This is a genomic window from Bradyrhizobium sp. YCK136 (genome assembly GCF_044570075.1).
GTDB lineage: Bacteria > Pseudomonadota > Alphaproteobacteria > Rhizobiales > Xanthobacteraceae > Bradyrhizobium > Bradyrhizobium diazoefficiens.
In genome coordinates this window covers 8545565-8657156 of the sequence record NZ_CP172424.1, presented here as the reverse complement: position 1 = coordinate 8657156, position 111592 = coordinate 8545565, and the positions used below count along the sequence as shown (strand labels likewise).

The following is a 111592-nucleotide window of genomic DNA, read 5'->3' as shown; positions in this document are numbered from 1 at the left end:
ACTACCCAGAAGCCGCAAGCGCTCCTTAACGGTTTCCCGTTCCACATCGCACTCATCGATCCGCTTGAGCAACTCATCCGGCTTGCGACGGCTGTTTGCGATGGCATATGACAAGCGTTCGATCTCAGTGGTCAACGTACGGAGTCTACGCTCTAAATTTGCGTGTTCGCTGTTCTTTTTCCGATCGTTCTTCCGCTCCTCCTTCCAAGCACGCATCGCCTCTTCAATCGCTTTGGGAGAAAGCAATCTTAATTCCATTTTGCTTGAGACATCCTCAAGTAGCACGTCCATGTCAAAGCTCCGGGTGTGCTCACACGTGCCTCGTTGATGCGCGTTGGCGCATGCGGCGCGCGGAGCGCCATTCCTGGAGGATTGAGCGATTCGCATATTCCCGTTGCAGACGCCACACCGAAGGACCCCAGCAAGTGGGTGCTCATTATTGCGCGGGATCACAGGACGGCGCCGCGGCTTGCCCGTCGGTCCGAACATATGGATGGCGCGGCCGCTGCGAACCTTCTGCGCCCTGTCCCAAAGCACTTGCGGAACAATCCGCAACTCGGGCTTCTTGACAATGATGTGCCGGTCTTCCGGATTGCGGCGTTTCTGTTTCTTCTGCGTTTCCGGGTTCAGAATTGTTGAGCGAACGTTCCAATGTATTTCGCCGATATACAGCTCGTTGCCGATAATGCCGCGACCGTGGCGACCGCCAGTTATGCACTGATGATTCCAGGTCGTGCGACCAGCCTTGTTCTTGTGACGGGTGGCGCCAGGCGAGGGCAAGCCTTGGCGCGTGAGATCGGCCGCAATATCTCGGGTTGAACGCCCCGATACATATTCGGTGAAGATGCGGACCACGATCTTCGCTTCGTTCTCATCGATCACGCGCTCACCGGGCGCGCCCGGCCTTGGCCGGTAACCGTAAGCGTATGAGCCAGGAATTCTTCCACTTTTCTTGGAACGTGAGTCGTGATTCAAGGTCGGGATGATACCCGAAGCAAGAGAAGTCCACCTTTCGAGGAAAGATCGCAAGGTGCTTGAGGCGTGCTGTCGCTCACCGGTGACGTTGCAGCGCGATTTGAAGCGGGCGCGGATAGTTCTGTTGGCGGCGGATGGGCGCAGCACCCGGTCGATCGCCAAGGAAGTTGGGGTCCAGCCGCGGATTGTCAGCCTTTGGCGGCATCGCTATGCCGACCATGGCCTTGAAGGGCTGCAAGACAAGCCGCGGCCTGGCAAGCAGCCGATCTATACGAAGACGACCGACAAGCGGATTCTGAAGCTGCTGGATAAGCCGCCACCGCAAGGGTTTGCGCGCTGGACCGGCCCCCTGCTGGCCGAGGCGCTGGGCGATGTCGATGTCCAATATGTCTGGCGGTTCCTGCGCAGCCACAAGATTGACCTGGTGGCTCGCAAGTCCTGGTGCGAGAGCAACGACCCGAACTTTACGGCCAAAGCCGCCGATGTTGTCGGCCTCTATGTCGCGCCGCCGGCGAAGGCCATTGTGCTGTGCGTGGACGAGAAGCCCTCGATCCAGGCTTTGGAGCGAGCGCAGGGTTATCTGAAGTTGCCCAATGGCCGCGCCTTGACCGGCCAAAGCCACGATTACAAGCGGCATGGCACCACAACATTGTTTGCGGCGCTCGAAGTCGCCACCGGAAAGATCATCGCGACCCATTCAAAACGCCGGCGCCGCGTCGAGTTTCTCGATTTCATGAACAGCGTCACCGCGGCTTTTCCGAACCGCAAGCTTCACGTCATCCTCGACAACCTCAACACCCATAAAAAGAACGAGGACTGGCTCAAGGCCCACCCCAACGTGCAATTTCATTTCACGCCGACAAGTGCGTCATGGCTCAATCAGGTCGAAGTATGGTTTTCCATCTTGCAGGGGCAGTCGCTCAGCGGCACCTCCTTCACGAGCCTCAAGCAGCTTCAGGAACACATCGATGCCTACGTCAACGCATACAACGACAGAGCCGAGCCCTTCGTCTGGACCAAGAAAAAGGTCCGTCAACGCCGTTTCAAAGGCCGCCGTATCACTCAGCTCTGATTCCGGGTACTAGCCGAAGGTAATCCTGAGAAATCTAAGGCAACCGCGATGAAACAAACGCGCTGATATTCCGGCAATCATTGGCTGTCGCAGCCGACTTAGCCACTTCCGCAAAAATACGTAGTCGCGGGCCACAATGCCATGAATTGATGACAGTACGGTCCACTGCCTCCACAGCTGACGCTGATTGCCCTTGGGACCAGCCACAGAGAGACGAAAGCAACTTCACAAAACCTCGAAGCCGCGAATGGCTACAGCGCTGAACAAAGCGCAACTGCTGCAGCACGAAACTCGAGATTCAAGGCCGCACCACGCCTGGGCAACTGTATCGCTAATCGAGCCAATCCAATCACGGATCGGTCCCACCCAGCCGACTGCGCCTCGGCAGGCTGATGCTCCAGCCCGGTCGACCTTCAGCCACCAAGCTGGCCAACCCCGCCGCCCGTCAGTCTGAATACTTCACTATCGTTCGAGTTCGCAACTGCCGCGTCTCTCGATGAGGGCCTACCGGGCGCTTGTTGAGCGATTGTCTCGGTGCATCGTTTTCGTTTGCCGCGGTTGGCATCATGCGCCGGCATTCGCGGTGCAAGTTTTTGAAATTGTCCCTAAGACAAAACATGGCCACGTCAACATCGCCACGGCCTGTAAAGCGGTCACAGAAGCGGATCACGTCTGATTTGCACGACGCCAAGACTTCCTCGGCTCGCCGATCTCGCGCGCGAGCGTGTCCTGTGCACCATGTCGCAGCGATCGCGATCGCAGCGAGGACGGCTGCAAAGCGATGCGCATTGCAAGTCCAGCCCATTCGTCGCTCTTGATTGACCAAACCCCTCATAAGACGCCTGTGCTTCTCTGTTTTTCTTTGCCCCGAGAGGTGATCTGTTTACCGGATTGGAATGCCTCGGCAGCCATGAGTCTCGCTTCTCGCGGGCCGGCTGCAATGATTACCGCGCTCCGAATCATTATCCCGCCACTCGCAACACGCATTGCGAAGACCGCGACAAACAGAGATCGGCCGTTTAGCACTTATGTGCCCATGTTGGCTCCCAATATGGTGTTCTGCTTCGCCATGCCTACAACCTGACGTTACGGTCGATTCAAGCACTTTGAGCGCGCGGGCACCGCATATCATCTCGGTCAGCGCTTTCGCCAAGCGACCGTCTACAGGCCTTCTCCGCCGAGTAGATCGGATGGCGCGTCAGTCGGATGGCATGGAGTTGTGCATCATTGACGAGCTCTACGGCCGCATATTCGCCAAAGCACGATCTCGAACGCGAGAGGCTTGGCATGATCCTTGGGTGCCGCCTCACGGCCCTGCATGTGCGGTTGGAGACGCGAGCGTCAAAGTCCTACAATATTTAAGACGCGGAGTGGAGACAGATAAAACGCCTCCCTTGCCGCTAACCGCCCAGTTGTCTATTCACGAGAGCACGGTCGTTCTTGACGTCTGACGGGGGCTGGCGGCTGGCGTGGGTGACCGTCCGGCCTTTTCTCACCGGGTTCTACATCAAGCTGTTTTGTAGGCGATGGAGGAGTGGGGCGGGTGAGCGGGCGCAGGCCCGGTCGGTTACGGACCGAGCGGGAGCAGCGCGCCGGGCAAGCAGGGGATCAGGTCGGCTTCGGGACATGCCGCGGCAAACGCAAGGCGAATGCGGCTCGAGGTCTCGACCACACGGGCGGCGAGCTTCAAGAGCCGAAGACGCAGCGTCGCGAACTCGGCAGCGGCCAATTCCCGGACTTTGGGAATGGCGTCGCGCACGGTCAGCATCAGCCAATAAGCGGCCGTATGGAGCACGAGACGGACCTGGTTGGCGAGCGCCGAACGGCAGCTGGTGCGGTCGGAGGCGAGCTGCGTCTTATGCAGCTTGATCAGATTCTCGGCTTGGCCGCGCGCGCAATACAGGCTGTCGTAGATCCACTCGGCCGAGCCGACATCGAGGCTGGTGACGACGAAACGGATGTCGAGGCCGAGCATCGTCGCCTCAATACGGGCGACGGTGCGCCGTTCGCGATCCCAGGACTTTGCCTTGTGGCGCGTCTCGGTATAGCCACGCAGAACCGGCAGGTTCTCGATGGCGCGTCGGGTGCAGATGTCGTCGGCGACCTCGTCGACTTTTCTGGCGAGAGGCTTGGTGCCGGACAGACCGAAGATGTAGTCGATGCCGTTGGTCTCGCACCACGCCATGGCCTCCGGCCGGGCATAGTGCCCGTCGCCACGGAACGTAATTCGCGTGTTGTGCCACCGCGTCCGGATATGCCGTACCAGGCGGCGCAGAAGGGCACGCACCTCGACGCCGCCCGGCGTCTTGCCGGGCCTCAGCACGACCGCCACGGGACGGCTCTTCTCCGTGTCGTAGACGTGGATCGGCAGGAAGCAGCGTTCGTCATAATGAGCGTTGAACAGCGAGAGCTGCTGATGGCCGTGGACGACATCGCAGGTATCATCGATGTCGAGCGTGACGGATGCCGGCTCGCGCGGGTAGCTATCCATCCATGCGTCGACCAAAATGTAGGTCAGTCGGATCACGTCGCGCAGGCGCGGAGCAACTCCAGCCGCGACAGCGTCGGTTGGGAACACAGATCGCGGCCCGTGTCCGGCAGCCGTCCGCAGGCCAGCTTGAATGCGGGATCGGACCGCAGATGATCGAGGTCGTCGGCGTCCTCGTAGCCGCAGCAGATCGCGAACATGCGCGCGCGGAACATATCGACAAGGCTGTGCACGACCCGCGTCGGATCGCGCCGATCCGGGAACACCCGGGCCAGATTGTCGGCCAAGCCGAGACGCCGCTCGGCCATCGCCAGAAGCATCACGCCCCCGTTCGAGGTAGGCGCCCACCATCGAAGGCAGCTGTGACTTTCTTGGCGTGAATGGCTGGAAACGAGAAGGGCGGAATCGTATCGTCGGTCATGGCGGGCGTGGCGTTCGCGGTTGGAGGTGATGGGGTTGGCTTCACAACCGAATCCTACGCCGTATCAGCGCTTTACACCACGCTCGCCAGCCTCTCGGGCGCCTCTTACGAATAAGACAGGCTAGATGAGATAGATTCGAATAGCGCTCCGGGCAGTTCTTTACCTGCCAAAGACGATCTTGAGGCTACCTGCCGATTCCGCTTTGGATGTCGCGCAGCGAGGCGTAGGCATCACCTGACAGGTGCAGCGGCACTCGAGGGGGGCACACACATTATGCTCGCAAGCGAACGTTGCGAGGGGAGAACAGATCTCGATTTCCCAACCGTTCGGCAGCAGAACAATCCGGTCTTGACAAAAACGGTTGCCGAGGCTGCGCCCGCCGTCTCCCGGGCGCTTCGCAACAGGACCCCATCTCCTTGCGATCAGCAAATTCGCCAAACAACGGGAATGAGCTGACCGGACCTGCGCGCCGAATCGTTACGATAGCCAGGCGTACCGGACTTAACAGACGTTCCGAAAAACATGCCTTGCGGCCGGCGCCGTTCAACCCCAGCTGCGGCTATTGGTCGGAACGATACCGGGCGGCGCACGCCCATCGAAACCCTTCGCCATTTGCGGAAGCCGCCTTAGCTCCCGCGTCCGCTGCTGCGCCGCCTCGATGCCTTGCGAACGCGCCGATTGTGGACCTTGAACGGCACGACGTCGCAGTTACCAGCGGCGAGCGCCAAACTGCCATAGCCCGGCCAGGCCGGCTGTGCAGTGCCTACCGGTCGGGGACGAGATTGCTTCGGTTTAGGTCTGGCTGCCGTCTTCCCGCCAACCGCCTAGCCAGCGCCCGTGTACTTTCGTGCTCAAAGGCGCCTGTATCCAAGCCGCTGGGCTGGTCTTGTTGCGCCAATTCTAGCACCCGGAATCAGAGCTGAGTGATACGGCGGCCTTTGAAACGGCGTTGACGGACCTTTTTCTTGGTCCAGACGAAGGGCTCGGCTCTGTCGTTGTATGCGTTGACGTAGGCATCGATGTGTTCCTGAAGCTGCTTGAGGCTCGTGAAGGAGGTGCCGCTGAGCGACTGCCCCTGCAAGATGGAAAACCATACTTCGACCTAATTGAGCCATGACGCACTTGTCGGCGTGAAATGAAATTGCACGTTGGGGTGGGCCTTGAGCCAGTCCTCGTTCTTTTTATGGGTGTTGAGGTTGTCGAGGATGACGTGAAGCTTGCGGTTCGGAAAAGCCGCGGTGACGCTGTTCATGAAATCGAGAAACTCGACGCGGCGCCGGCGTTTTGAATGGGTCGCGATGATCTTTCCGGTGGCGACTTCGAGCGCCGCAAACAATGTTGTGGTGCCATGCCGCTTGTAATCGTGGCTTTGGCCGGTCAAGGCGCGGCCATTGGGCAACTTCAGATAACCCTGCGCTCGCTCCAAAGCCTGGATCGAGGGCTTCTCGTCCACGCACAGCACAATGGCCTTCGCCGGCGGCGCGACATAGAGGCCGACAACATCGGCGGCTTGGCCGTAAAGTTCGGGTCGTTGCTCTCGCACCAGGACTTGCGAGCCACCAGGTCAATCTTGTGGCTGCGCAGGAACCGCCAGACATATTGGACATCGACATCGCCCAGCGCCTCGGCCAGCAGGGGGCCGGTCCAGCGCGCAAACCCTTGCGGTGGCGGCTTATCCAGCAGCTTCAGAATCCGCTTGTCGGTCGTCTTCGTATAGATCGGCTGCTTGCCAGGCCGCGGCTTGTCTTGCAGCCCTTCAAGGCCATGGTCGGCATAGCGATGCCGCCAAAGGCTGACAATCCGCGGCTGGACCCCAACTTCCTTGGCGATCGACCGGGTGCTGCGCCCATCCGCCGCCAACAGAACTATCCGCGCCCGCTTCAAATCGCGCTGCAACGTCACCGGTGAGCGACAGCACGCCTCAAGCACCTTGCGATCTTTCCTCGAAAGGTGGACTTCTCTTGCTTCGGGTATCATCCCGACCTTGAATCACGACTCACGTTCCAAGAAAAGTGGGTACCAGGTCTAAGAATGCGTGGCATATAGTTTGCTCCACCAGTGAGGTCACGATCTACAAAAGCAAGTTTGTGAGGACAGCATGCTCGGAATTGGAAGTCAGTTGCCGCCATTCGACATCACAGGCGTGAAGCCCGGTTTTCAAGCGCAGGAAGAGGAAGGGCAGAGTGCGTTTGAGACGCTGACCGAAATGAGCTTTCCGGAGAAATGGAAGATCATCTTCTTTTACCCAAAGGACTTTACCTTCGTCTGCCCGACAGAGATCGCAGAATTTGCTCGGCTTTCCAAGGAATTCGCTGACCGAGATGCGGTTGTACTGGGTGGCTCGACTGACAACGAGTTCTGCAAGCTTGCTTGGCGGCGCTCACATGTCGACCTGCACAATCTACCAATCTGGCAGTTTGCCGACACAAAGGGAACGCTCGTCGATGGCCTCGGGGTGCGTTCACCCGAAGGGGTTGCCTATCGTTATACCTTCATTGTTGACCCCCAAAACACGATTCAGCACGTCTATGCGACCAATCTGAGTGTGGGCCGCAGTCCTAAGGACACACTCCGCGTTCTAGACGCGCTGCAAACCGACGAGCTCTGTCCCTGCAACCGCGAAATCGGCGGGGAAACACTGAAGGTTGCGTGACGCAGCATGTCGCCGATCGAACAAATCTACGACAAGATTCCCGATTTCGCGAAGGATGTCAGGATTAACTTGACCTCCTTGATGGCCGATGAGACGCTTTCGCCGCAGCGAAAATACGGGGTGCTGGTAGCGAGTGCAGTTGCCACCCGCAATTCAGCCCTGATTGCCGCGGTGGAATCGGCAGCCTCGGGCGTGATGACATCTGTGGCGATCGCCGCAGCGAAAGTTGCGGCCTCCGTAGTGGTAATGAACAATGTCTACTACCGCTTCGTTCACCTCGCTTCCAACCCAGAATACAAGACGATGCCGCCGCGGCTGCGCATGGACGTGATTGGCAATCCCGGCGTGGACAAGTCCGATTTCGAGCTGTGGTCGCTTGCTGTCTCCTCCATAAACGGCTGCGGTATCTGCATTGATGCCCATGAGAGGACATTGAGAGCCGCGGGCGTCAATTCGGAGACGATCCAGACCGCCGTGCGCTTTGCTGCGATCACACAGTCAGTGGCGATCGCACTCGAGGCCGCTGGGCCTGCCTCCCCTCAGGCAGGAGACTGATCTTTTCTCTGCCATCAGATCGACGGCATCGTGGCGCTACTCAGTGGCGCCACAACGAGCCTTTTGCTGCTTATCTGCATGTCACGTCTTGCGTCGCGTTGCGATGACGGGTGTCTTCTCAAACAACCCGGCGCTATGCAGGTGACAGTGAGCGCGCCACAGATACAGTGAGATTGCGTCGGCTAACGCCGCACTCCCTTCGCTCTGTCATCACCCAAACTTGAACAGAACACCATATCCGCCGCGCGGGTGGCTCCATTCGATGTCGCCGGTCGGCTCGGCGATCACGCGGCAGGTACCGCATTCAATGCAGCCATCAACTGTAACTTCGACCTGGCCGTTGTCGTTGAGCTCGTAGCATCGCGCCGGGCAGGCCTTCAAAAGTGTGAGGAGCTGCGGCGATGGCGTCTTGTGCGCACGTACCCTGACGTGAGGGTGCCCGGCGTCGACAAGATAACGGTTGTAGTACAGCTTGTCTTCGACGCGCACGGAGGGTTCGACATTCATGCTTTTGCCTTCCACTGTTGGACTTCACACTGTCGCGATCACCGCCAGGCCCTGGCAAAACGGTAAGCATCGCCGACCAGACCTGACCATGACCGCGTCTTGACAAAGGATTTGAGGCTCGCCTTCTCCTTCTCAACCTTGGGCGTACCATCGACGCGCACAAAGTTCTGCATTGCCTTGGAGATAAGCTGCGGATAAGTGAGAAAGAAATTTTCGGAGTGGGTATGCATGAGGGGTGGCAAATCCTTGTACTTCTTGAGATCTTTGATGACGAAAGAATCGTCCAACATCTTTTTGTAGATTGAGAGATTTGTTGCACTCATCGGTTCGCCGCGCGATTTGACCAGACCTATCGCTTCGGCCGCGATACGGCCCGATGTCATCGCGAGATTGGAGCCCTCACGATGAACGGCATTGTTGAGTTGGGCGGCATCGCCCACGACGACCCAGCCCTCCCCATAAAGCTGTGGGATCGATTTGTAACCGCCTTCGGGAATGAGATGCGCCGAATATTCCTTTACTTCGGACCCTGCTATCAGTGGCGCCACAGAGGGATGCCTTTTGAATTCATCGAGCAGGCCATACGGCGTTTGGCCCGTGCGTTGGAAGTCGGCGACGAGACAACCGATGCCAAGCGAAATGCACTCTTTGTTGGCGTAGATGAAACCCATCCCGGTCATGCCGCGGGAAATGGTACCGGCAGCCTCTATCACGACGCCTTCATCCCCCTTAAGATTGAAGCGTGCTTCGATGGTTTCACGGGGCAAGAAGTGCATTTCCTTCACCGCGAGCGCAACGTTATCGGGTGCCGGACGGGCGCGCAGGCCCGCACGCGTGCCGAGCAAGCCATTGACCCCTTCGGCCAGAACGACGACGTCAGCATGTATCTCGCCGTCACGGCGATCTGTACGAACACCGACGACCCTGTTACGATCGTCCTGCGCGAGCTCTGTGACGGTGGTCTCGCAAAGCACGATCGCGCCAGCTTCCCGCACCTTTGAAGAAAACCATTTGTCAAACTGGGCGCGTATAATCGTATAGCGGTTCGGCCTCTGCTCGTTGAAGTCCTCCGAACGGTAGTGCATGCCGACATGCGAGCGATCGTCCATGATCCAGAACCGCTGTTCGATCAGGTGGCGTTCGAGTGGCGCCTCCTCTCGAAACTCGGGGATCAGCTTTTCCATCATGTCGGCATAGAGGATGGCCCCCTGCACATTCTTCGATCCGGGATATTCGCCCCGCTCGAGCTGCAGCACCTTCATGCCCTGTTTGGCCATCGTCAATGCCGCCGCGTTGCCGGCCATACCGGCTCCGACCACGATCGCATCGAATCTCTCTTCAATCATCAATATCTCCTCTAGACCGCGATCCTGGCGCGCGAATCTGGCAGAAGCCGCGCGCGAAATGCAGCCGTCAGGGCTGGCAACAATTGCATAGCATCACTGACGATCGCGAGATGGGCGAAGTCGAAGATCGGAGCGTTTTTGTCCGTGTTAACGGCGACGATCAGATCCGCGCCCTCGACGCCGACCCGGTGCTGGATCGCACCGGAAATGCCCGCGGCAATATAGAGCTTCGGCCGGATGGTTTTGCCTGTCTGACCGATTTGCCGGTCAGACGTAACCCAGCCCTTTTGCACGAGAGGACGCGAGCAGCCATATTCAGCCCCAAGCAGAGCTGCGAGCTCGCGTACCAACCGGAAGTTCTCAGGCGATCCCAGTCCAAGGCCGCCCGCAACCACAACATCGGCATAGGCCAGATTGGAAGTTTCTGCATCGCGGTCGGGTAGGAAGGACAATACTTTCGTGACTATATCGTCTTCTACAAGGCCGAGCGGATGAACGACGATACGAGCGGCATCGCGCATAACGCGTTCAGGCATCGGCATCACTCGCGGGCGGACCGTGGCCATCTGCGGGCGGTAATTCAAGGTATAGATTGTGCAGAGCAACGAGCCGCCAAAAGTTGGCCGCGTCGCCGCAAGTGAACCGTCGGCGTCCACGTCCAGCGCGGTGCAGTCGGCAGTAAGCCCCGTCGATAGATTCGTCGCCACGGAACCTGCGAGATCGCGACCAAGCGTCGTGGCGCCCAACAGTAATATCTCGGGCTTGTAGGTGTTGACGAGTTCGGTGAGCGCTTTCGTATAAGATTCGTTGCGGTAATCCGACAACACATTGTCGCTCACGAGATAGGCCAGATCGGCGCCGTAGCAAAAGGCTTCAAGTGCGGCGTTGCGTGTGTGCTGCCCCTCCGGACCGACAACGACAGCGGCAAGATTCACCTTTAGCCTGTCGGCAAGACCACGCCCCGCACCCATGAGCTCCCAGGAAACGGGATGCACTTGGCCCCGCTCCAGCTCGACGAAGACCCAGACGTGCTTGTACGACTTGAAGTGCTCCGGCAGTTCTTTTTTGGCTGCTCCGCGGCCGGCCCCTGCTGGCATCGCCGTTTTGCTGACCTTGCTCATAGTCTAAATTCCTCTCGACGATAGGCGCGCCCGCGCCACGGGTTGCTTTTTCGCTTTCGTTAACCGAAGTTCACTTTTGGCCGGCAAGTGGCTGGCTGCTCTGCCCGCCTGCGCGCTCGGACCAGTCGCACCACAATACGCGTCGTCGCAATTGGCGCACCCATTCGGCCGGCTTTGGAGGGATCTTGCAAACTGAATCCTTGGGTGCCGGGCTCGACGAGCGCCACCGTGGCCGGCCAGGACGAGGTGATCCTGACCGGCCACTTTCATGCCTTAGTTGACTAGTCCGTTCGCGGCTCCTCGCCGGTACCATCGATGGAGGTCCTGGCAAGGCTTCTGTCACGCGACCGTGCCGAGCCTCCAGCGCTGGCACTCCGTGTGGGAGGAGGGCACCACTTTTCGTAGCGCAGTTTCTATCTGCGATGAGATGCAGACACATTTGAGCGGGATCGGGGGCCGATTTGATGCGGACGCTACTGTGCATAGCCGCCGCAAGAGCCGCGCGAAGGGGACACCTATTATTGACTACCATCTCACCGTCACTACGAAACTGCGACCGCGTCAAAGACCGTTGCGAACAGACCTGACGGCATCGTAGGCCTCGATATGATGCCGCAGGGGGGCTCGGCAGGCAATGTAAGCAGCATCATGGGTCCTCCTTCAAACTCACCGGGGGCGCCACCATCTGTCGGCATCGATGATCAGATCAGCAGGACAACAGCAAGTGTCGTACCAGTTGCAAAGACGATTGAAGTCAGTGGGACGTATTGGCTTGCGCCACACATCAAACAGCTGCTGATACCTGGTCACGAATAATCCGGACATGGGTCGGGAATACGACAGCCGTTGGCCGGGCCATGACTAAGAGACTTGCCGCGATAAATAGAAAGCCGCATTAACGGAGCGCCTCGGCGTCCGCCGGACAGACTTCGCTTACAGTGGAACGCTAGGTCACTTCAACTCGCTCAAAGGAACGAAGGCCGCAGCCTTCTTGGAGTCTGAGACGGCATCCTTCAAAACCTTGAACACTCGCTCGTCGATCGGTGACGATGCCACGAAATCTCCATATGCCCGTTCCAGCATCGCCTTGCATCGAGTTCTGATTTCCGGCTCTGCGGCACCAGCAAATTTCTCCTGTGCGAGGTATTGTCCCATGCGCTTCAAAATGTGAAGGCGCGCGACATTCACGATCTTAGGGTCGTACTCGACGCCAAGCAGCGAAAAAAACTCCTCTGCCGATGAGGCCTTGCCGAGTCGATCTAGAATACCGGTTGCTGGGGATGAGCTGATCATCGAATATTCTCCTTCGGTTTAGCTCTGGTGAGCGCCCACATTGAGCGGATCCGAAACAGTAACGACAACGCGCCCGCGGGTTTTGCGGTTGCGCTCAATCTGATGAGAACTCGGTGACGGCGCGGAAAGACTTCTCATGACTGACACCTGAAGTTCGCGGGCCCGGTATATCCTAACACTTGGTTGACCTTTTCCATCGTTAGCTCCTGATGACTACACAGCCTGAAGACGGCATGGATATTATGGCAAGGGACCACATATTTCATCGACACCCTTGCGTCGACCCTCGCGTCGGCGCCTCTTTCCCGGGTCCGTGCGGCACTCCATCATGGTAAGCGGAAGATCTGCTTCGATAATTGCGCGGACGCGATGTTTTTGTTGACCGCGCCCGCCGTTACCGCCGCAGTCTTTGTGATCGTAACGGCCGACCTAGTGCAAGAAGTCACGCTTCTCTTTATGACCTTGTTCAGCAAATGCATCGTGGCAAATGCGACAGCGCTATGAGGCCGAACGAGGTGCCCTTTGGTGCGACAGGTTCGTTGCGGCACACCAACATGGTGAACTGTAGCCTAGCACTCGATCTTGCCGCCTTAACCACACGGCCGTCCGCTCGCATCCAAGTTGGTGATCCGCGCCCTCCTCCGACCTGCGGCCTACAAATGCGGTGAAGCCTTTTCGGATAACGATGCGACTGCGGTCTCTCCTGGCGTTTCAGATGCCCGGCCGCTGGACACAGCCGGCCATGCTGCGGCCTGCAACAGCAAATCGCGCCGACGCTCGGCCATCCGGCTCTCACCGCTTTCTTCACCGAAACAGATGTTGAATTCGTTACATTGATTGCACACGGGTGTCGTGCACATCGCAAGGCCTTCGTCCTCGCAAAGCATGCGGTAGAAGAAGCGCTTCCAACGCATATTGTTGACATTGCTCGCGGCGAGCGGCGCGAAATGCCGGCTCATCACGAGCGAGAGTTCGCCACGATCACGCAAGCCGAGAGCTTCCCAAAGATGGTCCGGCTCCATGGCGCGGCGCGCGATCATCGCAGCCAGCCACCGGCCGATATCCCCTTCCGTCGAGCGATGCTTGAGCAAAAGATCGCGAAGCATTGCGATCTCCTCATCCTCTTCCCGCTTGAAGGGCGCGGCCTGCTCCGGAGCCCTGATCCCGGTTGGGAGAAAGTGCTGCTCCAGTAAGACCGCCAATTCAACGCCGGACAGGCCAACTTTCTCAGACAGACAGCCACCATCCATCGTGGCAGCCGCCAGGATAGACGCCAGGGCATGGCGATCGAGATTGCTGTCGATGGCGATATCGGCATTTGCAGGATGTTCACCGGTGAGCAGCCGGTAGGTTGAAATTCCCTTGTGCAACTGGCTATTGGCGTCAGCAGCACAGGCAGTCGTGAACGGAAGGACGCGCGGCTCGGACATAACTCTGCGGTTTTTCACAATGCGTGGTTCGTCACGGCGCACTCTGGTTTTCGCGGCCGATCGTCAGTATGCCGCCCCCCCCCCCCCCCGGGAAGGGGGGTGAGGGAGACCGGCATCTGTCGCTCGCCTTCGCAAGGCGGCGACTCGCGGCCTTTACGAGGCTGCGAGTTCGGCGGCGGTTTTGCCGATGATTGATTCATCCACGGCCTTTATGATGCCATGCTCCATCAGCATGTCCTCGAGCTCATCCATTGAGATCGGGGTCGGGATGATGCCCTTGCCGCCATTATTGTGAACCTTGGCCGCTAGTTTCCGATAGTGATCAGCCTGCTTGGAATCGGGTGCATATTCAAGCACCGTCATGCGACGCAGCTCTGCATGCTGCACCACATTGTCACGCGGCACGAAGTAGATCAGTTGAGTGCCAAGCTTCTTGGCCAACGCTTCCGCCAGTTCCAATTCCTTGTCGGTCTGCCGCTCGTTGCAGATCAGGCCGCCCAACCGCACCCCACCTGAGTTCGCGTATTTCAGGATCCCCTTGGAAATATTGTTTGCGGCATACATTGCCATCATTTCACCAGACATCACGATGTAGATCTCCTGCGCCTTGTTTTCGCGGATTGGCATCGCAAAGCCACCGCAAACAACGTCGCCAAGCACATCGTAAGAAACATAGTCAATGTTCTCGTAGGCTCCGTTCTCTTCAAGAAAATTGATCGAGGTGATGACACCGCGGCCGGCGCAGCCGACACCTGGCTCAGGGCCACCGGACTCAACGCAGCGAATGTCCTGGTAGCCAACCTTCATTACGTCCTCGAGCTCTAGATCCTCCACGCTGCCGGCGCTCGCGGCAAGACTCAAAATCGTGTCCTGAGCCTTGGCGTGCAGAATAAGGCGCGTCGAGTCCGCTTTCGGATCGCACCCTACAATCAGGATCTTCTGACCCATCTCTGCCAGCGCCGCTAGCGTGTTCTGCGAAGTGGTGGACTTGCCGATTCCGCCCTTCCCGTAGAAGGCGATTTGTCTTAGTGAAGCCATGCTGCTCTCCATCAACCGATTTGCCAAACGTTGCGCGCTTCTTTTGCGAGCTTTGCTTCCCTCGCAGAAGCGGGGGCACACGGGTTCAAGGGAAGGAGCGCATCGCTCGCCTTACACGTCGGCGTGCACTCAGCCCTCACTCAGTGTTGCTGCCGCTTATCAGCAACAGCCGTGCCAAGGTCTAACCCGGCACCTTAAGCTTCTGATTACGTTTCCAAAAGCAACCAGCCGGCGCGTGATCGTAGGCTGTTTTGGATCTGACAAGATCTGCCCGGCTGTCAGACAACGAACAAACAATCGCAAACATGAACGCCAACAGCCAAATAGGCTGACTTAGCCGATGCCGCCATTGTGGAACAGAACTTGCTGCCGCTCGCGCAAGCTCAGCCATGTGAGGAGTAAAGATGCCGGACGGAGTCAAAATGAGACGGGCCAGCGGCTTTGCAAATTCGCTGAGGGCGCACCATGCGCTGATATTGACGTTGACTGTCAAGAACTTCGAATGGCTCCCGGGAAGCAGCAGCCCTGTGCTATTCGCCCAGCATAGCACGCCTACATAGGTACGCCGTGGCTACAATCATCTTCTATCAGAAGCCCGGCTGCGCCACGAACGCGCGTCAGATTCAAGCGCTAAAGTCCGCCGGTCATGACGTGGTCGTCCAGGACATCTTGAAGGAGCCATGGCATGCGGACGAATTGCGCAGCTTCTTTCTTTCGCAATATGCCCGTCGGCTCCTGGTTCAACCGAGCCGCGCCTCGTGTCAAGTCAGGCGAAGTCAATCTCGATTCTATCGACGCGGCGAGCGCACTCGCATTGATGGTGAGTGATCCACTACTGATACGACGACCGTTGATCGACTTAGACGGAATACGATGTGCCGGGCTCGATCGCGAGCCCGCGCTGTCGCAGCTTGGCCACCAGACGCAGGAGCATCTCCAGGGATGCCTGCACCAAGCAACTCGCACGCGCTGCCCGAAGATGGGATCAAGCGAATGAGCCAGTTCCGGACGATCACATCAGAAGAATGACGTTCTCGACTTGCGGCTTGCTTCACCGGGGTAATCGTAGGACCTCCGATTAGACGGCCCGGCGCGAGTATTTCCTTTAGCAAAACGTGTTTCGCAGCTGTGATCCTGATGCAACTGAGCGGCACGATCGCTCCCATATTTGATTGGTATCAAATCTTTCGCCGTTCCTTATGTGTGACAGAGACCTTGCGCGGCTTCTCGCGCGACTTTTGGAATGGAGAATTCGATGAGAGCAAGAACAGTCCTGGCAACTGTATCGGTCTTCGCGCTAGCGACCTCGTTGGCCAGCAACTCGGTACGTGGTGCTGATCTGGGTCCGGCGCCGGTCTACTATAAAGCTCCCCCTATTGAACCCCGCAACCCGTGGATGATCCGCCTGCGCGTGCTTGGCGTTTTGCCGGGTACCGCAGGCAGTTCTGTCAACGTTCCAGGGACGCCGTTGCTGTCATCACCCAACTCTGGGCTTTCGATCAGCGATCAAGCTAAGAGCTGGCCCCGCAAATTCGGACAGTAGCTTGAGTGGATTTTCTGCCTGACAGCGGCGAGGATTCTTGCTGCGAATCAGGAGCGAAGATGACGAAGAAGAGCCGCCGGACGCATTCTCCGGCATTCAAGGCGAAGGTTGCTTTGGCTGCGGTCAAAGGCGACAAGACACTGGCGGAGCTGGCGCAACTGTTTGATGTTCATCCGAACCAGATCACGATCTGGAAAAACCAGCTCCTGGAAGGCGCCGCCGGCGTGTTTGGGCATGACAAGACATCGGCCGAGACGCCGGTCGATTTGAAGGCGTTACATGCCAAGATCGGCGAGCTGGCGTTGGAAAACGATTTTTTGTCCGGCGCGCTCACCAAGGCGGGCCTGCTGAGCGCAAAGCGATGATCGACCGCGATCATGATCTTTCTATCGTGCGCCAGGCGAAGGTCCTGAAGCTGGCTCGCAGCACGGTCTACTATGAACCTCGGCCAGTTTCGGCCGAGGACCTTGCCTTGATGCGTCGGCTCGATGAGCTGCATCTCGATTATCCCTTCGCGGGAGCGCGTATGCTGCGATCGTTGCTGCGGCGGGAGGGCGTATACGCCGGTCGCCGCCACATCGCGACGCTGATGAAGCGCATGCGGATCGAGGCGGTCTATCGTCGCCCGAACACGAGCAAGCCGGCTCCGGGTCACAAGATCTACCCGTACCTGTTGCGCGGATTGAAGATCGAGCGGCCCGACCATGCGTGGGCAATGGACATCACCTACATTCCGATGCGGCGTGGCTTCGTCTATCTCGCGGCGGTCGTCGATGTGTTCAGCCGACGGGTCCTGGCCCATCGCGTCTCGATCACAATGGAGGCGGCCTTCTGCGTCGAAGCGGTCCAGGAGGCGTTGGCGAAGCACGGCAGGCCCGAGATTTTCAACACGGATCAGGGCAGCCAGTTCACCAGCCTCGAGTTCACCGATGTGCTGCTGGACGCGAAGATCGCCATCAGCATGGACGGCAAGGGCGCCTGGCGCGACAACGTGTTTGTCGAGCGGCTCTGGCGCACGGTCAAATACGAAGAAGTTTATCTCCGCGCCTACGACAGCGTGTCCGAGGCGCGAGCGTCAATTGCCAAGTATCTGGCCTTCTACAATCAGGGACGCCCTCACTCGAGCCTTGACGGGCGCACGCCCGACGAGGCTTACTTCGGCACGCAAGCTATGGTGATGGCCGCATGACCGTCGCCGACGGTTTTGTCGTCGCTCTGGTCGGGCTACGCCCTCCCGACGCAACGACAAAACCGTAAAGCCCCGCGTTCAGCATAACCCGGCAGGAATCCACTTAAATCCAGCGGGGCGCTGTCCAAACAACCGGGGCCAGCTCTCTATACCAGAGCTCGACATCACCTATTTCTTCACAGCTAACTTAGCCGCCGAACTCATTCTCGGCGTGACCAGTCATCACGTCAGCGGCAATGGCGCGCTCACAGGGCTCGATATCGGCAAAGCCTGGCTCTTGCCTCCTACACTGACCCTGCAATATCACTTCACCGATTTTGGGCCGCTTAAGCCCTATGTCGGCGCGGGCATCAACTACACTGTATTCTTCAACCAATCCCCCGTGGGTCGGTCAAAATCCCCCGGGTATGGTCACTTGAAACTCCCCCACCTGATGATCGCCGTCAGCGCCGCTGAACAGCAGTAGCCGGTCAGGCAGGACGTTTATGTTCGACCCCTTTAGCCAGCAAGGGGCCGGGGAGTTGAACGTCTTGAAGCGACATCTGCAAAGCACCGTACTTACATTACTTGATCGCAACACCAGCCAGCGCGAGATTCACCGGCTGACGGGTGTCGATCGCAAGACGATCCGGCGTTATCAGGCGCTGCGGGCCGGTGCGGAGGCAAATTCCCCCGGGGAAGTGACCACCGGCTCGGTGAGCGCGGACGGCCAAATTCCTCCACCCCGACCACCGGCTTTTGGGACATCGGAAGCGACGGTCACCAGCAGCCTGGCCCGTTCGGCTTGCGAAGCGCATCGGACGTGGATCGAAGAACAGGTCCGGCTGAAGCGGAACGCGCAGGCGATTTACCAGGACCTGGTTGATCAATTTGGCTTTCCGTCCAGCTACCAGAGTGTCAAGCGGTTTGTGCGCCGGTTGCGGCACGCTGATCCTGAGCAGTTTGATCGTCTTGAGTTCCTCCCCGGCGAGGAAGCTCAGGTCGACTATGGCGAGGGCGCGCCGACGGTTGATCCGAAGAGCGGGCGGTACCGTCGTCCCCGCCTGTTCGTGATGACGCTACGCTACTCGCGGCGCAGCTTCCGGCGGGTAGTCTGGAAGTCCAGCCAACAAGTCTGGGCGCAGCTCCACGAAGAGGCGTTCCGGTATTTTGGCGGGGTCCCCAGCTATGTCGTGCTCGACAACCTGAAGGAAGGCGTCCTCAAGCCGGATTTGTACGAGCCCCAGCTCAACCCGATTTACAGCGCGATGCTGGCTCATTACGCCGTGGTCGCCGATCCCGCGCGCGTGGCCGATCCAAATCGGAAAGGATGCGTCGAGAATGCGATTCAACATACCCAGGGCACTGCGCTGGCCGGACGGCGCTTCGAGACGCTGGAGGCGCAAAACGAGTTCTTGAGGCACTGGGAGGAGAACTGGGCTTCCAAACGCATCCACGGCAGCACGCGCCGTCAGGTCGAGGCGATGTTCCAGGAAGAGAAGCCGCACCTGCGGCCGCTGCCTGTCGCTCCCTTCCGCATCTTCACCGAAGTCGTCCGGACTGTCTGCGACGACACCACCGTACGCGTCGACAACAGCTATTACGCCGCGCGGCCCGCGCCGATCGGCAGCCAGGTCGTCGTGCGCATCTACACCACCACGATCGAGATCCGTGATCGCCACACCCGTGCGCTGCTGCGTGTTCATTCCCGGATGGCGCACCCCGGTTCTGTCGTCCTGCCGACCAGCGAACGGCCGTTCAACCCGTCGCGGCAAACCGCCGTGCTGCTGGCGAGCGCCGAGCGCATCGGACCGCAGACCAGGGCCTTGTGCCAGCAGGTGTTCGACACCGAAGGGCGCCCCGGACAGCGCGCGATGTGGGGCATTGTCGGGCTGGGCCGGAAGTACCCGGCGCGGCTGGTCGAGCAGGCCTGCGCGCACGCCATCGACAACCGCATCTACCGCTACAAGCACGTGCGTGCGACCGTCGAGCGGTTGTTCGAACAGGCGATCGAGCAGGTTGGAGTGACGCCACAGCCGGCATCGCCGCTCACCCAGGATCATCCGCTGATCCGTACCCCCGCGGAATACGGCGACCTCTTCAGCCGCGCTGTGCGGCGCGACGCCGACGACAATGGTCGGCAGGCCGAGGCTCACGACGATCACGCCACGGCAATCCGCGCTCGTGTCGCCTGCGCAACCCCGGCCAACTCCGGCGCCACGAGCGCTCCCGCTGCACCTTCTCACCTTAAACTGGAGACCTAGCCACATGATGACCATGCCGGAAATTGAGCGTTGCCTACGACAGCTGCGCCTGTCGGGTGTCCGCGACACGCTGCAGACGCGCGTGCTCCAGGCGCAGGGCGCCAACCAGCCCTTCCTCGAGACCTTCTCCCTTATCCTGCAGGATGAACTGGACCGTCGTCAGTCCCGTCTTATCGAGCGGCGATACCAGCAATCCGGGCTCGACGAAAAGCTGACGCTCGCCGAGTTCGACTGGTCCTTCAATCCCAAACTGCCACGTCAGACCTGCTTCCAGCTCCACACCCTGGCGTTCATTGCCGCTGGCGAGAACGCTCTGCTTGTTGGCAAACCTGGCACCGGGAAGTCGCACATCGCCAAGGCGATTGCCTATCAGGCGATCCTGCAAAGCCACAAGGTCCAGTATCTTGAGACCGACGACTTCTTCCACCGCTACGCCCTGAACTCTCCGGCACAACGCGAGGTCCGGCTGCGAACCATCATCGACTGCGATCTCCTCGTGCTGGACGATCTATTCCTCGCACGCGCCATCCCCGACGACGCCGGCACTTTGCTGCAGACCCTGATCCATCAGCGTTACAAACTGCGCCGCAGCGTCATCGTCACCTCCAATCGCGTCGTGCAGGATTGGGGGGCATACCTTGGGGACAACACTATGAGCACGACGATCCTCGATCGCCTTATGCATCATTGCCATCTGCTTGAGTTCGACGGACGCAGCTATCGGCTCAAAGAAGCCGCTGAAGCTCTTGCCCGGGAAACAAACTCAAACTAACAGTCCCTTGTCCTGCCTCGCGGGTGGAGGAATTTGACTGACCACACCCGGAGGAATTTGAAGTGACCCGCGGGGACCAATCGGCAGCCAATACTTCGCTCGCCGGGCTTTCCGTCACGGATCTAAACATCAAAAACCAATTCGGCGCGGCAGTCCAATTCGGTTTCGATTACATGCTCGATCGCCACTGGGGCCTCAACTTTGACGTTAAAAAGCTGTGGCTGCGGCCGGAGTACTCGGCCACCTTAAACAATGCGATTGCCGTTACGGGCCGCGCCCATATTGATCCATGGCTCGTCAGCGGCGGCGTCGCTTACAAGTTCTGACGTTAGAGCAGAGCCAGAGTGGAGAGGCCGTTTGACAAACTCGGATCCCAGCAGGATCATCGAGCTCGTCTCCTACTCTCGCCGGACTGACACGGAAAGCCGGCTGACGCGCCATCGACGCGTCAGCTCGCAAGAGAGGGAACCGCTGGCGTTGCTCGCGCTGCAAGTTACGAATCGCGCAGCACGTGAGTAACATTACACAAACGTCGACTCAGAATATGATCATACGTCTGTTTCGCCACGCTTAAGACCGAAGCCATTTTCCCATTTGCCTGATAAGAAGGCGATACGCCGCTGACAGCCTAATCTTGGCCGCGAAGTGCCCGGTTAATCTCAGACGATCCGCCCCCCAACGTCGAGCCGACGAGCAAGCCGACCATGCTAGCTAACCCGGCAAGCGGCCGCCAAGCGACGCCTCTAGCTTCGCTTGAGCACTATCACAAGCCGGTCGACACGTTTGCCGTGCTTGAGGTGGGATATGACGATCTCGTCGACATCCTCAGGCGTGGTCGCGCGATACCAGACTCCGTCGGGATAGACAACCAGCAAAGGACCAGAGTTACAAAAGCCAAGGCAGCCCGCAGTCGCGAAGCCAATATCGTCGAGGCCTTGCGCTTCGATCGCCTTGCCCATTCGATCCCACAGAGCTTGCGCGCCGGAGGCGCCACAACTGCCGTGGGGATGGTTTGGCGGACGCTGCGTGTTGCACGCAAAGACATGGTGCCTATAGAGTTGAGGGAGATGAAATTCTTTTTCTGAGTTCACGCGCCTATCCTCTGATAGTGAATTTCAGCTGTCGGGATGAGATGTGAGCGCATAGCCGCCCGCAATGTCCAACGATGACCGTCCATTGGCGCATGGACACCTGCTGATACCAACTCCCGCTTGCGAAGGCAGTCGGAATGGACGGGCGCCTTACTCGCTGTCGTCGCTGAGATGAGCGATAGGCACCTTCACGTCCGAAGGTCGCCTGCTGATCAATGACAACCTCTTCTCCCGGCATCGAGACCTCTCATTCATGCAACAATCCCCCCGATCAAATTTCTCGAAGAGCAAGTTGCACACCAAATGCGTCATAGCGCGCCTCACAATTGAGGGAAGTTGCGGCAATGCCGACGTTCTCGCCGCGATCAGCGATTGAATGCCCATGGCCTCGCTCAGAACAATAATGTCGGCCGGAGAGACGGCGTCGCCCTCGATCTGTTCACTCATCAAATCGCGGTTACCGGTTCGCTCAACCCGGCCCCGCCGTTTCCTGCTTTAAGGTATCGACAGCAGTTCGGCTCAACCGGAATACCCCGCGGCCACGAGCGAGCGGCTGATAAGCCGAGCTGGCACGGGTGTTGAGGACATCGAACCACCCGTTCGGAGTGAGCTTCCCTGGACGCTGGCCGATTTGTATCACCCGCCCATTCGGGGCGAAGCGGACGTGGATGATGATTTGTTGCAAGCTCATACCGATTCCTTATTTTGGCCGCTTACGATCACGAGCTGACACCCGACAAGCTCGACTGTAATGTGGTCGATTTCGAATATCTTAGCGGGACTCCTTCACGTGATTGCAGATGCGCCTCGTAGCACTGCTCGACCATGCGACACCACTCCAAGACATCATCGGTAGGCTTGCACAGCACTGCGCCGTATTCGGCCGGCTCATTGCTCACGGCCCAACATTCCTTTGGCCAATGCGATCCCGGTCGCCCGCGTTGAGTGTCGAACTCACGCATCACGCCCCGCACAAGCAAGCTGCGGAAGGCGGCGGCGCAGCTGGACAAAGGGACCCATGCCGTCGCTATCGGCAGCAAGCAGCCGTTCGATCTCGATCAATTCCTCGGTCGTGATCGCCATCGTCGTTCTTCTATCCTCGGGGACGGTGGTCCTTCATTGCCAGAACAGGCGCTCAGGATCCGCATTCAATTCGTCGATTGCAGGGATCAAGCGGTGATAGAGGCTGTAAAATTCCCAGACTCCCCCCGCATGATTTTTGCGAAACAGCTTCCAGATCCCGGTCACGCCATCATAAAGGATCAGCGCGACATCGACGAGCGCGCCATCCTTGTCGATATTGCGCGAGCAGCAGGGACTCTCGATGCAGTAGCCGCCCCACACGGGCGTCACGTTTGGCGAGACGTAGAGATAGCGCTTCCGCGCGCTCAAGCCGCGTTCGATCCGTTTGCGATCAAGCTCGTTGGGATGACGCGCCAACCCCGGTTTTACTTTCCTCATCAGTGCGGAATTCATGATGAAAGCCTCCCTTCAATGCCTTTTGATGTTCTCTTGAACTCCAGCAGATGAGCAGCTCCTCACCAAAATCAACGATAAAGATAGGCTCATGCGCTTTGTTGTTGAGAGTATCGATGACGGTCTGGCGGCTCGGCCTGGCGGCGAGCGAAGCTCCGTCCGTCTCCGTATCGACCGATGAGCGGTGCTTGATCAGGTCGGCTGTCGGTTTACCCCGCTGGCCCCACCAATATTTTGGAAAACCTCGCTGAGTCATGACTCCTCCGGTAGTGGCAAATCATCGACCTCCTCGCCTGCATCCACTGGCTCAAGTTCCTTGCGTTTCATGCCAACGCGGTAGCCGCTTTCCAAAAACTCCACGCCGTAGATGTAGAATTGCTGCAAGAACGTGCCGATCGAGACGACGTAGCCCACCTCCCCCTTCTTGACCAAGACGTCTCCGATCTCCTTGCCGGGATAGGTGCCATCATTCCGGATGACGCGATTGGCGCGAAGCTTTTGGCCAAAGCTGAAGGCGGGTGGGTCGCTTAGCTCGACGGCGTCGCTATCCCGGAGAATTCTGTTCATATTTCGCTCCTCATGCACCGACGGCGCGGGGGCACGCCGAGGGGACACTCTGCTCCGCATCACGAGGCGCCCTCGAGCGCCGAAATGTCGCCAGGCTGTGCTGCCCGCCAGCAACAGCCCCATCGCAGGAATCCAGAGCGGCCACCGTCCGTAAGAGCAGACGCCGGCGCCTGCGGAGCCGCCAGTTCGCAGGGCGACGTTTGGGACGTGTTCAGCACCAGCGATTGCATTGCCGCTCAGGCTCCACACTTCAGACGGGCGCCTGGTAGCGAGGCAAGGCCCTGTCAACCACGCAGGTGTTGTCGACCGGACAGGCAGCGGCACATTGCGGTTCGTCAAAATGCCCCACGCATTCGGTGCATTTCGCCGCTTCAATGACAAAGTTTCCCCACTTCTCCGAAATAGCAACGTTCGGGCATAAAGGCTCGCAAGCTGAGCAGCTCGTGCACTGCGAGGCGATGATTTTGAATGGCACATATTCCTCCTTACGCCGCAGAGATCCGATCTCCAGGCCAACGCGGGGGCACGCCGCGCTGCACATGCTGGATCTCCCCGCGCTTTACTTTGCCGACATAGGCCCTGAACCAAGCGATCGTCGACTTCTCAATGTACTCATAGGCGAATTGATCGACCGGCTCGATCCCAGCCTTGATCAGGCTGCTCTTGGGGCAGCCGCCGATCTTAGCCACGAAGACCGCGTGGCAGTCACGGATGTCGCGCATGATCACGGATAGCCTATCTTCCTCGCCATAGCCGGCCTGGCAGTAACCCTCCACACGACGTAGCCCGACGAACTTGGCGCCGGATGTGGAGAGCTCGTACAGTTGGAGTTCCTTTGCATGTCCAAAGTGCTCGTTGATCAATCCCGAGCCCTTAGTTGCGACGGCTACTAGAACAGTGATCGCGCTCATCTCTCCGGAGACTCCCGCCAACTCCTTTTGACCGGCCGCGACTTTGGAGACGCGCTCATTCTCTACCCTTTTTTGATAAGCCTTGCGCATCTCCAGGTCATAATGGACGTCCATTTTCATCACCTGATCATTGGTGAACTCCGCGCTGCGATCCTCGCCGAGTAGACCGACCGCATCAGCGCGGCACTGCCGGCAATGCCGCATCATGTTTATCTTCCCTTCGCAAGCATCTTGCAGCGTCTTCAATTCTTGAGCCGTCGGACCGCGCTGACCGTTGAGGCCAAATGCTGTTCCGTGCTCGGGTAGGGAGATCAGCGGCATGATATTGTGAAGGAAGGCACCGCGCGACGTGACCGCCTTGTTGACCTCGACCAGGTGGTCATCATTGATATTGGGGATCATCACCGAGTTGATCTTGCACAAAATGCCCCGTTCGCTAAGCATCTGGAGCCCTTGAAGCTGGCGATTGGTGAGTATCCTTGCCGCCTCGATGCCGGTGTATCGCTTGTGGTTGAAGAAGATCCATGGATAAATCTTGGCTCCGATTTCAGGATCGACCATGTTGATGGTGATGGTGACGTGGTCAACTTTGGCCCTCACGATGGTATCGACATAGTCTGGCAGCGCTAGTCCGTTGGTTGACAGACACAGCTTGATGTCAGGAGCAGCCTCGGTGACCAACGCGAGCGTTTTGAACGTCTTTGCTGGATTGGCCAGGGCATCGCCGGGACCAGCGATGCCAAGTACCGTCATCTGCGGAATGGTCGTCGCGACCGCGATCACTTTTCTCACTGCCTGCTCAGGGGTGAGCTTCTCGCTCACCACACCCGGACGCGATTCATTGGCGCAGTCGTATTTTCGGTTGCAGTAGTTGCACTGGATATTGCAGGCAGGTGCGACCGCGACATGCATGCGAGCGTAATGATGGTGCGCATCCTCGCTGTAACAGGGATGGTTTTTCACCCTTTCCCAGATTTCGACCGGCAGATCGCCTCGGCCGGCCTGCGAGCCGCAGCTCGCCCGCCCAGTCTTCGCCGAAGCGCGGCAGCCCTTATGCTCGGTTATGGACTGCATGATCTTACCGCTATTGACCGCTGCTTTGATATATTTTCCGCGCTCCACGACCGAGATCACTCCCCTGCAAGCATCGACGCCCACAGATCATCCTAGAGCGCGCTTCAGGAAGATTAGCAACTTGCATGCCATGGCGAGGATGATGCGAATGCAACCACAGTACACCGAGTTGGCGCAGCGATAGCGTTGGCACTTGCAAGACAGCAATGATGAGCTTGTTGGCAAAGCGACAGATGCGTCGCCATTCTCACTCGGGGCTCCATCTCGTGTGCTTTTCACTCTCGCGGGGCTCGCCCCGATCCAGCTCATCTGAACGGGCTTTCGCGCGCTGCCGCTCTCAATTGGCCCGATCCGAACTGGGGAAGCCGGACATCATAAGGCCAATACTAGTACCCGGAATCAGAGCTGAGTGATACGGCGGCCTTTGAAACGGCGTTGACGGACCTTTTTCTTGGTCCAGACGAAGGGCTCGGCTCTGTCGTTGTATGCGTTGACGTAGGCATCGATGTGTTCCTGAAGCTGCTTGAGGCTCGTGAAGGAGGTGCCGCTGAGCGACTGGAGCTATGGCTGATTTTGGGTGACGCGGCCTGATCAGGCGGCGTGGCTTTCAGTGTTCGGAATGACTTCGATTCCGTCGATGAACTTTACACCGGCGATGACTTTCGGCAACTGGTTCGTGCTCTTCAATCGCCGCCAGGTCTTCGATGCGGCGTCGATGAGCTTGAACACCATCAGCTTCGCAGTTTGTTGCGACAGCGATCCCTTGGTCCGCACCGTTCGGTGGCGCACCGTGGCGAAGACGCTCTCGATCGGGTTCGAGCTGCGTAGGTGGATCCAGTGCTCAGCAGGGAAGTCGAAGAAGGCGAGCAGCGCATGGCGATCCTTGATCAGGCACTCCACCGCACGTCCGTATTTGACGTGGTATTTCTCGACGAAGACGTCGATCGCGGTTTCAGCTTCGGCCCGGTGTGGGACCAGATAGATGTTCCGCAGGTCGTTCTTCATGGGGCCCTGCACGGATTTGGCGACCTTGTCGAGTACGTTGCTCACTTTATGGCACCAGCATCGTTGGTGCCGCGTGCCGGGAAAGGCCTCGTCCAGTGCCTTCCAGAAGCCGAGGGCGCCGTCGCCGATGGCGAGTTGCGGGGCAATCCGTAACCCGCGTTGCCGCAGGTCGATCAGGAGTTCGCGCCAGCTCTGCGCGCTCTCGCGCACGCCGACCTGGAAGCCGATCAGCTCCTTCTTGCCTTCCGGCGTGGTGCCAATCAGCACCAGCATGCATTCGCTGTGATCTTCCATGCGGGCCTGCAGGTACACGCCATCGGCCCAGATGTAGACATAGCGACGCGCCGACAGATCGCGTCTCTGCCAGCGTTCGTACTCGACCTGCCAATCGGCCTTCAGGCCGGCGATCACCGAAGGCGACAGGTTCGGCGCATCCTTGCCGAGCAGCGCCGAGAGCGCCTCCTGGAAGTCGCCGGTCGAGATGCCGCGCAAATAGAGGACCGGGATCAAGGCATCCAGGCTCTTCGTCCGCCGCGCCCATAGCGGCAGGATTGCCGAACTGAAGCGGAGGCGGTCGCCTGGCCCGCTCGCTCCGCGGTCGCGGACCTTGGGACGAGCGACCTCCACCGGACCGATGCCGGTCGCAATCTCGCGCACCGGACCGTGCCCATGTCGGACCAGGCGCGCTCGACCGTCGGGCAGCGTCAGATTGGCCGTGCTGGCCAGAAACGCGCCAACCTCGATCTCGATCGCCCTGGCAAGCAGGTCCCGCGCGCCGGCTCGAACGATATCGGTCAGTGGATCATCAACCGCGGACGGCTGACGGAAAGCAAGAACATTGGTAGTCTCGGTCATGGCGTATCGCTCTCCTCGAGAGGTTCTGGCAGGCTCGTCACCCGCCTCGATACGCCGCCTTCCTCACACCGTCATCACCCAGATTCCGCCATAGCTCCGATCCGACTTGTTCGCGTCGGAGGGGCCCTTAGGTAATCAACCGCAATTTCGCTCGATCGGATCCAGAGCATGATGATGTCATGCAGCGCCAGATCATCTATAGGTGTCCGCGCACCGGCATGAACGTGCAGCATCAGCTCGACGATGCGGCCCTCGAGCGCCCCGCCGAAAACATCCACGTTTCGGTTCGGTGTCCTGCATGCGCATCGATGCATTTTGTGAACGTCGTGACCGGCAAGCTGCTCGGCGATCGGAGCGGACCGCCGGCGCACGCGCGGCATTCGGCCTGAAGGCCGCATCCGGACACGCTCAAGGCGAAGGTCGCCCGATCATTACGCCCTGGCGCCGCGACCGGCGGAACGGTATCAGTGGCTTGAAAGAGGTCCGCGCGTCCGATCAAGTTCCCGCTGGAGCATTGCCCCGACCGCATCTGAGGCAAAATCTATGTAGGGTAAGTCGAAGCGCTGGTCGTCGCTCGGCTCACCATAACCCATGACGAAAGTGCCGATAGCCGCATCCGCTCGACCATAAACGGGGCGCGAGCGCAACGATCTTATGCCGTGCGAAAGGCACGTCGCGATGAAGAGGTCGCTGAAGCGGCTTTCCTTCTCCAAGTCGTGAACGGTGATGATCTGCCTCCCCTGCATCGCGGCCGTGCAGCATCCAATGTAAGGTGGTCCCATTGGGAGTTCCTTGATGGCCTGCTGAAACGTCGGCGGCAGATTCGGAAAGACGGATCGCTCCAACTTCGTATGATCGGCACTTGCAATGCAGACGCCCGCTCTGCATCCAGGCACCAACGCCTCCACTCGACCGCACAAAGTGGCGATCTGCGAGTCGAGCGGATCAGTCACATCTAAAGAGGAATTCTTTCGCATCGGTTGATCCACTACCCCAGCTTATGCGGATAGGTCGCTCTGTGGCATGCTTTCTCCGCATGGACGCTTTCGTCATCAATTTAGGAACTCGCAAAGCCTTTCTTGGTTCAGGCGGCATCGAACTCGGGGTGAATAGCCCGCCGGCCTAAGGTCCTAGCGTAAGTTGCAGCATCACGACGCTTGCGCCGGCTCCGGGCTGTCCTCGACGGCGAATTGGTGCATGCGCTCGACCGCCTGAATCGTCAGTCGGTGTCGCGGCTCGGACGCTGAGCCGCTTCGCCGGCGCGAGGTCGGCGACTGATGTTCTCTAGCTATATCTTCTGGCTCGCGGAACAAAGTTCCTCCGTCCAGATTTGTACCGAGTTCAGGATTCCGGGTATCCGAGCCCTGACGCAAGGGGGGACATTGGACCAGCCGTTCATCTTGGTCGTCGAGGACGACTATCAGTTGCAGGAGATGATCGAGGACGCCCTCGGCGAGGGCGGATTCTTCGTCAACACCGTGGCGACCGCGGAGGAAGCCCTGACGCTTTTCACCGGCAATCCCGGCGCGCACCGCGCCCTGGTCACCGACATCAACCTTCGCGGCCGGCTGAGCGGATGGGATGCGGCGCGGCGGGTCAGGGAGATCGTTCCCGACCTGCCGGTGATCTACATGACCGGAGCGGCCGGCGATCAATGGCCCTCGCAGGGCGTGCCCGGCTCGATCCTTCTGGCGAAACCATTCGCGCCGGCACAACTAGTCACCGCGGTATCGCAATTGCTGACCGTACGGGATGCGCACTTCGCGGGAGGCCCGGGGTGACGCCCGCATCCATCCTGCTCGTCGAGGATGAGGCGCTCATCCGGATGATGGTCGCCGAAATGGTCGAGGAGCTCGGCCACCGTGTGGCGGCCGAGGCAGGGACTCTGGAGGCGGCCATTGCAACAGCCCGGGACAGCGCGTTCGACGTGGCGTTGCTCGACGTCAATCTGGGAGGCTTCGCCGTGACGCCCGTGGCGCGGATCGTCCACGAACGCGGGCTGCCTTTCATCTTCGCGAGCGGGTATGGAGGCGGCGGCATCCCGGAGGAATTCCGGGAGCGGCCGGTGCTTCAGAAGCCTTTCATGCCCGATGCGCTGAAGCGGCAACTGGATGCCATCCTCGATCGCTAAAGTTCAATCCGAGAGCGTCCTAGCTTCGTTGTTGGAACTGGTTTTGGCCGGCGACGTTCTGGAGTCGTTTTTTAACGACCCAAGGAGCGCGCTATGCAAAAGCGCCGCAGAGTGAAGCAGACCCGCTCCCTTGAAGAACGTCTTGCCGAAGAAGCGAAGCGGCTCCGTGAGCAAGCCAACTCACTTCCCCCGGGCATCGAGCGAGATCACGCACTCCGCAAAGCCAGACAAGCCGAGACCGGCTCGCACATGAGCGAGTGGCTGACATCGCCCGGCCTCAAGCCCCCGGATTAGGAACATCGGCAGAGTCGAGCTATTTTAGATCCATCACCAGCAACGCGTGTCTTGCAGGCGCTGGTGGCTGAGAGATGCGAGCGCTCCCGCCTCAATATGGAGCGCCCCATGCCCCTTTTTTATTTTGACCTAAGAGACGGCGACGCCACGGCCATTGATGAGACAGGCATGCAATTCCCGGGTTTAAGGGCGGCCATGGAGGAGGCGGTGCGCGTGCTTAACGTCTTCGCCAACCAGGCCGAGGGGAGCTCCCAGAAGTCGTACCTCCGCGAAATGATCATTGAGGTCCGCGACGAAAAGGGAAACGTTACCGAAGTCTCGCACAGCAATCCGACTACACATCAAGGCCGTCTCAGTTGACAACCTCAGAGACCGGGCAGCGAACCCAGGCCTGGCTGGCCGTAAGCGATGATCCGGCGGTCAGGGCGAGCGGCCGGTACTGGCATCCCTCCAGCAGGAGCAGCCGGCGCGCAAAGCCGCCGATCGTGAATTCCAGGATCAGCTCATCACCCGACTGGTGAGCTGACCGGCGTCGCGCTTCCTAGGGATTAGGGATCAAGGCCGGGCCTCAAACGTCCGTAGCGCGCTCCTCCGGATTCGTACGGCTCCCGCCGCCATCTATCGTTTACGCACTGCTAGTACAATATCTACCGCATGAGCAACGACTTCGATCCTCAAGTACAGGCTGAGGCGGCGATGAAGGAGGCCGTCAACGCCGATGGTTTCGAACGGCAGCGCTGGATTCGGGTCGCGCAGGCCTGGCTCGAGCTCGCTCGGCCGCATCTTGGTCCCCTCTCTCCGGAGCCGGCCAGCTAGTCACCTGAATCTAAAGTTCGCCACATAATGTCTGCTGGGCTTTGTGGCAGAAGCGTTTGACGGACGCCAAAATCTGGTCTGCGGACTTGGTCCATTTGAAGGGCTTCGGGTGTCTGTTGTGCAAATCGATGAAGGTACGGATGTCGGCCTCGAGTTGCCTGACGGAGGTGTGAACACCTCGCTGGATCTGCTTTCTGGTGAGCTCAGCGAACCAGCGCTCGACCTGGTTGATCCATGACGCGGAAGTCGGCGTGAAATGGACATGATAGTGCGGCCGGCGGGCGAGCCACGCTTTGATCTTGGGTGTTTTGTGAGTGGCGTAGTTGTCCATGACGATATGGACATCGATCCCTTCAGGGACTTGAGCGTCGATCTCTTTGAGGAACTTCAAGAACTCGATTGCCCGGTGGCGTTTGTAACATTTGCCGATGACGAATCCCGAGGCGACATCGAGCGCGGCAAACAGCGAGGTCGTACCATGCCGCACATAGCTGTGCGTGCGCCGTTCCGGTACGCCCGGCATCATCGGAAGGACCGGCTGCTCGCGATCCAGGGCCTGGATCTGGCTTTTCTCATCGACACTGAGGACAAGGGCTCGGTTCGGTGGGGACAGGTAAAGGCCGACGATGTCGCGTACCTTGTCGACGAACAGCGGATCGCTCGATAGCTTGAATGTCTGGCCACGGTGCGGCTGCAAGCCGAACGCCGCCCACATTCGGCGGATCGTGGTGTGGGAAAAGCCGGTTTCCGCAGCCATCGAGCGGATCGACCAATGCGTGGCATCGGCTGGCGTCGTCCGCAACGTCCGCTCGATCACCTCAGCAACCTGATCGTCGTTGATGGTTCGAGGGCGGCCAGGGCGTGCCTCGTCAAGCAGGCCATCACAGCGGTCCTTCAAAAATCGGCGACGCCACTTGCCAATGGTGTGTTCGTGCAGGCCGAGTTCGGCAGCCACAGACTTGCTTGGCAATCCATCCGCGCATCGCAGGATCGCGCGGCATCGCTCAGATAGCGATCGGGCAACGCGATGACGACGAACTTGCCTCTCCAAGTACGCCCGCTCCTGCGGACTAAGCACCAACGGCGCGATCGGCCGGCCTCGCTCACCTGCATTAGCCACGAGCTCTCTCCTCTGTAGAGATTCGAGCTATCAACTAATGTGACGAACTTGCGCTCCAGATGACTAGGGCGCGCCCTCATAAATGCGCAGAAGTTTCGTCCTGGAGGTTACGCGGAAGAGAAAGCATTATGGGCAAAGGCTTTTTGATCGCGGCTACGATTCTCGCAACAGCAATCGCGATAGACCAGATCTACAATTTCGGTATCTACACAGACCACGCCCTGGCGATGCTTCGGCACATTCGCCATTCGCTTGGTTAAGCCTCGGCTGCGCCTTTGAACCCCGGCCTCTCGGAACAGAAACTTGCGGCGAGGGGGCAAGGCGATCCGGCTGTCGCGGTTAGATCGCCCCACCATTTGGGCCGGGCGAAAATTTGGAACAACCAACCGAACCCGCGTTATGGGCCGCTGGGGGACCGCGATGAAACTGCTGACCGAATATTTGGAGCATGCGCTTACATTTGAGCGTCTGGCGGCCGAGGAATCAAATCCACAGACCAAGCTCCAATTTGAAAAGCAGGCCGCCTCCTATCGGAAGCTTGCTGCCGACCGAGCTCGGAAATACGGGCTTCCGCTCCCAAGCCCCCCGCAAACGAAATAAGGCCGCCTCAAAGGGTACCAATATCAATTCACGATATCGGCTTGTGCACCAACGCGGATGTCCTGCAAGTGCGCTTTCGCGCCGGCTATCCGGAACATGACCATTACTAGAATGCGTCTCGACGCACGCTCTGGGCGGCCGGCTTGGCGAGGCGCGCGGGTCTGCCCCGCTGCCGAAACCGTCGTAGGCATCCGTCACAGATCCTCGCGCAGACCCTTGAAAAACGGGTGCCTCACCTTTCCTTCCGCCGACTTGGCCCGATATTCGACCTCGGCGAGCAGCTTCGGCTCCACCCAGATGCCCTTGTGGGCGATCCGCTTCGCGTACGGCTGCGTCTTCCGGATTAGAGGCTTCAGTCGCCTTTGCAGGTCGGCTGCGGAGACCTTATCGAAGCCGTGGTCGACCTTGCCGGCGTAGACCAGGTCGTCCCCCTTGCGCCGACCGAGATAGATGCCGTCCCATTTGCCGTCGTCAAGCGCGAAGCCGGCGATCGTCAGCGTCTCGCGCTGCGCGCATGTCTTCTTCACCCAGTTGTTGCCGCGGCCGCTGGCGTACACGCTGTCGCGGACCTTGGAGACCACGCCCTCCAGGCCGACCCTGCAGGCGTGCGCGAACATCTCGCTGCCTTCGATCTCGAAGCTTTCGCTGAACTGGATCTCGGTGCCGTCGATGATCTTCTTGAGTTCGGTCTTGCGCTGGAAGAGCGGCAGCTTCCGGAGATCGCGGCCGTTCAGGTACAGGAGATCGAAGGCGACTAGTACGATGCTGGTCGACCTGCCCTTCAGTTCGTTCTGAAGGACCGAGAAGTCCGTCGTGCCGTCCGCCGCGGGGACCACGATTTCGCCGTCCACGATCGCCGACCCGGCCTTGATGTGCCAGGCGTCGTCGGCGATCTTCTTGAAGCGGTTGGTCCAGTCGTGACCGCGGCGGGTGAAGACCTTCACGGCTTCGTTCGCCAGATGGACCTGGACGCGGTAGCCGTCGAACTTGATTTCGTGAATCCATCGCGCCCCGGACGGCACCTTTTCGATCGATGATGCCAAGGCCGGTTCTACGAAGCCGGGGAACGTCGCCTTCACGCCGACCGCGGCCGGTTTACGTCGCTGATACGCCACGCAACGAACTCCAACGCAACAACTCGCGGACTCAAAGCCGGGACCGCGGGATTCGTTTCCGGAACCCGCGAATCCTTGCGGCGTTGGATCGTCATCAGGTTCGCGAGAGGAGGAGCCGATGGCGGCAGCCAAGAAGAAGACCGCGCGTGGACGCAAGCAGGACCGGGCACGCGTCGCCAAGGGGCAGGACTACGAAGTCCGCTACGAAGCGAAGAAGACCGGTCGCTCGGCATCGGCCGTGAAGAAAGTCGTCAAGAAGGTCGGCAACAGCCGCAAGCGGGTCGAGAAGCGTCTCGGCCGCTAGGCCGCCTCAGACCCGGCCGGAGAACCGTGTGAATTCGGTCAGCCTCTGCACGGTTGGCTCGACGTCCTGCATGTAGATCTGGCTCCGCAGGAACGCGATCTCGTCGTCGAGAGCGGTCTCGTCGACGTCTATGAACCAGGACTTGGGTCACCCGTCGCTGCCGTCGTTCCAGCGATAGCCCCTTCGTTTCAGCGAGTCCTTGAGCTCGAACGCGGTCTGCTCCGCCCAGACCCGCAGCGTCGGCTTGCGGGCGGTCTCCAGCAGTAGCGCGAGCGCCGGCGCGCCCGTCGTCGGCAATTCGAAGGCGAGGACCTCCAGCAGGGCATGGCAGTCGTCGACGGCGCGATGCGCCTGGTGGAAGAAGCCGGCGCCGTTCAGCAGATAGCCAAGCTGCGCGCCTGCGAAGCCGTGAGCGCGCCAGTCGATCTCGGTCGCGCTGCAGGCCCAGGCCTTGTGCTCGAACACCGGCCAGTAACGTTCGACGAACCTCCGGTCGAAACCACTGTTATGAGCGATTGTGACGACTGAGTCGCCGACGAAGTCCGTCACGGCCGCATCGGTCGAGCCGATGCCCCGCCACCATCTCGTGGGTGATTCCGGTGAGTGCAGTGACCTCCGCGGAAATCGGCACGCTGGGCTCATTGAAGGCCGAGAACGTATCACGGACGCCGACGATGCGGCCATCGGCCGAGTAGTCGAATTTGACCATGCCGAGTTCGATGATCTCATCCTTAGCGTGATCGAGCCCCGTCGTCTCGGTGTCGAGCAGAACGCCGGTCCTGACCTCCTGCCCGAGCGTCGGCACGTACGTGGGTCTGGCGACCAGACGCCGCAGAATCCGGTAGTCGGGCGACCGGCTCAAGGCCTCGGCCATGGCAACCAGATCGGTCGTGTCCTGTAACATCGCTGCTCGGAATGACTGCCAGAACCGGTCGGCTGGCTGAACGCAGAATATCCGCAGCGCCGACAGTGAGGTACCGGAAAAACAAGCGATTCACGGGCTTTTCGGCGATTGTGGATTCGATAGCGGGCAGCCGGTCTGCGTTCGTGGTTGCAGCGGCGACTGATCGTCAGCGCGGCCGGCGATTGGGACAGGCATGGCCGCGCGGCCGGTCCTGCCGCCAATAGCCGACCGCCCCAGCTTTGCTCGGCCAAGGGCCACGGTCAGAGTGTTCGTTGAAAGCATCGTGCTTTGTTCTGCGAGGAACCCCTGCGCAACACTTTCGTTGTGCTGATCTTCCGGACAGCAAAGGATACGATTATGGACCGCGAACATGTGAAGGGCGCCGCCGACAAGGCAAAAGGCGCCATCAAAGAAGGTGCCGGCAAGCTCACTGGCGACAAGGACATGGAAACCGAAGGCAAGATCGACAAGGCCAAGGGATCCGCCCACAACGCCGCGGGCGACGTGAAAGATGCAGCGCGGGACGCCGCTGACGCCCTCAAGAAGTAAGCAGAAGAAGCGAAGATCAAAAACTAGCCGCCTCCGGGCGGCCTTTTTGCGCCAATTGAGACGGCAAGCGGGCTTTCAGTCGGAGATCAGAGGAACGAAGCGGATCACCTCTATCCTTTACTCGACGAAACGATCGTCCGGGGCGCGTGTCAGCTTCGTCAGCCACTGCACACCGTCAGGATCGCCGAGCGGGATGAGAAGTCGTCCCGACGGAGCCAGTTGAGCCTTGAGAGCCGCGGGCGTCTGCGCGCCGGCGGCCGACACCACGATCACGTCGAAGTCGCCGCCATCCGGCCATCCTGCGGTCCCGTCGCCCTGACGCAGATCCACGTTGCGGCAGCCGAGATGCCGAAGGCGCGATCGGGCCTGTCGTACCAATGCCTCGTGGCGCTCGATTGCGCAAACCTCCCGCCCGAGCTTGGCGGCGAGTGCCGCCAGATAACCCGAACCCGCGCCGATCTCTAGAATCCGGTCCGACTTGGCGATGGCGGCGGCCTCGAGCATCCTGGCGACGATGTAGGGCTGAGAGATGGTCTGCCCTTTCGGGATCGGCACGGCGCAGTCATCATACGCGGCTTCCGCGAACCGCCGATCGAGGAAAATCTCGCGGGGGACCTGCCGCATCGCCAGCAGGACCCGTCTGCTGCGGATGCCGCGGCTGGCAATCTGCACGTCGACCATCGCGTCGCGGAGGAAGCGGGACCTCCTTGACCGCGCGCACGGCGTCTCCATGCATGAACGATTTCGCTCCAGCAGATGGGAAACTCGGAGGCCAGCCACTTGCTCCTTGACTCGAGGGGTGGGTGGCGGCTCTCGCCGACGAGGCCGGCTCCGCTGCCGAGGAGGGAAATCGCGGAGCTGAGTCAGGAACGTGTCCGCAGCGGAACGACCGTGTCCGGATCGAATTGATCTTGCAGAAACCGAGCCGGAGAGCGCTCATGAAATGGATGTTCACGGCGGCATTGATGGCCGCAATAGCGCTGGCTTCGGCCTCCGGTGCGGACGCGAAAGGTTGCATCAAGGGCGCCATCGTCGGGGGCGTCGCCGGCCACATGGCAGGGCACGGCAAGCTCGGCGCTGCCGCCGGCTGCGTGATCGGCCATCATGAGGCGAATAAGAAGACCCCGAACGATTCGAATGCGCAGGCGCCGTCGGGCCGGAAGTGACCTTCCGGAACGGAGGCGGTTCGTCGTGACGCTGCCCTTGCGCCGGAGGCCGATCCGAACGTCGGCATCATGATGTTCGAAGCGAGACTTCGTCGGGTCTTCATGATTCCCGGGAGGAGACGCGATGAAATGGATGGTGTCGGCGCTCGTTCTCGGACTGGTCGCCTTGAGCTCCACGGTCTCGGCCCAACCGGTGAGATGGACGACCTATTCCATCCCGCAGACGGGTACCTCGGTGGATTTCCCGGCCTCGATCTTTACCGAAGAAGCCGGCCGTCCGGACGGGTACGGACAGCGATTTCGGACGGCTGACGGCCGAGCCGACCTTACGATACAGGCCGCACCCAACGTTGCGAACGATTCACCCGCTGCATTTCTCGCGAAGAAGCATCCGCCCGCGCGCATTCAGTACAAGCGAACGACGCCTCGGTTCTTTGCGGTGTCCAGCTACAAGGGCGACAAGGTCTGGTACAACCGGTGCAACTTCTCGAGCGAATTGATTCACTGCGTCCTGATCAACTACCCGGCGAGCGAAGAGCGCGACTGGGACCACATCGTAACGCGCATCAGTCTCTCGCTGAGGGGCAGATAAGGCGTGCGGGGTAGCCTCGCGCGGCCGCGCCGAGCGCCTAGCCGCGTAGCTTCGAGTACACGGAAGTCCGGAGAGGCCGCCGCCTTTGGCTATCCTCGCGAGCGCTAGTTCTGAATAGCGGGTCGTGAAACCTTTGGCTATCCGCGACAGGCGCCGTAGTTCAACGGCGGGCGACGGTCTCTACGGTTCAATGGGATACGACGATTATCGTTCCTCCAAAGCTGAGGCCTCAAGGGTGCCGCCCCGGACTGCGTTCCGGTCGCGCAGGCTCGCGTCCCGTCCGCCATCCCGCCGCGCGCAGGAACCTCAGATCTGGGCCGCCCTTGCAGGGCGGGCGCTGCGGCCGCGTCATCCGGTCCGGTCGATCGGTGACGACCGCGAGAACAACGCCGCCAAGAGCGTCAGTCAGGAACGGTGCCACCGTCGTGCGGTTGACTCCGGAAGACAACACACGGAGGTCAACATGGCCATGGAAGATCGCGAGACCTTCAGTCTCATCGGAAGCGACAAGGTCGAGGGCACGAATGTGTACGGATCCGACGGGCAGAAGGTCGGCTACATCGAGCGCGTCATGATCGACAAGGTCAGCGGCAAGGTGTCGTACGCGGTGCTCAGCTTCGGCGGTCTGCTCGGCATTGGCGACGATCATTATCCGCTGCCCTGGCAGGCGCTGAAGTACGACACCGACCTCGGGGGCTACGTCACGGGCATCACCCAGGACCAGCTTCGCGGCGCCCCAAAATACGCCGACGAGAGCGCATGGAATTGGAGCGACCCGGCGAGGGCGCGCTCCGTGAACGCCTACTACGGGGTGCCCGTGGCTTGATGCGGCATGACGCTCGGGCCAACGCCACCGTCGTTACGCAAGACGGCGCTCGATCCGCCGAGGAGGCTTGAAAAGTGATTGATGCCGTTCGTGTTCTGGTCGTGGAGGATGAAGCTCTGATCTGCAGCTTCATCGAAGACGCCTTGTCGGACGGCGGTTTCCAGGCCTGCTCGGTCTCTTCGGGGGAGGCGGCCCTGTCCACCTTTTGCGATGGCTGCGAGGGATGCCGGGCGCTGCTGACGGACGTCAACCTGGGTGATGGCATCACGGGCTGGGAGCTGGCGCGGCGGATTAGGGAAATCACGCCTGGCTTTCCGGTGGTCTACATGACGAGCGCCAGCCCCGGATTGGAAATCGCAGGGCGTCGACGGCAGCGTCCTGATCGAGAAGCCCTTTGCACCGGCGCAATTGGCTGCCGCCGTGTCGCAGCTACTGGATACCCGAGCCTAGCGCGGCGCTCGCGGTGTACGCGCAACTGGGATGAACGGCGCTTGGCGGTCCGCAATGGCCGGGTAATCGAGATACCCTTCTGGTCCTTGCGCGAACCACGCCGCTTGGTCGTCTGGCATGAACGGCAGGCCTTCGGCCACGCGGCGCGGAAAGTCGGGGTTGGAGATAAATGGCAAGGCGATGAAGCTTGTCCCCGACGAGACGGGCCGGGGCGGCGAGCGGTACGTCTGCCCCGCCTGCGAGGAGGATCCGCTGCACGACCCCGCCGCCCAAAAAAGGGCGGAGAGCCCGCTCCGCCCGCCGGCTAATAAAAATCCGGCTCTGGCGCCGAGGCCGGTTGTCGATCCTATCGAAAGGGCTGACTCGGCTCGACGGGGACCCGACTTTTCGGGAAAAAGTAGAAACTTCATCTTCGGAGACGAGTTGGCATCCGGCGAGGTCTGTTCTCGTCGGAGCCGAACATGGTCGACGACGTCCCGTTGCGCACGGCGGTACATACGGTCTGGTCCCTCTACCTTGGCGAGGCATCGCGACGTCGATGCTGCCGACACCCGCCGCTACCTGCTGGAGCGTCATCTGCAAGGGAAATGGGAAGCGCGTGTGAGCGATGCCGAAGAACTCACGGGATTCGGCCTGGCTTACCTTGAGCGCCTTCCCGAAGACGAATGTTGAGGCTGATGGAGGGGCTCGTCAGGCGAGCTGCGGTCGACAGCGCCAGGCCGGATTGGACGTTGCTGGCCGTCTCGCCTCCGCGGCCGCCGTGCTGCTCTTCCGTTCGATGTTTTCGGTCTAGAGGGTCGGCATCGATGCGCATCGCTCAACTTGCTCCCCTGGCGGAAAGCGTCCCTCCTAAGCTCTACGGCGGCACGGAGCGGGTCGTGGCGTGGCTGGTGGATGAGCTCGTCGAGCTCGGCCACGACGTCACGCTGTTCGCGAGCGGCGACTCCCGGACGAAAGGCGAGCTTCATGCCGTGTGGCCGCGCGCGCTGCGTCTCGGACGAAAGGGCGCCGATCCAAATGCCGCCTGCGCCGTGCTGCTGGAAGCGATCGCAAAGCGCGCGAAAGACTTCGACGTGATCCACGCGCACATCGACTGGCTGCCGCTTCCGCTGCTCAGCCGGCTCGGCGTGCCCTTCGTGACCACCATGCATGGCCGGCTCGACCTGCCGGGCCTTTCCGATGTGCTGCGGCAGTTTCCCGGCGCCGGCTTCGTGTCGATATCGGACCATCAGCGTCTGCCATTGCCGGAGGCGAATTGGATCGCCACGATCCCGCACGGACTGCCATCGAACAACTTTCGCCCGTCTTTCGATCAGGGATCCTATCTGGCGTTCCTCGGCCGCCTCACCGCGGAAAAGGGGCCCCAGGACGCCATCCGCATCGCGCGCGCCGCCGGAATGCCCTTGCGCATCGCCGCCAAGATTCCGCGCGGCGAGACCGTCTTCTTCAAGAAGCAACTTGAGCCCCACATCGACGGTCTGGCGGTCCAGCTCGTCGGCGAGGTGGACGAGGCGAAGAAGCAGCCGTTCCTCGCCGAGGCCGCGGCCCTGCTGTTTCCGATCGATTGGCCGGAGCCTTTCGGCCTCGTCATGATCGAGGCGATGGCCTGTGGGACGCCAGTGATCGCCTACCGCTCCGGCTCCGTGCCCGAGGTCGTCGAGGACGGCGTGACGGGCTTCATCGTCGAGAACGAGGAGCAGGCTGTCAGGGCCGTGGGCGATCTGGGCCGGCTCGACAGACGAAAAGTACGTGCCCGCTTCGAGGAACGCTTCTCCGCGGACCGAATGGCGCGCGAGTATGAAAGCGCGTACCGCCGATTGATCTCTGGCGCCGCGTACCCGGCTGCGGCATTCGCGGCGCCGCACGCCGAACGTCCGCGCGAGCCGAGGCCGGCCGACGAACTTCCGGCCCCCGGCTAATCGATTTTTAGCCGCCCCTTGAAAGTGGCCCCGGAGCATCCATTTGACATCCATGCGCCATCCCATTGGATGGTAGAAATGGATGCTTTCATGGCCGACAATGTCCGCGAGCTGCGATCCCGGATCCCCGATACCGAGAAGATCACGATCAACCTTGGCTATGTCGATCTGGGTCAGGTCGATCTGATGGTGCAGGAAGGGTTCTATTCGAACCGCACGGATTTCATCCGGACGGCCATCCGCAACCAGCTCGAACGCCACGCGGACGTCGTGAAGCAGTCGACGGTCCGAAAGAGCCTGGACTTGGGGCTGCGCAACTACAGCCGCGAGGATCTCGAAGCGGCGCGGCGCGCCGGCGAGATGCTGCACATCAACGTGCTGGGTCTCGCGACCATCGCCCAGGACGTCACCCCCGAGCTGGCCCGCGCCACCATTGCTTCGGTCTCGGTGCTCGGTGCCCTTCACGCCACTCCCGCGGTCAAGGCCGCACTCTCCGACAGAACTAGGTGAACGCGATGCTGAATCAGAACATGATTTCCGAGGCTACGCGCCTCACACGTGCGGGCCACCTGGTCGAGGCCACCGCGCTCCTGCAGCGCATGCTCCGCGGCGAGAGCGCCTCCGAGCCGTCGGACAGCACTGCCCGTGTCGCGCCAGATCGGCTCGAGCCGCCGACCATCGACGTGAAGGCCAACGTTGTGGAGGAGAAGGAAAGCCGACGAACCACCCGGGTTTCTCCCGCTCCTTTGCAACGCAAAAGCATCGCCCGGTTCGATCGCTTGAAAGACTTCCCCGGACTCAACCTGCGTGGTCCGATGACCCGCGCTCCGCCTGCCACGACGGATATCGCACCCGAAGGCACGAGGTTCATCGCCGGCACCTTCCGCAACGCGAATGGAAGCCGGAACTACAAGCTGTTCGTCCCAAGCCACTCGCAGGAAAAACCGCTTCCCCTGGTGGTCATGCTTCACGGTTGCACCCAGTCGCCGGACGACTTCGCGGCAGGCACCCGGATGAATTTCCTGGCGGAAGAGCGGAATTGCTTCGTGGTCTATCCGGAGCAGCCCAGCGGAGCCAACCAGGCGAAATGCTGGAATTGGTTTCGCACGGGCGACCAGCAGCGGGAGGGCGGGGAGCCTTCGCTGATCGCAGGCATCACTCGCCAAATCATGCTGGACTATCCGATCGATCCGAAGCGGGTCTACGTCGCAGGTCTGTCGGCCGGCGGGGCGGCCGCCGCCATCATGGCAGCGACCCACGCCGATCTGTACGCGGCCGTCGGGATCCATTCCGGCCTCGCCTGCGGGGCGGCAAGCGATCTTCCCTCAGCGTTCGTCGCCATGCGTCAGGGCGGCGGGTCTAAAATTGCCGCTGGTGGACCGCCAGTGCCGACCATCGTTTTCCATGGCGACCGCGACACCACGGTGCATCCGAACAACGGCGACCGGATTGTCGAGCAGTCCGCCAAGGCGGCAGGCTTGAAAGCGAAGGTGAGCAACGGACGGGTGCCCCATGGGCACGCCTACACCCGCACCAACCTTGCCGACGCGGACGGGCGCGCCGTCTCCGAGCATTGGAATGTTCACGGCGCCGGCCACGCCTGGTCGGGCGGCAGTCCCGCCGGCTCCTACACCGATCCCCGCGGGCCGGACGCGACGAGGGAGATGCTGCGCTTCTTCCTTCAGCATTCGCTCCCGGGTTAGTCGGGCTTCACAAGGCGCTCAGATCGTCCGGCACGTCCCCGAACTTCCGGATCAGCTTCGCGTCGCCGAAGTCCCCGGTTGCGGGGTCTCCGCTGCGGCTGAACGCGACGGCGCCGGCGTGTCCGGGCTTGCGCGCCAGCGCCTCGGCCCGCATCACCGCGGCATTGGCGCTCAGGCATTCCGCCGCCTCGCCGGCGGTCATGCCGTCGTCGGAGAAAACGAACGGCAGAGCGACATAGTAGGTCACTTCAGACATCTGCCTCATCCTTGCGTTCGCGCGCCCCTGGGAGCCGTCCCCGGGCGTAGCCTTTCGACACATTCGTCCGGAGCTCGTCGGTCTCGGCCTCGAGAAAGTCGACGGCGACGAGCAGTGCCTTGACCGCCTCCCGGGCGTCTCCGCCGCAGGCCGCGATGGCCTGGTCGGCGGCGGCCTCCAAGTCGAAAGTGGCCGGTCTGGAGGGCTCGGGCGTAGCGGTTATCAGATTATGTTCTCATTTTGTTCACGAGAGTCAAGCGCCGGCGCTCTGTTTCGCGGGCGCCGCTGCAGGGGCAGGCGGAATTCCGTGGGCGGCCCGTGGCGGTGTCGGAACCGCGCCGCCCCGTTCGTCTTGAGTCCGTGTCCCGTACCCCTGGAGCGTTGCGTACCCATGGCCCCCCGCGCGAACTGGAAAGGTTTCCTGCGACTCTCGCTCGTCACCTGCCCCGTGGCGCTCTATCCGGCCACGTCGGAGAGCGAGAAGATCAGCTTCAACCAGCTCAACCGGCAGACTGGCCACCGGATCAAGTATCTCAAGGTGGACGCCGACACCGGCGACGAAGTGCCCAACGAGGACATCGTCAAGGGCTACCAGCTTGAGAAGGGTCAGTTCATCGAGGTGACCAAGGAGGAGCTCGAGGAGATCGCGCTGGAGTCGACGCGCACCATCGAGATCGACGAGTTCGTCGACAAGGCCGACATCGACCCGCGATACCTGATCCGCCCCTATTACATCCGGCCGGACGGCAAGGTCGGGCACGACGCCTTCGCGGTTATCCGCGAGACCATTCGAGAGATGAACAAGGTCGCGATCGGGCGGGTGGTGCTGACCGACCGCGAGCACATCATTGGCCTGGAGCCATTGGACAAAGGGCTGGTCGGGACGCTGCTACGCTATCCTTATGAGGTACGCAGCGAGCAGGAATATTTCGACGAGATTCAGGATGTGAAGGTCACCAAGGACATGCTCGATCTGGCGAAGCACATCGTCAACCAAAAGGCCGGCCGCTTCGACCCGGAGAAGTTCGAGGACCACTATGAGACCGCGCTGATCGAGCTCATCAACCAGAAGCGGGCCGGCAAGCCGATCACGCCGAAGTCCAAGCCGACCACAGGCAACGTCGTCGATCTGATGGAGGCGCTTCGGCGGAGCGTGGGTCAGGAGGCCGCGCCGGCGAAAGCCGAGAAGCCCGGCAAGAAGGGGCGCAAGGCATCCGCCGGGCAGAAGGAAATGCTGATGCCTATCGAGGGCAAGAAGCCGAAGGAGGCGGCGGCGAAGAAGCCGGCGGCCAGGTCCCAGCGGAAGTCGGCCTAACGCCTCCACTCCGTCGTCTGGGACGATTGCCATCACGAACGAATGGGAGGATCGCATGGATATGAGGGAAGCCTCTGCAATGACGGAAGCCTCCGGTCTTCCGAGCGATCAGGACGCCATCGAGAATGCATCGCAAGCGATGCCCAGTGTCTCCGACGCAATGAGAGGCGGCGCGAAAGCGCGCGATGCGCAAACTCCTGCGGTAGCTTTTTCGGATGAGTTGCGCAGCTTGGCGCGAGAGGCGCCGCTGCTGGCGCTGTCCGTGGCATTCTTGCTGGGAGTTCTGGTGGCCCGGCGACGATAGCAGAAGTGGGCGGTCGCGCCGCAGCGCGGGGACTAAGCCTGGCTGGCTTCGGCTCAACGATCGGGGACAGTTCGTTGTGCGCATCGCGGACATTCGCCGTCTGCCGCTGCGGCGAGCTGGCGCCCCATTTCATGCCTGAGGGCTACGCTATCCCACGTGGTCAGGTCGGTCTTCACGATCCTTTTGGCGCGTTCGAATGCGTGACTCTCGGCAGCGTCATCTCCGACCCGGATGATCACGTCGTCGTGGAAAGGGCACGCCATCGTTGCGCGGGTGGTCTCGAGCGCATAGCGCACCACGTCGCTCAGGTCGTCGGGATCGACGTTGGCGGACATGTCGGCTCTCCTGCCGAAGCTGCCTCGCGAAGCCGGGCGGTCGACGTCAGCGGAGGCGGGCGGACCCGAAGCTCCCGGAGCTCCGGGTCCGCCGTAGCCTCAGCAGCCCGACACCAAGTTGTTCGGCTACACCTCAAAACTAAGACGTTGCGGAAGCAGCACATTGACGTGGCGCAACGGACAACCGCGCTGCCCTTTGTCTCAGTCGCGTTCCTGAGAAAGCCGCCACCTTGCAGACCCTCCGCGTCGATCGCGAAGACCATCGACCAGATCGATCGGGGCCTCGCGTAGGGCGCGGACCTAGTGGGACGAAACGATCGCTGCGAGGCCGAACGCGAGTATGCAGGCCGCGGCCAACGAGCAGAGGGCTATGGCGATTTCCCGAGGCATTGCTGCTCGATCCGTATTTCGTTGCTAGGGCTCTTCCTCGCTTGGGAAGGGTTCGTGGGTCTTGCGTCCGAGGAAGGTGGGCGACATCCGCTCGGCCATCGCCTTCTCGATCTCTCCGGCCAAGGCCCTGAAATGTTCGGCAAGCTTGCTGAACAGCTCTCTCTTCTTTGGATCGGTGGCGAGGTCTCGGATCATCTCGCATTCGGCAAGCTGAATCTGCAGCTTCTCCAGATGGGCATGCATGTCCTTCATGGACCGCTCCTTTCCTTTCGGCGGGAGGGCAAGCTGTCTGTCGGATGCTGATGCTACGGCTTTTTTTGTTCCGACACGGGAACCACTATGCGCTTTTCGGCCGTCCCAAGGCTACGGTTCAGTGGCAGGTCGGGATGAGCCCCGCACGGGCAGCAATACCTACGGTCCTGTCGGACGGGATTCCTACGGGGCGGCTGCCATCTATCGTTTACGCCGGCCTGCTACGATAGCCGGCGGCATGGACAACGATTTCGATCCTCAGCGGCAAGCGGAAGCGGCGATGAAGGAGGCCGTGCGCACCGATGGCGCGGAGCGCAGCGCTGGATCCATCTGGCGCAGGCCTGGGTCGAACTCAGCCGCCCCGCGCCATCGAACCGTTCGGTCCGCGGGGCTGCTAATTCTCCTCCTTGCACTCCGGACAGGCGTCGCCGATCGAATCCATGACGTCCCGGATTTCCTTGACCGCCTCGCTGGCGGACACGCCGGCCGGCGGGTTTTGACGAGCGATGTCGAAAGCCCGCTCGCGGGCGTGCGGGTCGGCGCGGTCCTGCATCCAGCCGTGCTCCTCGCACTCGCGGATGGCGCCGGCTTCTTGCAGCACGGCGATGGCCCAGCCGCGCAGCGTGCGGATCGCCGGCCGTCTTTCCTTGAACATCAGCATCGAGATCGCTCCTGCGAGGGCGAATCCTTCCGCCGCCTCGTCGTTCCCGGCGGGTAGCACAGGACAGGGATTCGCAATCGGTAGGGCCGGGGCTTGTCCCCGTGTTCCGCGGCGCTGTGCACAAGGGCATAGGCGCAGTAGCGGCCCGAGGGCGTGGCCGCCTCCTGTTTGAACCTTGTCATTCCAAACGCGAAAGGTGTATTCGCGGGCGTCGGTACCTCTGAAGTAGCAGGAGGGGTACATGGGAAACTGGCTCGTTGTTCCGAAGGGGACAAGCCTGGCGAGGCGGACCCGGACGCGTCGCGCTGCGCAATACGTCCGGATGTCCAGGGAGCTCCAGCGCTACTCGATCAAGAACCAGATGGCGGCCATCGCCGCCTATGCCGAGACGAACGATCTTACCATCGTTCGCACCTACGCGGACGAGGGCCGCAGCGGCCTCCGGATCAAGGGGCGGCCTGGTCTCATCGAACTGATCGAGGACGTTCAGTCGGGACAGGCCGACTTCGACCACATCCTCGTCTACGACGTCAGTCGGTGGGGTCGGTTCCAGGATGTCGACGAGAGCGCCTACTACGAATTCCTTTGCAAGCGGAGCGGCGTGCAAGTCGAATACTGCGCGGAGCTCTTCAAGAACGACGGCAGCTTCGTCTCCGGAATCGCCAAGAACCTAAAGCGCGGTATGGCCGCGGAGTGGAGCCGCGAGCTTTCGGTCAAGGTGCACGCTGGACACTGCCGGGTCGCGAGCCTCGGTTACCGGGTCGGCGCTCCTGTGGGGTACGGCCTTCGACGCTTGATGGTCGACGAAAGCGAGCATCCGAAAGCGTTCCTCGCAAAAGGCCAGTTCAAGGCATTGCAATCGGATCGCGTTCGTCTGCAGCACGGCTCCGCCGAGGAGGCGGCCGTGATCCGGTCCATTTTCGATCAGTTCGTCAATGGCCGAAGATCGTACAGCGACATCAGGCGACACCTGAACGACGCAGGAATCGCCAATCACAATGGCCGCCCTTGGACCGACGGTATGATCCCCACCATCCTGGCGAACGAGAACTACATCGGTAAGACCGTCTACAATCGCACCTCGCGACGGTTGGGGCAGAAGCTGGTCAAGAATCCGGATCACACCTGGGTCCGAGGCGCTGCGCAGATCGAGCCTATCGTGGACCCCGGCATCTTCGCACGCGCCCAGAAACTGCTGGCCGAACGGCGCGTGGAGATCCCCGAAAATGAGATGTTGTTGCGCCTGCGCCTTACGCTGCGCCGGCGCGGAAAGCTCAACTCGCGCATCATCAATATGACGCTCGGTCTCAATCACGTCTCGGCGTACGTGAAGCATTTCGGATCGCTGCGGAAGGCGTATGCGCTGATCGGATACGAGTCGCCGCGCGACTGCGACTGGATCGACACCCGGGAGTTTTGGGCTGCCGAACAGGCGAGGCACGCAACCGAGCTCGCGGGGGTGTTGCGAAACGACCTTGGTCTTCGGCCGGAGCTCGCTCCGGACGGGATCGGCGTCGATGTCGAAGGCAGGCGGGTAGTTTCGTTTCTCGTCGCGCGACGGCTGGCGCGACGGGGAGAGGATCACGCTGCGCAATGGAAGGCCTATCGAAGGCAGATTTCATCGGGCCTGCTTGCCGTGATGCGGTTGGATGCGGCAAATCGCGAGATCGAGGATTACGTTCTACTGCCTGCCTCGTTGAGGTCGGGACGCTACGTCTGGCTCGCATCAGGCTCCCTTCGTCGCCATCGCGGGGCGCTTTACCGGGAAAGGGGGGCACTGTTCGCGGCCATCAAAGCAACGCTGGCAAAAACCACCCGTGCCGCCCCAACCAGCTCAGCACCGCCGAAAAAGCGATCGAGATCAGGCCAGCCCAAAGCCAAGGGCTTCGGCGGGCGGCGCTCACGGTGCGGACGTACAAAATCGCACCGATGAGAGTGCCGTAATTCCTTCGGAAGTCACCGTTCAGTTTCGCGATCTTGGACAATTCCGAGGAGGTGTCCACGTCATTCGCCATCGGGCTGGCTCCTTCGTCTCGCTAGGACCAGCGCCTTATGAACCACTGTTTTGCCCGACGGAGCAAGACAGATTTCGTCTTATCGGAATTCTCTGGAGCCGTTTCCAAGCCACCCGATCGGCTCGAACCGCTAGGCGGCTTCGCCGATAAATCTCTCCTCACTCCGCTTCTGATTGATGAGATTCAACAATTGCGCCGAGGCCCGCGCGTCGCATAGGGCGCGGTGGTGGGTGGCAAGCGATATGCCGTAAATCTCGCAGAGCTTCCCCAGTCCGTAGGACTTGTGTCCCGGATAGCGCCGCCGCATCCCGGCACACGTGCAGAGCTTCGGAAATCTGAAGCGCCGCCCAATCCGCTCGAATTCGTAGGTGATGAAACCGTAGTCGAAGCTGACGTTATGGGCGACGAAGATGCCGTCGGCCATGAACTGCATGAAGGAATCCGCGACTTCGGCGAACAAAGGCGCGTCCCGAACCATTTCGTTCGTGATGCCGGTCAGCTGGACAATCTTTGCCGGAATGGAACGCTGCGGGTTGAGGAGAGAGTGCCACTCGTCCACGACCCGGTGGTTGCGGATCTTCACAGCGCCGATCTCGGTGATGCGGTCGCCGTTCGACCATGAGCCGGTGGTCTCGATGTCGACCACGACGTAATCCTGCTCGGGGTCGAAGCGGTAGTCGACCCGACCGATCTCGACCACAATGCCGGCGTCGCCGAGCTGACGGAGGCGGGTCAGTTGGTTGCGGCGGATCACATCGCCTTCCGCCTTGACCTCCATGAAGGACGCCTTGCCGTCCTGGACCAACATGAGGTCGGGGAAGCCGTCTCGCATCCCGCGGAAATCGTCGCACATGCCGCGGACAATGCTGGCGATGCCGGCCGTATCGGATCCTTCGAGCAGGGCGCGCAGCGCCTCCACTTGCACGTGATCCCAGCTGAAGATCCCGTTCGGGCGCCCCCATCTCGCTGCGACGGTGCGGAGGATCAACGGGAGGGCGGATCCGGACGCGATGGCCGCCAGCTTCTCGTCGATTGTCGCGGCGAAAAGCCGACTGAAGCTGCGGTCCTTCAGGCAATGAGGCAGCCAATCGAACCCGCTGGGCATCCGGGTGCTCTCGAAGAGCTCGTCCCAGAAGAGTAAGCCGAACAGGGTGTGCCAGAGCACGTTCTCGGTGAAGAAAACCTTGGTGCCCTCGCGCCGAAGCACACCGGCAACGCCCGCTTCAGGATTGCCGCGATAAGTGTCGTCTACGGTGATCGTGCGGCCGGACCGCAAAAGTTCGGTGTGGAGACCTGTGCGCTGTCCGCCGAACTTGCGCGCGTAGAAGTCGGTGGCGAAAAGGTGTTCTTCGTCGCTGGCGGGATCATCGATCATCCGCTGGAGCAGCGCTTCCGCCTCTGCCTTGTCGCCGGTATTGTAGAGCAGGCGAACCAAGCGCTCGTTGCAGTTGGGGGAAGGCCCGGCACGATAGAGCTGCCGGGCGAGCTCGCTCTCGCCCACTTTCTCGAAGAAAAGCCCAGTTTGATGCGCGGCTCGGCTGCGGAGATCGGCGGCGAACTCGGTTGTGCAGGCAGGACCTGCCAGCACGTCGATAGCGGCCCGCCTGTGAACAGCCTCCGATCCGTCCTCCAGGCTGTCCAGGACCCGGCTGTAATGGAACGAGGCGAGCGCCTCTTCAGCATCCGTGAAGCGCGCGCTGAACGAGGTCTCGCGGTTGGTGCGCAGGATGCCCAAATCGCGCAGCGCGAAGTTTTTCAGATCTATCTCGGTCTTGCCGAAATACAGGTAGAGCAGGAACTCGATCGGACGCGTCCCGTCGAGCGCGATGAAGTTGCGCGCGCCACAGTGCTGGGCGGCCACCGAAAAAGGGATGCTTTGTAGATAATAATCGATGAACTTCGGCTTGGACCAGGATTTGCGGACGTCTCCTCGCCCGGCCGCCTGCGCTCCGGTGACGAGGATGTCCTTTGGCAGGCATGAGACGAAGGCCGCATAGTCCGCCTCGCCGAGCTCCCGTGCGTGACCGGCCGTGGTCAGATCGGATGCCGCACGCTCGACGTCATCGATCTCTGGGTAGCTGAACAAGGATCGGTTGAATATGGCACCGCGCCTGTTGATCATCCGGACCAGCAGGCATCGCGCGTCTCTCGGAAGGCCCTCGAAACGCGCTATGAAGGCGTGATGCTCTGGACCAAGCACGGAGGCGTACGTCCGCTGCACGAACCCCAGCATTTCCGCGAAGTGGTCGAGATAATAATAGACGGGCAGTTGGGGCAGTTTGGCCAAGCGAACCTTCGGGGCAGAATCGTTTGTTCTATTTTTGTTCGAGGGCGGTCCTCTGAGTCAAGCGGCTAGGCGCTACAGGTGGCCCGAGCCGCGGACTTCGGTGGTCGCGGGCGCAGCGTCTTCACGCCCCGAGCAACGATCTTCAACGTCCCGTCCGGTAGCGGCCGCTGCAGCTTCAGGGCTTCCTCGGCCGGCGCTGTCATCCAAGTCTCGACCTCTTCGGGCGTCGTCAAGATTACCGGCATCGCTTTCGGGTGTATGGTGCCGACCTCGGCATTCGGCTCCGTCGTCAGGAACGCGTACAGGTCGTTGGTGGTCTCGCCTTCCTTGACCTTCCGCACCGACGTCCAATTGGTCCAGATGCCGGCGAAACAGGCGAGCGGACGGGTCTCGTCGAGCGCGAACCAGATGTCTCCGCCCTCAGCCTTGTTGAATTCGCTGAAGCTGTTGAACGGCACCACGCAGCGGTGCTCCGGACCCAACCATCTCGTCCAGTGTTTGCTTTTCACGTTGCGGATGTTGGTCGTGCCCCCGTCGGGTTCCATCCGGAGCAATTCCTTGAAATCCACCTCCTTGCCCTTGGCTTGCAGCTTCTCGGCCCGCTTCTTCGTTGCGTCCATGAGCGCCTTCGACGACGACGGCATGCCCCAGCGCCCGGTCGCGAGCTCCCGGCCATCAGCGCCATTGCGCACGATCGGCGCCTTATAGTCCGGAAAGACGCCCGGCATCGGCGCCAGATTGCCGACGTATCGGTTCACGACGCGGAACAGCGCGCTGATGGCGGCTTGCCCCCCACTTGTCAGGATTGTAGCAGACTTTTGGCCAGATCGCTTGCTATCAGATGTCCGGCCTGTTTGCGCGGACAAAGCCCGCTGGCCGAGATGGTGTTCGCTACGCGCGCTCCAAGCACATGGGCGACATTCTTGTTGCCAGTGTAATCTTCGGAAGCTCGCGCGTATCGACCGATCGGTCCTTCCATCTACTGCGTCCTGCAAGTTCGTGGGCAATCCGCCGAGCAACCTGCTCGCGGGCCGATTTCAGATCAAGTCGGCATGACGGCTACCGGCTGCTTGTACACGCCGCCCGATATCATCAAGCGCCAAGCGATGCGGGCAAACTTGTTGGCCAAGGCCACCGCGACCAACTTTGGCGGCTTTCGCTCGAGCAGCGAAGCGAGCCATGGTGTGGGCTTATGACGGCCCTTTCGAATATGCCTCAGCAGTGCGGTCGCACCGACGATCAACGTCGATCGCAGTATAGAATCTCCAGCCTTTGTAATGCCGCCAAGCCTTTGCCGGCCGCCAGTTGAATGATCCTTAGGTGTCAGCCCGAGCCACGCCGCAAAGTCGCGACCCGATCTGAAGGTCTCGGGCGGCGGCGCTTTCATGCTTAGCATGGACGACCCAATCGGACCGACGCCGGGAATCGTCGCGATCCGCCTGCTGACATCATCGTCGCGGTGCCACCTCATCAGCTTGGCTTCGATCTTTGCCAGGCGGGCTTCGACCGCGGCATATTCCTCTGCTTGGAGTCGGAAGAGATCCTTTGCCATTTCCGGCAAGCTGTCATCCTCGAGTACCCGTTTGATGAGTTGCGCGACATTCTGCCGACCGGCGGGGCCGACGATGCCAAATTCAGCCGCATAGCTCCTGAAAGCATTGGAAAGCTGCGACTTCACGCTGACCAGGCGTTCCCGCACAGTCATTAACATGCAGGCCGCCTGCCGTTCCCTCGATTTGATCGGTACAAACCGCATACTCGGCCGGGTGACCGCCTCGCACAGCGCTTCGGCATCGGCCGCGTCGTTCTTGCCGCGCTTCACGTAAGCCTTCACGTACTGAGGGGGGATCAGCTTCACCTCGTGACCGAACGACTGCAGCAGGCGCGCCCAATGATGCGAGCTGCCGCAGGACTCGATGGCGACGAGAACCGGTGGAAGCCGCTCGAAGTAGCGGATCATCTCGGCTCGCCGGAACTGGCGGCGGACCACCACCACCTCATTCTCATCAACACCATGAAGCTGGAAAACCGACTTGGAAGTGTCCATACCGATGCGAACAGGAAGATTCATCAGACTTTCCTCTCATCTAGTTGTGACGCTGACAGCGCCATAGAACCGTGGGGATGAGAGGCCGTCCACACCAGCACATCGTCAGGTCTCCGGAGCGGCCTGGCGAGGGCGCTGCGCCAACTGTAGCAGCGTGGCAGCAGGCCGGCGATTAGCCTTGGCGCATTTGCTGCAGCGAAGTCGGCTCGCCAAGTCATGGACGAAGGTTGTCGGCGGATGGGGCAGCGCGGCCAAGTCGACGTCCCGCTTGGTCTTGCACCGCGAACATTCGATTTCGAGCCAGGGATAGCCACCGTTGACGGCTTGGTCGAAGGTCGGGGACGGATCGAGAGGCCCACCATCCGACCACAAGCGTTCGTTGACAGACTCGCACAGGAGCTTGTCGGCCTGGCGGATCAAGGCCTCTCCCTTGGCCCGAGCCTCAGCGGACTGCGCCGCAAGGATCGTCGTCATCGCGCGGGCGCGGCCGAGCTCCTTCTGCAGCGCCTTTCGGTCGCCGCCGCTAAGCGGGGTCGGGTGGTGCTTCGGCGCCATCCGGGCGCGATCACTTGAACGACGGCCAGCAGCCAGTCCGCTGCGAGCACGTGTTTCCCAGCCGCTGACCGACCTCCTTCCAGACTGCGTCTGGACCGTACAGCCGGACGGCATCCGCCCGCTGGATCTCAATAGTCCTGCAGCAGCGCCGGCAATCGACCCGCAGCACGTGCTGGGGAATCTGGCTCAGCCGCTGCGGGCGGCGGCGTGCAGAAGGACTCGATCGGCCATGGTCGGCGCCAGCGTCGTTTAGGATGTACTCGGGCGGGAGGTCGTCGTTCGGTCCCGGTCCGAGCTTCGCAGGTGCCTTCTACCGACGGCGGCGGCCATCGTGTCCGTCTGCTTGGGTGTCGGCATGGCAAGCTCGCGAGTCGGTCAGTTATCGACACAGAACATAACAGGAACATGAGAGTCGATAGGCGGCGTGAGAAATTCCTCGTCCACCCTTTCGACCAGCCTGTGCCTAACCTCATGAGGCGGCGCGTCGTCCTACGTGGCGCTGCGGCCCACGATCCGCAGCCAGCCGAGCTTGTGGTTGAGTTGGCCTAACAGCCGCCCAGCTAATTCGTGAGGAAATTGCTGCTATTTCAGAGGGATGTTCTGTTTTGGGACTGATAAAATGGCGCCGATTGCGGGGGAAAAATGCTGTGCGCCGGACCCAAAGCCTTGCTGTGCCCCGCAACCCATGGGACGATTCCCGGGAGCGCACCACGCGCGGGTAGGGTAATGGCGGAAAAGCGAAAGGCCGGGAGAAGCTGCCGCGGCTCTGCATCGTGATCTCGAACCTGTCCGGTGCCTACGAAGGCGCGACGAAGGACATCACCGCGATGGTCGCCAAGGCGACCCGCGACCTGCAGAACGAGACCGGCCGCCAGGCCAAGGGTATCACTCCGGTCGAACTGGGCTCTGACGAGATCTACAGTATTCTCCGGACGCGCCTCTTGAGCGCGCAGCCGAACTCCATGACCGTCGATGCCGTCGCGACGGCATTCTCCGATGCGATCTCCGACGCCGTGAAGTCCAAGGCCGTCGCAAAGTCCGCGACCCAGATCGCCGACGAGATCGCCGCCAGCTATCCCTTCCATCCGTCGTTCAAGCACATCCTGGCGCTGTTCAAAGAAAACGAGCGCTTCCGCCAGACCCGCGGCCTGATGACGATGGCCGCACTCATGGTGAAGTCGGCGCTCGCAAGGCCCATGAACGACGTGTTCCTGGTCGGTTGTCAGCACATCGACTTGTCCAATCCGGACGTGCGCGACGCGATCACCAATGTCTACGACCTGTCGGGCGCCATCGCACACGACATCGCCGGCACCGGCGCCGAGCGGGCGCACGCGCAGACCATCGACGACCAGATGGACAACGACTCGGCCAGCCAGGTGGCACGCCTCGTCCTCATGGCGTCGCTTTCGGAAGCGAACGACGCCGTCAAGGGGCTCGCCAAGGCGGAAGTCGTTCAGAACCTCGTCGCACCGCACCGTTCGCCGATCGAATTCGACGAGGCTTTCGAGAAGCTGCGCATCGAGTGCTGGTACCTGCATCGCAAGGAGAACGATGCCTGGTACTTCTCCAAGAACGAGAACCTCAAGAAGAAGATCGAGAAGTACGCGACCACCGCGCCCCAGCCGAAGATCGACGACGAGATGGAGCGCCGGCTGACGATGGTGTTCGAGGCCAAGCGACGGAATGCGTACTCGACGGTGCTGCCGTTGCCGAAGGTCGAAGACATCAAGACTAACGGCGACCGCATCCTGCTCGTTCTCAGCCCCGACAAGCGCGTCCCGCCCGAGGAGGCGGAGCGTCTGTTCAACGCCATCGCCGAAAAGAACAACTTCTGCGTAGTGACGGGCGACGGCACCGATCTGGCCAAGCTCGAGGACAAGGTGCGCCGCATCTGGGCGACTGCCAAGGTCATGCAGGAGGACGGCGGCGAGCGCTCGCCGAACCTTGCCGAGCTCGAGGAGGAGGCCGAGACGGCCGAGTTCGAGTTCAATTCGTCGCTGATCAACCTCTTCAACCGCGTCTACTATCCGGCCAGGCTGCCGAAGGGCGGCGTCGATGGGCTCGCTTACGCGGCGCTCAAGCTGGTCGAACGCCGCAGCAAGGATGGCGGTCCCGCCACGATCGACGGCGAAGCCGCCGTCGAGGAGGCCTTGAGCGCCACCGGCGCCTCCAAGCTCATTCTTGACCTCACGGCCGAGCAGACGCTGTCCGGGCTTCGGACCAGGGCTGAGGACCAGCTCTGGGGCACGACGGAGCGCAAGACGCGTTGGAAGGACGTGGAGGAGCGCGCGATCAACGTGCGCTGGCCGTGGCTGCCGCTGCGCGGACTCGACGAGATCAAGCGGGCGGCGCTCGCCAACGGGCAGTGGCGCGACAACGGCGACGGCTACATCGAGAAGGGACCGTTTCCGGCCGCCAAGACCTCGGTGAAGGTCCTCACGCGCAACTACGACGAACAGACGGGCACCGCGACCATCGAGCTAACGGCGACCGACGCCGGCCCCAACGGCAAGATCCACTTTGCGCCTACGTCCGATGTCTCCGGCAAGTCGCCCATCGTCCCCGACCTGATCACGGACCGTGACGAAACCGTGCTCTGGTTCGTCGCCGTGGATCCGGACGGCAAGCACGAAACCGGCGAGCCGGTGAAGTGGACCAACACGCTGACCCTGACCTATGAGCCGAAGGAAGTCATGGGTAAGCGCAGCGTCGCGCTGACGGTCAAGCCGCGGGGCAACATCCGCTGGAATACCGACGGCACCAACCCGCGCGAGGGGAAGCCCTACACGGGGCCGATCCCTATCAACGGCAGCGACGAAGTGAAGATCTACGCCTACGCCGAAGACGCCGGCGTGGAGACCCAGAAGACCTTCACCATCCGGCCGGTGAAGGGCGGCGAGGTCCAGATCGATCCGGACAGGCCGGTGGTGATCAAGAAGCGTCAGAAGATCGCCTCGACCAAGGACGTCTTCATCGTCATCAATGCGCTGAAAGTCGCCCACGGCAAGGTCCGCGGCAGCCTTTCGGCCACGGTCGGTCAGGGCGACGTCAACGCCACGACCCGCTTCGGGCCGAAGACGGAGCTCTCGGCGGAGATCCTGGAAGGCTTTCTCAGCGCCGGCCGCGCAGCGCTCGCCAACGAGCTGGCCGAGGTAGAGGTCGGGTTCTCGGAAGTGCAGTTCTCGACCGGACGCGAGATGGAGGAGTTCATCGCCGCGGTCGGCTGGGACGTGCAACCCAACGAGGTCGAACAGCAGTGAACGATCGCAAGACCACAGGCTTCGGCGTGCCCAATGACATCGATCCCCACCACTTCGTGGTGGAGATCCCGGCCGCGCGCGCCAATCCTGTGGTGGTCACCGAGCACTTCGGCCTGGCCGGCGGCACCAACGGTCTCCCTGACGCCGTCGTTCGCTGCAAGCTGCCTCATGATCACTGGAATGCCGTCCGCAAGGAGCTCGAGCGCGTGCTCAACGAGCGCCTCAAAGAGAAGAAGCTCACCACCAGCCGCTGGAAGAGCGGCAAGAACCAGGTCGAGCGTCTGCTCGGGCGCGAGCTGTGCGTCCTGCTCTGGGCCGTCGAGGCGGCACCGAAGGAGGCGATCCCCAACGCGATCCGCAACTGGAGCGCGCTCAAGCCCGAGGAGCGTTGGTGGCTGTTCGCCATGGCGGCCTCGGTGACCGGCACCTCCGACGATGTGGACGTCGGCTGGCGCAAGGCGATCCGCATCGCCATGACCGAGAACCCGACGGGCGAGGAGGTCGGAGCCATCCGCGCCAAGAACCCTCGCCGTCCAGAGGACCGCCCCACGCTCCCGCTGTTCGAGCGCGTCAAGTGAAGAGTGTTGTCATGGATGCAGTCAGCCCCAAGTCTGCCGTCGTGCCGTTTTCGTTGAAAGATGCGCCTTCTCTGATCGAGCGGGTGTGGCCCGCCCAGAAGATTTCCGTGGAGGCACAGAAGGAACGTAAGGCCGGTCAGGGGCAGACGCTCACATCTTTGGGGTCGTACTGGAAAGGAAGGAAGCCGCTCTTCTTGGCCGAAGCGTGCCTTTGGGGGGCTTTGCTGCCCGCCACCGGTGATGATGCCGCCGATCTCGATATCCTCGAGTTGATCTTGGGGATGACAGATGGGCAGGTCGTTCACAGGGTTAAAAACGGGCCGACGATCGACCAGGTGAGGAAATACGCTACGCCGCGCGGGTCTTTGGGCTTCTTCCAGCGCAACAACCCGGTGGTCAGGCACGTCGTATTGCGCAAGCGTTCGACGCTTGAAGAGATGGGGCTCATCCCCCGGATCCCGGTGGACATCCACCCGCTGCCCGGCGCCCACATGCCGCCGATGTTCGACGGGTTGGGCTTGCGGACTTCGAGCGCGTTCGACGCCGCATACCAGGCCGCCGAAAAGTTCACCCGCGCCCTCAGCAAGCGCAAGAAGTCCGCCGGGTTCATGCGGAGCCTGATGCTGCAGCGGCTATGCTCGAGCTACGCCAGCGGCCTGGCCACTGCCGAGAAGCTCCTGTCCGGGCGCACTCTGGACGACGAGGAGATGGAGCTCGAGCTCGGCGAGGAGCACCTCGATTTCGTCGACGAGGAGGTCCGGCAGCTTCAGGCTATCATCGACGTCCTTTCGCCCCATCCGACCGACCCCAAGCTCGACACCGTCCTTTACTACCTTCTGGAGCGACCAGATCCTTGGCTCCCGAAGGGCTGCATCGTCTTCAGCCAGTATTTCGACACGGCAAAATGGGTCGGCGAGGCGCTGACGCAACGGATTCCGGGCGAGCCGATCGCGGTGTACGCCGGCGCCGGCAAATCTGGCATGTACATCAGCGGCGAATGGAAGAGCGTCGAGCGCGAGCAGATCAAGAAGGCCGTCAAGGAGCGCACGATCCGCCTGGTGGTGGCGACAGATGCGGCCTGCGAGGGCCTGAACCTCCAGACTCTGGGCACCTTGATCAACATCGACCTGCCGTGGAATCCGTCCCGTCTGGAGCAGCGGATCGGGCGGATCAAGCGCTTCGGCCAGCGCCGCGACCGGGTCGACATGCTGAATCTGCTCTACCACGGGGTCGCTCAGCAGACCGTCGACGAGAAGGTCTACGCCAAGCTGTCGGAGCGCATGAGGAACCGCTTCGATATCTTCGGCACGCTGCCCGACGTCATCGATGACGACTGGATCGAAGACGAGGAGAAGCTTGACGAACGCCTGCGGGAATACACGGAGCGACGAAAGCGCGCGAACGCCTTCGACCTCAGGTACGCCGGCGACGTGACCCCGAAGGGCGAGCGCTGGGAGCTTTGCGAGAAGGTGTTGGCGCGTCACGACGTGAAGCAGAGGCTTTCGCGCGGGTGGGGTGAGCGGGAGCGTGCAGAGCCGTCGGTGCCGGCCTAAGGGAGGCGTTGTGTTGCATCGCAACATGAAAGAAGCTGTGGAACAGTATTTCTCCGGTATCTTGCGACCTTGAAACAACACAACCGGCGCCCATATGGAACTTCGCTAAATTTTTAGCAATCTTGGGCGGGGCCTTCCCATCCGACAAGATCATCCGACCGGCAGGCGCTCGCGCCCGCCGGAAAAGTTTTTGCGCGAACAAAACATGATCGGGTCGGCCGCGCCGATCCCGCACGGAGGACAACTTGGCAACGCTGACGTTCCACCCTCTCAACAATGCGGATTGCACCCGCATCGACCTCAAGGACGGCCGCAAGATCCTGGTGGATTACGCCGACATGCGAAATCCGGACAATCCGAGCGACCCGTGCATCGACCTTCCAGCCGCGCTGCGCCAAGACCTTCGGGCCGTCGACCGCGACTATTTCGACATCGTGCTGTTCACTCATCTCGACAAGGATCACACGAACCGCGCCGGCGATTTCTTCCATTTCGAGCGATTTTCGACTCGCCAATGCGACGGCCGTATCAAAATGCACGAACTCTGGGTGCCGGCGGCCGCGCTCACGGAAGAGGGCCTGGACGGCGACGCCCAGATCATTCGCCAGGAGGCTCGCCACCGTTTCATCGAGGGCAAAGGCATCCGCGTGTTCTCGCGGCCTGGTCGCCTAAAGGACTTCTGCGAAAAGAACGGGATCCGCCTTGAGGATCGCCTTCATCTGGTCACCGACGCCGGAAAGTTGGTGCCTGGGTTCGACGACCTGAACGCTGCGGGTGGCCTGGAGATCTTCATCCACAACCCGATGGCTTGGCGGCTCAACGACCGCGAAGTTGAGGAGCGGAACGACGACGCCGTGGTTTTCCAAGCCACGTTCCGGGAAGGGGCAACCGATACCAGAGTCCTCTTCGCATCCGACGTGGACGACATCTCGCTCGGCCACATCGTCCAGACTTCGAAGGCGCACGGCAATCAGGATCGGCTGCGCTGGCACGTGTTCAAGATCCCTCATCACTGCAGCTACAAGTCGCTGAATTGGGCCGACAAAGGCGTCGATAAGACCGTGCCGACCGAAGACGTTCGCTGGCTCTGCGAGGAAGGCGCCGAGCCCCGTGGTATCATGATTTCCACCAGCGAGATCATTCCCGGCAAGGGGACGCCACGCGATAAGGACGTGCAGCCCCCGCATCGGCAGGCCGCCGCGTACTATCAGGATGTCGTGAACGCGATCGACGGGCAGTTCGAGGTCACCATGGAGAACTCCCCGCTGCGTAATCCGAAGCCTAGCCAGGTCAGCATCACCACCGCCGGTGCCGCCTTCGTTGCGATGGCCTCCATCCCCGGCGACTATGCCGCGGCCAGGACGATGCGAGCTGGCTGATGCCGTTGCGCCCGCTTTCGGAGCAGTTCGGCGAGACCGTCGAGTGGGAAGCTTTGCAAAACGCGAAGTCCCACTCGGTCGCTCGCTTGATCTGCGATTTTGGGACGCAAGGATACCGCTTCGTCGAGGCCCGGCGTTCCGGGTCCGGCGGCGAGACTATCATCGTCAATGTGCACGTGAACCGGCCGCAGCTTTACGTGCATCCGCTAAAGGCCGTCGAGCTCCTGGCTCTTCACTTCCCTGTAGACGACCGTCAGCCCACGATTCTCGCTCTTCGGGACGATTTTCCCGACGTCCCGCACACAAATCCCGGACACAGGGACGATCCTCGTAGCCTCTGCATCGACGACCGACCCTGGACTGAAGCCAAGCTAAACTGGACCCCCTCAGACTTCCTGGTTCGGATCCACACCTGGCTCGGCAAGACGGCACGTGGCGAGCTTCATGGTGACGTACGCGCGCCCGAGCCGCTTTTCGTCGCCCCCGGTCCCGTGGTCATCGTCGACCGTGTCCTTGTGGACGAGGCCGGTAAGGGGCCCATTGAGTTGGCGGTTCACCGCGCGGATGCAGAGGTCAACAGGGAAATCCTGATCGCGACTTTGCCATCTACGCCCCTTCCGTTTCCGCGACTGGGCATCGCCCTCATCACGGTAGTCACTGAACGGCGGGAGATGGGGGCTTTGCGCTTTCCGCCACGCACTTTCGGTGAACTGGCGGACGAGCTCAGTGGTGTCGACTTGCGGTCGGCGATCCGAGCTAGAATCCTCGAATGGACGAGCCAGGCCTGGGAGAAAGGAGCGCAGCCACAGCGGGACCCCGAGCGATTGGGATGGCGGCTAGGGGTGCTCGTGGCGTTTCCCGTGGCAACCGAGAGCGGCAAAGAGGTCGGCATTCTCGATCTGAAGTGCTTCTTGAGCCTCGAAACCGTGGCCCAAATCGGCGTGAAAATGGGATGCCTAGATGAAGCCAACGGACTTCACGCCCGGTCCTTGACCGCACGCGATGGCGCTGCCGCCGACGCAGTCGAGCTAGTTTGCGGCGAGGTTCACTTCGGCCACGACAGAAAACTCGCATCGCAGATTTCGGGAGCCGAAGGTGTGGATCTGCGACGCGCCGTGCTCGTTGGCGCGGGCACGGTCGGCTCCCACGTGGCAGCAAACCTCGCGAGGGAGGGCCGCTACACCTGGGACGTGATCGATGGCGATTATCTTCTTCCCCACAATGTCCCTCGCCATGTGCTGCCTCGAGCCGAGGTGGGGCGCTCTAAGGCGGCGGCTCTCGCCCGCTTCATCGACGGGATGAACAGATATCCGGAGCAGTCCGGCCATCTAACTGCGGATGTCCTCTCCAACGACCCATCGACGGAGGCCGCAGTCAAATCGAAGTTGGAGACGGCGGACTTCATCATGGACGCCTCTGCCTCCATCGCCGTATCCCGTCGGCTGGCCGCATGGCCGGACACCAAGACCCGGCGCCTGAGCTTCTTCTTCAATTCCGACGGCACCGACGCAGTGCTGCTCGTCGAGCCGAACGACCGCTCAATCTCTCTGCGCGAATTGGAGGCGCAACACTACGCCATGGTCGTTCAAGTCCCAGCTCTGCGGGGACATCTTCACACTTCCGAGGCAACCATCGCCTACTCGGGCGCCTGCAGGCAGGCGACCAATCGTATGCCCGAAACTCGAGCCGCACTGCTTTCGGCTCTGATCTCCGGGGCCATCCCGGGTGCGTTGTCCACCGAACAGGGCTCGATATCGATCTGGCGCACGAAGGATGGCGCAGTGGAACGCGTCGTCGCCCCCGCTGGAAACTGGCAGCGTCTCGCGATTGACGATTGGTCTATCGTTCTCTCCGACGACGTTGCTAAGGCAATCGGACGATTCCGAGAGCAGCACCTGCCAGCAGAAATGGGCGGCGTCCTCCTCGGCGCTTTGGACATGGAAGCGCATTGCATCCACGTCAGCGTCGCACTCGAACCTCCTTCCGACAGCAAGGGCAGCGAGAGCGCGTTCGAACGAGGCGTGTCAGGACTTCGCTCGCGGATTGCCGCGATCACCGAGCAGACGGGCGGACAACTAGCCCGTCTTATTCGCGAGAGGGCGCCTGAGAGGCTGGCGAGCGTGGTGTAAAGCGCTGATGCGGCGTAGGATTCGGTTGTGAAGCCAACCCCATCACCTCAACCGCGAACGCCACGCCCGCCATGACCGATGATACGATTTCAGACCACTATCGAGAAGCAAGAATTCAACACAAATAAAACCTCTGCCTCGCGCTCGATCTCTTCATGCTTGATAGTCTCGTTTCGGAGGCTGATCACCTACCGCGTCTAATAGGCCGCTCGCGCCGGTTTCTTTGGACGCGGCACGACCGCGACTCCACGTTTCGGCACAGAAATGATCGGGAGTCACTCAATCTTTCTTCAACTTAACCCGTCTTATTCGTAAGAGTGCGCCTGAGGGGTAAAGCGCTGATGCGGCGTAGGATTCGGTTGCGAAGCCAACCCCATCACCTCCAACCGCGAACGCCACGCCCGCCATGACCGACGATACGATTCCGCCCTTCTCGTTTCCAGCCGTTCACGCCAAGAAAGTCACAGCTGCCTTCGATGGTGGGCGCCTAACCTCGAACGGGGGCGTGATGCTTCTGGCGATGGCCGAGCGGCGTCTCGGTTTGGCCGACAATTTGGCCCGGGTGTTCCCGGATCGGCGCGATCCGACGCGGGTCGTGCACAGCCTGGTCGATATGTTCCGCGCGCGCATGTTCGCGATCTGCTGCGGCTACGAGGACGCCGACGACCTCGATCATCTGCGGTCCGATCCGGCATTCAAGCTGGCCTGCGGTCGCCTACCGGACACGGGCCGGGATTTGTGTTCCCAGCCGACGCTGTCGCGGCTGGAGAATGCTCCGCGCCTGCGCGACGTGATCCGACTGACCTACATTTTGGTCGACGCATGGATGGATAGCTACCCCCACGAGCCGGCATCCGTCACGCTCGACATCGATGATACCTGCGACGTCGTCCACGGCCATCAGCAGCTCTCGCTGTTCAACGCTCATTATGATGAACGCTGCTTTCTGCCGATCCACGTCTACGACACGGAGAAGAGCCGGCCCGTGGCCGTCGTGCTGCGGCCCGGCAAGACGCCGGGCGGCGTCGAGGTGCGTGCCCATCTGCGCCGCCTGGTACGGCATATCCGCACGCGATGGCACAACACGCAAATTACGTTCCGTGGCGACGGGCACTATGCCCGGCCGGAGGCCATGGCGTGGTGCGAGACCAACGGCATCGACTACATCTTGGGTCTGTCCGGCACCAAGCCTCTCGCCAGAAAAGTCGACGAGGTCGCCGACGACATCCGCACCCGACGCGCCATCGAGAACCTGCCGGTTCTGCGTGGCTATACCGAGACCCGCCACAAGGCAAAGTCCTGGGATCGCGAACGGCGCACCGTCGCCCGTATTGAGGCGACGATGCTCGGCCTCGACATCCGTTTCGTCGTCACCAGCCTCGATGTCGGCTCGGCCGAGTGGATCTACGACAGCCTGTATTGCGCGCGCGGCCAAGCCGAGAATCTGATCAAGCTGCATAAGACACAGCTCGCCTCCGATCGCACCAGCTGCCGTTCGGCGCTCGCCAACCAGGTCCGTCTCGTGCTCCATACGGCCGCTTATTGGCTGATGCTGACCGTGCGCGACGCCATTCCCAAAGCCCGGGAATTGGCCACTGCCGAGTTCGCGACGCTGCGTCTTCGTCTCTTGAAACTCGCTGCCCGTGTGGTCGAGACCACGAGCCGCATTCGCCTTGCGTTCGCCGCGGCATGTCCCGAAGCCGACCTGATCCGCTGCTTGCCCGGCGCGCTGCTGCCGCTCAGTCCTTGACCGGCGGGGCGTCCGCCCCCCGTTCGCCCAACCTATCCCTCAAGCGCGTTGCAAAGTACGGGTCGTCAGGCGGTGAAAAGCCGAAGGCAATCCTGTGCGCCTCGTCAGAGCAGATGTGCGGCCACATCAATCGGACTAGAAAAAGCACTCTCACGAATAGGACGGGCTAGTACCCGGAATCAGAGCTGAGTGATACGGCGGCCTTTGAAACGGCGTTGACGGACCTTTTTCTTGGTCCAGACGAAGGGCTCGGCTCTGTCGTTGGGGTTCCCTCGCCCTCCGCGCCCTTTAGCGCCAGGGTCAGTGGGGCTTCCGCGAGTGAACCAGGCCGCGCACTGGGAAGCGATCCAATGATCAGATCGCTCATCGACTTCTTTGAGACGACCAAGGACAAGTAGAACGAGCACAATCTCTCGGTGCCCGCCATGCCTGTCACATTGCAGCCGATATCCAGCCGCTGTTTGCCAACGCGGACATCGATCACATGTCTTTTTTCGTCATTTGCGAGCTTCTCGATACCGCTGCCGGGTTTCCGCATTGCCCCGCGAAAGCGGACGTCGCCGGTGCAGCCTAGTCCGTAATTTATCCCGAGATTGGCGCCAACAACCAAAAGCGCTGCTCTTGTGTTCGGAATTGATTTACAAACTGAGGTCAATGGGGAGAACGTTGCGTTGGTTCTGACCTTGCCCCTCGGGCTTGATCCAGTTTGAAGTTCGTTCTGGCCCACCACAAGGACCAGAGCATGAAGCGCAGCCGCTTTTCGGAAGAGCAGATCATCGGGATTTTGAAGGAGCATGAGGCCGGCGTGTCGGTCGCCGATCTGTGCCGCAAGCATGGCGTCAGCGACGCCAGCATCTACAAATGGAAGGCCAAGTTCGGTGGCATCAAGACAGGTCACTCGGAAGAAGGTGCGCCGTATTTCGATCCGCATCGGCGGCGAGGGCGAGGCCGACGCCGAGGGGACCTATTATTTCGATTACTTCGCACTCATCCAATCATTCGCCGACGCCCTCGGGAAGTGGCTCGCGTCTTACAACGACGAACGAGAAAAATTTGCTGCCTTCGTGGAGCGCTACGACGAAACCATTTCAGATAGTCGGCTGCTTTGGCGGCCGAAACCGTCCAACGCCGAGTAGACAGCGTGAACTTTTTAGGATGGATCGACCATGACGCGGAACAGGAAGACGCTAGCCATCTCGTCCAGTGCTTGCTCTTCACGTTTCGGATGTTAGTTGTGCCGCCGTCCGGTTCCATCCGCAGCAGTTCCTTGAAGTCGACCGCTTTGCCCTTGGCCTGCAGCTTTTCGGCTCGTTTTTTGGTGGCGTCCATCAACGCCTTCGATGACGATGGCATGCCCCACCGCGCCATGGCGAGCTCGCGGCCCCCGGGTCCGTTGCGAACGATCGGTGCCTTGTAGTCGGGAAAAACCCCAGGCATCGGCGCCGGATTACCAACGTATCGGTTCACGGCTCGAAACAGCGCGCTAATGGCGGCTTGGTTGGTCGTGATCGAGTAGAGATTGCATATCGGTCAGGCTTCGGTCCGAGGGTGGCGCGGCTGCCACGCCAATTGTAGCAAAGTCGCCGAAGGACGCCGGCCGGCCTTGGCGCATTTGCGGCAGCGCAGCCGGCTGGAAAGATCGTGCACGAAGGTGGTCGGCGGATGCTTCATCGCCGCGAGGCCGACGTCACTCGACGTCTTGCAGCGCGCGCACTGGATTTCCAGCCAGGGGAAGCCGCCATTCACCGCTTGGTCGATCGTCGGGGACGGATCAATCGGCTCTCCGTCTGAATGCGGCAACCGCCCGCTCCGTGACTGCAGCGCCGGGGATCACGTCGGCAACGAGGAAGCCTGGTTTGGGGGCCATCTTTCTGCCGGCGAACAATCGGAACCATGTAGGACGGACCGCACAAGTCCCAGTTGAAGGTGCCGAATTTCGGCAAGCGATCGCCGTCACCGCGAATTTCGATCTTGTCATAGCTGGCAAGGCCGAGCCGCCTTGCCCAATCCCGAGAGCTAGGAGCAGCATCTTCTCGACAAGCATGCGGGCTCTGAGACGAGCGAAATTGGGATTGCCCAGATATCCATCAGCGCGAAGCGCGACGACGGGGCCGACGCCTTGCATGTCGATACGCTCCAGGAGATGAGCTGCCTCAAGGCGTTGCAGAACTGTCTCGCTCAATATTTGACCCTTTTGGCGGATTGGTGACCCTTCTGGACCAAGATCGGCGCGGGCCCGGCAACAGGACGACAAGGGCTTCAACGTCCAGTTGAGCTGCCTGCCATTGAACGGCCGCCTCGTGGTTCGCGAACCCAAGGCCGACGCGGAGGCGGGACAATGAGCCCTGCCGCCACGCGGCACTACGTCGTCGGCTTCAAAAGCTGGATGACATACGAAACCCTCGTGCTCGCCCGCAGCGAGCACGAGGCCATCGCCACGGGCAACGCCATCTACGGCCTCGCCGGCCTCGACAATTTTTCGTTCAGCGATTGCGGCGAAAGACTGGCTCGCCTAGGTTCATGAGCCGGAGGCGCATTCATGAACGTCGTCCTCAAGCCGGGTACGCGTTGACGATAGATCTCCGACATATTCATCCGAAGTCGATGGCAGCAGCGCGACGCCTGCCGCATTCAGGCGGTTGCCTCAGCTTCCGGCAGCAGGAGCCAAGCTCAAGATCTTAGCGATTGCTCAGAAAACCGCCTCTGTGCAAGACAATGGGTCCCTGTACGCGCAATAAGAGGAAACCGCGCTGTGACAGTCTCTCTTGACGGCGAAATTCGAGACGGACGGCATTACATGCAGGTCCGCGTCTATTTCGAGGATACCGATTCCGGCCAGATTGTTTATCACGCGAATTTTTTGCGTTTCATGGAACGTGGCAGAACGAATTACTTGCGCCTGCTCGGAACCAATCAGCAAGCGCTGCTCGAGGAAACGCGGAACGATGCGCCGGGCTTCGCCTTCGTTGTCCGTTCGATGACAATCGATTTTCTAAAACCGGCAGTCTTGGATGACCTGCTTGACATTGTCACGGTCCCGCAAGAGGTGAGAGGCGCGTCGATTGCCTTGCTGCAGGAGTGCAGGCGCGGGGGTGATCTCTTGGTCTCGGCGCGTGTACGGGTCGCGTTTATCTCAGGCGGAAAAGCGCAGCGCATCCCAAAGGGTCTGAGGCTTGCTATGGAAGAGCACAGATAAATCTGCCTTTCGTTCACGCTTTAACGCTCCAGCGACCCAATGAAATTAATGCGTTCGCCTTCTGTTGCGATATCGTCAAGTCAGAGTTCTCCGGCATCGTCTATCACGCCAATTATCTGCGCTTCATGGAACGGGGGCGGACCAATCATCTGCGGCTGATGGGCGCCGAGCAGCAGGCGCTGTTCGAGCAGCCCGCGACGGAGGACTCCGGCTTCGCCTTCGTGGTGCGCTCGATGCACCTGGATTTCCTCAAGCCCGCGCGGATGGACGACGTGCTCGACGTCGTGACCTGGCCGATCGCGGTGAAAGGCGCCTCCATCATGCTCGCACAGGAGGTCCGGCGCGGCGAGGACGTGCTGGTCAAGGCCGAAGTGCGCGTCGCCTTCATCAGCGGCGGCCGTGCCCAGCCGATCCCGAAGTCGATCCGCACGCTGATGAAGGCTGATCTGATTTCGTGATCGCCCGATTGGTGATGGCCACTCGACTCCGCCGGCTGCGGCGATAGATTTGCGGCCCCGACCAACCGATGAGGCCACCATGTCGCGTCCACCGCTTCCCCCCTTTACCCGCGAGACCGCTGCGCAAAAGGCCCGCATGGCCGAGGACGCCTGGAATTCGCGCGATCCGGTACGTGTCTCGCTCGCCTATACCGAGGACAGCCGCTGGCGTAACCGCTCCGAGGTGTTCCAGGGCCGCGAGGCCATCGTCGCCTTCCTCACCCGCAAATGGGAGAAGGAGCACGACTACCGCCTGATCAAGGACCTCTGGGCCTTCGACGGCAACCGCATCGCGGTGCGCTTCCAGTACGAATGGCACGACGCGAGCGGCCAGTGGTATCGCTCCTACGGCAACGAGCAATGGGAGTTCGACGAGCACGGCCTGATGAAGCGGCGCGAGGCGTCGATCAACGACATCATGATTGCAGAGAAGGACCGCCGGTTTCATTGGCCCGCGCCGGGGCCGCGGCCGGCGGATGTGGCGGGGTTGGGGACGGATCCGTTCTGAGCCGCGCAAGCAACTCTCAATCCTCATGGTGAGGAGCCGCGAAGCGGCGTCTCGAACCAGGCAGGCCCTGCTGCTGCATCCGGGCCTTCATCCTTCGAGACGCGCGCGAGCGCGCTCCTCAGGATGTGGGGAGAGATTTGCGCGCCAGAAACCGCGTAATCGCCCCACCGAGCTTCGCGTTGTCCAGCGGCTGCGCCAGCGACGCGCGCGCCGTGGCGACGACGTCATCCGGCGCCTTGCCGTCGCGCAGCTCGCAGCACACTTGCGCGAACTCCACGTCGAACTCCGGATGCGGCTGCACGGTCAGCGTCGCGCCGTTGGCGTAGAGCAGGCCGGCATGCGGGGTGAACTCGGACGAGAGGATCGTCAGCGCGTCGGCCGGCGGCTCGATCACCTGGTCCTGATGTGAGGCGGCGATCGCGACCGCTTCGCCTTCGACGACGCCGTTCTCGGGCAGCACCTGATAGACGTGCCGGCCGATGCCCCAGCCTTTCTCCGACTTGCGCACGGTGCCGCCCAGGGCCTGCGCGATCAGCTGATGGCCGAAGCACACGCCGACCATCGGCGTCTTGTTGGCGTAAGCCGTACGCACGAAATCTTCCAGCGACGCGATCCAGTCGAGCCCGTCATAGACGCCGGCGGCCGCGCCGGTGATCAGCACGGCTTCGAGCTTGCCTGGATCGGGAAGTGCATCGCCATTCGGGATGCTGATCACGTCGACCGTGGCCGTCGGATCCTCGGCGCGGACCATGCGCTCGAACATGTCGGGAAACGAGCCGTGCTGCTCGCGATATTCTTGCGGGACCTGCCCGGTCTCGATGATGGTGATGCGTGCCATGTGCCCCCAAGGTCAAAAGGACAAGGTCAAAGGTTGCGATGCTCAGTCGCTTTCTGCCCCATGTTGCTGGTGTGGCGCTGGGCCCTCCAGCAGCGCGCTCTGCTTCCGCACCTCGCTCAGAAAGGCCTTGGCGAGGCGTGACAGCGGCTCGGCTTCCGACCAGAGCATGTAGGCGACCGCATGGGTCGTCGGCGTGAACGGCCGGACGACGAGGCCATTGCCGCCGTTCTGCCGCGGCGAGAACGGATCGACCACCGCGGCACCGACGCCGGCGGCCGCGAGCACGCAGGCGGTGTTGCAGTAGCGCACCTCGACGGTCGGCCGGAATGGCGCGCCGGCCCGCGCAAAACTGTCGCGCACGGCCTCGCCGAGGCGTGTGCCGCGCTCGAGCCCGATGAAGGGCAGGCCGGACAGATCCGCGGCCGAGATCACGGGCCGGTCGGCAACGGATGCCGCGGCGGCAGCACGCAGACCATCTCGCCGGTGTGCACCACCTCGTGTGCGATGCCGGGATGATGCGTCAGCCCGAGCGCGAAGCCGAGCTCGGCGACACGGCTGAGCACGCCCTCGATGATGCCCTCGTAGCGCCGCACGTCGAAGAAGACGCGCGTCTCCGGGCGGCGGCGCAGGAAGCCCGACAGCGCGGACGGGATGATGCTGTAGGCAAGCGGCGGCGTCGCCACGATCGCAAGATGTCCGGACCGGTTCTCGCGCAGATCGCGCACGCGGTTCTCGAGTTTTGCGTGCAGCGCGAAGATCGCCTCGCTCTCCTTGTAGAGCGCCATCGCCTCGGCGGTCGGAAACAGCCGGTTGTTGACGCGCTCGAACAGCGCGAAACCCGCCTGCGCCTCCATGGTCTTCAGCGCGTTGCTGACCGCGGGCTGCGACAGTGCCAGCTCATCCGCCGCCGCCACCGTGGTGCGGTGGCGGATGACGGCACGCAGGATCTCGAGCTGACGCAGGTTCATATCACTGCCGATTATACTCAGGGCCAAAACATCATAGCAGAACGAATTGATTTTGCAGCCCCGCTTCCGCGTAATGGCGGCGGATTTGCACGTCGCATCAAGGGGTTCATTCGCCCATTGAGGCGGCACTGCGCACAGATTGGAGGCAATCTTGGTTCGTGTCCTTCGCGCCGCCGCCGCCCAGATGGGCCCGACGCAGAAAGCAGACTCGCGTGAGCATACGCTCTCGCGCATGCTCGCGCTGCTGGAGGAGGCCGCCGGCCGCGGCGCCAGCCTCGTGGTGTTTCCAGAGCTTGCCTTCACCACGTTCTTTCCGCGCTGGCTGCTGGAGGGCGAGGCGCTCGACCAATATTTCGAGCGCGGCATGCCCAACCCGGCGGTGGCCAAGCTGTTCGACCGCGCACGTGCGCTCCGTGTCGGTTTTTATGTCGGCTATGCCGAGCTGACGCCGGACGGCCGCCGCTACAATTGCGCCATCCTGGTCGATCGTGACGGCGAGATTCTCGGCCGCTATCGCAAGGTGCATCTGCCGGGCTCGGTCGAGCCGCGGCCGGGTGCGCGCTACCAGCAGCTGGAGAAGCGCTATTTCGAATATGGCGATCTCGGTTTTCCCGCCTTCCGGGCCGGTTCGGCCTGGGCCCACGCCATCATGGGCATGATGATCTGCAACGATCGCCGCTGGCCGGAATCCTGGCGCGTGCTCGGCCTGCAGGGCGTCGAGCTCGTCTGCATCGGCTACAATTCCGCTGCCTACGATCCGAATGGCGGCGCCACCGAAGACGGTGCCTTGCGCACCTTCCATTCGACGCTGGTGACGCAGGCCAATGCCTACATGAACGCGACCTGGGCGATCTCGGTGGCGAAGGCGGGCGAGGAGGACGGCTCCGGGCTGATCGGCGGCTCCTGCATCGTCGATCCCAATGGTCGCATCGTCGCGCAGGCCCAGACGCTGGCGGACGAGGTGATCGTCGCCGACATCGATCTCGATCTCTGCCGCCAGGGCAAGGACAAGATGTTCAACTTCGCCGCCCACCGGCGTCCCGAGCAATACAGGGTGATCACCGAACGCGCCGGCGTCATCGAGCCGGCTGTTCTTGACGCGGATTGATCTCAAACGGCCGGTCGCGGCGTTGGCAAAGGAGCTGACATGACACGCCTCTCGCATTTTCTCAGCCTAGCAGCCTTGGCTGCCGTGACGTCGGCGCAGGCGGCCGAGCTTCCGGCGGAGATCAAGCAGGCGGGCGCGTTGAAGCTCACGGTCAACTCCACCTACGCGCCGATGGAATATCGCGACCCAGCGACCAACGAGCTGGTCGGGCTCGACATCGATCTTGCGAACGAGCTGGCCAAGCGGCTCGGCGGCCTCAAGATCGTTTGGAGCGAGACGCCGTTCGCCGAGTTGATCCCCTCGCTCCAGACCAAGCGCGCCGATTTCATCATCTCCGGCATCTCGGACCGCGCCTCGCGGCGCGAGACCGCCGATTTCGTCGATTACCTCCAGACCGGCCCGCAGTTCTTCGTGATGGCGGAGAGCGAGGCGAAGGCGGCGACCGATCTCTGCGGCAAGAAGGTCGGCACCACCCGCAGCACCAGCTTCCCGGTCGAGATCGAGAAGTGGAGCAAGCAGAACTGCGAGGCGGCCGGCAAGCCGGCGATCCAGTACGTGCCGGGCGAGAACTCGATCGACGTCCGCAACCAGCTCAAGCAGGGCCGCATCGACGCCGCCGTGCAGGGCAGCGAGACGCTGCCTTACGCGCAGACGCAGGAGCCCGGCAAATACCGCGTTGTCGGTGAGGCCTTCGCCAAGGGCTACCAGGGTATCATGTTCCGCAAGGACGATGCGGCCCTGCGCGAGGTGGTGACCGAGAAGCTTACGGCGATGATCGCTGACGGCGCCTACAAGGCGGTTCTCGACAAATGGGGCCTTGGCGCCAATGCGGTCGCCCAGCCCATGCTGAACGCGGCGCCGCAATGAAGCCGGCGCCGGCACTCGCGGAGGGTTTCCCTGATTTGTCGGGGATGCGGATCGCGCGCGAGCCGCACTGGTTCCGCTGGCTCAGCGCGGCCCTGATCGTCCTCGTGCTGGCGGCGATCGTGCGCGCGTTTGCGAACGGTCAGATCGAATGGTCCTATGTCAGCCGCTTCCTGACCGTGAAGGTTATCCTCGAAGGCATCGTCAACACCATGGTGATGGCGGTGCTGGCGATGATGCTCGGCATCTTTCTCGGCATCGTCGTGGCGATCATGCGGCTGTCGCCCAACCCGGTGCTGAAGACGGTGGCCGCCGGCTACACCTGGCTGTTTCGCGGCACGCCGCTGATCCTGCAACTGCTGCTCTGGTTCAACCTCGCACTGGTGTTTCCGACCATCGGCATCCCGGGCCTGTGGAGCGCGCGCGCCGTCGACGTCATGACACCGTTCCTCGCCGCGCTGCTCGGGCTCGGCATCAACCAGGGCGCCTACACCTCCGAAGTGATGCGCGCCGGCATGCTGTCGGTCGACATCGGGCAATATGAGGCAGCGCAGGCGATCGGCATGGGGCGGCTGCGTGCGCTGCGCCGGATCGTCCTGCCGCAGGCGATGCGCGTGGTGATCCCGCCGCTCGGCAACGAGTTCATCGGCATGGTGAAGGCGACCTCGCTCGCGAGCGTCATCCAGTATCCGGAGCTGCTGCATAACGCCGAGAACATCTACTACGCGAATTCCCGCGTCATCGAGCTCTTGATCGTCGCCGGGCTCTGGTACCTGCTCGTGGTCTCGATCCTGACCCCGCTTCAGATGCTGCTCGAACGCCGTTTTGCACGCGGCAGCGGCTGGCGCGATGACAAAACCCCTCGTCGCGATCCGCTCCGTCAGCAAGAACTTTGGAGAGTTCCAGGCTCTCAGAAACGTCTCGCTCGACGTCTGGCCCGGCGAGGTGATGTGCTTGATCGGCGCCTCAGGCTCGGGCAAGACCACGCTGCTCCGCTGCATCAACCAGCTGGCCGCGATCGATGCCGGCGGCATCTGGCTCGACGGCGAGCTTTTGGGTGTGCGCGAGCAGGGCGGGCGGCTCCATCGGCTGACCGAGCGGGAGATCGGGCGGCAGCGGCTGAAGACCGGCATGGTGTTCCAGCGCTTCAACCTGTTTCCGCACAAGACCGCGCTGGAGAATATCACCGAGGGCCCGACCCAGGTGCAGGGGCGTAAAGCCGACGAAGTGCGCACTGAGGCGCTCGAACTGCTCCGTCGCGTCGGGCTGGCGGCCAAGGCGGACTCGTATCCCGCGCAGCTCTCCGGCGGCCAGCAGCAGCGCGTCGCGATTGCGCGCGCCCTCGCCATGAAGCCGATGCTGATGTTGTTCGACGAGCCGACCAGCGCGCTCGATCCCGAGCTCGTCGGCGAGGTGCTCGCGGTCATGAAGGAACTGGCGAAGAGCGGCATGACCATGATGGTGGTGACGCACGAGCTCGGCTTCGCGCGCGAGGTCGCCGACCGCGTCGTCTATATGGACCAGGGCGCGATCGTCGAGCAGGGTCGCGCCTCGGACGTTCTGGGTACGCCGCGCGAGGAGCGCACCAAGGCATTTCTTTCGGCAGTGATTTGATATTGGGGGTGTGGTGATGAAGAGGCTTTTGGCTACGGCGGCGTTCTTGGGCGCTATGACTGTTTCGGCGTTGGCGATCGAGCTGCCGCCTGACATCGCAAAGCGCGGCAGCCTCAAGGTGGCGCTGGTGCCGAACTATCCGCCGATGGAATTCCGCGATCCCGCCACCAGCGCGCTCACGGGCTTCGACATCGATCTCGGCGAGGCGCTCGGGCGCAAGCTTGGTGTGAAGATCGAATGGACCGAGACCAGCTTTGCCGAATTCATGCCGTCGATTTCGACGGGGCGGGTGGATGCCATCCTGTCCGGTTTCACCGACTATGCGAGCCGGCACGAGATCGCGTCCTTCGTCGATTATTTGCGCAGCGGCCCAAAATTCTTCGTGCAGCAGTCCCGCGCGTCCGAGTTCAAGGACATGGCTGCGCTCTGCGGCAAGAAGGTCGGCGCCAGCCGCCGGACCATGTTTCCCGCAGAGATCGACAAGTGGAGCCAGAAGAACTGCGGCAGCAATCCCGTCCTGTTCGTCGGCACCGACGGCTCGGCCGATGCACGCACGCAGCTCAGGCAGGGCCGTATCGATGCCGCCGTGCAGGGCAACGAGACGCTGCCCTATCTGATGGACCTCGAGCCGGGCACCTATGCGCCGGTCGGTGATCCCTTCGCGACGCAGTTCACGGGCATCGCGCTGCCGGTCAAGGAAAAGGCACTTCAGCAGGCCATTCTCGAGGCCGTCGATGCGCTGATCGCCGACGGCACCTATCGTACGCTGCTGGCGAAGTGGAAATTGAGCGACAACGCAATACAGAAGGCGACCATCAATGCTGGACAGTAAGGCACTCAAGAGCATCCCGCTCGTTCCGGCCAACACCGCGGATCCCGCACCGGACTATCCCTGGCCGAAGCCACACAAGTCGGCGATGTTCCTGTCGTTCGACGTGGACGCGGAGAGCGCCTGGACCAGCAAGGACGCGGTGCATGCGCAGCGGCTCATCACCATGAGCTATGGCGGCTATGAGGCGCGCGTCGGCACGCCGAAGCTGCTGGAGCTGCTGGACCAGCTCGATCTCAAGGCGACGTTCTTCGTCACGGGCTGGTCGGTCGATGCGCATCCCGCGATGGCCGAATCGATTCTGAAGGCAGGCCACGAGATCGGCCATCACGGCTATCATCATCTGTTGCCCGATCCCGGCGATCCCTGGATCGAGGAGGAGCTGGAGCGTGGCTTCGAGGCGCTGAAGCGCCGGCTTGGCGTCAGGCCGACCGGCTATCGCGCGCCTTACGGCGAGTTCACCGAGGAGCTGCGAGTTGCGCTGGTGCGGCACGGCATCGTCTACACGTCATCGTTCCGTGACGACGTCAGGCCCTATCGCCATCGTCTCGCCGACGGCAAGCCCGGCACGATCGAGCTGCCGGTGACCGCGAGCTATGACGACTGGATGCACGGCCTGTCCGCGCGCTTCAGCCCGCGCCATATCTTCCCCAAGGAGCACGTGCTCTCGCTCTGGAAGGACGAGCTGGACGAGGTGCGCGACTGGGGCGCGATGGTGACGACGGTGCTGCATCCGCAATGCAGCGGCCGTCCGATGCGACTGCGCCTGCTGCGCGAGTTCCTGACCTACGCAAAGTCCTGCCCCGACGTCTGGATCACCACCGGCGAGAAGATCGCGGAAAACTTCCTGCGCCACGAAGCCGGCAACCGCTGAGCAGTAGCATGACCCGCCGCCGTATCCTCGTCATCAACCCCAACTCCTCGGCATCGGTGACGGCGGCGATCGACGACGCGGTCGCGCCGCTGCGGATCGTTGGCGGGCCTGACATCGAGGTGGTCGGCCTTGCCGAGGGCCCGCCCGGCATCAGCTCGCAGCGCGATGCCGACAGCGTGGTCATGCCGCTGGTCAATCGCGTCACGCGCGACGATGCGGATGCCTTCGTGCTCGCCTGCTTCAGCGATCCCGGCCTGCATGCGGTGCGTGAGGCGGCCGGTGGCCGCCCGGTGCTGGGTATCGCCGAATGCGGCATCTTTCGCGCGCTGATGCTGGGCGAACGTTTTGGCATCATCGCGCTGTCGCCGTCGAGCATCCGCCGCCAGCAGCGCATGGCGCGCGTGATGGGCGTCGACAGCCGCTATGCCGGAAGCTGGTCGGTCGGCGCGAGCGCGGCGGAGACGGCAGGCGCGGACATCCGCGGCCGCTTGATCGAGGCCGGGCGCGCGCTGGTTACGCAGTGCCGCGCCGATGTCGTGGTGATGGGCTGCGCCGGCATGGCCTCCCACCGCGCGGCAATCGCGGATGCGATCGGCGTGCCCGTGGTCGAGCCGGCGCAGCAGGCGGTGGCCGCTGCGATCGGCGCGGTTTTGTTGAACACGTAATACGAATGATGAAGTTCGATCTCTTGAGGAGCCTCCCGTAATGCCCATCTCTCGCCGCTCGCTCCTCAAGGCCGCCGCTGCAATGCCGGCGCTCTCGCTGCCGGGCATCGTCCGCGCCGAATCCCAGTCCACGCTGCGCTTCATCCCGGTTATCGATCTCGCCTTCGTCGATCCCATCTATTCGACCGCGCAGGTGTCGCGAAACCATGGCTTCATGGTCTACGACACGCTCTATGGCATGAGCTCCTCGCTCCAGGTCTCGCCGCAGATGCTGTCTGGTCACACGATTTCAGGTGACGGGCTGCAATGGGATCTCACCTTGCGTGACGGCCTGTTCTGGCACGACGGCGAGCGTGTGCTCGCCCGCGACTGCGTCGCCAGCATCCGCCGCTGGGCGGCGCGCGACGGCTTTGGCGGCGAGCTGATGGAGGCGACCGCCGAGCTCTCGGCCACTGATGACCGCACCATCCGCTTCCGCCTCAAGCGTCCGTTCCCGCTGCTGCCGCAGGCGCTCGGCAAGGCCGCGATCAACGCCTGCTTCATGATGCCGGAGCGGCTGGCGAGCCAGGACCCGTTCAAGCCGCTCACCGAGGTCATCGGCAGTGGCCCGTTCCGCTACCTCGCCGACGAGCGCGTGCAGGGCGCCCGCAATGCGTATGCCAAGTTCGAGCGCTACCAACCGCGCACCGACGGCAAGCCGGATTGGACGGCCGGCCCGAAGATCGTGCATTACGACCGCGTGGTCTGGACCACGACGCCCGATGCCGGCACCGGCGTCGCCGCGCTCCAGACCGGCGAGCAGGACTGGCAGGAGACCACGCCGCACGACCTGTTGCCGATCATCAAGGCCGCCGGCGATATCGACACGCGCATCCTCGATCCCCGCGGCTATGCCTGCATGCTGCGCCTCAATCATCTCCAGCCGCCGTTCGACAATCCCGCCGTCCGCCGCGCGCTGCTGGGCGCGATCGACCAGTCTGCCTTCATGACGGCGGTCGCCGGCACCGATCCGGCCTTCCAGGTGTCGCCCATCGGCTATTTCGCTCCGGGCACGCCGATGGCGAGCGAGGTCGGTCTCGACGTCTTCCGCGGCCCGCGCGACTACGCCAAGGTGAAGGCGGATCTGAAGGCCGCCGGCTACAATGGCGAGAAGATCGTCCTGCTCGTCCCCACCAACTCGCTGGCGCAGAAGCCGCTCGGCGAGATCGCCGTGGACTCCTTGCGCAAGGCCGGCATGAACGTCGAATATGCCGGGCTTGATTTCGCCGTCGTGTTGCAGCGCCAGCTCAAGAAGGACCCGCTTCCGCAGGGTGGCTGGAGCGCGGCGGTCGGCAACTGGCAGGGCATCGACTGGCTCAATCCGGCCGGCAACACCAACATCCGCGGCGAAGGCAAAGTCGCCGGCTGGTACGCGAGCGAGAAGATGGGGGCCTTGCGCAGCCAGTGGCTGGCGGCCTCCGAGCTCGCCGAGCAGCAGCGCATCTGCCGCGAGATCCAGGCGGTGGCGTTCGAGGAAATCCCCTATATTCCGATCGGCCTGTACAAGCAGCCGACCGCCTATCGCAAGGCCATCACCGGCATTCTCGACGGCACCGCCGTGTTCTGGAACGTACGCCCCGCATGAGCACGATCGCAATCTTCGGCAGCTATGTGCTGTCACGGAAAGACGGCGCGCAGGATGTGCTGCGCGACCATTGGGTCCTGGTCGAAGGCAAGAAGATCGCCGCGGTCACGCGCGACAAGCCGAGCGCGGACGAGGTCTACGACAGGCCCGGCCGCTTCGTGCTGCCGGGCCTGTTGAACCTGCACAATCACTGCTTCTCTGAAGCCGTGGCGCGCAGCCACAGCGAGGACGGCAACGGTCGCAAGAACAATCAAAGCATCGTCTACACGGTGCTGCTGCCGCTCACCAAGCGCGGTGCGGATATCCTGTCGGCGGAAGAGCGCATGGCGGTCGCACGGCTCGGCATCCTCCAGCTCCTCAAGGGCGGCGCCACCACGGTGATGGAGCCGTTCCGCAATTCGATCCCCGAGATGTTCGACGCGGCGGAAGAGATGGGCATCCGCTTCTACGGCGCGCCCTACCTGTTCTCCACCTCCGACGCCAAGGCGGGTTCGGATGGTGTGGTTCAGTACTCCGGCGATGACGGTGCCGCCGACATGGCGACGTGGGATGCGCTTTATCAGCGCTGGAACAATCGCGGCGACGGCCGCATCAGCCTCGCGATGAGCCCGCACGCCACCGACACCTGCGGCCCCGATCTGCTCAAGGCCTGCGCGGCGCGGGCGCGCGAGCTCGGCGTGCCGATCACGACCCACATGGCGCAGAGCCGCGGCGAGGTCGAGACCATCGGCAAGCGCTATGGCGGCCGCACGCCGGCGGAGTATCTGGACTGGCTCGGCCTGCTCGCGCCCGACCTGATGGCGGAGCATTGCATGTTCAGCACCGACGACGATCTCAAGCTGATGGCCGCGCGCGGCATGACCGTGCTGAATTGCCCGCGCGTGTTCGCGCGTGCCGGCGTCACCGCCGCATTCAGCCGCTTCGCCGAGCACGGCGTGCGCACCGTGGTCGGCACCGACGGCTACAACATGGATCTGCTCGGCGAACTCAATGCGGCCTCGCTGATCTCCAAGATCACGTCCAAGCGCGCCGATGTCGCCAATTCACCGGAGTTGATCGAAGCGAACACGGCGGTCGCCGCCGACGTCGTCAAGCGGCCGGACCTCGGCCGGATCGAGCCGGGCGCGACCGCCGACCTCACGGTGGTCGATCTCACCCATCCGCATCTCCAGCCGCTGTTCGATCCGCGTCGCGCGCTGATCGCGCTCGCCAACCGCGCCAATATCGATCAGGTCATAGTCGACGGCCGCGTGCTGGTTGAAGGCGGCCGCTATCTCGGCGCCGACGAAGCGGCGATCACCGCCGCCGGCAGCGCTGCGATCGGCAAGATCTGGGACCTGCCGGAGGCGCAGGCGGCGTTCAACGGCTGAGAGGCTGCCGGTGCTACGAAGACGGTGCGCTCCCTCTCCCGCTTGCGGGAGAGGGCAGGGGAGAGGGTTGTCTCCACACAGGGACACTCCCCGTGTGGAGAGAGCCCCCACCCGGCGCTTCGCGCCGACCTCCCCCGCAAGCGGGAGAGGTTGCAGCGAGCCTGTGGCCAAATCGTTTCAATCCCCAAATCGTTTCAATCCAAAGGTATTCTAATCCTCAAACTCCGCGAGCGCCTTGCGCATGGTCTCGACCAGATCCAGCGCCACCGGCGAGGGGCTGCGCTGCGCCGGAAAGACAGCGGAGAATTCGAAGTCGATGCGTGGCAGGAAGCGGCGCACCACGACGCCGCGGGTGGAGAATTCCTGCGCGGTGAAGGGATCGCAGATTGCGACGCCAAGTCCTGACGACACCATGCCGCACATGATCTCCGACAGCGTGGTCTCGACCCTGAGCACGCGGCGGACATCATGGCGATGGAAGACCTGGTCGACGAGGTGCCGGCTCGACGATCCCGCCGACAGTGAGATGAACGTCTCGCCCTGGAAATCGCGCGGCTCCAAGACTTCCTTCTCCGCGAGGCGATGACCGGTCGGCAGCACCGCGACGCGCGCCAGCGCCGGCAGCCGCAGACTCGGCAGGCCGGAATGGGCGATCGGCACCTCGGCAAAGCCGATGTCGCACTGATTGTTCAGCACCCAGTCGACTACGATCGGCGAGATCACACCGAAGAAGGCGAGGTTGAGGTTGGGGCGCTCCTTCAGGAAATGCCCGGCGAGCCGCGGCAGATAGCCGTTGGAGAGCGCCGGCAGCGCGGCGATCCGCAACGACCCGGTGCGGCGGCCGCGGATTTCCTCGGCCGCGGCAGTGATGCGTTCGAGTCCGACGAAGGAGCGCTCCACCTCGGTGTAAAGCGCCATCGCCGCGGCAGTCGGTACGAGGCCGGTACCGCGCCGCTCGAACAGCTCCATTTTCAACAGCGCCTGGAGGTCGCAGCAACCGGCTGACCGCCGGCTGCGTCACGGTCATCAGCGCCGCCGCCTCGGTCACGCTGCCGGTCAGCATCGTCGCGCGGAAGGCCTCCACCTGCCGCGAATTGATCCGCGCCATACCAAATTCCATTCATAACATTTAGGCATGCAGAGGGTGCCATTATTCATTGGACGATGGAAGTATAGGTTTGCGATCTTTTTCATCAGGACTGGAGACAGCCCGCTTTTTCGGCAGATTGGAGGGGTTTGGACCTCCAGATCGCGCCAAAACCCGCCGAACGGTGGCCGGAGCCCTGATCGGGGAGGAATTTGCGCGGAAGGAGATGCGGAAGGCGCTTCAGTCAGCGAGACACGTCGGCGCGTCACCTCATTCCGGTATTGGAGATCGGTCCACATGAAGACTTTTCGCCTTCTGACAGCGGTCAGCATCGCGGCTCTCGTTGCCGCCTCTTCGGCCGCCTCGGCCCAGCAGAAAACGCTCTATGTCGCCGGCTATGGCGGCTCGTTCGAGAAGACCATTCGCGACGAGGTGATCCCGGCCTTCGAGAAGGAGAACGGCGTCAAGGTCGAATACGTCGCCGGCAACTCCACCGACACGCTGGCCAAGCTTCAGGCGCAGAAGGGCAACCAGCAGATCGACGTCGCCATCGTCGATGACGGCCCGATGTACCAGGCGATCCAGCTCGGCTTCTGCGGCAAGCTCGAGGGCCTGCCCACCGATCTCTACGACACCGCCCGCTTCAAGGACGATCGCGCTGTAGCGATCGGCATCGTCGCGACCGGGCTGATGTACAACACCAAGGTGTTTGCCGAGAAAGGCTGGGCGCCGCCGACCTCGTGGAACGACCTGAAGGGCACGAAATACGCCAAGCAGCTCGTCATCCCGCCGATCAACAACACCTACGGTCTCGAAGCGCTGGTGATGCTGTCGAAGATGAACGGCGGCGGCGAGTCCAACGTCGATTCCGGCTTCAAGATCTTCAAGGAGCAGATCAACCCGAACGTGCTCGCCTATGAGCCGTCGCCGGGCAAGATGACCGAGCTGTTCCAGTCCGGCCAGGCCGTGATCGCGGTGTGGGGCACCGGCCGTGTGCAGAGCTTCGCCAACACCGGCTTCCCCGTCGACTTCGTCTACCCGAAGGAGGGCGCGGCGACGCTGCTGACGACGGCATGTCCGATCACCAAACCGAACGCTTCGCCGCTCGCGTCCAGCTTCGTCAAGATGCTGCTCGATCCAAAAATCCAGCTCGTGATGCTCAAGGACTACGGCTATGGCCCGGTGCTGAAATCGCTGGTGATCCCGCCGGAGCTCGGCAAGATGGCGCCGATCGGCGAGCGCGCGGCAAAGCTCTATAATCCGGACTGGACGGTCATCAACGAGAAGCGCGAGGAGTGGACCAAGCGCTGGAATCGCGAAGTCGAACGCTAATCGTTCGCGGCGGAGACAGCGTCATGGCCTATCTCGAGCTCGATCGGGTCGCCAAGCAGTTCGGAGCACAGACTGTGGTCGATGACTTCAGTCTGTCCGTGGGGAAGGGGGAGTTCATCTCCTTCCTCGGCCCGTCCGGCTGCGGCAAGACCACGACCTTGCAGATGATCGCGGGCTTCCTCGATCCCACGCGCGGCGCGATTCGCCTCGAGGGCAAGGACCTGACCGCGATCCATCCGGCCAGGCGTGGCCTCGGCATCGTGTTCCAGAGCTACGCGCTGTTTCCGCACATGACCGCGGCGGAGAACGTCGCCTTCGGCCTCGAGATGCGCAAGGTGCCGCGCGCCGAAAGGGCCGAGCGCGTTCGCGCTGCGCTCGCGATGGTCGGCCTCGCCGGCTACGAGGATCGCCATCCGCGCCGCATGTCCGGCGGCCAGCAACAGCGCGTGGCGCTGGCGCGTGCGCTGGTGATCAAGCCGAGCGTGCTGCTGCTCGACGAGCCGCTGTCGAACCTCGACGCCAAGCTGCGCGAGGAGATGCAGATCGAGCTGCGCCAGATCCAGCGCACCATCGGCACCACCACGATCCTGGTCACGCACGACCAGAACGAGGCGATGTCGCTGTCCGACCGCATCGTGGTGATGAGCCAGGGTAAGATCGAGCAGATCGGCACGCCGCAGGAGACCTATGAGAAGCCGGCCTCGGCCTTCGTCTCGCAGTTTCTCGGCAAGACCAACGACTTTGCCGCGACGATCGATCGGGCCACGGCGCCCGCGAAGCTGGTGGCGGGCTCCTGGAGCGCGCCGGCACCAGTTGGCCTCAGCGGTCCCGTCACCGTCAGCATTCGCCCTGAAAGAATTGGTTTTGGCGATGCGGGCCTCAGCGCAAAGATCGTCACGCGCATTTTCCAGGGCAATCACTGGCTGTTCCAGTGCGACAGCGAATGCGGTCCTGCGATCGTGATCCGCCAGAATGACGGCCAGTCACAGCCGGCCGAAGGCGAGACCGTTCGTCTTGCCTGGCGACCTGAGGACATGAGCGTGCGCGGAGCTGCCGCATGAGTGCGGTCGCAGACACGGCTCCGCCGGGGGCCGCCGATGCGCGCATCGCACGCGCGCCATGGGTACTCTCCGCGCCCGCCTTGATGCTGTTCGTCGGCGTGCTACTGATTCCGCTCGCGATGACCGTGATGTTGTCGTTCCACGATTGGGGCCAGTACAAGGGCATCGAGCCGGTCTTCATCCTGAAGAACTGGCACGAGATCGCGACCGATCCCTACTACGCCGAAATGTTCTGGCGGACGTTTCGCATCGCGATCCTGACGACTCTCCTCACGGCCCTGCTAGGTGCGCCCGAAGCCTATATCCTCAACCGCATGAGCGGACGCTGGAAGAGCTTCTTCCTGCTCGTGATCCTCGGACCGCTGCTGATCTCGGTGGTGGCGAGGACGCTCGGCTGGGCGCTGCTGTTCGGCGGCAACAACGGGCTCGTCAACAAGCTCCTGATGTCGGCCGGGCTGATCCGTGCACCGATTCCCTTCATGTTCACCGAGACCGGCATGGTGATCGCGCTGGCGCATGTGATGATGCCGTTCATGGTGCTGTCGGTGTGGGCCGCGCTTCAGCGGCTCGATCCGCAGATCGAGAACGCCGCGATGTCGCTTGGCGCAGGTCCGATCACCACTATTCGCCGCATCATCATGCCGCAGATCATGCCGGGCGTGCTGTCGGGCGCGATCATCGTGTTCTCGCTCTCGGCCAGCGCCTTTGCGACGCCCGCGATCATCGGCGGCCGTCGGCTCAAGGTTGCGGCGACGCTGGCCTATGACGAGTTCCTGAACACGCTGAACTGGCCGCTCGGTGCGGCTGTCGCGACGCTGCTGCTGGTTGCGCTGGTCTTGATCGTCATCGGAAGCAACGCCCTGATCGAGCGGCGTTACGCGGAGGTGTTCCGATGAGACGGAACGGCCCGCTGGCGCTGATCTTTCATGCCATCTTCGTCATCGTCATGGTGGCGCCGATCCTGGTGGTCTGCCTCGTCGCCTTCACACCCGAAGGCTTCTTGTCGCTGCCGACCAACGGCTTTTCGCTGCGCTGGTTCAGGACCATCGCGAACTATCCTGAATTCATCCACGCCTTCTGGGTCAGCCTCGGGCTCGGCGCGCTGTCGTCCCTCGTGGCGCTGTTGTTCGCGGTGCCCGCGGCGCTCGCGATCGCGCGCTATCGCTTCCGCGGCCGTGATGCGCTGGCGGCGCTGTTCCTGTCGCCGCTGATGATCCCGCATGTCGTGCTCGGCATCGCTTTCCTGCGCTTCTTCACCTCCGCCGGCCTCGGCGGCAGCTTCGCGGCGCTGATCATCGCGCATGTCATCATCGTGTTTCCGTTCGCGCTGCGGCTGACGCTTGCGGCCGCGACCGGCATGGATCTTTCGGTCGAGATGGCGGCGGTCTCGCTCGGCGCCGGCGGCTGGACGCTGTTCCGCCGCGTGACCTTGCCGCTGATCCTGCCCGGCGTCATCAGCGGCTGGGCGCTGGCCTTCATCCAGTCCTTTGACGATCTCACCATGACCGTCTTCCTCGCGGCGCCCGGCACCGAGACGTTGCCGGTGCGCATGTTCCTTTATATCCAGGACAACATCGATCCGCTGGTGACGTCGGTCTCGGCCTGCGTGATCGCGATCACCATGACCGCCCTCATTCTGCTCGACCGCTTCTACGGGCTCGACCGTGTGCTCGCCGGCAAGGGCGATACGGGACGATAGGAGAACTCATGTCAGGAGAATACGACGTCGCCGTCGTCGGCGGCGGATTGCTCGGCTCCGCCATTGCCTGGGGCCTCGGCCGCCTCGGCAAGAAGGTCGCCGTGCTCGACGAAGGCGACATCACCAAGCGCGCCTCGCGCGCCAATTTTGCGCTGGTCTGGGTGCAGAGCAAGGGCCTGGGCATGCCGGCCTATACGGTGTGGACCGTGCAGGCGTCGCAGGCATGGGGCAGGCTTGCCTCCGAGCTGCAGCAGCAGACCGGCCTCGATGTCTCGCTTCAACAAAATGGCGGCTTCCATCTCACCCTCGGCGAGGACGAATTCGGCCAGCGCACCGAGCTCGTCAAGCGCATGCACAACCAGGTCGGCGCCGCCGACTACAAGATGGAGATGCTGCCGGCGTCCGAGGTGAAGAAGGCGCTGCCGCTGATCGGGCCGGAAGTTTCCGGTGGCAGCTATTGTCCGCTCGACGGCCACGTCAATTCGCTGCGCACGTTCCGCGCCTTCCACTCCGGCTTTATGGCGTTCGGCATCGATTATCTTCCGGAGCGGCCGGTTTCGGCGATCAGCAAGAGCGGCGGCGAATTCCGCCTGACCACGCCGAAGGGCGAGCTTCGTGCCGCCAAGGTCGTGCTTGCCGCGGGCAATGCCAACCAGACGCTCGCGCCGATGGTCGGCCTCTACGCGCCGATGGGCCCGACCCGCGGCCAGATCGTGGTGACCGAACGCACCATGCCGTTCCTGCCGCATCCGCTGACCACGATCCGCCAGACCGACGAGGGCACGGTGATGATCGGCGACAGCAAGGAGGACGAGCTGGACGATCGCATGCTGAAGCATTCGATCAGCGCGGTGATGACCGATCGCGCGCAGCGCATGTTCCCGCATCTGTCGCGGCTCAACGTTATCAGAAGCTGGGCCGGCATCCGCGTCATGCCGCAGGACGGCTTTCCGATCTACGACCAGTCGGAAACGCATCCCGGCGCCTTCGTCGCCTGCTGCCATTCCGGCGTGACACTCGCCTCCAACCACGCCTTCGAGATCGCGCGCATGGTGGCGCAGGGCGCGCTCGAGCCGGAGCTGGTCGGCGCGTTCTCCGCGAGCCGTTTTGGCGGCGATGGCGCTGCGAACAACAGCGGCTACTAGAGATATCAAGGAGCCAAGAGGCATCCCATGTTTAGACGATCCGAACAGGACAAACGCCCGCAAGTGCAGATCTTCGTCGATGGCGTTGCCGTCGCGGCGCGCCAGGGCGACACCGTCTCCGCCGCGCTATTGGCCTCCGGCCAGGATGCACGGCGTTCCACCGCGGTGAGCGGCGCGCCGCGTCTGCCTTACTGCATGATGGGCGTGTGCTTCGACTGCCTCGTCACCATCGACGGGGTCGGCAACCGGCAGGGCTGCATCGTGGCCGTTGCCGAGGGCATGCAGATCGAGATCCAGAAGGGCAAGCGGGAGATCGGAAGATGACTGTGGCTCCCAAGCGCGAAGATTACGACGTCGTGGTGATTGGCGCCGGGCCCGCCGGCCTCGCCGCTGCCGCGACATCGGCCGAGGCCGGCCTGTCGACGCTGCTGCTCGACGAGAATATCGGCCCCGGCGGTCAGGTATTTCGTGCGATCTCCTCGACACCCGTGACCGACCGCAACCAGCTCGGCGCCGATTATTGGGTCGGAGCCGATCTCGTGCAGTCACTGCGCGCGAGCAATGCGGAAGTGATTCAGCGTGCGATGGTCTGGAGCCTCGATCGCAATCTCGACATCGCCGTCTCCGTCGGTGGTGCTTCGGCCTTCGTCAAGGCAAAGCGCGTGATCCTGGCGACCGGCGCGCTGGAGCGTCCGTTCCCGATTCCCGGCTGGACGTTGCCGGGCGTGATGACCGCGGGTGCCGCGCAGACCATGCTGAAGTCATCGGCGCTGGTGCCCGATGGCCGCACCGTGATCGCGGGGCAGGGGCCGCTGCTCTGGCGGCTCGCCGCGCAGATCTTGCGGCTTGGCGGCCGCATCGACCGCATCCTCGACACCACCGAGCGCGGCAATTATTTCGCGGCGCTGCCGCACGCCTTCGCCTTCCTGACCTCGCCCTATTTCGCCAAGGGCCTGTCGATGATGCGCGAGGTGAAGGCGAAGGTGCAGGTCGTCACAGGCGTCACGGAGCTCACCGCGTCGGGTGACGGCCAGCTTGCCAATGTGAGCTATGTCGCCGGCGGCAAGCGCGAGACGCTTCCCGTCGATCTTCTGCTGCTGCATCAGGGCGTCGTGCCCAACGTCAATCTGGCGATGGCGGCCGGTGTCGAGCATCGCTGGGACGAGCTGCAATTGTGCTGGTCGCCGGTGCTCGACGCGAACGGCTCATCGTCGGTCGCCGGCATCGCGATCGCCGGCGACGGCGCCGGCATCGGCGGTGCCAATGCCGCCGTGGTCCGCGGCCGCATTGCGGCGCGCGCGGCGGTGGAAGCGTTGGCGCCCGCGGCTGCCGCGAAGCTCGCATCGATGGCGACGCTCCGCGCCGATCTCGCCAAGGCCGAGCGCGGCCGCGCTTTCCTCGACACGTTGTTCCGCCCGGCGCCGCAGTTCCGCATTCCCTCGGGCGATACCATCGTCTGCCGCTGCGAGGAGGTCACTGCAAAGGACGTTCTCGATTCCGTCGCGATCGGCGCGACCGGGCCGAACCAGCTCAAGGCCTACCGCCGCACCGGCATGGGCCCGTGCCAGGGCCGGCTCTGCGGCCTCACCGTCACCGAGCTGATGGCGCAGGCGCGGGGTAAAAGCCCGCAGGAGATCGGCTATTACCGGCTGCGCGCGCCGGTGAAGCCGATCACGCTCGCCGAGCTTGCCGCCGTTCCCAAGACCGAGGACGACGTCAAGGCCGTGGTGCGCGGATGACTGGAAACGTGGATGCGATCGTCATTGGCGGCGGCATCCACGGATGCTCGACCACGCTGCATCTGTGCCTCGCCGGCCTGAAGCCGGTGCTGATCGAGAAGGATTATGCGGGCCGGCATGCTTCCGGCGTCAATGCCGGCGGCGTGCGCCAGCTTGCGCGGCACGTCCCGGAGATCCCGCTCTCGATCCGCTCGATGGGGATCTGGGAGAGGATCACCGACCTCCTCGACGACGATTGCAGCTTCGAGAGCCACGGCCAGGTGCTGGTCGCCGAGAACGAGGACGAGCTCGCGGTCTGCCGCGCGCGCGTCGCCGAGCTGAACGCGCTCGGCTTCACCCATGAAGAGCTGATCGACGCCACCGAACTTCGCCGCCTCGTGCCTGCGGTGGCCGAGACCTGCCCCGGCGGCGTGGTCTCGCGCCGTGACGGCGCGGCCAATCCTGCGCAAACGACGACCGCGTTCCGCCGCAAGGCCGAACAGCTCGGCGCGACCGTGCGCGAGGGCGTGGCGGCCAGCAACATCCGCTACAGCGACGGCCTCTGGTATGTCGATGTCGGCTCCGACACCTATGCCGCGCCGGTGCTGGTCAACGCAGCCGGCGCCTGGGCTGGAAAGATCGCCGCCGCGCTCGGCGAGCCGGTGCCGGTCGAGACCGTGGCCCCGATGCTGATGATCACCTCGCGCGTGCCGCACTTCATCGATCCCGTCGTGATCCTGCGTGGCCGCAAGCTGTCCTTCAAGCAGTTCTCGAACGGCACCGTGCTGATCGGCGGCGGGCATCTCGCGACGCCCTATCAGGACCGCAATGAGACGGTGCTGGACTGGAAGAGCCTCGCGATCAGCGCGCGCACCGTGTTCGAGCTGTTTCCGGTGATGCGCAGCGCGACGATCGTTCGTGCCTGGGCCGGCATCGAGGCCAAGATGAAGGACGACATCCCCGTGTTCGGGCCGAGTTCGCGGCACAAGGGTCTCTATCACCAGTTCGGCTTCTCGCTGCACGGCTTCCAGCTCGGTCCCGGCGCCGGCGCCGTGATGGCGGAGCTGATCGTCAACGGTGGCACCCAGACACGCATCGGTGATCTCGGCATCGACCGTTTCCACCCTTCCACGCTCTAGCAACAAGAGGACATCATGAGCATCACCCGCAGCATCCGCACGCCCATCATGCACCGCGCCGTCGAGGCCAACGGCTTCGTCTTCTTCGGCGGCACCATCGCCGACGACACGTCGGTTTCCATGGGCGATCAGACCCGCAATATTCTCGGCAAGATCGCCGGCTATCTGAAAGACGCCGGCACCGACAAGAGCCGCGTCGTCAGCGCCTCGATTTTCGTCACGGATCTTTCCAAGAAGAAGGAGATGGACGCGGCCTGGACCGAGTTCTTCGGCGACAATCTGCCGACCCGCGCCACCGTCGGCGTCGCCGATCTCGGCGGCAGCGCGTTGATCGAAGTCGTGGTCACCGCCCTCAAGGGTTGACGGCATCCGCCGACGGGGGACGGCAGCGCACGACGCGCTGTCGTCCCCTTGGCTTGATCTTGCTCGCCTTCCGGACTAGTTAGAGGCATCTCGATCAGGAACTTCGCAGCCATGGATTTCACCCCGACCGCAACGCCGATCCGCCTTGCTCACGGGGAATTTCATGCCTGCTTCCATCATCCTGTCGAACCTGTCGCTGTCCACGCCTGACGGCCGTTCTCTTTTTTCCAATATCGATCTGACATTCGCGGCCGAGCGAACCGGTCTCGTCGGCCGCAACGGCGTCGGCAAATCGACGCTGCTGGCGTCGATTTGCCGGGAACATGTTCCCACGTCGGGGCGCATTCTGACCAACGGAACCGTCGGCCTGCTGCGCCAGGACGTTCAACTGCGCGCGGGCGCGACCGTGGCCGATCTGTTCGGCGTGCGGGAAGCGCTGAAGCTGCTGCGCTGTGCGGCGCGGGGCGATGCCTCCGCCGACGACATCGCCGCGATCGACTGGACTCTCGAAGCACGGCTCGCGTCCGCGCTGGCGCGCGTCGGGTTCGATCTTGCCCCCGATACGGAGCTGTCCTGCCTGTCCGGCGGCCAGACGACGCGGGTTCGTCTTGCCGCGCTGGTGTTCGCCGAGCCCGACTTCCTGCTGCTGGATGAGCCCACCAACAACCTCGACCGGGACGGGCGCAAGGCCGTGATCGATCTCCTCGCCGCTTGGCGCGGCGGCGCGATCGTCGTCAGCCACGATCGGGGCCTGCTCGAAACCATGGACGCGATCGTCGAGTTGACGTCGCTCGGAGCAACGCGATACGGCGGCAATTGGAGCAGGTACCGCGAGCAGAAGGCCGTCGAGCTCGCTGCCGTCAGGCACGACCTTGCTTATGCCGAGAAGCGGCTGTCCGAGATCGACGGCAAGGCGCAGGAGGCTGTGGAGAGGAAGGCGCGCAAGGACAGCGGCGGCAGGAAGAAGCGTGCCAAGGGCGACATGCCGCGCATCCTGGCCGGCGCGCGCAAGGATCGCAGCGAGGACGCCGGCGGAAAGACGGCGCAAGTTGCCGAGCGGCGGCGCGCGGAAGCGCTCGATGCCGTCGACACGGCGCGCCGCCGCGTCGAGATTCTCCAGCCGTTGTCCGTGAGATTGCCGTCGACAAACCTGCCGGCGGGGAGGGAGGTGGTTTGGCTCGATCGGGTCAGCGCCGGCTATCATCCGGAGCGCGCGATCCTGCGGGATCTGTCGTTCACGATCGTCGGGCCGCAGCGTGTGGCGGTGGTCGGGCCAAATGGTTCAGGCAAGACGACGCTGCTGAAGCTCATTGCCGGCGAGATGTGCCCCCTTGTGGGCACGGTGAGGGTCAAGCCCGACTTCGCGCTGTTCGACCAGAAGGTCAGCCTGCTCGATCCCGCGATCTCGATCCTGGACAGTTTCAGGCGCCTCAATCCAGAGGCGGGCATGAATGAGTGCCATGCCGCCCTTGCGCGCTTCATGTTTCGCGCCAACGCTGCCTTGCAGATCGCCGGGAGCCTGAGCGGCGGACAGCTGCTTCGTGCCGGTCTTGCTTGCGTGTTCGGCGGGGCGACGCCGCCCTCACTGCTGATCCTGGACGAGCCGACCAACCATCTGGATATCGCGTCCATCGAAGCCGTCGAAGCGGGCTTGCGGGCCTATGATGGCGCGTTGCTCGTCGTCAGTCATGACGAGGCATTCTTGCAGGCGATAAGAATTACGCGGCGGCTCGATTTGGCCGCCGAGGTGCCTGGCGCCGATGGCCGGATCCTCTGATCCCGCCTCGCCGTCCGGATATCGCGGAGATTTTCAAAAGCCCGACGCCCTGCCCCCAGCGCGTCGGGCGGAAAGATTGACTATCAATCGGTAATCGCAACGCCATTGTTGTGACGCGTATCTCACCACTTTTCCACTCCGGGAAACTACCGCGTCGGAACCGGGTTGCTCCTGCCGTCGATCCGTGTCGCTTTACGCGCCGCCGCCCGGTTCCAGCGCCTCGCCGATCTCCAGCGGATGGGCCATGGTCTCGTGCAGCGCGTCGCGGTCGAGCTCGCCCTCGGAGATGCTGATGACGACGCAGGCGACGCCGTTGCCGATCAGATTGGTCAGCGCGCGGCACTCGCTCATGAACTTGTCGATGCCGACCAGGATCGCGATGGACTGGATCGGGATGTCTGGCACGATCGAGAGCGTCGCGGCGAGCGTGATGAAGCCGGCGCCGGTCACGCCCGAGGCGCCCTTCGAGGTGATCATGGCGATGCCGAGGATGCCGAGCTCCTGCCAGATCGTCAGATGCGTGTTGGTCGCCTGCGCCAGAAACAGCGTTGCCAGCGTCATGTAGATGTTGGTGCCGTCGAGGTTGAAGCTGTAGCCGGTCGGGATGACGAGGCCGACCACCGAGCGGGAGGCGCCGAGATGCTCCATCTTCTGGATCATCTGCGGCAGCACGGTCTCCGACGACGACGTGCCGAGCACGATCAGCAGCTCGTCCTTGATGCAGGCGATGAAGCGCAGGATCGAGAAGCCGGCGAGCCGGGCGATTGCGCCCAGCACGATCAGCACGAACAGGATGCTGGTGAGATAGAACGTGCCGATCAGCGCGGCGAGGTTGAGCAGCGAGCCGAGGCCGTAGGCGCCGACGGTGAACGCCATCGCACCGAAGGCGCCAACGGGAGCGACGCGCACGATGATGCGGATGATGCCGAAGAACATCTTCGCGGCCTTGTCGATCGCATCCGCAATGGGCTCGCCGGCCTTGCCGAGGAATGCGATGGCGAAGCCCGATAGGATCGAGATCAGCAGCACCTGGAGTAAATCGCCGCGTGCGATGGCGCCCACATAGCTGTCGGGGATGATCGCCATCAGATGGGCGACGATGCCTTCCTCCTTGGCCTTGGTGACGTAGGTCGCGACCGATTTCGGGTCGATCGTGGCGGGATCGATGTTGAAGCCGTGTCCGGGCTGGAGCACCTCGCCGACCAAAAGGCCGACCGCGAGCGCGACGGTCGAGACCGATTCGAAATAGATCAGCAACTTCAGCCCGACCCGGCCGACACGCTTGAGATCGCCCATCGAGGAGATGCCGTGCACCACGGTGCAGAAGATCACCGGCGCGATCATCATCTTGATCAGCGCGATGAAGCCGTCGCCGAGCGGTTTCAGCTCCTTGCCGAAATCGGGATAGAAATAGCCGATGAGCACTCCGAGCACGATCGCGATCAGCACCTGGATGTAGAGGATCTTGTACCAGGGCTGATGCCGGCGACGGATGGCTGGCTGGATCGCGATCTGTGTCATATGATGAGCCCGGAACGCATTGATTTTGCAAGATTTGAATCTTGCATGACTCGCATCATGTGATGGCCGCCGCAGAAGCGACAATCACATTTTTGTCGGATCGCACGAAGATCAATCGCTGCACCGCAACGGGGGGAGCATGACAACCACGACAGGCTCGGACGAGCAGACGCAGGGCTATTTTCCGCGCTGGAAACTCAAGACCTCGGGCGTGATCATGCCGGAGGAGCGGCTGTCATGGGGCCAGACCATCGTCTCCGGTCTGCAGCATTGCGTGGCGATGTCGGGCTCGACGATCATCGCGCCGCTGCTGATGGGGTTCGATCCCAATGTTGCGGTCCTGTTCTCCGGCGTCGGCACGTTGATCTTCTTCGTCATCGTCGCCGGACGCGTGCCGAGCTATCTCGGATCGAGCTTCGCCTTCATCGCCGTCGTCCTCGCCGCCACGGGCTATGCCGGGCAGGGGCCGAACCCGAACATCTCCGTTGCGCTCGGCGGCATCGTCGGAGCCGGGGTGCTCTACGGCGCGATTGCGCTGATCGTGATGTGGTCGGGCGTCGGCTGGGTCGAGCGCCTGATGCCGCCGGCCGTCACCGGCGCCGTGGTCGCCGCAATCGGTCTCAACCTCGCGCCGGTCGCGGTCAAGGCGGTGAGCGCCAATGCGTTCGACACCTGGATCGGGCTTGCGACCGTTCTCATCATCGGCGTGGTCGCCGTTGCAGCTCCAGGCCTGTGGCGCCGCCTGCCGATCATCCTCGGGGCGATCGGCGGATATCTCTTGTATTTTCTGTTCGCGAACGGCCTCGGCTTCGGCAAGCCGATCGACTTCGCACAGCTCTCGGCCGCGTCGTGGCTCGGCCTGCCGAAATTCACCACTCCGACCTTCCAGGCCGATGCGATCTTCCTGATCGCGCCGGTTGCGGTCATCCTCGTCGCCGAGAACCTCGGGCACATCAAGGCCGTCGGTGCCATGACAGGCCGCAGCCTCGATGCCTATCTCGGCCGCGCCCTGTTCGCCGACAGCCTGGCCACGATCGTCGCAGCCTGCGGCGGAGGCACCGGCGTCACCACCTATGCCGAGAACATCGGCGTCATGGCGGCGACGAAGGTCTATTCGACGCTGCTGTTTGCCTTGGCGGCCACGGTGTCGATCCTGCTCGGCTTCTCGCCGAAATTCGGCGCGCTGATCCTGTCGATCCCGGGTCCCGTCATCGGCGGCCTCTCGATCGTGCTGTTCGGATTGATCGCGGCGATGGCCGGGCGGATCTGGGTCGAGAACAAGGTCGACTTCGCCAATCCCGCGAACCTGATTACCGTCGCCGTGGCGCTGACCGCGGGCGCGGGCGACCTCACGCTCAAATTCGGCGCGTTCACGATCGGCGGGATCGGAACCGCGACCTTCGGCGCCATCATCCTCTATCAGATCCTCACCTCTTCCCTCGCGCAACACGCGGAATGAATCCCAGGGCTGCGCTGGTGTGATGGAACAAAACGTCGTTTCCGTCGATGATTAGGCACTCCGGAGAAAGCTCATGCCACAGACCGACCGCCCGATCCCCTTTCCCTCGCGCCTCGTTGGCCAATACGCGCTGGTGACCGGCGCCTCGCAAGGCATCGGCCGTGCCGTTGCCGTCCGGCTCGCCCAGGAAGGCGCGACCGTCGCCATCAACTATTTCGATCACCCTGGGAAGGCCGAAGAGACGCTCGCGCTCGCGCGGACGGCATCGGGCGACCGTGGCCACGGCAGGCTCGATCATGTCATCGTCCAGGCTGACATCGGCAGCGAGCAGGACATCGCCGCGATGTTCGAGACCATCCTGGCGCGCTGGAAGCGCCTCGACTGTCTCGTCAACAATGCCGGCTTCCAGCGGGAATCGCCGAGCGATGCGCTCGACGTCGAAACCTATCGCCGCATCATCGACGTCAATCTTAACGGTGCCGTGCTCTGCGCGCAGAAGGTGCTGGCGCATTTCGTCGCGCGCGGCGGAGGCGGCAGCATCATCAATTGCTCCAGCGTCCACCAGATCATTCCGAAGCCCGGCTATCTCGCATATTCGATCAGCAAGGGCGGCCTCGCCAACCTCACGCGCACGCTGGCGCTCGAATTCGCGAAGCACGGCATCCGTGTCAATGCGGTAGGTCCGGGCGCGATCGACACGCCGATCAACGCGGCCTGGACGGGCGACCCGGAAAAGCGCGGCGTCGTCACCAGCCATATTCCGCTCGGCCGCGTCGGCACGCCGGAAGAGATCGCCGCCGTGTTCGCCTTCCTCGCTTCAGACGATGCGAGCTACATCACCGGGCAGACGATCTATGCCTGCGGGGGCCTGACCATGTTCCCCGAGTTTCGCGAGAACTGGGCAAGCTAGAAACGTGGGCTCACGGACGAAGCCACGAACTCTTCACCCTCGTGCCGATCGCTTCAGAAATCTCCTGCGAGCAGGTCGTAGGAGCCTCTGCTGCCGCGCACATACTTCCTGGCCGCGGTGGCACATATCAAGTCGCGATTGCAATCGAACGCGTTCAGGAGTCCCGATTCGGTGGCATGGACGCCCGGTTGAATCCGCTGCAACGCGCCTTCATCGATGAAGAACGAGGCCTCGATGGCGCTGTCGTGTCCCCAGAACCGCACGGCACGCCGTGTCTGATCATATGAGCGACTGTGATTTGGGAAATCAATCATGGTTCGGGCCGATCAGGTTGCAGGTGCCGTGCGCCTTCACGCCGTTTGAGCCGGGGGCACGCTGGGTGGCCGACGCTCGGCTTGCGTACGTCAGGTACACGGACGTTTCGTCGAGACCTGACAAGAGCGAACCGGTTGCGCCTCTTTCAAATGATGATTTGGCGACAGCGTTACAACCCGGTTCGATGCCGATCGCGACAAATAGTTCGTCGCAAGCCTCGCTATTCGGCGAAAGGTGACTATATCTCGTTGATCACCGCCCGCCCCTCGGCCGTTATCGGTGACTGAGAGCATTGCGCTCCCGCCGCGACCAAGAGGCGGTCAATATGTCGGTTTCCCCCGGATTCACCCTTCGCGAGTGGCTCGTACCTCCGGTCTTGCTGCCCATCTTCTTCGTGCTGGTGATCGCCGTTTCGATGCTGATTCAATGGTAGTCGGTTTCGGCGCGCCTTCGCCGTCGGATCAGGCAAGCACCTCATCGGATTCAATTCAGCCGTCGGTGGGTTGCGATGGCGATCGACGCCCTCCGTCGAGCTCGCGAGATGCCGTCGGGTGACAAACGTACGGCGGCAATGCGCAGGGCCGCGATTCTCGGAAATGCCGCTGAAATCCTCGCGTATTTCTCGCCAGCGAAGGCACCCAAGCAAGATCACGACGCCGCTGAAATCCCGCCTTCGTGACGGAACGTTCCACTGAAACCAGGTCCGGCAGCAACCCTCGTGACACAGTCGCCAATGCTCGAGATCGATCTCCGCACGGGCCAGCACCTCGGCGGCGGAGAATCGCATGAGGATGCTCTGGCGGCAGAGAATGTCAGCCTGCGGCTTCTCCTTGCCCAGGCCGAGATCAACACGAGGGGCCTGCTTGCCAGGGCGGGCATCGACGCCAGGGAGCGAGAGACGTCCGAGAAGCTGCAAAAGCTGATCCTTGAAGAGCTGCACCACCGCATCAAGAACACGCTCGCGACCGTCTCGGCCATTGTCTCCCAGAGCTTGCGCGGCGAGCAAGGCTTGGCGCACGCACAGCAGGCCATCGCGGGGCGGCTGCTCGCGCTTGGCCGGGCGCACGATCTTCTCGTGCGGGCGAGCTGGTCGAGCGCCGACCTCGGGGCGGTCGTCCGCAGCGCCGTCGAAGCTTTCGACGATCCTGCTGAATCGAAGTTCTCGATTTCGGGGCCCGATCTCCGGATCAATTCGGGTGCCGTGGTCGCGGTCGCGATGACGCTCAATGAGCTTTGCACGAACGCCACGAAGTATGGAGCCTTTTCCGCTCCAAAGGGGTGCGTCGATCTCCACTGGACGATCGATCCGCAGACGCAACGCTTGCGCCTGACCTGGATCGAGAAGAATGGTCCGGTGATCCAGTCACGCGCAAAGCGCAGCTTCGGAACGCGATTGATCGAGACGCTGGGTCGCGAACTCCAGGGCGACGTGCAATTGACCTACGCGGAGAGGGGCTTCGCGTACACGTTCGACGCTCCATTGGCTTCTCTGAGTGTCCCGATGCCGGCCTAGCCGGCAGGCTGAAATACGCCGAGACTTTCAACGAAAGGAGGCGGCATGTTCAAATTTCTACAGTATCGTGCAAGAGCGGCCGCGTATGGCGAACTGGCCAGGAGTTCGCCCGGCAAGGATGATACCCGCAAATTCGAGAAACTGCAGGACAGCCTTGCATCGCGCGCGGACAACGAGCAGGTCCTCGCGGACCAATACGTGGATGCCGTGAACGCCGGGGGGACGGAGCGACTGCGCGGCGCAGCCCTGGCGGCGGAGGAAGAGCGTGTCTTGCGGTGTCTCGGCGCGGCCGTCATCATGCAATGGAATTCCCTGCCGACGACGCTTCAGCGGGAGATCTTCGACACCGCCGGATCGGTCGGAACATTGTTGGACACGGCGGCGCTCCGTGGGCAGATAGCCCGGTTTCTTCACAAGCACAGGCATGACACCGATCCCAGCAAGATCTGACGGGTGATGTGTTCGGGGCAGAACAAACGGGTGCGCGAGCATTCGCCGCCGGCATTTCTCCGGCGCGGATCAAGCCGTCGCCGGCTTCGATCCGCCGGTCCGGGAGTGATCTGGCAAAATGTCGCGGCGCGGACTACATCTGCGCCATGTCAAATGCTCCGCTGGCAAACCAATCGCTCCAGGATTTCGTCGCCCGGCACCAACGTCTGTTCGTGCTGACCGGCGCCGGCTGCAGCACCAATTCGGGCATTCCCGATTATCGCGACAGCCATGGCAACTGGAAGCGGACCCAGCCGGTCAATTTCCAGGCCTTCATGTCGGAGGAGCACACGCGCCGGCGCTATTGGGCACGCAGCCTGATCGGCTGGCGGCGGTTCGGTCAGGCGAGGCCGAACGATGCGCACCATGCGCTGGCCCGGCTCGAGGCGAACGGGCGGTGCGGGATGCTGCTGACCCAGAATGTCGACCGGCTGCATCAATCCGCCGGCCACAGGCAGGTGATCGACCTGCATGGTCGGCTCGATCTGGTCCGCTGCATGGGCTGCGGGGCGAAGACGCCGCGGAGCGAATTCCAGGATACGCTTGGCCGCGCCAACGCAGAATGGCTCGCGCTCGATGCCTCGGATGCGCCTGATGGCGATGCCGATCTGGAGCACGCGGATTTTTCGTCGTTCAAGGTGCCCGCCTGCGAAGCCTGCGGCGGCATCCTCAAGCCCGACGTCGTGTTCTTCGGCGAGAACGTGCCGCGCGACGTCGTCGCCACCGCGCAGGACCATCTGACGCGATGCTGATCGTCGGCTCCTCGCTGATGGTCTATTCCGGTTTCCGCTTCGTGCAGGCTGCCGCGCAGCGGCAGATCCCGATCGCCGCGGTCAATCTCGGGCGCACCCGCGCCGACGATCTCCTGACGCTCAAGGTCGAGGAGCGCTGCGAAGCGGCGCTTGCATTCCTGCTCTGATCGCGTGCGGGGCGAACACGCCTTGCCTATTGCATGGGTGCCAAGCAGAATAGCCGGGCGCGGCGTTGCCGGCATGCCTGATGGCACGGAAATTGCTGCGTTTTTGTCCCCAGTCTTGACGATCAGCCGGAGAATTTGGAATGCTTGAGGGAGCCGAGGTGCGGCTTGCCGTCGATATCGGTGGCACGTTCACCGACATCGTTCTGGACATGGGCGAGGTGCGCAAGACGCGCAAGGTGCTGACGACGCCGCAGCGGCCCGAACAGGCGGTGCTGGACGGGATGCGTCTCATTCTCGCCGATGCGCGCGCCCATATCAGCGACATCGACGTCTTCATTCACGGCACCACGCTCGCGACCAACGCGATCATCGAGCGCCGCGGCGCCAAGACGGCGCTGATCGCGACCGACGGCTTTCGCGACGTGCTCGATATCGGCACCGAGAGCCGCTACGACCAATACGACCTCACCATCGACAAGCCGAGGCCGCTGGCGCCGCGCAGTCTGCGCTTCACCGTGCCCGAGCGCATCGACGCGCACGGCGCCATCCGCCTCCCGCTCGACGAAGCGTCGGTGCGCGCACTCGCGCCCAAATTGCGTGAATTGAAGGTCGAGAGCGTCGCAATCGCCTTCCTGCACTCCTACGCCAATCCCGAGCATGAGCGCCGCGCAGCCGCGATCCTAAGCGAGGAGATGCCCGGCGTTTCCGTGACGGTGTCATCGGCCGTGTGTCCGGAGATCCGCGAATATGAGCGCACGTCCACCGCGGTCGCGAACGCCTATGTGCAACCACTGATCGACGGCTATCTCGCCCGCATGGCCGATGCCCTGCAGGTCGAGCAGTTCCGCGGCGCCATCTATCTCGTCACGTCCGGCGGCGGCGTCACCTCGATCGAGACGGCGCGGCGCTTTCCGGTGCGCCTCGTCGAATCCGGTCCCGCCGGCGGCGCGATCTTCGCGGCGCAGATCGCGGCGCGTCTCGGCGAGAGCAAGGTGCTCTCCTTCGACATGGGCGGCACCACGGCCAAGATCTGCCTGATCGAGAAATACCAGCCCGAGACCTCGCGCGTGTTCGAGGTCGATCGCGCCGCGCGCTTCCTGAAAGGCTCCGGCCTGCCGGTTCGCATCCCCGTGATCGAGATGGTCGAGATCGGCGCCGGTGGCGGTTCGATCGCCCATGTCGACGCGATGAAGCGCGTCACCGTTGGCCCCGAGAGCGCGTCCTCGGAGCCGGGCCCCGCCTGCTACGGCCGCGGCGGCCAGCGCCCGGCCGTAACCGATGCGGACGTCGCTCTTGGCATGATCGATCCCGACGCCTTCGCGGGGGGCACGATCAAGCTCGACCCCGAACTCTCGAAGCAGGCGCTGCTCCGCAGCGTCGGCGAGCCGCTGGGCCTGTCGGCGGAAACCGCGGCCTATGCCGTGCATGAGGTCGTCTGCGAGAACATGGCGAGTGCGGCACGCGTACACGCGGTCGAGCGTGGCGCCGTGGTCGGCCAGCATACGCTGATCGCCTTCGGCGGTGCCGCACCGCTGCATGCGGCGCGTGTCGCCGAGAAGATTGGTGTCTCCCGGGTGATCGTGCCGTCGAATGCCGGCGTCGGCTCCGCGGTCGGGTTTTTGGCGGCGCCCATCGCTTACGAACTGGTGCGCAGCCGTCACGTCCGGCTCGACGATTTCGACACCAAAGCGGTCTCCGACCTCTTGCAGGAGATGGCGACCGAGGCGCGTGCGCTGGTCGAGCCTGGTGCTGCCGGTGCGCCGGTGCGCGAACGCCGCGCGGCCTTCATGCGCTATGTCGGCCAGGGCCACGAGATCAGCGTCGAGCTGCCGAACCGGCCGCTGAATTCAGCCGATCTCGCCGGCCTGCGCCAGAAGTTCGAGGCGGATTATTCCTCCATGTTCGAGCGGTCGATTCCGGGCGTTGCGATCGAGGTCCTGAGCTGGTCGGTGCTCGCGACCACCGATGCGCGCAATCCGTCCGTCGTCGCTTCCGTCGCACGCATGCCTGCGGGCAAGGCGTCCGGCAGCCGGAAATTCTTCGACGGCCGGGCCGGAGAGGTGATCGAGATCCCGCTCTATCGCCGCGAGGACATGGCGCCGGGGGCGACGATTGCCGGCCCCGCGGTGATCGCGGAGGATGAGACCTCGACCTTCGTCTCCAACAGTTTTGACGCCCATATCGACGGTGCCGGCAGCATCGTCATGGAACGGAAGGCAGCTTGATCATGAGCAAGGCAAATGGCGCGAGCCTGATCGACCTTCAGATCATGTGGCACCGGCTGATCGCCGTGGTCGAGGAGCAGGCGCAGGTGCTGCTCCGCACCGCGTTCAGCCCGATCGTGCGCGAATGCGGCGATCTCTCCGCCGGCGTGTTCGACCTCAAGGGGCGGATGTTGGCGCAGGCGGTCACCGGCACGCCCGGTCACGTCAACTCGATGGCGGAATCGGTCAAGCACTTCATCGACCGCTTCCCGATCGAGACGATGAAGGAGGGGGACGCCTACATCACCAACGATCCCTGGATGGGCACCGGCCACCTCAACGACTTCGTCGTTACCACACCGTGCTTCAAGGACGGCCAGCCGGTCGCGCTGTTCTCCTGCACCAGCCATCTCATGGACATCGGCGGCATCGGCTTCGGGCCCGATGCCACCGACGTGTTCATGGAGGGGCTCTACATCCCCATGCTGAAGCTGATCGACCAGGGCGTCGTCAACGAGACGCTGATGGCGATGATCCGCACCAACACGCGGCTGCCGATCGACACCGAGGGCGACACCTATTCGCTCGCGGGCTGCAACGACGTCGGCTGCGAGCGCCTGGTCGAGATGATGACCGAGTTCGGCATCGACACGCTGGACGAGCTCGGCGACTACATCTGCGACCGCTCGCGCGAGGCCGTGCTGGCCGAGATCGCCAAGCTGCCGAAGGGAAGCTGGCGCAACACCATGGTCGTCGACGGCTATGACGCACCGGTCACGCTGGCGGCGACGCTGACGATCTCGGACGCGGGCATTCACGTCGATTTCGACGGCACCTCGGCCGCCTCGAAGTTCGGCATCAATGTGCCTCTGTCCTACACCACGGCCTACACCGTGTTCGGCCTCGGCTGCGTCGTCGCCTCGCAGATCCCGAACAATGCCGGCTCGCTCTCGCCGTTGACGGTGTCGGCTCCCCCTGGCGCGATCCTCAATGCGCCGAAGCCTGCGCCGGTCGCCTCGCGCCACATCATCGGCCAGATGCTGCCCGACGTCGTGTTCGGCTGCCTGCGCCAGATCATTCCCGAGCGCGTACCGGCGGAAGGCACCTCATGCCTGTGGAATCTCAATGTGCGCGGACAGACCCGTTCGGGCGTCGGCGGCAATTACGGGTTCTCGATGGCGGTCACCAGTAATGGCGGCACCGGTGCGCGCTTCGGCAAGGACGGGCTGTCGGCCACCGCCTATCCCAGCGGCGTGCGCGGCACGCCGGTCGAGATCGCGGAAACACAGACGCCGCTGATCTTCTGGCGCAAGGAGCTGCGCCCGGATTCCGGCGGAGCAGGGCGCACCCGCGGCGGCCTCGGCCAGATCATCGAGGTCGGCAGCGGCGTCGACGCGCCGTTCGACATTCTGGCAGCGTTCGATCGTATCGATCATCCGCCGCGCGGCCGCGACGGCGGCCGGAACGGCGAGGCCGGCTATGTTGGCCTGAAATCCGGCAAGAAGCTGCGTGGCAAGGGCTCTCAGCAGGTGCCGCCGGACGATCGGCTGGTGGTGCTGACGCCCGGCGGCGCCGGCATCGGCGATCCGGCTGAGCGGCCGCGCGCGGCCGTCAACGACGACATCGAAAGCGGCCTCGTGTCTGCGGACAACGCGGTTGCGGTTTATGGGTACACGCGGTGACGCGTCAGGCGTCGTGAACGGAGGGGCTCAATGATCACGCGACGGAACTTCACTGCGGGCGCAGCGACGCTGCTCGCCGCCGGCCACATCTCGACCCGCGCGCGGGCCGCGACGACAAGCTGGGACATGTCGACGGTCTGGCCCGACGGCAATTTCCACACCCAGAATGCGATGGCGTTCGCCGAGGAGGTGAAGAAGCAGACCGGCGGCTCGGTCGCGATTACCGTGAAGGCCGGCGGCCAGCTCGGCTTCAAGGGCCCCGAGCACTTGCGCGCCGTGCGCGATGGCCTCGTGCCGCTCGCCGACGTTCTCAACATCCAGCAGGTCGGCGATGAGCCCTTCATGGGCGTGGAGAGCATCCCCTTCCTGTGCAGCTCGATGGACGAGCTCAAGGTGCTGCACAAATATGTGCGGCCCGAATACGAGAAGGTCGCCGCGCGTAATAACCAGAAGATCCTCTACATCGTGCCGTGGCCGACGCAGTACCTGCATCTCAAGGTCAAGGTCGCCGACCTCGAGGGCCTGAAGAACATCAAGATCCGCGTGCCCGACAAGAACGCCGTCGACATGCTGGCGGTGGTCGGCATGGCGCCGGTGATGATCCCCTGGGGCGAGACGATCCCCGCGCTGGCGTCCGGGGCTGTCTCGGGCGTCTCCACCTCGGCGGTGTCGGGCGTCGACGGCAAGTTCTGGGAATTTCTGAAGTACATCTATCCGACCAACCACGTCTGGTCGTCGCAGATGCTGACGGTCAATCTCGACTCGTGGAAGGCGCTCAGCGCGGATCAGCAGAAGCTCGTCGCGGATACCGCCGCGAAGATGGAGCCGGGTTTCTGGGCGAACTCGCTCAAGGCCGACGTCGACAGTCTCAACCGCCTCAAGGAAGGCGGCATGGAGGTGATCCCGGTCTCGGATGCGATGATGACGGACATCCGGGCCAAGACCGCGCCGCAGCTCGACGCCTTCCTCAAGCGTGTGCCGGCGGCCGACAAGCCGGTGCGGGCCTATCTCGCTGAAATGAAGCGCTGAGCCAAGCCATGGTCAGCGTTTCGCCCGCAGCACCGCAAAGTCTCAATGCAGCGGCGCCCGCGCCGCTGCGCATCCTGCTCGACGGCATCGACCGTCTCGGCCGGCTCGACGGCTGGATCGGCGGCGGCTGTCTGCTGACGCTGACGCTGTTGATGCTGTGCGAGGTCGCAACCCGCTTCCTCTCGAACTTCCTGCCGTTCTTCCCGCCGACCATCTCGATCGCGTGGGAATATTCCTCCTACCTGATGGCGGCGTCCTTCACCTTCGGCGCCGCCATGACCCTGCGCGTCGGCGGCCACATCCGCGTGGTGCTGCTGCTGAAGAACGTCCCCGCACCGTTCCAACGTGCGATCGAAATCCTCTCGGCCGCCGCCGGCTTCGCCTTCATGGCGTTCCTGACCTCCGCGATGGCGAAGTTCGCCTACGGCGCCTATGTGCGCGGCCAGGTCTCGACCTCGAGCGACACGCCGCTGTGGTTTCCGGAAGCCGTCGTCACCTTCGGCATGCTGCTGCTTACGCTGCAGTTCCTGGCGCGCGCGATCCAGGCCATCCTCGGCCTGCCGCTCGAGGATCACCGCATGAAGGCCTCGCCCGTCGAATGATCGTTTTGCCCGCACCCGGATTCAAGATCGCATGACCATCGAAGTCGTCGCCCTGTTTGGGATCCTGTTCGCGCTGCTGGCAGGCGGTGTCTGGATCGGTCTCACGCTCGCGCTCACCGCCACGCTGCTGCTGGCGATGTTCCGCTCGATTCCGCTCGACAAGCTGCTGCCGCAATACGCCTGGAACATTCTGACCACGCAGGAGCTGCTGGCGCTGCCGCTGTTCATCCTGATGGGCGAATTGTTGTTCCGCACCCGCCTGTCGCGCTCGCTGTTCCAGGGACTTGCGCCCTGGGCCGGTCTGCTGCCGGGCCGGCTGCTGCATGTGAACGTGATCGGCTGCACCATCTTCGCGGCGATCTCCGGCTCGTCCGCGGCGACCACGCAGGTGATCGGCCGCATGTCGCTCAACGAGCTCTTGCGCCGCGGCTATTCGCGCGACATCGCGATCGGCTCGCTCGCAGGCGCCGGCACGCTCGGCTTCCTGATCCCGCCGTCCAACATCATGATCATCTACGGCGTGCTCGGCGACGTCTCCATTCTCAAGCTCTTTACGGCCGGCGTGCTGCCCGGCCTGCTGCTGGCGGCGACCTTCATGGGCTGGGTGATGCTGCACACGACCCTCAAGCCCTCGATGGTGCCGGAGACGGAAGCAAAACTCTCGCAGGTGCCGTGGGGCGAGCGTTTTGCGGCGCTCAAGGATCTCGCGCCGGCGCTGTTCCTGATCGCCTGCGTGCTCGGCTCGATGTATGGCGGGCTCGCCACGCCCTCGGAGGCCGCCGCCGTCGGGGTGCTCGGGGCGGGGCTGGTGGCCTGGGCGCAAGGCTCGATGTCGCAGCAGGTGATGCGCGACGTGCTGATCGGCTCGGTCGTGACCTGCTCGATGATCGCGCTGATCGTGCTCGGCGCCTCGATCCTCGGCAATGCCGCAGCCTTCCTCGGCATTCCTCAGGCGGTGGCCGCCTTCGTCAAGGGCCTCGGCCTGTCGCCCTTCATGCTGATCGTGGTGCTGATCATCTTCTACCTGATCCTTGGCTGCTTTCTCGATGGCTTCTCGATGATCGTGATGACGCTGCCGATCGTGCTGCCGATCGTGAAGGGCGCAGGTTTCGACGAGATCTGGTTCGGCATCTTCCTGGTGCTCGCCGTTGAGATGGCGCAGATCACCCCGCCGGTCGGCTTCAACCTGTTCGTGATCCAGGGCCTGACCGAAGACGGCCTCGGCTACATCGCGCGCGTCACGATGCCGTATCTCATGATCATGGTCGGCTTCGTGCTGCTGCTGACGCTGTGGCCCGGGATCGTCACGATCCTGCCGCGGGTGCTGTACGGATAGATTTGCGCCGCCCCGGCGACATAGCCGGGACGGCGTCTTGATTCACGAAGCTTACGCCGCCGCCTTCTTCCGCGCCTGTTCGGCCTTGTACAACTCGAACTCCTCCGCGATCGCCTTCGCCACCGACGGCCGCTGGCGCAGGCGTTCGTAATAGGCCTTCACGTTCGGCCATTTGGCGAGCTCGATCGGCGGCGTCGCCATAGTCCAGTTGATGACCGTGACGAGATAGGCGTCGGCCACGCTGAAATGGTCGAGCAGGAAGTCGCGTCCCTCAAGGTAGTTGTCGAGATAATCGAGCCGCGACAGGTTCTTCTCCAGCGCGTAGGCCTTCGTCTCCTGCGGCGCCTTGCGGTCGAGCACGGGAATGAACAGCCCCTTGTGCAGTTCGGTGCCGATGAAGCAGAGCCACTGGTGCAGTCGGGTGCGCTCGATGCCCGCGCTCGCGCCGAGGCCGGATTGCGGGAAGCGGTCCGCGACATATTGCAGGATCGCCGCGTTCTCGGTCAGCACCACGCCCTCGTCGGTGCGCAGCGTCGGCACGAGGCCGATCGGGTTGACGGTGCGGAAATCGGTGCCGTCCTTCAGCACCCTCTTGGTCGGCGGATCGACTTCGAGGTAATTCGCCTCGGCGCCGGCTTCGTACAGCGCGACGCGGGTCGCCATCGAGCAGGCGAGCGGCGAGAAATAGAGATCCATCTGTAGCCTCCTTGGGCAGTTCCTCTTTCGGGTATCGCTCAACCTGGCCAGATTGATTTTTGTACTGTGTTGCATAATATATCGGCGGTCAAGGATTAATTTGCGAAATGGTACAAAAATCGAAGCCGCCAACTGCTGCCAATGAGCCCGAGCGCCGCGGCGAACCTAAGCGCCGCGGCCGTCCGCGGGCCTATGAGCCCGATGTCGCGCTCGGCAAGGCGCTCGACCTATTCCGCAGGCAGGGCTTTGCCGCGACTTCGCTCGACGATCTCAGCGAGGCCACAGGCATGAACCGGCCGAGTCTCTACGGGGCCTTCGGCGACAAGCGCGAGCTCTATATCAAGAGCTACCAGCGCTACCGCGAGGACGCGCGGGCATCCATGGCCGCGATCTTTCGCGAGGAGATGCCGCTGCGCCAGCGGCTGAAGCGCATCTTCGCCTCCGCGCTGAACATCTATCTGTCCGGCGAAACGGGCCCGCGCGGCTGCTTCACGGTGGTGACGGCGGCGTCCGAAGCGGTCGGTGATCCCGACATCCGCGCCATGGTGCTCGACGGTCTCGCCGAGCTCGACAAGGCGTTTGCGAATTGCTTCCGCCGCGCCAAGGAGAAGGGCGAACTGCCGGAGAGCGCCGACCCGGCCGTTCTGGCCCAGCTTGCATCAGCGACGGTACACTCGATCGCCATCCGCTCGCGCGCGCGTGTCTCGCGGAAAGATCTGGAAGCAATCGTGAAGGGCGCGATCGACGTGATGGCGGGAGCTGGCGCGAAGAGCTAGGCCGGGACGACAGTGAGTATGTGGCGCGAGCTATCTCCCCGGTGTCGTCCTGGCGAAAGCCAGGACCAAGCCACCGAATGTCGTTTGGCGAAGATTCGGGGTTAGAACTTCGCGCGGCAACTCGCCCCTGCGGTAATGGGTCCTGGCTTTCGCCAGGACGACCACCTGATCTGTAGTGTGAGCTACGCCGCCCGGATATGCGCCAGGAAACGATCGACCTCGTCGCGCAGCCGTTGCGACTGCTTCGACAGCTCGATCGCGGAGCCCAGCACTTCCTCGGCCGCCGTTCCGGTCGCTGCGATGCCGGCGGTGACGCCGGAGATGTTCTGCGAGACTTCGCCGGTGCGGGCGGCGGCCTGCTGGACGTTCTGTGCGATCTCCTGCGTCGCGGTGCCCTGTTGCCCGACGGCGGCGGCAATCGCGGCCGAGATTTCGTCGACCTGCTGGATCGTCGCACAGATCGACTGGATGCCGTCGACCGCGCCGGTGGTCTCTCCTTGTACCGCGGTGACCTGCGCGCCGATCTCCTCGGTTGCCTTTGCGGTCTGGGTCGCCAGCGCCTTCACTTCGGAGGCGACGACGGCAAAGCCGCGACCGGCTTCGCCCGCGCGCGCCGCCTCGATTGTCGCATTGAGCGCCAGCAGATTGGTCTGGCCCGCAATGCCATTGATGAAGGAGACCACGTCGCCGATTTTCTGCGCGGCATCCGCCAGGCTCTGCACGCGCGCATTCGATTGCCGTCCGTCGCTCGCGGCCTTGCCGACCACCTCGGTCGCATGGGCGAGCCGCCGGCTGATCTCGGTCATCGACGAGGACAATTCTTCCGCGGCAGCCGCGACCGTCTGCACGTTCTCGGAGGCCAGCGCCGAGGCCGACGACACCGTGCGGGTCTGCTCGCGCGACTGCTCGACGATGGCGGACATCGAGCGCGCGGTGTGCTCCATCTCGACCGCGGCCGCGGACACCGTGGTGACGACCTCGCGGATGCTGGCCTCGAAATTGTCGGCGAGCGCGGCGAAGGCGCGCCGCTTCTCCGCCTCGGACTGCGCCTTGGCCTCGAGCTGCTCGGCCTGGAGCTTGTCAAAATTCACCGCATTGTCGCGGAACACCGCGACCGCCTTCACCATCGCGCCCACCTCGTCATTCGCCTTGCTGGTGGGCACGGCGACATCGAGACGTCCGTCCGCGAGCTCGCGCATCACGTTCGTGATCGACAGGATCGGGCGCGAGATGCTGCGGGCGATGAGATAGCCGACGATCGCCGCGAGCACGAGCCCGAGCGCGGCGATCCCGATCGCCAGCAGCCAGGCGCGATCGGCGGAAGCCTCGTAATCGGCATTGTCCATCACGAGCTCGACCGCGCCGAGCGGCTTGCCGGAAAAGTCCCTGATCGGTCCGAGCAGCGCGGCGACCGGCGTGGTGTCGAGCCTGGCTTGTCGCACCGTGAAGCCGCCCTCGGCGGCACGGCCGTAATCGGCCGTATCGAAGAAGCTCTTTCCCTTCAGCGTGCCCCCGAACAGCTTGAAGCCCGAACCGTCGGCGAGATGGAAGGCGATGTCGACATGGCGGTTGGTCTTGAAATCGTCGAGGAACGGCTGGCCGAAGGTCAGGCCGAATTCGACCGTGCCGAGATGCTTAGTCCCTTGCGCGATCGGCACCACGCCGCGGATGCCGAGCCCGGCCACGCCGCCCTCGAGCCCGACCACGACCTTGCGGTCCTGGTTGGCGACGACGACGGTCTTGCGGAAGCCGGAGAGGTCGTCGCCGAACTTGGCCGGCTGGTGCACGCGCAGGTAGGACGTCGCCGGCGGCACGTGGAACTGGAACTGGTCGACGCCGTAGTCGGATTTGATCGCAGTGAACACCGGTCCGAACAGGCGCACCAGCGCCTCGCGGTCCTGCTTCGCCATCGCCTCCTGCGTCGCCGGCATCGCGGCCACCACGGCGCTCATCGCGGCGGCGCGGTGCGATTCCTCGGCGATGCGCGATTGCAGGGCGTCGTAATGGCTGCGCAGTTCGCGCTGGTCGGCGCGGTCGATGATGCCGGCGATGATCCACATCGCGCCCAGCACGGCAAACAGCGCGGTCGCCGCCGCCGTCACCGCCAGCGCAACCGTGATCCGCATCCTGAGGCCGAGGCTCGTCCGCATGTCCGACTCGTTCTTTGAGCGTTGGTTAACAACGCTTATCAACTTCTCGCTAAGAGAGGGTGAACGGAATACCGGCTGAGCGGGGTGGTTGTGGGGGGCGAGTGAAACGGTGGGCGCGTGCCAAAAACTCCGATGTCGTCCTGGCGAAAGCCAGGACCATAACCACCGGACGTAGTTTGGCGAAGATTCGTGGTTGCCACTTCGCACCACGACCGCTCCCTGGGGTATTGGGTTCCTGGCTTTCGCCAGGACGACGCCGAGGGTGGGGCGGCCGCGGGCGGCCCTAATACCCCCGCGTCCGGTCCACCACGTTCTCCAGCGCGCCGCCCGCCTCGAACCGTGCGATCTGCTCGGCGACATAGGCCGAGATCGCTTCTGCGTCGGTGTCCGCGGCGTTGTGCGGGGTCAGCAGCACCTTCGGATGGGTCCAGAAGCGGCTGTCTTTCGGCTGCGGCTCCTGCACGAAGACGTCGAGCGAGGCGGCGCCCAGCGTGCCGTCGTCGAGACAGGCCAGGATGTCGGCTTCGTTCTGCAAGCCGCCGCGGCCGGCATTGATCAGCACGGGGGCGCCGAGCGGGCTCTTGCGGTTGAGCTTTGTGAAGACGTCGCGGTTGAGGATGCCGTGCGTGTCCGGTGTCAGCGGCAACAGCGAGACCAGGATGTCGGTCGCGCGCAGGAACGCATCGATTCCGGCGGTGCCATGGAAGCACTCGACGCCCTCGATGGTGCGCGGGCTGCGGCTCCAGCCGGCGACGCGGAAGCCGAGCCGCCGCAGCACGTCGGCCGCGTCCGCACCCAGCGTGCCCAGTCCCATGACGCCGACCGTGACTGCGCTTGCCGGCCACTGATATTTCGGCTCCCAGCGCTTCTCGCGCTGCGACTGCCGCAAATACAGCTCCTGGCGGTGGTGCATCAGCACGTGAAGCACGACGTATTCGGTCATGCGATTGGTCAGGTCGGGCACGGCGACGCGAACCAGCGGCACGTCGGGCAGGCTCTTGTCCGCCATCAGGGCATCGACGCCGGCGCCGAGATTGAAGATCGCGCGCAGATTGGGGAACGAGCCGAGATCGCCGGGCACCGGCTTCCACACCGCGGCATAATGCACCTCGGCCGGATCGAGCGCCGTATCCGGCAGCAGCACCACGCGGCGGCCGCCGCAGACCGAATCGAACCGGGCCTTCCAGCGCTCCGGCAGCCAGTTCTGCTGCGTGCTGTTGATCAGGACGGCCAGTGTGCCTTTGGTCATTCGAAGTGCCTCGTCGTGTTCCGATTTTGAGGGCTCTCCTTGGCACGATCTGCCGGATTTTTCTTGCAAATTTTTTCCGCAGCCCTGTCGGGGCGGGGCATAGTGGATCGTCTTTACAACAAGAGGTCAGGGAAGGTGCTGCCCATGCTTTATGCGATCCTTTGCTATCATGACGAGGACTTCGTCGGCTCCTGGAGCAAGGACCAGGACGAGGCGGTGATGAAGAAGCTCGCCGTGGTGCAGGAGAAGCTCACGAGCCAAGGCCGGCTCGGTCCGGTGGCGCGGCTGTTGCCGACCACCGCGGCGGCGACGCTGCGTAAAGAGGACCCGCCGCTGGTGCTCGACGGCCCCTATGCCGAGACCAAGGAGCAGTTGCTCGGCTTCTACATCGTCGACTGCAAGAACCTCGACGATGCGCTCGACGTCGCGCGGGACCTCGGCGCCGCCAACCCCGGCGGCGCCTATGAGGTGCGTCCCGTCGGCGTGTTCAGGCCCGGAGGAAATTTGACGTGAGCGAGGCTGATACCGCCTGGATCGAGACCGCGCTGACTTCGGCGCGACCCCAGGCGGTCGGCGCGCTGCTGCGCTATTTCCGCGATCTCGACACCGCCGAGGAGGCTTTCCAGAACGCCTGCCTGCGCGCGCTCAAGACCTGGCCGCAGAACGGCCCGCCGCGCGATCCCGCGGCCTGGCTGATCATGGTCGGCCGCAATGTCGCGATCGACGAGGTGCGGCGCGCCCGCAAGCAGCAGCCGTTGCCCGAGGACGATCAGGCGATCTCCGATCTCGACGATGCCGAGGGCGCGCTCGCCGAGCGGCTCGACGGCTCGCAATATCGCGACGACATTTTGCGGCTGATGTTCATCTGCTGCCATCCGCAATTGCCTGCGACGCAGCAGATCGCGCTCGCCTTGCGCATCGTCTCCGGTCTCACGGTGAAGCAGATCGCGCGCGCTTTCCTGGTCTCGGAAGCGGCGATGGAGCAGCGCATCACGCGCGCCAAGGCGAAGGTCGCGGAGGCCGGGACGCCTTTCGAAACGCCCGGCCCGATTGAACGCTCCGAGCGGCTCGCGGGCGTCGCGGCGATGATCTACCTGATCTTCAACGAGGGTTATTCGGCGAGCGGCGACACCGCCGAGATCAGAAAGCCGCTCTGCGAGGAGGCGATCCGGCTGGCGCGGCTGCTCCTGCGGCTGTTCCAGAGCGAGCCGGAGATCATGGGGCTGGCGGCGTTGCTGCTGTTGCAACATGCGCGCAGCGCCGCGCGGTTTGCGGACGACGGTTCGCTGATCTTGCTGGAGGACCAGGATCGCTCCCTGTGGAACGGCTCCATGATCGCGGAAGGGCTGGCGCTGATCGACAAGGCGATGCGCCATCGCCGCAGCGGGCCCTACCAGATTCAGGCCGCAATCGCCGCGTTGCATGCCCGTGCGGCGACGCCGGACGAGACCGACTGGGCCCAGATCGACCTGCTCTATGGCGCGCTGGAACTGGCGCAGCCGTCGCCCGTGGTGACGCTCAATCGCGCGGTCGCGGTGTCCAAGGTGCGCGGGCCGCAAGCCGCGCTCGACCTGATCGAGCCGCTGGCACCAAAGCTTGGCAACTACTTCCATTTCCACGGCGTGCGCGGCGCCTTCCTGATGCAGCTCGGCCGCAATGACGAAGCCCGCATCGCCTTCGACCGCGCCATCGCGCTCGCCAACACTTCGGCGGAAGCCGCCCACATCCGCATGCACATCGATCGCCTGATCCGGGACAGCCAGCCGAAGAGCAGCAACGGGAGCGCCAGGCAGGGTGCGAAGGCGAAATGACGGCTTGCCGTCATTCCGGGTTCGGTCCTGCGGACCGCCCCGGAATGACGATCCAAAAAATTTCATTCCGAATTGTCGGCCTCAGCCTCCTCCCTTCGTCCTTAGCCCGTATCCAGGGAGCCATTCATGCTGAAAGCCATTGCCATCATCGCCATCGTGCTCGCGGTCGGACTAGCGGGCGTCCTCGTCTTCGCCCTCACCAAGCCTGACACCTTTCGCGTCGAGCGTTCGCTCGCCGTGAAGGCGCCGGCCGATGCCATCTATCCGGTGGTCGCCGACTTCCACTTCTGGACCAGCTGGTCGCCCTATGAGAACCGCGATCCCGCCATGAAGCGGACGTTCGGCGGAACAGCGCGGGGCAAGGGCGCGACCTATGCCTGGGACGGGAACAACAACGTCGGCGCCGGCCACATGGAGATCCTCGAGGCGAGCACGCCGTCGAAGCTCCGCATCAAGCTCGATTTCGAGCGTCCCTTCGAAGGCCACAACACCGCCGAGTTCACCTTTGTGCCGCAAGGCGATGCTACACTGGTCACATGGGCGATGTACGGTCCGGCGCCCTTCATGTCCAAGGTGATGCAGGTCTTCATCAACATGGACAGCATGATCGGCAAGGATTTCGAGGCCGGCCTCGTCAGCCTGAAGAAGCTCACCGAGAAACAATGAGCCTCACAGCCCAGGGAAAGAAAAGGAGAGAAGCGATGCTCAATCCATATCTGTTCTATCAGGACACCTGCGAAGCGGCGTTCAACTTCTACGCCAAGGTTCTCGGCGGCAAGATCGACGCGATGATGCGCGTCTCGGACGCGCCGCCGGACATGCCGGCCGCCCCCGGCCGCGAGAAGACGATCATGCATGCGCGGATGTCGTTGCCCGGCGGCAGCGTGCTGATGGCCTCCGACGCGCCGCCCGAGCATGTCCAGAAGCCGCAGGGCCTCTCGATCTCGCTGACGATCGCCGACGTCGCGGACGCCGAGCGTAAGTTTAACGCGCTCGCCGACGGTGGCACCGTCACCATGCCGTTCAGCAAGACGTTCTGGGCCAAGGGGTTTGGCATGTGCGTCGACAAGTTCGGCATCCCCTGGATGGTGAACTGCCCGGCGGAGGGAATGTGACGGACGCGACCGCCTGGCATGCGGCGCCCCTCCCTCGATCGTTGCGGGTAAGGGGCGCGCCCAAGGCGGTCACGTCATAGCCGGATCGGCCGTTTGCTGTTTCAACGGACCGATCCGGTCACGTCCTCGCCGGGGGACGGCGACTGGACGCAGCGAGGGCAGATCACGAGCTTCGTGCCGAGCTGCCTGTCATTCTCCGCTTCGATTTCGTCATGGACCGCCCACCACGCTTCGGAGTAGGGGCGCAAGGTCCCGAGCACTCTTTCCCGTTCCTGATTGGGATTTTCCTGCGTGGGTGCGGGGTTCGCTGCGCGCCGCTTTGTGACGGGTGGCCGGTTCGGGTTCTGACCGAGGCC

Annotated in this window: 104 protein-coding genes and 15 pseudogenes (2 of these 119 cut by a window edge); 76 read left to right on the top strand and 43 right to left on the bottom strand. The window is 62.9% G+C overall.

Translation table 11 applies throughout. From position 1 onward, the window contains the following. Positions 1-882: the 5' portion of a recombinase family protein gene (locus ACFLEY_RS41845; RefSeq protein WP_396604422.1), read on the bottom strand. It extends 216 nt beyond the left edge of the window; the window shows 882 of its 1098 coding nt (coding positions 1-882); the start codon lies at positions 880-882; the stop codon falls past the left edge of the window. 100 nt (positions 883-982) lie between these two features. Here ACFLEY_RS41845 and ACFLEY_RS41840 point away from each other — a divergent pair, with 100 nt between their 5' ends. Next, positions 983-2047, top strand: coding sequence for an IS630-like element ISRj1 family transposase (locus ACFLEY_RS41840; RefSeq protein WP_026192128.1), 1065 nt, complete (start codon positions 983-985; stop codon positions 2045-2047). Positions 2048-3614: 1567 nt separating this feature from the next. Here the strand turns inward: ACFLEY_RS41840 and ACFLEY_RS41835 are convergent. Next, a pseudogene (locus ACFLEY_RS41835) lies at positions 3615-4956 on the bottom strand (IS1380 family transposase). Between the two features lie 914 nt (positions 4957-5870). Next, positions 5871-6934: pseudogene (locus ACFLEY_RS41830) on the bottom strand (IS630-like element ISRj1 family transposase). Positions 6935-7055: 121 nt separating this feature from the next. On the opposite strand from ACFLEY_RS41830, the gene ACFLEY_RS41825 reads away from it, so the two are divergent. Next, complete coding sequence (locus ACFLEY_RS41825; RefSeq protein ID WP_011084586.1) at positions 7056-7610, top strand: peroxiredoxin; 555 nt, start codon at positions 7056-7058, stop codon at positions 7608-7610. Between the two features lie 6 nt (positions 7611-7616). Further along, the gene (locus ACFLEY_RS41820) at positions 7617-8165 is read left to right on the top strand and encodes a carboxymuconolactone decarboxylase family protein (RefSeq protein WP_060909130.1); all 549 of its coding nucleotides are present in this window, start codon (positions 7617-7619) and stop codon (positions 8163-8165) included. A 210-nt stretch (positions 8166-8375) separates the two neighbouring features. Here ACFLEY_RS41820 and ACFLEY_RS41815 read toward each other — a convergent pair whose 3' ends face one another. The 6 genes from ACFLEY_RS41815 to nifH all read right to left on the bottom strand — a co-directional run bounded on the left by ACFLEY_RS41815 (position 8376) and on the right by nifH (position 14900). Further along, positions 8376-8672 (bottom strand): ferredoxin family protein, encoded by a 297-nt coding sequence (locus tag ACFLEY_RS41815; RefSeq protein ID WP_011084584.1) that lies wholly within the window; start codon positions 8670-8672, stop codon positions 8376-8378. Positions 8673-8710: 38 nt separating this feature from the next. Further along, positions 8711-10018, bottom strand: a complete 1308-nt coding sequence (locus ACFLEY_RS41810) for an FAD-dependent monooxygenase (protein WP_060909129.1) — start codon at positions 10016-10018, stop codon at positions 8711-8713. 11 nt (positions 10019-10029) lie between these two features. Beyond that, positions 10030-11139 (bottom strand): electron transfer flavoprotein subunit alpha/FixB family protein, encoded by a 1110-nt coding sequence (locus tag ACFLEY_RS41805; RefSeq protein WP_060909128.1) that lies wholly within the window; start codon positions 11137-11139, stop codon positions 10030-10032. Positions 11140-12090: 951 nt separating this feature from the next. After that, the gene (nifW, locus tag ACFLEY_RS41800) at positions 12091-12432 is read right to left on the bottom strand and encodes a nitrogenase stabilizing/protective protein NifW (RefSeq protein WP_011084580.1); all 342 of its coding nucleotides are present in this window, start codon (positions 12430-12432) and stop codon (positions 12091-12093) included. 653 nt (positions 12433-13085) lie between these two features. Then, the gene (locus ACFLEY_RS41795; RefSeq protein ID WP_082755563.1) at positions 13086-13904 is read right to left on the bottom strand and encodes a nitrogen fixation protein NifQ; all 819 of its coding nucleotides are present in this window, start codon (positions 13902-13904) and stop codon (positions 13086-13088) included. A 111-nt stretch (positions 13905-14015) separates the two neighbouring features. Then, positions 14016-14900, bottom strand: coding sequence for a nitrogenase iron protein (gene nifH, locus ACFLEY_RS41790; protein WP_011084578.1), 885 nt, complete (start codon positions 14898-14900; stop codon positions 14016-14018). 685 nt (positions 14901-15585) lie between these two features. Here nifH and ACFLEY_RS41785 point away from each other — a divergent pair. From ACFLEY_RS41785 to ACFLEY_RS41755, 7 genes and pseudogenes are all read left to right on the top strand, one after another. Continuing rightward, on the top strand, positions 15586-15897 hold the full coding sequence (locus tag ACFLEY_RS41785) for an ArsC/Spx/MgsR family protein (protein ID WP_396604421.1): 312 nt from the start codon (positions 15586-15588) through the stop codon (positions 15895-15897). A 246-nt stretch (positions 15898-16143) separates the two neighbouring features. Beyond that, positions 16144-16410: pseudogene (locus ACFLEY_RS41780) on the top strand (OmpW family protein); the annotation flags it as partial. A gap of 92 nt (positions 16411-16502) precedes the next feature. Next, positions 16503-17632, top strand: a protein-coding gene (locus ACFLEY_RS41775) for an IS3-like element ISRj2 family transposase (protein WP_085967151.1) whose coding sequence is annotated in 2 segments (ribosomal slippage) — positions 16503-16755 and positions 16755-17632 — 1131 coding nt in all. Because the reading frame shifts where the segments join, the coding sequence is not laid out codon by codon here. Between the two features lie 148 nt (positions 17633-17780). After that, positions 17781-18011, top strand: a pseudogene (locus ACFLEY_RS41770) (OmpW family protein); the annotation flags it as partial. A 106-nt stretch (positions 18012-18117) separates the two neighbouring features. Then, the gene (gene istA / locus ACFLEY_RS41765) at positions 18118-19875 is read left to right on the top strand and encodes an IS21-like element IS1631 family transposase (protein ID WP_100214066.1); all 1758 of its coding nucleotides are present in this window, start codon (positions 18118-18120) and stop codon (positions 19873-19875) included. A 4-nt stretch (positions 19876-19879) separates the two neighbouring features. Continuing rightward, positions 19880-20647, top strand: coding sequence for an IS21-like element IS1631 family helper ATPase IstB (gene istB / locus ACFLEY_RS41760; RefSeq protein ID WP_038952109.1), 768 nt, complete (start codon positions 19880-19882; stop codon positions 20645-20647). A gap of 74 nt (positions 20648-20721) precedes the next feature. Then, positions 20722-20973: pseudogene (locus tag ACFLEY_RS41755) on the top strand (OmpW family protein); the annotation flags it as partial. A 417-nt stretch (positions 20974-21390) separates the two neighbouring features. On the opposite strand, the gene ACFLEY_RS41750 reads toward ACFLEY_RS41755, so the two are convergent. The 9 genes and pseudogenes from ACFLEY_RS41750 to ACFLEY_RS41710 all read right to left on the bottom strand — a co-directional run bounded on the left by ACFLEY_RS41750 (position 21391) and on the right by ACFLEY_RS41710 (position 27626). Continuing rightward, entirely contained in the window at positions 21391-21738 is a 348-nt protein-coding gene (locus tag ACFLEY_RS41750) for a ferredoxin (protein WP_035679057.1), read from the bottom strand. Positions 21739-22692: 954 nt separating this feature from the next. After that, positions 22693-22821 (bottom strand): hypothetical protein, encoded by a 129-nt coding sequence (locus ACFLEY_RS41745; protein WP_283823364.1) that lies wholly within the window; start codon positions 22819-22821, stop codon positions 22693-22695. A 33-nt stretch (positions 22822-22854) separates the two neighbouring features. Further along, entirely contained in the window at positions 22855-23214 is a 360-nt protein-coding gene (locus ACFLEY_RS41740; protein WP_018647468.1) for a DUF3024 domain-containing protein, read from the bottom strand. After that, positions 23153-23470, bottom strand: coding sequence for a hypothetical protein (locus ACFLEY_RS41735; RefSeq protein WP_014497965.1), 318 nt, complete (start codon positions 23468-23470; stop codon positions 23153-23155). The genes ACFLEY_RS41740 and ACFLEY_RS41735 overlap by 62 nt, the downstream gene beginning before the upstream one ends. Next, complete coding sequence (locus tag ACFLEY_RS41730; protein ID WP_028153326.1) at positions 23467-23781, bottom strand: nitrogen fixation protein NifZ; 315 nt, start codon at positions 23779-23781, stop codon at positions 23467-23469. The genes ACFLEY_RS41735 and ACFLEY_RS41730 overlap by 4 nt, the downstream gene beginning before the upstream one ends. A gap of 250 nt (positions 23782-24031) precedes the next feature. Continuing rightward, on the bottom strand, positions 24032-24256 hold the full coding sequence (locus tag ACFLEY_RS41725; protein WP_082755559.1) for a 4Fe-4S binding protein: 225 nt from the start codon (positions 24254-24256) through the stop codon (positions 24032-24034). A gap of 10 nt (positions 24257-24266) precedes the next feature. After that, positions 24267-25766: a nitrogenase cofactor biosynthesis protein NifB gene (gene nifB / locus ACFLEY_RS41720; protein WP_082757134.1), complete on the bottom strand. Its 1500-nt coding sequence runs from the start codon at positions 25764-25766 to the stop codon at positions 24267-24269. A gap of 399 nt (positions 25767-26165) precedes the next feature. Continuing rightward, a pseudogene (locus tag ACFLEY_RS41715) lies at positions 26166-26324 on the bottom strand (IS630 family transposase); the annotation flags it as partial. A gap of 33 nt (positions 26325-26357) precedes the next feature. Continuing rightward, complete coding sequence (locus ACFLEY_RS41710) at positions 26358-27626, bottom strand: IS256 family transposase (RefSeq protein WP_396604420.1); 1269 nt, start codon at positions 27624-27626, stop codon at positions 26358-26360. Between the two features lie 179 nt (positions 27627-27805). On the opposite strand from ACFLEY_RS41710, the gene ACFLEY_RS41705 reads away from it, so the two are divergent. After that, positions 27806-28015: a hypothetical protein gene (locus ACFLEY_RS41705; protein ID WP_060910181.1), complete on the top strand. Its 210-nt coding sequence runs from the start codon at positions 27806-27808 to the stop codon at positions 28013-28015. A gap of 75 nt (positions 28016-28090) precedes the next feature. Here the strand turns inward: ACFLEY_RS41705 and ACFLEY_RS41700 are convergent, their stop codons facing one another. Then, positions 28091-28603: a hypothetical protein gene (locus ACFLEY_RS41700; protein ID WP_129557475.1), complete on the bottom strand. Its 513-nt coding sequence runs from the start codon at positions 28601-28603 to the stop codon at positions 28091-28093. Between the two features lie 456 nt (positions 28604-29059). On the opposite strand from ACFLEY_RS41700, the gene ACFLEY_RS41695 reads away from it, so the two are divergent. From ACFLEY_RS41695 to ACFLEY_RS41675, 5 genes are all read left to right on the top strand, one after another. Next, complete coding sequence (locus ACFLEY_RS41695; protein ID WP_060912870.1) at positions 29060-29407, top strand: response regulator; 348 nt, start codon at positions 29060-29062, stop codon at positions 29405-29407. A 44-nt stretch (positions 29408-29451) separates the two neighbouring features. Beyond that, entirely contained in the window at positions 29452-29757 is a 306-nt protein-coding gene (locus ACFLEY_RS41690; RefSeq protein ID WP_249163573.1) for a response regulator, read from the top strand. Between the two features lie 93 nt (positions 29758-29850). Beyond that, positions 29851-30051: a hypothetical protein gene (locus tag ACFLEY_RS41685; RefSeq protein WP_082755883.1), complete on the top strand. Its 201-nt coding sequence runs from the start codon at positions 29851-29853 to the stop codon at positions 30049-30051. A gap of 108 nt (positions 30052-30159) precedes the next feature. Continuing rightward, positions 30160-30411 (top strand): DUF6894 family protein, encoded by a 252-nt coding sequence (locus tag ACFLEY_RS41680; RefSeq protein WP_063824313.1) that lies wholly within the window; start codon positions 30160-30162, stop codon positions 30409-30411. 294 nt (positions 30412-30705) lie between these two features. Next, on the top strand, positions 30706-30867 hold the full coding sequence (locus ACFLEY_RS41675) for a hypothetical protein (protein WP_171901199.1): 162 nt from the start codon (positions 30706-30708) through the stop codon (positions 30865-30867). A 10-nt stretch (positions 30868-30877) separates the two neighbouring features. On the opposite strand, the gene ACFLEY_RS41670 is transcribed toward ACFLEY_RS41675, so the two are convergent. Then, positions 30878-31987 carry an IS630 family transposase gene (locus ACFLEY_RS41670; protein ID WP_060908300.1) on the bottom strand — a complete coding sequence of 370 codons (1110 nt, stop codon included), beginning with the start codon at positions 31985-31987 and terminating at the stop codon, positions 30878-30880. Between the two features lie 420 nt (positions 31988-32407). Here ACFLEY_RS41670 and ACFLEY_RS41665 point away from each other — a divergent pair, with 420 nt between their 5' ends. Then, positions 32408-32587, top strand: a complete 180-nt coding sequence (locus ACFLEY_RS41665; RefSeq protein ID WP_060912871.1) for a hypothetical protein — start codon at positions 32408-32410, stop codon at positions 32585-32587. Positions 32588-32781: 194 nt separating this feature from the next. Here ACFLEY_RS41665 and ligD read toward each other — a convergent pair whose 3' ends face one another. Next, the gene (gene ligD / locus ACFLEY_RS41660; RefSeq protein ID WP_060910185.1) at positions 32782-33702 is read right to left on the bottom strand and encodes a non-homologous end-joining DNA ligase; all 921 of its coding nucleotides are present in this window, start codon (positions 33700-33702) and stop codon (positions 32782-32784) included. A gap of 118 nt (positions 33703-33820) precedes the next feature. Here ligD and ACFLEY_RS41655 point away from each other — a divergent pair, with 118 nt between their 5' ends. Beyond that, a complete protein-coding gene (locus ACFLEY_RS41655; RefSeq protein ID WP_060910186.1) occupies positions 33821-34006 on the top strand; it encodes a DUF3606 domain-containing protein in 186 nt (61 codons plus the stop codon). Between the two features lie 6 nt (positions 34007-34012). Here the strand turns inward: ACFLEY_RS41655 and ACFLEY_RS41650 are convergent. Beyond that, a pseudogene (locus tag ACFLEY_RS41650) lies at positions 34013-34910 on the bottom strand (3'-5' exonuclease). Between the two features lie 357 nt (positions 34911-35267). Between ACFLEY_RS41650 and ACFLEY_RS41645 the strand changes: the two are divergent. Beyond that, positions 35268-35459 (top strand): CsbD family protein, encoded by a 192-nt coding sequence (locus tag ACFLEY_RS41645; RefSeq protein ID WP_060912872.1) that lies wholly within the window; start codon positions 35268-35270, stop codon positions 35457-35459. Positions 35460-35576: 117 nt separating this feature from the next. On the opposite strand, the gene ACFLEY_RS41640 is transcribed toward ACFLEY_RS41645, so the two are convergent. Then, a complete protein-coding gene (locus tag ACFLEY_RS41640; protein WP_060910187.1) occupies positions 35577-36140 on the bottom strand; it encodes a protein-L-isoaspartate(D-aspartate) O-methyltransferase in 564 nt (187 codons plus the stop codon). Positions 36141-36397: 257 nt separating this feature from the next. Here ACFLEY_RS41640 and ACFLEY_RS41635 point away from each other — a divergent pair, with 257 nt between their 5' ends. The 7 genes and pseudogenes from ACFLEY_RS41635 (at position 36398) to ACFLEY_RS41605 (ending at position 42115) form a co-directional block, all read left to right on the top strand. Next, positions 36398-36625, top strand: a complete 228-nt coding sequence (locus ACFLEY_RS41635) for a hypothetical protein (RefSeq protein WP_060910188.1) — start codon at positions 36398-36400, stop codon at positions 36623-36625. Between the two features lie 124 nt (positions 36626-36749). Further along, positions 36750-37217 (top strand): hypothetical protein, encoded by a 468-nt coding sequence (locus ACFLEY_RS41630; RefSeq protein WP_060910189.1) that lies wholly within the window; start codon positions 36750-36752, stop codon positions 37215-37217. Positions 37218-37680: 463 nt separating this feature from the next. After that, positions 37681-38043 carry a PRC-barrel domain-containing protein gene (locus ACFLEY_RS41625; protein ID WP_060910190.1) on the top strand — a complete coding sequence of 121 codons (363 nt, stop codon included), beginning with the start codon at positions 37681-37683 and terminating at the stop codon, positions 38041-38043. Between the two features lie 74 nt (positions 38044-38117). Continuing rightward, positions 38118-38493 (top strand): annotated as a pseudogene (locus ACFLEY_RS41620) (response regulator). An 806-nt stretch (positions 38494-39299) separates the two neighbouring features. Beyond that, the gene (locus tag ACFLEY_RS41615; protein WP_060910192.1) at positions 39300-40412 is read left to right on the top strand and encodes a glycosyltransferase family 4 protein; all 1113 of its coding nucleotides are present in this window, start codon (positions 39300-39302) and stop codon (positions 40410-40412) included. Between the two features lie 90 nt (positions 40413-40502). Continuing rightward, positions 40503-40922 carry a CopG family transcriptional regulator gene (locus tag ACFLEY_RS41610; protein ID WP_028150805.1) on the top strand — a complete coding sequence of 140 codons (420 nt, stop codon included), beginning with the start codon at positions 40503-40505 and terminating at the stop codon, positions 40920-40922. A 5-nt stretch (positions 40923-40927) separates the two neighbouring features. Beyond that, entirely contained in the window at positions 40928-42115 is a 1188-nt protein-coding gene (locus ACFLEY_RS41605) for a PHB depolymerase family esterase (protein WP_060912873.1), read from the top strand. A gap of 7 nt (positions 42116-42122) precedes the next feature. On the opposite strand, the gene ACFLEY_RS41600 is transcribed toward ACFLEY_RS41605, so the two are convergent. After that, a complete protein-coding gene (locus tag ACFLEY_RS41600) occupies positions 42123-42371 on the bottom strand; it encodes a hypothetical protein (protein WP_060910193.1) in 249 nt (82 codons plus the stop codon). Further along, a complete protein-coding gene (locus tag ACFLEY_RS41595) occupies positions 42364-42552 on the bottom strand; it encodes a hypothetical protein (protein WP_249163339.1) in 189 nt (62 codons plus the stop codon). Before ACFLEY_RS41595 ends, ACFLEY_RS41600 begins: the two co-directional genes overlap by 8 nt. Positions 42553-42762: 210 nt before the next feature. Between ACFLEY_RS41595 and ACFLEY_RS41590 the strand changes: the two genes are divergently transcribed. Further along, a complete protein-coding gene (locus ACFLEY_RS41590) occupies positions 42763-43686 on the top strand; it encodes a Ku protein (protein ID WP_060910195.1) in 924 nt (307 codons plus the stop codon). A 55-nt stretch (positions 43687-43741) separates the two neighbouring features. Further along, positions 43742-43990 carry a hypothetical protein gene (locus ACFLEY_RS41585; RefSeq protein ID WP_060910196.1) on the top strand — a complete coding sequence of 83 codons (249 nt, stop codon included), beginning with the start codon at positions 43742-43744 and terminating at the stop codon, positions 43988-43990. A 53-nt stretch (positions 43991-44043) separates the two neighbouring features. Here the strand turns inward: ACFLEY_RS41585 and ACFLEY_RS41580 are convergent, their stop codons facing one another. The 3 genes from ACFLEY_RS41580 to ACFLEY_RS41570 form a co-directional block, all read right to left on the bottom strand. After that, positions 44044-44325 carry a hypothetical protein gene (locus tag ACFLEY_RS41580; RefSeq protein ID WP_060910197.1) on the bottom strand — a complete coding sequence of 94 codons (282 nt, stop codon included), beginning with the start codon at positions 44323-44325 and terminating at the stop codon, positions 44044-44046. A gap of 414 nt (positions 44326-44739) precedes the next feature. Then, on the bottom strand, positions 44740-44967 hold the full coding sequence (locus ACFLEY_RS41575) for a hypothetical protein (RefSeq protein WP_396604419.1): 228 nt from the start codon (positions 44965-44967) through the stop codon (positions 44740-44742). A 394-nt stretch (positions 44968-45361) separates the two neighbouring features. Then, positions 45362-45628, bottom strand: a complete 267-nt coding sequence (locus ACFLEY_RS41570; RefSeq protein WP_060912874.1) for a hypothetical protein — start codon at positions 45626-45628, stop codon at positions 45362-45364. 241 nt (positions 45629-45869) lie between these two features. Between ACFLEY_RS41570 and ACFLEY_RS41565 the strand changes: the two genes are divergently transcribed. Next, positions 45870-47561: a recombinase family protein gene (locus ACFLEY_RS41565; protein WP_211434688.1), complete on the top strand. Its 1692-nt coding sequence runs from the start codon at positions 45870-45872 to the stop codon at positions 47559-47561. A gap of 212 nt (positions 47562-47773) precedes the next feature. Here the strand turns inward: ACFLEY_RS41565 and ACFLEY_RS41560 are convergent, their stop codons facing one another. The 4 genes from ACFLEY_RS41560 to ACFLEY_RS41545 form a co-directional block, all read right to left on the bottom strand. Beyond that, positions 47774-49930, bottom strand: a complete 2157-nt coding sequence (locus ACFLEY_RS41560; RefSeq protein ID WP_060910202.1) for an exonuclease domain-containing protein — start codon at positions 49928-49930, stop codon at positions 47774-47776. A 65-nt stretch (positions 49931-49995) separates the two neighbouring features. After that, positions 49996-50658, bottom strand: a complete 663-nt coding sequence (locus tag ACFLEY_RS41555; RefSeq protein WP_249163340.1) for an SOS response-associated peptidase family protein — start codon at positions 50656-50658, stop codon at positions 49996-49998. A gap of 314 nt (positions 50659-50972) precedes the next feature. Beyond that, positions 50973-52001 carry an IS110 family transposase gene (locus ACFLEY_RS41550; RefSeq protein WP_060908347.1) on the bottom strand — a complete coding sequence of 343 codons (1029 nt, stop codon included), beginning with the start codon at positions 51999-52001 and terminating at the stop codon, positions 50973-50975. 81 nt (positions 52002-52082) lie between these two features. Further along, a complete protein-coding gene (locus ACFLEY_RS41545; RefSeq protein WP_060910203.1) occupies positions 52083-52532 on the bottom strand; it encodes a hypothetical protein in 450 nt (149 codons plus the stop codon). A 773-nt stretch (positions 52533-53305) separates the two neighbouring features. Between ACFLEY_RS41545 and ACFLEY_RS41540 the strand changes: the two genes are divergently transcribed. The 8 genes and pseudogenes from ACFLEY_RS41540 (at position 53306) to ACFLEY_RS41505 (ending at position 64320) form a co-directional block, all read left to right on the top strand. Beyond that, entirely contained in the window at positions 53306-55795 is a 2490-nt protein-coding gene (locus ACFLEY_RS41540) for a DUF499 domain-containing protein (RefSeq protein ID WP_309142164.1), read from the top strand. Beyond that, positions 55792-56373 carry an anti-phage-associated DUF3780 domain-containing protein gene (locus tag ACFLEY_RS41535; protein ID WP_060910204.1) on the top strand — a complete coding sequence of 194 codons (582 nt, stop codon included), beginning with the start codon at positions 55792-55794 and terminating at the stop codon, positions 56371-56373. The genes ACFLEY_RS41540 and ACFLEY_RS41535 overlap by 4 nt, the downstream gene beginning before the upstream one ends. Before the next feature lie 11 nt (positions 56374-56384). Continuing rightward, positions 56385-57926, top strand: coding sequence for a DUF1156 domain-containing protein (locus tag ACFLEY_RS41530; protein ID WP_249163473.1), 1542 nt, complete (start codon positions 56385-56387; stop codon positions 57924-57926). A 245-nt stretch (positions 57927-58171) separates the two neighbouring features. Then, a complete protein-coding gene (locus tag ACFLEY_RS41525) occupies positions 58172-59305 on the top strand; it encodes a hypothetical protein (RefSeq protein ID WP_060910205.1) in 1134 nt (377 codons plus the stop codon). Beyond that, positions 59305-61434, top strand: a complete 2130-nt coding sequence (locus ACFLEY_RS41520; protein WP_060910206.1) for a ThiF family adenylyltransferase — start codon at positions 59305-59307, stop codon at positions 61432-61434. Before ACFLEY_RS41525 ends, ACFLEY_RS41520 begins: the two co-directional genes overlap by 1 nt. A gap of 406 nt (positions 61435-61840) precedes the next feature. Further along, a complete protein-coding gene (locus tag ACFLEY_RS41515; RefSeq protein WP_060910207.1) occupies positions 61841-63184 on the top strand; it encodes an IS1380-like element ISBdi2 family transposase in 1344 nt (447 codons plus the stop codon). A gap of 742 nt (positions 63185-63926) precedes the next feature. After that, a pseudogene (locus ACFLEY_RS41510) lies at positions 63927-64088 on the top strand (transposase); the annotation flags it as partial. Beyond that, the gene (locus ACFLEY_RS41505; protein ID WP_171901088.1) at positions 64063-64320 is read left to right on the top strand and encodes a hypothetical protein; all 258 of its coding nucleotides are present in this window, start codon (positions 64063-64065) and stop codon (positions 64318-64320) included. The pseudogene ACFLEY_RS41510 and the gene ACFLEY_RS41505, both read left to right, overlap by 26 nt. A 46-nt stretch (positions 64321-64366) precedes the next feature. Here ACFLEY_RS41505 and ACFLEY_RS41500 read toward each other — a convergent pair. Both ACFLEY_RS41500 and ACFLEY_RS41495 read right to left on the bottom strand, forming a co-directional pair. After that, positions 64367-64711 (bottom strand): annotated as a pseudogene (locus ACFLEY_RS41500) (SOS response-associated peptidase); the annotation flags it as partial. A 3-nt stretch (positions 64712-64714) separates the two neighbouring features. Next, a pseudogene (locus ACFLEY_RS41495) lies at positions 64715-64975 on the bottom strand (hypothetical protein); the annotation flags it as partial. Positions 64976-65522: 547 nt separating this feature from the next. On the opposite strand from ACFLEY_RS41495, the gene ACFLEY_RS41490 reads away from it, so the two are divergent. The 4 genes from ACFLEY_RS41490 (at position 65523) to ACFLEY_RS41475 (ending at position 67385) form a co-directional block, all read left to right on the top strand. Then, positions 65523-65708 (top strand): hypothetical protein, encoded by a 186-nt coding sequence (locus ACFLEY_RS41490; RefSeq protein ID WP_060910211.1) that lies wholly within the window; start codon positions 65523-65525, stop codon positions 65706-65708. A 228-nt stretch (positions 65709-65936) separates the two neighbouring features. Next, positions 65937-66380 (top strand): YbgC/FadM family acyl-CoA thioesterase, encoded by a 444-nt coding sequence (locus ACFLEY_RS41485; protein WP_060910212.1) that lies wholly within the window; start codon positions 65937-65939, stop codon positions 66378-66380. A gap of 44 nt (positions 66381-66424) precedes the next feature. After that, entirely contained in the window at positions 66425-66838 is a 414-nt protein-coding gene (locus ACFLEY_RS41480) for a YbgC/FadM family acyl-CoA thioesterase (protein ID WP_082755885.1), read from the top strand. Between the two features lie 79 nt (positions 66839-66917). After that, the gene (locus tag ACFLEY_RS41475; RefSeq protein ID WP_011089945.1) at positions 66918-67385 is read left to right on the top strand and encodes a nuclear transport factor 2 family protein; all 468 of its coding nucleotides are present in this window, start codon (positions 66918-66920) and stop codon (positions 67383-67385) included. A 118-nt stretch (positions 67386-67503) separates the two neighbouring features. Here the strand turns inward: ACFLEY_RS41475 and ACFLEY_RS41470 are convergent, their stop codons facing one another. Together ACFLEY_RS41470 and ACFLEY_RS41465 are read right to left on the bottom strand one after the other, a co-directional pair. After that, complete coding sequence (locus ACFLEY_RS41470; protein WP_060910214.1) at positions 67504-68223, bottom strand: type 1 glutamine amidotransferase; 720 nt, start codon at positions 68221-68223, stop codon at positions 67504-67506. Positions 68224-68265: 42 nt separating this feature from the next. Then, positions 68266-69191: pseudogene (locus tag ACFLEY_RS41465) on the bottom strand (LysR family transcriptional regulator). A 184-nt stretch (positions 69192-69375) separates the two neighbouring features. On the opposite strand from ACFLEY_RS41465, the gene ACFLEY_RS41460 reads away from it, so the two are divergent. From ACFLEY_RS41460 to ACFLEY_RS41420, 9 genes and pseudogenes are all read left to right on the top strand, one after another. Beyond that, entirely contained in the window at positions 69376-70299 is a 924-nt protein-coding gene (locus ACFLEY_RS41460; protein ID WP_060912875.1) for an N-carbamoyl-D-amino-acid hydrolase, read from the top strand. A gap of 39 nt (positions 70300-70338) precedes the next feature. Then, positions 70339-71166 carry an ABC transporter substrate-binding protein gene (locus tag ACFLEY_RS41455; protein WP_060910215.1) on the top strand — a complete coding sequence of 276 codons (828 nt, stop codon included), beginning with the start codon at positions 70339-70341 and terminating at the stop codon, positions 71164-71166. Further along, positions 71163-72002, top strand: a pseudogene (locus tag ACFLEY_RS41450) (amino acid ABC transporter permease); the annotation flags it as partial. The gene ACFLEY_RS41455 and the pseudogene ACFLEY_RS41450, both read left to right, overlap by 4 nt. A gap of 10 nt (positions 72003-72012) precedes the next feature. After that, on the top strand, positions 72013-72777 hold the full coding sequence (locus tag ACFLEY_RS41445; RefSeq protein ID WP_011089939.1) for an amino acid ABC transporter ATP-binding protein: 765 nt from the start codon (positions 72013-72015) through the stop codon (positions 72775-72777). Between the two features lie 16 nt (positions 72778-72793). Beyond that, the gene (locus tag ACFLEY_RS41440; RefSeq protein WP_396604418.1) at positions 72794-73609 is read left to right on the top strand and encodes an ABC transporter substrate-binding protein; all 816 of its coding nucleotides are present in this window, start codon (positions 72794-72796) and stop codon (positions 73607-73609) included. Continuing rightward, the gene (locus tag ACFLEY_RS41435; protein WP_060910217.1) at positions 73596-74480 is read left to right on the top strand and encodes a polysaccharide deacetylase; all 885 of its coding nucleotides are present in this window, start codon (positions 73596-73598) and stop codon (positions 74478-74480) included. Before ACFLEY_RS41440 ends, ACFLEY_RS41435 begins: the two co-directional genes overlap by 14 nt. Positions 74481-74488: 8 nt before the next feature. Further along, complete coding sequence (locus tag ACFLEY_RS41430; protein ID WP_060910218.1) at positions 74489-75145, top strand: aspartate/glutamate racemase family protein; 657 nt, start codon at positions 74489-74491, stop codon at positions 75143-75145. Positions 75146-75185: 40 nt separating this feature from the next. Then, complete coding sequence (locus tag ACFLEY_RS41425; protein WP_161536575.1) at positions 75186-76769, top strand: ABC transporter substrate-binding protein; 1584 nt, start codon at positions 75186-75188, stop codon at positions 76767-76769. Further along, on the top strand, positions 76766-78139 hold the full coding sequence (locus ACFLEY_RS41420; RefSeq protein WP_060910219.1) for an amidohydrolase family protein: 1374 nt from the start codon (positions 76766-76768) through the stop codon (positions 78137-78139). The genes ACFLEY_RS41425 and ACFLEY_RS41420 overlap by 4 nt, the downstream gene beginning before the upstream one ends. A 210-nt stretch (positions 78140-78349) precedes the next feature. Here the strand turns inward: ACFLEY_RS41420 and ACFLEY_RS41415 are convergent. Next, positions 78350-79247, bottom strand: a pseudogene (locus tag ACFLEY_RS41415) (LysR substrate-binding domain-containing protein). Positions 79248-79523: 276 nt separating this feature from the next. On the opposite strand from ACFLEY_RS41415, the gene ACFLEY_RS41410 reads away from it, so the two are divergent. The 10 genes from ACFLEY_RS41410 (at position 79524) to ACFLEY_RS41365 (ending at position 89460) form a co-directional block, all read left to right on the top strand. Next, on the top strand, positions 79524-80558 hold the full coding sequence (locus ACFLEY_RS41410; RefSeq protein ID WP_396604417.1) for an ABC transporter substrate-binding protein: 1035 nt from the start codon (positions 79524-79526) through the stop codon (positions 80556-80558). 23 nt (positions 80559-80581) lie between these two features. Beyond that, positions 80582-81619, top strand: coding sequence for an ABC transporter ATP-binding protein (locus ACFLEY_RS41405; RefSeq protein ID WP_060910221.1), 1038 nt, complete (start codon positions 80582-80584; stop codon positions 81617-81619). Beyond that, entirely contained in the window at positions 81616-82515 is a 900-nt protein-coding gene (locus ACFLEY_RS41400; RefSeq protein ID WP_211433650.1) for an ABC transporter permease, read from the top strand. The genes ACFLEY_RS41405 and ACFLEY_RS41400 overlap by 4 nt, the downstream gene beginning before the upstream one ends. Then, entirely contained in the window at positions 82512-83318 is an 807-nt protein-coding gene (locus ACFLEY_RS41395) for an ABC transporter permease (RefSeq protein ID WP_060910223.1), read from the top strand. Before ACFLEY_RS41400 ends, ACFLEY_RS41395 begins: the two co-directional genes overlap by 4 nt. A gap of 8 nt (positions 83319-83326) precedes the next feature. After that, a complete protein-coding gene (locus ACFLEY_RS41390; RefSeq protein WP_060910224.1) occupies positions 83327-84463 on the top strand; it encodes an FAD-binding oxidoreductase in 1137 nt (378 codons plus the stop codon). Between the two features lie 27 nt (positions 84464-84490). Then, entirely contained in the window at positions 84491-84787 is a 297-nt protein-coding gene (locus ACFLEY_RS41385; protein ID WP_060910225.1) for a (2Fe-2S)-binding protein, read from the top strand. Continuing rightward, entirely contained in the window at positions 84784-86202 is a 1419-nt protein-coding gene (locus ACFLEY_RS41380; protein WP_060910226.1) for an NAD(P)/FAD-dependent oxidoreductase, read from the top strand. Before ACFLEY_RS41385 ends, ACFLEY_RS41380 begins: the two co-directional genes overlap by 4 nt. Beyond that, complete coding sequence (locus ACFLEY_RS41375; RefSeq protein WP_011089925.1) at positions 86199-87320, top strand: FAD-binding oxidoreductase; 1122 nt, start codon at positions 86199-86201, stop codon at positions 87318-87320. The genes ACFLEY_RS41380 and ACFLEY_RS41375 overlap by 4 nt, the downstream gene beginning before the upstream one ends. Before the next feature lie 15 nt (positions 87321-87335). Beyond that, positions 87336-87683: a RidA family protein gene (locus ACFLEY_RS41370; protein ID WP_060910227.1), complete on the top strand. Its 348-nt coding sequence runs from the start codon at positions 87336-87338 to the stop codon at positions 87681-87683. Positions 87684-87846: 163 nt separating this feature from the next. Further along, entirely contained in the window at positions 87847-89460 is a 1614-nt protein-coding gene (locus ACFLEY_RS41365) for an ABC-F family ATP-binding cassette domain-containing protein (protein WP_060912876.1), read from the top strand. 192 nt (positions 89461-89652) lie between these two features. On the opposite strand, the gene ACFLEY_RS41360 is transcribed toward ACFLEY_RS41365, so the two are convergent. Continuing rightward, positions 89653-90981 (bottom strand): dicarboxylate/amino acid:cation symporter, encoded by a 1329-nt coding sequence (locus ACFLEY_RS41360; protein WP_211433649.1) that lies wholly within the window; start codon positions 90979-90981, stop codon positions 89653-89655. 139 nt (positions 90982-91120) lie between these two features. On the opposite strand from ACFLEY_RS41360, the gene ACFLEY_RS41355 reads away from it, so the two are divergent. Both ACFLEY_RS41355 and ACFLEY_RS41350 read left to right on the top strand, forming a co-directional pair. Continuing rightward, a complete protein-coding gene (locus ACFLEY_RS41355; protein WP_060910229.1) occupies positions 91121-92440 on the top strand; it encodes a solute carrier family 23 protein in 1320 nt (439 codons plus the stop codon). Between the two features lie 73 nt (positions 92441-92513). Continuing rightward, a complete protein-coding gene (locus ACFLEY_RS41350; protein ID WP_211433648.1) occupies positions 92514-93350 on the top strand; it encodes an SDR family oxidoreductase in 837 nt (278 codons plus the stop codon). 53 nt (positions 93351-93403) lie between these two features. Here the strand turns inward: ACFLEY_RS41350 and ACFLEY_RS41345 are convergent, their stop codons facing one another. Next, entirely contained in the window at positions 93404-93664 is a 261-nt protein-coding gene (locus ACFLEY_RS41345; RefSeq protein ID WP_060910230.1) for a DUF1488 domain-containing protein, read from the bottom strand. A gap of 509 nt (positions 93665-94173) precedes the next feature. Here ACFLEY_RS41345 and ACFLEY_RS41340 point away from each other — a divergent pair. From ACFLEY_RS41340 to ACFLEY_RS41300, 9 genes and pseudogenes are all read left to right on the top strand, one after another. Beyond that, entirely contained in the window at positions 94174-94344 is a 171-nt protein-coding gene (locus ACFLEY_RS41340; RefSeq protein ID WP_249162950.1) for a hypothetical protein, read from the top strand. A gap of 54 nt (positions 94345-94398) precedes the next feature. Beyond that, positions 94399-95178, top strand: a complete 780-nt coding sequence (locus ACFLEY_RS41335; RefSeq protein WP_060910231.1) for a sensor histidine kinase — start codon at positions 94399-94401, stop codon at positions 95176-95178. Positions 95179-95223: 45 nt separating this feature from the next. Then, entirely contained in the window at positions 95224-95628 is a 405-nt protein-coding gene (locus tag ACFLEY_RS41330) for a hypothetical protein (RefSeq protein WP_011089917.1), read from the top strand. A 146-nt stretch (positions 95629-95774) separates the two neighbouring features. Further along, a pseudogene (locus ACFLEY_RS41325) lies at positions 95775-96586 on the top strand (NAD-dependent protein deacetylase). A gap of 140 nt (positions 96587-96726) precedes the next feature. Further along, a complete protein-coding gene (locus ACFLEY_RS41320; protein ID WP_060910232.1) occupies positions 96727-98811 on the top strand; it encodes a hydantoinase/oxoprolinase family protein in 2085 nt (694 codons plus the stop codon). A 2-nt stretch (positions 98812-98813) separates the two neighbouring features. Further along, positions 98814-100472 carry a hydantoinase B/oxoprolinase family protein gene (locus ACFLEY_RS41315; protein WP_060910233.1) on the top strand — a complete coding sequence of 553 codons (1659 nt, stop codon included), beginning with the start codon at positions 98814-98816 and terminating at the stop codon, positions 100470-100472. 30 nt (positions 100473-100502) lie between these two features. Then, the gene (locus ACFLEY_RS41310; protein WP_011089913.1) at positions 100503-101501 is read left to right on the top strand and encodes a TRAP transporter substrate-binding protein; all 999 of its coding nucleotides are present in this window, start codon (positions 100503-100505) and stop codon (positions 101499-101501) included. An 8-nt stretch (positions 101502-101509) separates the two neighbouring features. After that, positions 101510-102103, top strand: a complete 594-nt coding sequence (locus ACFLEY_RS41305) for a TRAP transporter small permease subunit (protein WP_028172992.1) — start codon at positions 101510-101512, stop codon at positions 102101-102103. Between the two features lie 31 nt (positions 102104-102134). After that, on the top strand, positions 102135-103439 hold the full coding sequence (locus ACFLEY_RS41300; protein WP_011089911.1) for a TRAP transporter large permease: 1305 nt from the start codon (positions 102135-102137) through the stop codon (positions 103437-103439). A gap of 51 nt (positions 103440-103490) precedes the next feature. Here ACFLEY_RS41300 and ACFLEY_RS41295 read toward each other — a convergent pair whose 3' ends face one another. Next, positions 103491-104135: a glutathione binding-like protein gene (locus ACFLEY_RS41295; protein WP_011089910.1), complete on the bottom strand. Its 645-nt coding sequence runs from the start codon at positions 104133-104135 to the stop codon at positions 103491-103493. Positions 104136-104242: 107 nt separating this feature from the next. On the opposite strand from ACFLEY_RS41295, the gene ACFLEY_RS41290 reads away from it, so the two are divergent. Beyond that, positions 104243-104911 carry a TetR/AcrR family transcriptional regulator gene (locus ACFLEY_RS41290; protein ID WP_060910235.1) on the top strand — a complete coding sequence of 223 codons (669 nt, stop codon included), beginning with the start codon at positions 104243-104245 and terminating at the stop codon, positions 104909-104911. Positions 104912-105093: 182 nt separating this feature from the next. Here ACFLEY_RS41290 and ACFLEY_RS41285 read toward each other — a convergent pair whose 3' ends face one another. Together ACFLEY_RS41285 and ACFLEY_RS41280 are read right to left on the bottom strand one after the other, a co-directional pair. Then, on the bottom strand, positions 105094-107061 hold the full coding sequence (locus ACFLEY_RS41285; protein ID WP_060910236.1) for a methyl-accepting chemotaxis protein: 1968 nt from the start codon (positions 107059-107061) through the stop codon (positions 105094-105096). A 283-nt stretch (positions 107062-107344) separates the two neighbouring features. Next, complete coding sequence (locus tag ACFLEY_RS41280; RefSeq protein ID WP_011089907.1) at positions 107345-108310, bottom strand: glyoxylate/hydroxypyruvate reductase A; 966 nt, start codon at positions 108308-108310, stop codon at positions 107345-107347. A gap of 144 nt (positions 108311-108454) precedes the next feature. Between ACFLEY_RS41280 and ACFLEY_RS41275 the strand changes: the two genes are divergently transcribed. The 4 genes from ACFLEY_RS41275 (at position 108455) to ACFLEY_RS41260 (ending at position 111236) form a co-directional block, all read left to right on the top strand. Continuing rightward, complete coding sequence (locus tag ACFLEY_RS41275; RefSeq protein WP_011089906.1) at positions 108455-108823, top strand: YciI family protein; 369 nt, start codon at positions 108455-108457, stop codon at positions 108821-108823. Further along, the gene (locus ACFLEY_RS41270; protein ID WP_211433647.1) at positions 108820-110121 is read left to right on the top strand and encodes an RNA polymerase sigma factor; all 1302 of its coding nucleotides are present in this window, start codon (positions 108820-108822) and stop codon (positions 110119-110121) included. The genes ACFLEY_RS41275 and ACFLEY_RS41270 overlap by 4 nt, the downstream gene beginning before the upstream one ends. Before the next feature lie 126 nt (positions 110122-110247). Then, on the top strand, positions 110248-110787 hold the full coding sequence (gene kdpF / locus ACFLEY_RS41265; protein WP_011089904.1) for a K(+)-transporting ATPase subunit F: 540 nt from the start codon (positions 110248-110250) through the stop codon (positions 110785-110787). Between the two features lie 35 nt (positions 110788-110822). Beyond that, the gene (locus ACFLEY_RS41260) at positions 110823-111236 is read left to right on the top strand and encodes a VOC family protein (protein ID WP_060910238.1); all 414 of its coding nucleotides are present in this window, start codon (positions 110823-110825) and stop codon (positions 111234-111236) included. Between the two features lie 101 nt (positions 111237-111337). Here the strand turns inward: ACFLEY_RS41260 and ACFLEY_RS41255 are convergent, their stop codons facing one another. After that, a protein-coding gene (locus tag ACFLEY_RS41255) for a hypothetical protein (protein WP_028172998.1) crosses the window boundary here: on the bottom strand, positions 111338-111592 show its 3' portion. 96 nt of this gene lie beyond the right edge of the window; the window shows 255 of its 351 coding nt (coding positions 97-351); the start codon falls outside the window, past its right edge; it ends in the stop codon at positions 111338-111340.

Bases quoted from the DNA above. Each gene is read 5' to 3' on its own strand.
- ACFLEY_RS41840 (WP_026192128.1), top strand. From the start codon at position 983: ATGATACCCGAAGCAAGAGAAGTCCACCTTTCGAGGAAAGATCGCAAG.
- ACFLEY_RS41825 (WP_011084586.1), top strand. From the start codon at position 7,056: ATGCTCGGAATTGGAAGTCAGTTGCCGCCATTCGACATCACAGGCGTG.
- ACFLEY_RS41820 (WP_060909130.1), top strand. From the start codon at position 7,617: ATGTCGCCGATCGAACAAATCTACGACAAGATTCCCGATTTCGCGAAG.
- ACFLEY_RS41815 (WP_011084584.1), bottom strand. From the start codon at position 8,672: ATGAATGTCGAACCCTCCGTGCGCGTCGAAGACAAGCTGTACTACAAC.
- ACFLEY_RS41810 (WP_060909129.1), bottom strand. From the start codon at position 10,018: ATGATTGAAGAGAGATTCGATGCGATCGTGGTCGGAGCCGGTATGGCC.
- ACFLEY_RS41805 (WP_060909128.1), bottom strand. From the start codon at position 11,139: ATGAGCAAGGTCAGCAAAACGGCGATGCCAGCAGGGGCCGGCCGCGGA.
- nifW (WP_011084580.1), bottom strand. From the start codon at position 12,432: ATGATCAGCTCATCCCCAGCAACCGGTATTCTAGATCGACTCGGCAAG.
- nifH (WP_011084578.1), bottom strand. From the start codon at position 14,900: ATGGCTTCACTAAGACAAATCGCCTTCTACGGGAAGGGCGGAATCGGC.
- ACFLEY_RS41785 (WP_396604421.1), top strand. From the start codon at position 15,586: ATGCGGACGAATTGCGCAGCTTCTTTCTTTCGCAATATGCCCGTCGGC.
- istA (WP_100214066.1), top strand. From the start codon at position 18,118: ATGTTCGACCCCTTTAGCCAGCAAGGGGCCGGGGAGTTGAACGTCTTG.
- istB (WP_038952109.1), top strand. From the start codon at position 19,880: ATGATGACCATGCCGGAAATTGAGCGTTGCCTACGACAGCTGCGCCTG.
- ACFLEY_RS41745 (WP_283823364.1), bottom strand. From the start codon at position 22,821: ATGGCGATCACGACCGAGGAATTGATCGAGATCGAACGGCTGCTTGCT.
- ACFLEY_RS41740 (WP_018647468.1), bottom strand. From the start codon at position 23,214: ATGAATTCCGCACTGATGAGGAAAGTAAAACCGGGGTTGGCGCGTCAT.
- ACFLEY_RS41735 (WP_014497965.1), bottom strand. From the start codon at position 23,470: ATGACTCAGCGAGGTTTTCCAAAATATTGGTGGGGCCAGCGGGGTAAA.
- ACFLEY_RS41730 (WP_028153326.1), bottom strand. From the start codon at position 23,781: ATGAACAGAATTCTCCGGGATAGCGACGCCGTCGAGCTAAGCGACCCA.
- nifB (WP_082757134.1), bottom strand. From the start codon at position 25,766: ATGCAGTCCATAACCGAGCATAAGGGCTGCCGCGCTTCGGCGAAGACT.
- ACFLEY_RS41710 (WP_396604420.1), bottom strand. From the start codon at position 27,626: ATGACCGAGACTACCAATGTTCTTGCTTTCCGTCAGCCGTCCGCGGTT.
- ACFLEY_RS41705 (WP_060910181.1), top strand. From the start codon at position 27,806: ATGCAGCGCCAGATCATCTATAGGTGTCCGCGCACCGGCATGAACGTG.
- ACFLEY_RS41700 (WP_129557475.1), bottom strand. From the start codon at position 28,603: ATGCGAAAGAATTCCTCTTTAGATGTGACTGATCCGCTCGACTCGCAG.
- ACFLEY_RS41695 (WP_060912870.1), top strand. From the start codon at position 29,060: ATGATCGAGGACGCCCTCGGCGAGGGCGGATTCTTCGTCAACACCGTG.
- ACFLEY_RS41690 (WP_249163573.1), top strand. From the start codon at position 29,452: ATGATGGTCGCCGAAATGGTCGAGGAGCTCGGCCACCGTGTGGCGGCC.
- ACFLEY_RS41685 (WP_082755883.1), top strand. From the start codon at position 29,851: ATGCAAAAGCGCCGCAGAGTGAAGCAGACCCGCTCCCTTGAAGAACGT.
- ACFLEY_RS41680 (WP_063824313.1), top strand. From the start codon at position 30,160: ATGCCCCTTTTTTATTTTGACCTAAGAGACGGCGACGCCACGGCCATT.
- ACFLEY_RS41675 (WP_171901199.1), top strand. From the start codon at position 30,706: ATGAGCAACGACTTCGATCCTCAAGTACAGGCTGAGGCGGCGATGAAG.
- ACFLEY_RS41665 (WP_060912871.1), top strand. From the start codon at position 32,408: ATGAAACTGCTGACCGAATATTTGGAGCATGCGCTTACATTTGAGCGT.
- ACFLEY_RS41655 (WP_060910186.1), top strand. From the start codon at position 33,821: ATGGCGGCAGCCAAGAAGAAGACCGCGCGTGGACGCAAGCAGGACCGG.
- ACFLEY_RS41645 (WP_060912872.1), top strand. From the start codon at position 35,268: ATGGACCGCGAACATGTGAAGGGCGCCGCCGACAAGGCAAAAGGCGCC.
- ACFLEY_RS41640 (WP_060910187.1), bottom strand. From the start codon at position 36,140: ATGGTCGACGTGCAGATTGCCAGCCGCGGCATCCGCAGCAGACGGGTC.
- ACFLEY_RS41635 (WP_060910188.1), top strand. From the start codon at position 36,398: ATGAAATGGATGTTCACGGCGGCATTGATGGCCGCAATAGCGCTGGCT.
- ACFLEY_RS41630 (WP_060910189.1), top strand. From the start codon at position 36,750: ATGAAATGGATGGTGTCGGCGCTCGTTCTCGGACTGGTCGCCTTGAGC.
- ACFLEY_RS41625 (WP_060910190.1), top strand. From the start codon at position 37,681: ATGGCCATGGAAGATCGCGAGACCTTCAGTCTCATCGGAAGCGACAAG.
- ACFLEY_RS41615 (WP_060910192.1), top strand. From the start codon at position 39,300: ATGCGCATCGCTCAACTTGCTCCCCTGGCGGAAAGCGTCCCTCCTAAG.
- ACFLEY_RS41610 (WP_028150805.1), top strand. From the start codon at position 40,503: ATGGCCGACAATGTCCGCGAGCTGCGATCCCGGATCCCCGATACCGAG.
- ACFLEY_RS41605 (WP_060912873.1), top strand. From the start codon at position 40,928: ATGCTGAATCAGAACATGATTTCCGAGGCTACGCGCCTCACACGTGCG.
- ACFLEY_RS41600 (WP_060910193.1), bottom strand. From the start codon at position 42,371: ATGTCTGAAGTGACCTACTATGTCGCTCTGCCGTTCGTTTTCTCCGAC.
- ACFLEY_RS41590 (WP_060910195.1), top strand. From the start codon at position 42,763: ATGGCCCCCCGCGCGAACTGGAAAGGTTTCCTGCGACTCTCGCTCGTC.
- ACFLEY_RS41585 (WP_060910196.1), top strand. From the start codon at position 43,742: ATGGATATGAGGGAAGCCTCTGCAATGACGGAAGCCTCCGGTCTTCCG.
- ACFLEY_RS41580 (WP_060910197.1), bottom strand. From the start codon at position 44,325: ATGTCCGCCAACGTCGATCCCGACGACCTGAGCGACGTGGTGCGCTAT.
- ACFLEY_RS41575 (WP_396604419.1), bottom strand. From the start codon at position 44,967: ATGAAGGACATGCATGCCCATCTGGAGAAGCTGCAGATTCAGCTTGCC.
- ACFLEY_RS41570 (WP_060912874.1), bottom strand. From the start codon at position 45,628: ATGCTGATGTTCAAGGAAAGACGGCCGGCGATCCGCACGCTGCGCGGC.
- ACFLEY_RS41565 (WP_211434688.1), top strand. From the start codon at position 45,870: ATGGGAAACTGGCTCGTTGTTCCGAAGGGGACAAGCCTGGCGAGGCGG.
- ACFLEY_RS41555 (WP_249163340.1), bottom strand. From the start codon at position 50,658: ATGCCGGGCGTCTTTCCGGACTATAAGGCGCCGATCGTGCGCAATGGC.
- ACFLEY_RS41550 (WP_060908347.1), bottom strand. From the start codon at position 52,001: ATGAATCTTCCTGTTCGCATCGGTATGGACACTTCCAAGTCGGTTTTC.
- ACFLEY_RS41545 (WP_060910203.1), bottom strand. From the start codon at position 52,532: ATGGCGCCGAAGCACCACCCGACCCCGCTTAGCGGCGGCGACCGAAAG.
- ACFLEY_RS41530 (WP_249163473.1), top strand. From the start codon at position 56,385: ATGGATGCAGTCAGCCCCAAGTCTGCCGTCGTGCCGTTTTCGTTGAAA.
- ACFLEY_RS41520 (WP_060910206.1), top strand. From the start codon at position 59,305: ATGCCGTTGCGCCCGCTTTCGGAGCAGTTCGGCGAGACCGTCGAGTGG.
- ACFLEY_RS41515 (WP_060910207.1), top strand. From the start codon at position 61,841: ATGACCGACGATACGATTCCGCCCTTCTCGTTTCCAGCCGTTCACGCC.
- ACFLEY_RS41490 (WP_060910211.1), top strand. From the start codon at position 65,523: ATGAGCCCTGCCGCCACGCGGCACTACGTCGTCGGCTTCAAAAGCTGG.
- ACFLEY_RS41475 (WP_011089945.1), top strand. From the start codon at position 66,918: ATGTCGCGTCCACCGCTTCCCCCCTTTACCCGCGAGACCGCTGCGCAA.
- ACFLEY_RS41470 (WP_060910214.1), bottom strand. From the start codon at position 68,223: ATGGCACGCATCACCATCATCGAGACCGGGCAGGTCCCGCAAGAATAT.
- ACFLEY_RS41460 (WP_060912875.1), top strand. From the start codon at position 69,376: ATGGGCCCGACGCAGAAAGCAGACTCGCGTGAGCATACGCTCTCGCGC.
- ACFLEY_RS41455 (WP_060910215.1), top strand. From the start codon at position 70,339: ATGACACGCCTCTCGCATTTTCTCAGCCTAGCAGCCTTGGCTGCCGTG.
- ACFLEY_RS41445 (WP_011089939.1), top strand. From the start codon at position 72,013: ATGACAAAACCCCTCGTCGCGATCCGCTCCGTCAGCAAGAACTTTGGA.
- ACFLEY_RS41440 (WP_396604418.1), top strand. From the start codon at position 72,794: ATGAAGAGGCTTTTGGCTACGGCGGCGTTCTTGGGCGCTATGACTGTT.
- ACFLEY_RS41435 (WP_060910217.1), top strand. From the start codon at position 73,596: ATGCTGGACAGTAAGGCACTCAAGAGCATCCCGCTCGTTCCGGCCAAC.
- ACFLEY_RS41430 (WP_060910218.1), top strand. From the start codon at position 74,489: ATGACCCGCCGCCGTATCCTCGTCATCAACCCCAACTCCTCGGCATCG.
- ACFLEY_RS41425 (WP_161536575.1), top strand. From the start codon at position 75,186: ATGCCCATCTCTCGCCGCTCGCTCCTCAAGGCCGCCGCTGCAATGCCG.
- ACFLEY_RS41420 (WP_060910219.1), top strand. From the start codon at position 76,766: ATGAGCACGATCGCAATCTTCGGCAGCTATGTGCTGTCACGGAAAGAC.
- ACFLEY_RS41410 (WP_396604417.1), top strand. From the start codon at position 79,524: ATGAAGACTTTTCGCCTTCTGACAGCGGTCAGCATCGCGGCTCTCGTT.
- ACFLEY_RS41405 (WP_060910221.1), top strand. From the start codon at position 80,582: ATGGCCTATCTCGAGCTCGATCGGGTCGCCAAGCAGTTCGGAGCACAG.
- ACFLEY_RS41400 (WP_211433650.1), top strand. From the start codon at position 81,616: ATGAGTGCGGTCGCAGACACGGCTCCGCCGGGGGCCGCCGATGCGCGC.
- ACFLEY_RS41395 (WP_060910223.1), top strand. From the start codon at position 82,512: ATGAGACGGAACGGCCCGCTGGCGCTGATCTTTCATGCCATCTTCGTC.
- ACFLEY_RS41390 (WP_060910224.1), top strand. From the start codon at position 83,327: ATGTCAGGAGAATACGACGTCGCCGTCGTCGGCGGCGGATTGCTCGGC.
- ACFLEY_RS41385 (WP_060910225.1), top strand. From the start codon at position 84,491: ATGTTTAGACGATCCGAACAGGACAAACGCCCGCAAGTGCAGATCTTC.
- ACFLEY_RS41380 (WP_060910226.1), top strand. From the start codon at position 84,784: ATGACTGTGGCTCCCAAGCGCGAAGATTACGACGTCGTGGTGATTGGC.
- ACFLEY_RS41375 (WP_011089925.1), top strand. From the start codon at position 86,199: ATGACTGGAAACGTGGATGCGATCGTCATTGGCGGCGGCATCCACGGA.
- ACFLEY_RS41370 (WP_060910227.1), top strand. From the start codon at position 87,336: ATGAGCATCACCCGCAGCATCCGCACGCCCATCATGCACCGCGCCGTC.
- ACFLEY_RS41365 (WP_060912876.1), top strand. From the start codon at position 87,847: ATGCCTGCTTCCATCATCCTGTCGAACCTGTCGCTGTCCACGCCTGAC.
- ACFLEY_RS41360 (WP_211433649.1), bottom strand. From the start codon at position 90,981: ATGACACAGATCGCGATCCAGCCAGCCATCCGTCGCCGGCATCAGCCC.
- ACFLEY_RS41355 (WP_060910229.1), top strand. From the start codon at position 91,121: ATGACAACCACGACAGGCTCGGACGAGCAGACGCAGGGCTATTTTCCG.
- ACFLEY_RS41350 (WP_211433648.1), top strand. From the start codon at position 92,514: ATGCCACAGACCGACCGCCCGATCCCCTTTCCCTCGCGCCTCGTTGGC.
- ACFLEY_RS41345 (WP_060910230.1), bottom strand. From the start codon at position 93,664: ATGATTGATTTCCCAAATCACAGTCGCTCATATGATCAGACACGGCGT.
- ACFLEY_RS41340 (WP_249162950.1), top strand. From the start codon at position 94,174: ATGGCGATCGACGCCCTCCGTCGAGCTCGCGAGATGCCGTCGGGTGAC.
- ACFLEY_RS41335 (WP_060910231.1), top strand. From the start codon at position 94,399: ATGCTCGAGATCGATCTCCGCACGGGCCAGCACCTCGGCGGCGGAGAA.
- ACFLEY_RS41330 (WP_011089917.1), top strand. From the start codon at position 95,224: ATGTTCAAATTTCTACAGTATCGTGCAAGAGCGGCCGCGTATGGCGAA.
- ACFLEY_RS41320 (WP_060910232.1), top strand. From the start codon at position 96,727: ATGCTTGAGGGAGCCGAGGTGCGGCTTGCCGTCGATATCGGTGGCACG.
- ACFLEY_RS41315 (WP_060910233.1), top strand. From the start codon at position 98,814: ATGAGCAAGGCAAATGGCGCGAGCCTGATCGACCTTCAGATCATGTGG.
- ACFLEY_RS41310 (WP_011089913.1), top strand. From the start codon at position 100,503: ATGATCACGCGACGGAACTTCACTGCGGGCGCAGCGACGCTGCTCGCC.
- ACFLEY_RS41305 (WP_028172992.1), top strand. From the start codon at position 101,510: ATGGTCAGCGTTTCGCCCGCAGCACCGCAAAGTCTCAATGCAGCGGCG.
- ACFLEY_RS41300 (WP_011089911.1), top strand. From the start codon at position 102,135: ATGACCATCGAAGTCGTCGCCCTGTTTGGGATCCTGTTCGCGCTGCTG.
- ACFLEY_RS41295 (WP_011089910.1), bottom strand. From the start codon at position 104,135: ATGGATCTCTATTTCTCGCCGCTCGCCTGCTCGATGGCGACCCGCGTC.
- ACFLEY_RS41290 (WP_060910235.1), top strand. From the start codon at position 104,243: ATGGTACAAAAATCGAAGCCGCCAACTGCTGCCAATGAGCCCGAGCGC.
- ACFLEY_RS41285 (WP_060910236.1), bottom strand. From the start codon at position 107,061: ATGCGGACGAGCCTCGGCCTCAGGATGCGGATCACGGTTGCGCTGGCG.
- ACFLEY_RS41280 (WP_011089907.1), bottom strand. From the start codon at position 108,310: ATGACCAAAGGCACACTGGCCGTCCTGATCAACAGCACGCAGCAGAAC.
- ACFLEY_RS41275 (WP_011089906.1), top strand. From the start codon at position 108,455: ATGCTTTATGCGATCCTTTGCTATCATGACGAGGACTTCGTCGGCTCC.
- kdpF (WP_011089904.1), top strand. From the start codon at position 110,248: ATGCTGAAAGCCATTGCCATCATCGCCATCGTGCTCGCGGTCGGACTA.
- ACFLEY_RS41260 (WP_060910238.1), top strand. From the start codon at position 110,823: ATGCTCAATCCATATCTGTTCTATCAGGACACCTGCGAAGCGGCGTTC.